99 protein-coding genes, 1 tRNA gene, 1 pseudogene and 1 riboswitch (2 of these 102 cut by a window edge) are annotated in these 112,909 nt (G+C 68.9%); of the genes and pseudogenes, 64 read left to right on the top strand and 37 right to left on the bottom strand.

The features are described 5' to 3' along the window. From AC0L6G_RS11190 to AC0L6G_RS11180, 3 genes are all read right to left on the bottom strand, one after another. Positions 1–696, bottom strand: partial view of an ABC transporter ATP-binding protein gene (locus AC0L6G_RS11190; RefSeq protein WP_293825555.1) — the 5' portion only. Its footprint begins 102 nt before the window's first position; the window shows 696 of its 798 coding nt (coding positions 1–696); it begins with the start codon at positions 694–696; its stop codon lies beyond the left edge, outside the window. 53 nt (positions 697–749) lie between these two features. Next, entirely contained in the window at positions 750–2,069 is a 1,320-nt protein-coding gene (locus tag AC0L6G_RS11185) for an acetyl-CoA hydrolase/transferase family protein (RefSeq protein ID WP_293825557.1), read from the bottom strand. A gap of 82 nt (positions 2,070–2,151) precedes the next feature. Next, positions 2,152–2,898 carry a phosphatase PAP2 family protein gene (locus AC0L6G_RS11180; RefSeq protein WP_293825559.1) on the bottom strand — a complete coding sequence of 249 codons (747 nt, stop codon included), beginning with the start codon at positions 2,896–2,898 and terminating at the stop codon, positions 2,152–2,154. 302 nt (positions 2,899–3,200) lie between these two features. Between AC0L6G_RS11180 and AC0L6G_RS11175 the strand changes: the two genes are divergently transcribed. Continuing rightward, entirely contained in the window at positions 3,201–5,090 is a 1,890-nt protein-coding gene (locus tag AC0L6G_RS11175; RefSeq protein WP_293825561.1) for a ribonucleoside-diphosphate reductase subunit alpha, read from the top strand. A gap of 172 nt (positions 5,091–5,262) precedes the next feature. Then, the gene (locus tag AC0L6G_RS11170) at positions 5,263–6,123 is read left to right on the top strand and encodes a lipid A-modifier LpxR family protein (protein ID WP_291536851.1); all 861 of its coding nucleotides are present in this window, start codon (positions 5,263–5,265) and stop codon (positions 6,121–6,123) included. A gap of 5 nt (positions 6,124–6,128) precedes the next feature. On the opposite strand, the gene AC0L6G_RS11165 is transcribed toward AC0L6G_RS11170, so the two are convergent. Beyond that, on the bottom strand, positions 6,129–7,880 hold the full coding sequence (locus AC0L6G_RS11165) for a gamma-glutamyltransferase family protein (RefSeq protein ID WP_293825563.1): 1,752 nt from the start codon (positions 7,878–7,880) through the stop codon (positions 6,129–6,131). 162 nt (positions 7,881–8,042) lie between these two features. Here AC0L6G_RS11165 and AC0L6G_RS11160 point away from each other — a divergent pair. Then, a tRNA-Arg gene (locus tag AC0L6G_RS11160) sits at positions 8,043–8,119 on the top strand. Here AC0L6G_RS11160 and AC0L6G_RS11155 read toward each other — a convergent pair. The 3 genes from AC0L6G_RS11155 to AC0L6G_RS11145 form a co-directional block, all read right to left on the bottom strand. Continuing rightward, on the bottom strand, positions 8,075–9,757 hold the full coding sequence (locus tag AC0L6G_RS11155; RefSeq protein ID WP_473253242.1) for a recombinase family protein: 1,683 nt from the start codon (positions 9,755–9,757) through the stop codon (positions 8,075–8,077). The genes AC0L6G_RS11160 and AC0L6G_RS11155 overlap by 45 nt on opposite strands. A 491-nt stretch (positions 9,758–10,248) precedes the next feature. After that, positions 10,249–10,503, bottom strand: a complete 255-nt coding sequence (locus AC0L6G_RS11150; RefSeq protein WP_293825565.1) for an RNA polymerase sigma factor — start codon at positions 10,501–10,503, stop codon at positions 10,249–10,251. After that, positions 10,500–10,904, bottom strand: a complete 405-nt coding sequence (locus tag AC0L6G_RS11145; protein WP_473252220.1) for a HEPN domain-containing protein — start codon at positions 10,902–10,904, stop codon at positions 10,500–10,502. Before AC0L6G_RS11145 ends, AC0L6G_RS11150 begins: the two co-directional genes overlap by 4 nt. Before the next feature lie 204 nt (positions 10,905–11,108). On the opposite strand from AC0L6G_RS11145, the gene AC0L6G_RS11140 reads away from it, so the two are divergent. The 3 genes from AC0L6G_RS11140 to AC0L6G_RS11130 all read left to right on the top strand — a co-directional run bounded on the left by AC0L6G_RS11140 (position 11,109) and on the right by AC0L6G_RS11130 (position 13,369). Then, positions 11,109–11,351 carry a helix-turn-helix domain-containing protein gene (locus tag AC0L6G_RS11140; protein ID WP_473252218.1) on the top strand — a complete coding sequence of 81 codons (243 nt, stop codon included), beginning with the start codon at positions 11,109–11,111 and terminating at the stop codon, positions 11,349–11,351. Positions 11,352–11,649: 298 nt separating this feature from the next. After that, on the top strand, positions 11,650–12,138 hold the full coding sequence (locus tag AC0L6G_RS11135) for a hypothetical protein (RefSeq protein WP_473252217.1): 489 nt from the start codon (positions 11,650–11,652) through the stop codon (positions 12,136–12,138). Between the two features lie 59 nt (positions 12,139–12,197). Next, positions 12,198–13,369 (top strand): IS3 family transposase gene (locus AC0L6G_RS11130; RefSeq protein WP_114150060.1). Its coding sequence is split into 2 segments (ribosomal slippage): positions 12,198–12,471 and positions 12,471–13,369, totalling 1,173 coding nucleotides; the frame shifts between segments, so codons are not numbered across the junction. Positions 13,370–13,397: 28 nt separating this feature from the next. Here the strand turns inward: AC0L6G_RS11130 and AC0L6G_RS11125 are convergent. Then, positions 13,398–13,732 (bottom strand): annotated as a pseudogene (locus AC0L6G_RS11125) (transposase); the annotation flags it as partial. Between the two features lie 335 nt (positions 13,733–14,067). Between AC0L6G_RS11125 and AC0L6G_RS11120 the strand changes: the two are divergent. From AC0L6G_RS11120 to AC0L6G_RS11110, 3 genes are read left to right on the top strand one after another with little or no spacing between them, the layout of a single operon-like run. Next, positions 14,068–14,679, top strand: coding sequence for a helix-turn-helix domain-containing protein (locus AC0L6G_RS11120; RefSeq protein WP_293825569.1), 612 nt, complete (start codon positions 14,068–14,070; stop codon positions 14,677–14,679). Then, the gene (locus tag AC0L6G_RS11115; RefSeq protein WP_293825571.1) at positions 14,680–15,900 is read left to right on the top strand and encodes a type II toxin-antitoxin system HipA family toxin; all 1,221 of its coding nucleotides are present in this window, start codon (positions 14,680–14,682) and stop codon (positions 15,898–15,900) included. Positions 15,901–15,918: 18 nt separating this feature from the next. Then, complete coding sequence (locus tag AC0L6G_RS11110; RefSeq protein ID WP_473252215.1) at positions 15,919–16,470, top strand: hypothetical protein; 552 nt, start codon at positions 15,919–15,921, stop codon at positions 16,468–16,470. A gap of 105 nt (positions 16,471–16,575) precedes the next feature. Here AC0L6G_RS11110 and istB read toward each other — a convergent pair whose 3' ends face one another. Next, positions 16,576–17,304, bottom strand: a complete 729-nt coding sequence (gene istB, locus AC0L6G_RS11105; RefSeq protein ID WP_003170613.1) for an IS21-like element helper ATPase IstB — start codon at positions 17,302–17,304, stop codon at positions 16,576–16,578. Beyond that, on the bottom strand, positions 17,291–18,802 hold the full coding sequence (istA, locus tag AC0L6G_RS11100; RefSeq protein ID WP_164952576.1) for an IS21 family transposase: 1,512 nt from the start codon (positions 18,800–18,802) through the stop codon (positions 17,291–17,293). The genes istB and istA overlap by 14 nt, the downstream gene beginning before the upstream one ends. Positions 18,803–18,853: 51 nt before the next feature. Here istA and AC0L6G_RS11095 point away from each other — a divergent pair, with 51 nt between their 5' ends. Both AC0L6G_RS11095 and AC0L6G_RS11090 read left to right on the top strand, forming a co-directional pair. Beyond that, the gene (locus AC0L6G_RS11095) at positions 18,854–19,414 is read left to right on the top strand and encodes a tetratricopeptide repeat protein (RefSeq protein WP_473252214.1); all 561 of its coding nucleotides are present in this window, start codon (positions 18,854–18,856) and stop codon (positions 19,412–19,414) included. A 165-nt stretch (positions 19,415–19,579) separates the two neighbouring features. Beyond that, positions 19,580–24,010 (top strand): NACHT domain-containing protein, encoded by a 4,431-nt coding sequence (locus AC0L6G_RS11090; RefSeq protein WP_473252213.1) that lies wholly within the window; start codon positions 19,580–19,582, stop codon positions 24,008–24,010. A gap of 207 nt (positions 24,011–24,217) precedes the next feature. Here AC0L6G_RS11090 and cobU read toward each other — a convergent pair whose 3' ends face one another. Then, on the bottom strand, positions 24,218–24,742 hold the full coding sequence (cobU, locus tag AC0L6G_RS11085; protein WP_293825575.1) for a bifunctional adenosylcobinamide kinase/adenosylcobinamide-phosphate guanylyltransferase: 525 nt from the start codon (positions 24,740–24,742) through the stop codon (positions 24,218–24,220). Positions 24,743–24,779: 37 nt separating this feature from the next. Then, a riboswitch (cobalamin riboswitch) is annotated at positions 24,780–24,986 on the top strand. Positions 24,987–25,136: 150 nt separating this feature from the next. Here cobU and AC0L6G_RS11080 point away from each other — a divergent pair. The 13 genes from AC0L6G_RS11080 to AC0L6G_RS11020 all read left to right on the top strand — a co-directional run bounded on the left by AC0L6G_RS11080 (position 25,137) and on the right by AC0L6G_RS11020 (position 38,194). Further along, positions 25,137–27,110 (top strand): TonB-dependent receptor plug domain-containing protein, encoded by a 1,974-nt coding sequence (locus AC0L6G_RS11080; protein WP_293825576.1) that lies wholly within the window; start codon positions 25,137–25,139, stop codon positions 27,108–27,110. A 7-nt stretch (positions 27,111–27,117) separates the two neighbouring features. After that, positions 27,118–28,095, top strand: a complete 978-nt coding sequence (cobD, locus tag AC0L6G_RS11075) for a threonine-phosphate decarboxylase CobD (RefSeq protein WP_293825577.1) — start codon at positions 27,118–27,120, stop codon at positions 28,093–28,095. After that, a complete protein-coding gene (gene cobO / locus AC0L6G_RS11070) occupies positions 28,092–28,703 on the top strand; it encodes a cob(I)yrinic acid a,c-diamide adenosyltransferase (protein WP_293825578.1) in 612 nt (203 codons plus the stop codon). The genes cobD and cobO overlap by 4 nt, the downstream gene beginning before the upstream one ends. Further along, positions 28,703–29,584, top strand: a complete 882-nt coding sequence (locus AC0L6G_RS11065) for an ABC transporter substrate-binding protein (protein ID WP_293825580.1) — start codon at positions 28,703–28,705, stop codon at positions 29,582–29,584. The genes cobO and AC0L6G_RS11065 overlap by 1 nt, the downstream gene beginning before the upstream one ends. Next, positions 29,581–30,567, top strand: a complete 987-nt coding sequence (locus AC0L6G_RS11060; RefSeq protein WP_293825581.1) for a FecCD family ABC transporter permease — start codon at positions 29,581–29,583, stop codon at positions 30,565–30,567. The genes AC0L6G_RS11065 and AC0L6G_RS11060 overlap by 4 nt, the downstream gene beginning before the upstream one ends. Continuing rightward, positions 30,564–31,334, top strand: coding sequence for an ABC transporter ATP-binding protein (locus AC0L6G_RS11055; RefSeq protein ID WP_473252212.1), 771 nt, complete (start codon positions 30,564–30,566; stop codon positions 31,332–31,334). Before AC0L6G_RS11060 ends, AC0L6G_RS11055 begins: the two co-directional genes overlap by 4 nt. Further along, positions 31,327–32,259 carry an adenosylcobinamide-phosphate synthase CbiB gene (gene cbiB, locus AC0L6G_RS11050; RefSeq protein WP_473252211.1) on the top strand — a complete coding sequence of 311 codons (933 nt, stop codon included), beginning with the start codon at positions 31,327–31,329 and terminating at the stop codon, positions 32,257–32,259. The genes AC0L6G_RS11055 and cbiB overlap by 8 nt, the downstream gene beginning before the upstream one ends. Continuing rightward, positions 32,247–33,731, top strand: coding sequence for a cobyric acid synthase (locus AC0L6G_RS11045; protein WP_473252210.1), 1,485 nt, complete (start codon positions 32,247–32,249; stop codon positions 33,729–33,731). Before cbiB ends, AC0L6G_RS11045 begins: the two co-directional genes overlap by 13 nt. After that, positions 33,728–34,735 (top strand): nicotinate-nucleotide--dimethylbenzimidazole phosphoribosyltransferase, encoded by a 1,008-nt coding sequence (cobT, locus tag AC0L6G_RS11040; RefSeq protein ID WP_473252209.1) that lies wholly within the window; start codon positions 33,728–33,730, stop codon positions 34,733–34,735. The genes AC0L6G_RS11045 and cobT overlap by 4 nt, the downstream gene beginning before the upstream one ends. A gap of 1 nt (position 34,736) precedes the next feature. Then, entirely contained in the window at positions 34,737–35,507 is a 771-nt protein-coding gene (gene cobS, locus AC0L6G_RS11035; protein ID WP_473252208.1) for an adenosylcobinamide-GDP ribazoletransferase, read from the top strand. After that, complete coding sequence (locus AC0L6G_RS11030; protein ID WP_473252207.1) at positions 35,504–36,019, top strand: tyrosine phosphatase family protein; 516 nt, start codon at positions 35,504–35,506, stop codon at positions 36,017–36,019. The genes cobS and AC0L6G_RS11030 overlap by 4 nt, the downstream gene beginning before the upstream one ends. Before the next feature lie 70 nt (positions 36,020–36,089). Continuing rightward, positions 36,090–36,518, top strand: coding sequence for a TadE/TadG family type IV pilus assembly protein (locus AC0L6G_RS11025; protein ID WP_473252206.1), 429 nt, complete (start codon positions 36,090–36,092; stop codon positions 36,516–36,518). Continuing rightward, the gene (locus AC0L6G_RS11020; protein ID WP_473252205.1) at positions 36,515–38,194 is read left to right on the top strand and encodes a TadG family pilus assembly protein; all 1,680 of its coding nucleotides are present in this window, start codon (positions 36,515–36,517) and stop codon (positions 38,192–38,194) included. The genes AC0L6G_RS11025 and AC0L6G_RS11020 overlap by 4 nt, the downstream gene beginning before the upstream one ends. A 7-nt stretch (positions 38,195–38,201) precedes the next feature. On the opposite strand, the gene AC0L6G_RS11015 is transcribed toward AC0L6G_RS11020, so the two are convergent. Then, complete coding sequence (locus AC0L6G_RS11015) at positions 38,202–39,557, bottom strand: M23 family metallopeptidase (RefSeq protein ID WP_291536904.1); 1,356 nt, start codon at positions 39,555–39,557, stop codon at positions 38,202–38,204. Positions 39,558–39,875: 318 nt separating this feature from the next. On the opposite strand from AC0L6G_RS11015, the gene AC0L6G_RS11010 reads away from it, so the two are divergent. From AC0L6G_RS11010 to AC0L6G_RS10995, 4 genes are all read left to right on the top strand, one after another. Continuing rightward, positions 39,876–40,445: an intermembrane phospholipid transport protein YdbH family protein gene (locus tag AC0L6G_RS11010; RefSeq protein ID WP_473252204.1), complete on the top strand. Its 570-nt coding sequence runs from the start codon at positions 39,876–39,878 to the stop codon at positions 40,443–40,445. Next, complete coding sequence (locus AC0L6G_RS11005) at positions 40,445–43,108, top strand: intermembrane phospholipid transport protein YdbH family protein (RefSeq protein ID WP_473252203.1); 2,664 nt, start codon at positions 40,445–40,447, stop codon at positions 43,106–43,108. The genes AC0L6G_RS11010 and AC0L6G_RS11005 overlap by 1 nt, the downstream gene beginning before the upstream one ends. A gap of 90 nt (positions 43,109–43,198) precedes the next feature. Then, positions 43,199–43,399 carry a YnbE family lipoprotein gene (locus tag AC0L6G_RS11000; RefSeq protein WP_473252202.1) on the top strand — a complete coding sequence of 67 codons (201 nt, stop codon included), beginning with the start codon at positions 43,199–43,201 and terminating at the stop codon, positions 43,397–43,399. Between the two features lie 33 nt (positions 43,400–43,432). After that, complete coding sequence (locus AC0L6G_RS10995; RefSeq protein WP_473252201.1) at positions 43,433–43,792, top strand: DUF1318 domain-containing protein; 360 nt, start codon at positions 43,433–43,435, stop codon at positions 43,790–43,792. A gap of 307 nt (positions 43,793–44,099) precedes the next feature. Here the strand turns inward: AC0L6G_RS10995 and AC0L6G_RS10990 are convergent, their stop codons facing one another. After that, on the bottom strand, positions 44,100–45,224 hold the full coding sequence (locus tag AC0L6G_RS10990) for a DNA cytosine methyltransferase (protein WP_291536930.1): 1,125 nt from the start codon (positions 45,222–45,224) through the stop codon (positions 44,100–44,102). A 91-nt stretch (positions 45,225–45,315) separates the two neighbouring features. Between AC0L6G_RS10990 and AC0L6G_RS10985 the strand changes: the two genes are divergently transcribed. Then, positions 45,316–45,774, top strand: a complete 459-nt coding sequence (locus AC0L6G_RS10985; RefSeq protein WP_473252200.1) for a COG3650 family protein — start codon at positions 45,316–45,318, stop codon at positions 45,772–45,774. A gap of 4 nt (positions 45,775–45,778) precedes the next feature. Here AC0L6G_RS10985 and AC0L6G_RS10980 read toward each other — a convergent pair whose 3' ends face one another. Next, positions 45,779–46,591 carry a LytTR family DNA-binding domain-containing protein gene (locus AC0L6G_RS10980; protein ID WP_293825605.1) on the bottom strand — a complete coding sequence of 271 codons (813 nt, stop codon included), beginning with the start codon at positions 46,589–46,591 and terminating at the stop codon, positions 45,779–45,781. A 116-nt stretch (positions 46,592–46,707) separates the two neighbouring features. Between AC0L6G_RS10980 and AC0L6G_RS10975 the strand changes: the two genes are divergently transcribed. Continuing rightward, positions 46,708–47,247, top strand: coding sequence for a DUF2306 domain-containing protein (locus tag AC0L6G_RS10975; protein ID WP_293825607.1), 540 nt, complete (start codon positions 46,708–46,710; stop codon positions 47,245–47,247). Here the strand turns inward: AC0L6G_RS10975 and AC0L6G_RS10970 are convergent, their stop codons facing one another. After that, positions 47,248–48,009, bottom strand: coding sequence for a TetR/AcrR family transcriptional regulator (locus tag AC0L6G_RS10970; protein ID WP_473252199.1), 762 nt, complete (start codon positions 48,007–48,009; stop codon positions 47,248–47,250). Positions 48,010–48,196: 187 nt separating this feature from the next. Between AC0L6G_RS10970 and AC0L6G_RS10965 the strand changes: the two genes are divergently transcribed. The 4 genes from AC0L6G_RS10965 to sucD all read left to right on the top strand — a co-directional run bounded on the left by AC0L6G_RS10965 (position 48,197) and on the right by sucD (position 54,370). Beyond that, positions 48,197–50,461, top strand: a complete 2,265-nt coding sequence (locus tag AC0L6G_RS10965) for a TonB-dependent receptor (RefSeq protein WP_473252197.1) — start codon at positions 48,197–48,199, stop codon at positions 50,459–50,461. Positions 50,462–50,584: 123 nt separating this feature from the next. Then, entirely contained in the window at positions 50,585–52,129 is a 1,545-nt protein-coding gene (locus tag AC0L6G_RS10960; protein ID WP_293825613.1) for a spinster family MFS transporter, read from the top strand. An 86-nt stretch (positions 52,130–52,215) separates the two neighbouring features. Continuing rightward, on the top strand, positions 52,216–53,406 hold the full coding sequence (gene sucC, locus AC0L6G_RS10955) for an ADP-forming succinate--CoA ligase subunit beta (protein WP_293825615.1): 1,191 nt from the start codon (positions 52,216–52,218) through the stop codon (positions 53,404–53,406). Positions 53,407–53,467: 61 nt separating this feature from the next. Continuing rightward, positions 53,468–54,370, top strand: coding sequence for a succinate--CoA ligase subunit alpha (sucD, locus tag AC0L6G_RS10950; protein WP_293825617.1), 903 nt, complete (start codon positions 53,468–53,470; stop codon positions 54,368–54,370). A gap of 49 nt (positions 54,371–54,419) precedes the next feature. Here sucD and AC0L6G_RS10945 read toward each other — a convergent pair whose 3' ends face one another. Then, entirely contained in the window at positions 54,420–54,803 is a 384-nt protein-coding gene (locus tag AC0L6G_RS10945) for a DUF6766 family protein (protein WP_293825619.1), read from the bottom strand. Between the two features lie 233 nt (positions 54,804–55,036). On the opposite strand from AC0L6G_RS10945, the gene AC0L6G_RS10940 reads away from it, so the two are divergent. The 4 genes from AC0L6G_RS10940 (at position 55,037) to AC0L6G_RS10925 (ending at position 60,812) form a co-directional block, all read left to right on the top strand. Then, on the top strand, positions 55,037–58,060 hold the full coding sequence (locus AC0L6G_RS10940; RefSeq protein WP_293825620.1) for a 2-oxoglutarate dehydrogenase E1 component: 3,024 nt from the start codon (positions 55,037–55,039) through the stop codon (positions 58,058–58,060). 43 nt (positions 58,061–58,103) lie between these two features. Next, positions 58,104–59,636 carry a 2-oxoglutarate dehydrogenase complex dihydrolipoyllysine-residue succinyltransferase gene (gene odhB, locus AC0L6G_RS10935; RefSeq protein WP_473252195.1) on the top strand — a complete coding sequence of 511 codons (1,533 nt, stop codon included), beginning with the start codon at positions 58,104–58,106 and terminating at the stop codon, positions 59,634–59,636. A 59-nt stretch (positions 59,637–59,695) separates the two neighbouring features. Next, on the top strand, positions 59,696–60,319 hold the full coding sequence (locus AC0L6G_RS10930) for a glutathione S-transferase family protein (RefSeq protein ID WP_473252194.1): 624 nt from the start codon (positions 59,696–59,698) through the stop codon (positions 60,317–60,319). A gap of 154 nt (positions 60,320–60,473) precedes the next feature. After that, entirely contained in the window at positions 60,474–60,812 is a 339-nt protein-coding gene (locus tag AC0L6G_RS10925; RefSeq protein ID WP_291539511.1) for a hypothetical protein, read from the top strand. A 4-nt stretch (positions 60,813–60,816) separates the two neighbouring features. Here the strand turns inward: AC0L6G_RS10925 and prfA are convergent, their stop codons facing one another. Beyond that, on the bottom strand, positions 60,817–61,884 hold the full coding sequence (gene prfA / locus AC0L6G_RS10920; protein WP_293828377.1) for a peptide chain release factor 1: 1,068 nt from the start codon (positions 61,882–61,884) through the stop codon (positions 60,817–60,819). Between the two features lie 222 nt (positions 61,885–62,106). On the opposite strand from prfA, the gene AC0L6G_RS10915 reads away from it, so the two are divergent. The 4 genes from AC0L6G_RS10915 to AC0L6G_RS10900 all read left to right on the top strand — a co-directional run bounded on the left by AC0L6G_RS10915 (position 62,107) and on the right by AC0L6G_RS10900 (position 64,621). Beyond that, complete coding sequence (locus tag AC0L6G_RS10915) at positions 62,107–62,751, top strand: response regulator (RefSeq protein ID WP_293828375.1); 645 nt, start codon at positions 62,107–62,109, stop codon at positions 62,749–62,751. Between the two features lie 61 nt (positions 62,752–62,812). Next, on the top strand, positions 62,813–63,253 hold the full coding sequence (locus AC0L6G_RS10910) for an RrF2 family transcriptional regulator (protein WP_291539520.1): 441 nt from the start codon (positions 62,813–62,815) through the stop codon (positions 63,251–63,253). Between the two features lie 31 nt (positions 63,254–63,284). After that, positions 63,285–64,061, top strand: a complete 777-nt coding sequence (locus tag AC0L6G_RS10905; RefSeq protein ID WP_293828373.1) for a sulfite exporter TauE/SafE family protein — start codon at positions 63,285–63,287, stop codon at positions 64,059–64,061. Positions 64,062–64,135: 74 nt separating this feature from the next. Continuing rightward, a complete protein-coding gene (locus tag AC0L6G_RS10900; RefSeq protein ID WP_293828371.1) occupies positions 64,136–64,621 on the top strand; it encodes a hypothetical protein in 486 nt (161 codons plus the stop codon). Between the two features lie 42 nt (positions 64,622–64,663). Here the strand turns inward: AC0L6G_RS10900 and AC0L6G_RS10895 are convergent, their stop codons facing one another. From AC0L6G_RS10895 to AC0L6G_RS10875, 5 genes are all read right to left on the bottom strand, one after another. Then, entirely contained in the window at positions 64,664–65,248 is a 585-nt protein-coding gene (locus AC0L6G_RS10895) for a YajG family lipoprotein (RefSeq protein ID WP_293828369.1), read from the bottom strand. A 100-nt stretch (positions 65,249–65,348) separates the two neighbouring features. Further along, positions 65,349–66,485, bottom strand: coding sequence for a flavodoxin-dependent (E)-4-hydroxy-3-methylbut-2-enyl-diphosphate synthase (gene ispG, locus AC0L6G_RS10890; protein ID WP_473252193.1), 1,137 nt, complete (start codon positions 66,483–66,485; stop codon positions 65,349–65,351). A gap of 48 nt (positions 66,486–66,533) precedes the next feature. Further along, positions 66,534–67,646 carry a helix-turn-helix domain-containing protein gene (locus tag AC0L6G_RS10885; protein ID WP_293828366.1) on the bottom strand — a complete coding sequence of 371 codons (1,113 nt, stop codon included), beginning with the start codon at positions 67,644–67,646 and terminating at the stop codon, positions 66,534–66,536. Between the two features lie 111 nt (positions 67,647–67,757). After that, a complete protein-coding gene (gene ptsP / locus AC0L6G_RS10880) occupies positions 67,758–70,016 on the bottom strand; it encodes a phosphoenolpyruvate--protein phosphotransferase (RefSeq protein ID WP_473252191.1) in 2,259 nt (752 codons plus the stop codon). A gap of 67 nt (positions 70,017–70,083) precedes the next feature. Continuing rightward, complete coding sequence (locus AC0L6G_RS10875) at positions 70,084–71,373, bottom strand: aspartate kinase (RefSeq protein ID WP_473252189.1); 1,290 nt, start codon at positions 71,371–71,373, stop codon at positions 70,084–70,086. A 56-nt stretch (positions 71,374–71,429) separates the two neighbouring features. Here AC0L6G_RS10875 and ubiG point away from each other — a divergent pair, with 56 nt between their 5' ends. Beyond that, a complete protein-coding gene (ubiG, locus tag AC0L6G_RS10870) occupies positions 71,430–72,245 on the top strand; it encodes a bifunctional 2-polyprenyl-6-hydroxyphenol methylase/3-demethylubiquinol 3-O-methyltransferase UbiG (RefSeq protein WP_473252186.1) in 816 nt (271 codons plus the stop codon). Positions 72,246–72,429: 184 nt separating this feature from the next. Here the strand turns inward: ubiG and AC0L6G_RS10865 are convergent, their stop codons facing one another. Then, positions 72,430–74,481, bottom strand: coding sequence for an OPT family oligopeptide transporter (locus AC0L6G_RS10865; RefSeq protein WP_473252185.1), 2,052 nt, complete (start codon positions 74,479–74,481; stop codon positions 72,430–72,432). Between the two features lie 137 nt (positions 74,482–74,618). Between AC0L6G_RS10865 and mutM the strand changes: the two genes are divergently transcribed. The 4 genes from mutM (at position 74,619) to AC0L6G_RS10845 (ending at position 77,804) form a co-directional block, all read left to right on the top strand. Then, positions 74,619–75,482, top strand: a complete 864-nt coding sequence (mutM, locus tag AC0L6G_RS10860) for a bifunctional DNA-formamidopyrimidine glycosylase/DNA-(apurinic or apyrimidinic site) lyase (protein WP_473252184.1) — start codon at positions 74,619–74,621, stop codon at positions 75,480–75,482. Between the two features lie 18 nt (positions 75,483–75,500). Next, positions 75,501–75,944 (top strand): hypothetical protein, encoded by a 444-nt coding sequence (locus tag AC0L6G_RS10855; RefSeq protein WP_473252183.1) that lies wholly within the window; start codon positions 75,501–75,503, stop codon positions 75,942–75,944. A 97-nt stretch (positions 75,945–76,041) separates the two neighbouring features. Beyond that, a complete protein-coding gene (locus AC0L6G_RS10850) occupies positions 76,042–76,830 on the top strand; it encodes an enoyl-CoA hydratase-related protein (RefSeq protein WP_293828796.1) in 789 nt (262 codons plus the stop codon). A 41-nt stretch (positions 76,831–76,871) separates the two neighbouring features. Next, on the top strand, positions 76,872–77,804 hold the full coding sequence (locus AC0L6G_RS10845; protein ID WP_473252182.1) for an alpha/beta fold hydrolase: 933 nt from the start codon (positions 76,872–76,874) through the stop codon (positions 77,802–77,804). A 3-nt stretch (positions 77,805–77,807) separates the two neighbouring features. Here the strand turns inward: AC0L6G_RS10845 and AC0L6G_RS10840 are convergent, their stop codons facing one another. The 3 genes from AC0L6G_RS10840 to AC0L6G_RS10830 all read right to left on the bottom strand — a co-directional run bounded on the left by AC0L6G_RS10840 (position 77,808) and on the right by AC0L6G_RS10830 (position 81,027). Next, positions 77,808–80,012, bottom strand: coding sequence for a protein-disulfide reductase DsbD family protein (locus AC0L6G_RS10840; protein WP_473252181.1), 2,205 nt, complete (start codon positions 80,010–80,012; stop codon positions 77,808–77,810). 75 nt (positions 80,013–80,087) lie between these two features. After that, on the bottom strand, positions 80,088–80,546 hold the full coding sequence (locus AC0L6G_RS10835) for an OmpA family protein (protein WP_293828501.1): 459 nt from the start codon (positions 80,544–80,546) through the stop codon (positions 80,088–80,090). Positions 80,547–80,676: 130 nt separating this feature from the next. Next, entirely contained in the window at positions 80,677–81,027 is a 351-nt protein-coding gene (locus AC0L6G_RS10830; protein WP_291539474.1) for a YMGG-like glycine zipper-containing protein, read from the bottom strand. A 129-nt stretch (positions 81,028–81,156) separates the two neighbouring features. Between AC0L6G_RS10830 and AC0L6G_RS10825 the strand changes: the two genes are divergently transcribed. Continuing rightward, positions 81,157–82,092, top strand: a complete 936-nt coding sequence (locus AC0L6G_RS10825; protein WP_291539472.1) for a diacylglycerol/lipid kinase family protein — start codon at positions 81,157–81,159, stop codon at positions 82,090–82,092. After that, positions 82,092–82,943 (top strand): metallophosphoesterase family protein, encoded by an 852-nt coding sequence (locus AC0L6G_RS10820; RefSeq protein ID WP_291539470.1) that lies wholly within the window; start codon positions 82,092–82,094, stop codon positions 82,941–82,943. The genes AC0L6G_RS10825 and AC0L6G_RS10820 overlap by 1 nt, the downstream gene beginning before the upstream one ends. A 170-nt stretch (positions 82,944–83,113) precedes the next feature. Here AC0L6G_RS10820 and AC0L6G_RS10815 read toward each other — a convergent pair whose 3' ends face one another. Continuing rightward, on the bottom strand, positions 83,114–84,559 hold the full coding sequence (locus tag AC0L6G_RS10815; protein WP_291539468.1) for an AMP nucleosidase: 1,446 nt from the start codon (positions 84,557–84,559) through the stop codon (positions 83,114–83,116). Positions 84,560–84,706: 147 nt separating this feature from the next. On the opposite strand from AC0L6G_RS10815, the gene AC0L6G_RS10810 reads away from it, so the two are divergent. The 4 genes from AC0L6G_RS10810 to recQ all read left to right on the top strand — a co-directional run bounded on the left by AC0L6G_RS10810 (position 84,707) and on the right by recQ (position 91,759). Continuing rightward, positions 84,707–85,957 carry a multidrug effflux MFS transporter gene (locus AC0L6G_RS10810; protein WP_293828504.1) on the top strand — a complete coding sequence of 417 codons (1,251 nt, stop codon included), beginning with the start codon at positions 84,707–84,709 and terminating at the stop codon, positions 85,955–85,957. 82 nt (positions 85,958–86,039) lie between these two features. After that, complete coding sequence (locus AC0L6G_RS10805) at positions 86,040–87,992, top strand: M1 family metallopeptidase (protein WP_293828506.1); 1,953 nt, start codon at positions 86,040–86,042, stop codon at positions 87,990–87,992. Positions 87,993–88,794: 802 nt separating this feature from the next. Continuing rightward, positions 88,795–89,772, top strand: a complete 978-nt coding sequence (locus tag AC0L6G_RS10800) for a complex I NDUFA9 subunit family protein (RefSeq protein WP_293828042.1) — start codon at positions 88,795–88,797, stop codon at positions 89,770–89,772. Positions 89,773–89,869: 97 nt separating this feature from the next. Further along, positions 89,870–91,759: a DNA helicase RecQ gene (recQ, locus tag AC0L6G_RS10795; RefSeq protein ID WP_293828041.1), complete on the top strand. Its 1,890-nt coding sequence runs from the start codon at positions 89,870–89,872 to the stop codon at positions 91,757–91,759. 6 nt (positions 91,760–91,765) lie between these two features. Here the strand turns inward: recQ and AC0L6G_RS10790 are convergent, their stop codons facing one another. After that, positions 91,766–92,206, bottom strand: coding sequence for a hypothetical protein (locus AC0L6G_RS10790; RefSeq protein WP_293828040.1), 441 nt, complete (start codon positions 92,204–92,206; stop codon positions 91,766–91,768). A gap of 138 nt (positions 92,207–92,344) precedes the next feature. Between AC0L6G_RS10790 and pgi the strand changes: the two genes are divergently transcribed. After that, on the top strand, positions 92,345–93,952 hold the full coding sequence (gene pgi / locus AC0L6G_RS10785; protein ID WP_293828039.1) for a glucose-6-phosphate isomerase: 1,608 nt from the start codon (positions 92,345–92,347) through the stop codon (positions 93,950–93,952). Positions 93,953–94,006: 54 nt separating this feature from the next. On the opposite strand, the gene AC0L6G_RS10780 is transcribed toward pgi, so the two are convergent. After that, positions 94,007–94,435 (bottom strand): hypothetical protein, encoded by a 429-nt coding sequence (locus tag AC0L6G_RS10780; protein ID WP_291539454.1) that lies wholly within the window; start codon positions 94,433–94,435, stop codon positions 94,007–94,009. Positions 94,436–94,791: 356 nt separating this feature from the next. On the opposite strand from AC0L6G_RS10780, the gene AC0L6G_RS10775 reads away from it, so the two are divergent. Beyond that, positions 94,792–95,079 (top strand): co-chaperone GroES, encoded by a 288-nt coding sequence (locus tag AC0L6G_RS10775; RefSeq protein WP_122466564.1) that lies wholly within the window; start codon positions 94,792–94,794, stop codon positions 95,077–95,079. A 53-nt stretch (positions 95,080–95,132) separates the two neighbouring features. Continuing rightward, positions 95,133–96,782: a chaperonin GroEL gene (gene groL / locus AC0L6G_RS10770; protein WP_293828038.1), complete on the top strand. Its 1,650-nt coding sequence runs from the start codon at positions 95,133–95,135 to the stop codon at positions 96,780–96,782. Between the two features lie 99 nt (positions 96,783–96,881). Here groL and AC0L6G_RS10765 read toward each other — a convergent pair whose 3' ends face one another. Beyond that, positions 96,882–97,610, bottom strand: a complete 729-nt coding sequence (locus AC0L6G_RS10765; protein ID WP_291540084.1) for a glycosyltransferase family 2 protein — start codon at positions 97,608–97,610, stop codon at positions 96,882–96,884. 76 nt (positions 97,611–97,686) lie between these two features. Here AC0L6G_RS10765 and AC0L6G_RS10760 point away from each other — a divergent pair, with 76 nt between their 5' ends. The 3 genes from AC0L6G_RS10760 to AC0L6G_RS10750 all read left to right on the top strand — a co-directional run bounded on the left by AC0L6G_RS10760 (position 97,687) and on the right by AC0L6G_RS10750 (position 100,815). Then, positions 97,687–99,372, top strand: a complete 1,686-nt coding sequence (locus AC0L6G_RS10760) for an ArnT family glycosyltransferase (RefSeq protein WP_293828037.1) — start codon at positions 97,687–97,689, stop codon at positions 99,370–99,372. Further along, entirely contained in the window at positions 99,372–100,286 is a 915-nt protein-coding gene (locus AC0L6G_RS10755; protein WP_293828036.1) for a hydroxymethylglutaryl-CoA lyase, read from the top strand. The genes AC0L6G_RS10760 and AC0L6G_RS10755 overlap by 1 nt, the downstream gene beginning before the upstream one ends. Before the next feature lie 103 nt (positions 100,287–100,389). Next, complete coding sequence (locus AC0L6G_RS10750; RefSeq protein WP_293828035.1) at positions 100,390–100,815, top strand: hypothetical protein; 426 nt, start codon at positions 100,390–100,392, stop codon at positions 100,813–100,815. A gap of 199 nt (positions 100,816–101,014) precedes the next feature. On the opposite strand, the gene AC0L6G_RS10745 is transcribed toward AC0L6G_RS10750, so the two are convergent. From AC0L6G_RS10745 to trhA, 3 genes are all read right to left on the bottom strand, one after another. Continuing rightward, the gene (locus tag AC0L6G_RS10745) at positions 101,015–101,371 is read right to left on the bottom strand and encodes a hypothetical protein (RefSeq protein ID WP_293828034.1); all 357 of its coding nucleotides are present in this window, start codon (positions 101,369–101,371) and stop codon (positions 101,015–101,017) included. After that, on the bottom strand, positions 101,368–101,997 hold the full coding sequence (phaR, locus tag AC0L6G_RS10740) for a polyhydroxyalkanoate synthesis repressor PhaR (RefSeq protein ID WP_293828032.1): 630 nt from the start codon (positions 101,995–101,997) through the stop codon (positions 101,368–101,370). The genes AC0L6G_RS10745 and phaR overlap by 4 nt, the downstream gene beginning before the upstream one ends. A 93-nt stretch (positions 101,998–102,090) precedes the next feature. Next, the gene (gene trhA, locus AC0L6G_RS10735; protein ID WP_293828031.1) at positions 102,091–102,804 is read right to left on the bottom strand and encodes a PAQR family membrane homeostasis protein TrhA; all 714 of its coding nucleotides are present in this window, start codon (positions 102,802–102,804) and stop codon (positions 102,091–102,093) included. A 158-nt stretch (positions 102,805–102,962) separates the two neighbouring features. Between trhA and AC0L6G_RS10730 the strand changes: the two genes are divergently transcribed. Next, on the top strand, positions 102,963–104,138 hold the full coding sequence (locus AC0L6G_RS10730; protein WP_293828029.1) for an acetyl-CoA C-acetyltransferase: 1,176 nt from the start codon (positions 102,963–102,965) through the stop codon (positions 104,136–104,138). Positions 104,139–104,307: 169 nt separating this feature from the next. Here the strand turns inward: AC0L6G_RS10730 and AC0L6G_RS10725 are convergent, their stop codons facing one another. Continuing rightward, entirely contained in the window at positions 104,308–105,912 is a 1,605-nt protein-coding gene (locus AC0L6G_RS10725; RefSeq protein WP_293828027.1) for a M20/M25/M40 family metallo-hydrolase, read from the bottom strand. 131 nt (positions 105,913–106,043) lie between these two features. Next, positions 106,044–107,015 (bottom strand): zinc metalloprotease HtpX, encoded by a 972-nt coding sequence (gene htpX / locus AC0L6G_RS10720; RefSeq protein WP_293828026.1) that lies wholly within the window; start codon positions 107,013–107,015, stop codon positions 106,044–106,046. Positions 107,016–107,109: 94 nt separating this feature from the next. Between htpX and AC0L6G_RS10715 the strand changes: the two genes are divergently transcribed. Together AC0L6G_RS10715 and AC0L6G_RS10710 are read left to right on the top strand one after the other, a co-directional pair. Next, a complete protein-coding gene (locus tag AC0L6G_RS10715; RefSeq protein WP_291537030.1) occupies positions 107,110–107,367 on the top strand; it encodes a DUF1674 domain-containing protein in 258 nt (85 codons plus the stop codon). Positions 107,368–107,450: 83 nt separating this feature from the next. Continuing rightward, on the top strand, positions 107,451–108,593 hold the full coding sequence (locus tag AC0L6G_RS10710; RefSeq protein WP_473252179.1) for a hypothetical protein: 1,143 nt from the start codon (positions 107,451–107,453) through the stop codon (positions 108,591–108,593). Positions 108,594–108,635: 42 nt separating this feature from the next. Here AC0L6G_RS10710 and pyrF read toward each other — a convergent pair whose 3' ends face one another. Then, the gene (gene pyrF / locus AC0L6G_RS10705) at positions 108,636–109,367 is read right to left on the bottom strand and encodes an orotidine-5'-phosphate decarboxylase (protein WP_473252178.1); all 732 of its coding nucleotides are present in this window, start codon (positions 109,365–109,367) and stop codon (positions 108,636–108,638) included. A gap of 84 nt (positions 109,368–109,451) precedes the next feature. On the opposite strand from pyrF, the gene AC0L6G_RS10700 reads away from it, so the two are divergent. Then, positions 109,452–110,147, top strand: coding sequence for a MarC family protein (locus tag AC0L6G_RS10700; protein ID WP_293826947.1), 696 nt, complete (start codon positions 109,452–109,454; stop codon positions 110,145–110,147). Between the two features lie 7 nt (positions 110,148–110,154). On the opposite strand, the gene AC0L6G_RS10695 is transcribed toward AC0L6G_RS10700, so the two are convergent. Next, on the bottom strand, positions 110,155–110,553 hold the full coding sequence (locus AC0L6G_RS10695) for a metallopeptidase family protein (protein WP_293826946.1): 399 nt from the start codon (positions 110,551–110,553) through the stop codon (positions 110,155–110,157). Positions 110,554–110,681: 128 nt separating this feature from the next. Here AC0L6G_RS10695 and AC0L6G_RS10690 point away from each other — a divergent pair, with 128 nt between their 5' ends. Next, positions 110,682–112,909 carry the 5' portion of a sensor histidine kinase gene (locus AC0L6G_RS10690; protein WP_293826945.1) on the top strand. Its footprint extends 94 nt past the window's final position, so only the first 2,228 of its 2,322 coding nucleotides appear in the window; it begins with the start codon at positions 110,682–110,684; the stop codon falls past the right edge of the window.

Below are 112,909 nucleotides of genomic sequence, written 5' to 3'. Positions count from 1 at the left end.
GCCGTCGGCCAGCACTCGGCCGTCCCGCAGCAGGACCAGATGCGATATCTCGGGCAGGATCTCCTCGATGTGATGGGTCACGAGCACCAGGGTGACGCCTGACCGCGCCACCTCGCGCAGGGTTTCGAGAAACAGCCGGCGCGTCGCGGGGTCCAGTCCGCCGCAGGGCTCGTCCAGCAGCAGGGCGCGAGGCCGGTGGACCAGGGCGCGGGCGATGAGCACGCGCCGCGCTTCGCCCGTCGACAGGCTGGCCATGTCGCGCCCGATCAGGTGCGCGACCCCCATCCGGTCCAGCGCCTCGCGGGCGGCGTCGCGCATCGGCTCCGTCACCCTGTGGTTCCATACGCCACGCGCCGCGAAGAAGCCCGAGACCACGGCGTCGAAGACCTCCAGCCCTGCTTCGCCGGCGAAGTCCGACTGGACGGCGGGCGAGACCACCCCCAGCAGACCGCGCAGTTCGAACACATCCCAGTGGGTGCGGCCGAAGATGCGCGTCTCGCCCCGTTCGCCCGCCGGGCTCGCGGTCGGATAGATCTGGCGGGTGATCAGCTTGACCAGGGTGGACTTGCCCGAGCCGTTGCGGCCCAGGATGGCGGTGTGGCGCCCCTCGGGAATGACCAGGCTGACCCCGTCCAGCAGAACGCGGCCGCCGCAGGCGACGCCGACGCGGTCGATGGACAAGAGAGGTTCGCTCATGTCGACATCTTAGCCATGGACCGACGCGGCGTGGAACCCGGGACGGCGAGACCTCAGATCAGGCCCTGCTCGCGCGCCTCGGCGGTCAGAGCGTCGCGGAACGGGGGCGCCGCCAGGGCGATCAGGGCGCGCGCCCGCTCGCTGGTCGACCTGCCCTTCAGATCGGTCCAGCCGTGTTCGGTGACGACGATATGGGTGTCGTTGCGCGGCGTCGTGACCGGCCCGTCCAGGCGCGTCACGATGCGCGACGCCGTTCCCTTGGCGGCCGTCGAATGGCAGGCGATGATCGACTTGCCGCCGTCCGAGCCATAGGCCCCGCGCACGAAATCCAGCTGTCCCCCGGCGGCCGTGAACTGGCGCCCGTTCAGGAACTCCGAACAACAGGCGCCGGACAGGTCGATCTGAAGCGTGGCGTTGACCGAGACCATCTTGGCGTTGCGTGCGATCACCGCCGGATCGTTCACATAGGAGACCGGATGGGCCTCCATGCCGCGGTTGCCGTCCAGGAAGTCGTAGGTGTTCTGGTCGCCCATCGAAAAGGCGAAGACGCCGACGCCGGGGTGCAGGGTCTTTCGGGAATGATCGGCCGCGCCCGCCTGCATCAGTTCGACCACGCCGGGCGTCAGCATTTCGGTATGGACGCCCAGGCCGCGATGGCCTTTCAAGGCGTCGCAGACGGCGTTGGGCAGGGCGCCGATGCCCATCTGCAGCGTCGCGCCGTCGTCGATCAGGCCGGCGATGATCTGGCCGATGGCCAGGTCCGCAGGCTGCGGCTGAGCCTTGGGCACGACCAGAAGCGGGGCCGAATGCTCGACGACGGCGGCGACCCGGGACACATGGACGGTGCAGTCGCCGAACACGCGCGGCATATGCGGATTGACCTCCACGATCACCGTGCGGGCCGTCTCGGACACCGGCTTGGCGTAGTCGGTGTTGGTGCCGAAGGAGAAGAAGCCGTCCTCGTCCATCGGCGACACGGTGCAGATCAGCGTGTCCACCCCGACCTCGTCGCACAGCAGGCGCGGCGATTGCTGGAAGCCGGTCGGAATGAACTGGACCGGATTGGGCCGTCCGGCCTCGCGGGCGCGCTGCTCCAGGCCGCGTTCGATGGCTGAATGGAACAGGCTCCACGGCCGGATGCGGCCCATCAGTTCGTCGCGCAGCACGGTCTGGCCGGCGATGGCGGTGCTGAGCAGATAGTAGAGGTTGACGTTCTCCACCTCGCCGCGCTCGGCCCGTTCGGCCAGGGCCTTGAGCAGGGCCGGGGGCTGGGACACGCCCAGGCCCATGGCCGCCTTGGCGCCCGAAGCGATGAGGGCGGCGGCCTGGTCGGGCGTTTTCAGCCGTTCGGCGTAGAGGGCGGCGGCGTCCATGGCGTATCTCCGTCTGGGCCTCTCTCCTGATGCTGCGGAGGCGTCCAGGGTTCACTATCCCCTGTCGCGCGCGACAGGGGGCCTAGACTTTGGTCGGATCGGCGTCCGCCGTTTCCAGGGACTGTTCGTCCTGCAACGGGGCGTGGCGGCGCTTCTGCAGTCGCTCGACCACATAGGCGACGAGCCACAGCGCCATGGCCCAGGCCGCGCCCACCGCCCATCCGGCCAGAACGTCCGAGGCCCAATGCGCCCCCAGATAGACCCGCGTGAGCCCGACCAGCACGGCCATCAGCATGCCGACCCCCAGCACGAAGGCCTTGAGCCGGCGTCGCGGAAAGGCGCGGGTCAGCATGACCGCGATCGACAGATAGAAGACGGTGGACAGCAGGGCGTGGCCCGATGGGAAGCTGGCGTTGATCGTCTCCACCGCCTGCATGGCGGCCGGCGGGCGTTCACGCTCGAAAACCGCCTTCAGCCCCTCGCTCAGCATCACGCCCCCCGCCAGCCCAAGGACCAGAAGCAGCGACGACAACCACTTCCTCTGGCTCAGCAGAAAGACGATCACGATGAGGGCGAACAGGCCCAGAACCGATATGCCGCCGAGCGAAGTGATGTCGGACGCCGCCTCCTTCAGCCACCACGGTCCCCAGGGCCGGCCGGGATCGTCCGCATAGGGCCGCATCAAGGCCAGGACGCGCCGGTCGAAGGCCTGGCCGTCCGCCTCGGTCATGTCGTCGGCGATCTCGATGAAGCTCAGCACCCCGCCCGCGACGACCAGCAGGGCGGTCAGGGCTGCGATCTCGGTGCGGGCGACAGTCAGGACACGCATGGAAAAGACGCGAAAATCGGAGAGGGTCATAGGCAGGCGAACGGTAAAGCTGGCGCTATGTTCCGATCACGCGGTCGTGATCGCCGGCGGTCCGGTCGTCGCTAGGGATGCGATGGCTTGCTGTGGGGCTTTTCCCCAGTCCCGGACCAATTGTCCGACCGATTCGCCCACAAAGCCCGCGTCAAGCCCGTTGACGGGTTATTAGGCATGTGCGCCCTATATGTGGGCACGGCGAGCGCGAAGCCCACTAGATGATGTGGTTCAGGCGCGACGGCTCAGGCGATTTTTTGTTCAGGACGCAGATGACCATGGCTGGCGGCGAGGCATTGAAGACGACGGAATTCCAAGGCGTTGCGGCGACGCCGACGCCTGAGCGCCCCCATCTGACCGTGGTCAGATCGGTCCAGGTGGACCGCTCGCGCGACGATCTGCTGACCGACTTCGGCAAGAAGACCCTGGAAGACCGCTATCTGCTGCCGGGCGAAAGCTATCAGGACATGTTCGCCCGCGTCTCGACCGCCTTCTCGGACGACGCCGAACACGCCCAGCGCCTATACGACTATATGAGCCGACTGTGGTTCATGCCCGCCACGCCCGTCCTGTCGAACGGCGGCGCCGATCGCGGCCTGCCGATCTCGTGTTTCCTGAACGCGGTGGGCGACAGCCTGGACGGCATCCAGAACGTCTGGAACGAGAACGTGGCCCTGGCCTCGAACGGCGGCGGCATCGGCACCTATTGGGGCGGCGTCCGCTCCATCGGCGAAAAGGTCAAGGGCGCGGGCAAGACCTCGGGCATCATCCCCTTCATCCGCGTGATGGACTCGCTGACGCTGGCGATTTCGCAAGGCTCGCTGCGTCGCGGCTCGGCCGCCGTCTATCTGGACATCCACCACCCGGAGATCGAGGAGTTCCTCGAAATCCGCAAACCGTCGGGCGACTTCAACCGAAAGTCCCTGAACCTGCACCACGGCGTCAACATCACCGATGAGTTCATGGAGGCGGTCAAGGTCGGCGGAACCTTCGATCTGAAGTCGCCCAAGGACGGCGCGGTCATGAAGACCGTCGACGCCCGCTCGCTGTGGACCAAGCTGCTCGACATCCGCATGCAGACTGGCGAGCCCTATATGATCTTCTCCGACACGGTGAACCGCCAGCTGGCGCCGCACCAGCGCGCCCTGGGCCTGAAGGTCAAACAGTCGAACCTGTGCGCCGAGATCATGCTGCACACCGGCCGCGACCACCTGGGCGTGGACCGGACCGCCGTCTGCTGCCTGTCGTCGGTCAACGCCGAGACCTTCCTGGAGTGGCGCGAGGAGCCCCGCTTCGTCGAGGACCTTATGCGCTTCCTGGACAACGTCCTGGAGGACTTCATCCGCCGCGCCCCGCCGGCCATGGCCGCCGCGGTCTATTCGGCCAAGCGCGAGCGTTCGGTCGGCCTCGGTTTGATGGGCTTCCATTCCTTCCTGCAGTCTCAGGGCGTGGCCTTCGAAAGCGCCATGGCCAAGTCGTGGAACATGCGGCTTTTCAAGCACCTGCGCCGCGAGGCCGACAAGGCCAGCCGCCTGCTGGCCGAGGAGAAGGGCCCCTGCCTGGACGCCGAGGAGCGCGGCGTCATGGAGCGGTTCAGCCACAAGCTGGCCATCGCCCCGACCGCCTCCATCTCGATCATCTGCGGCGGCACGTCGGCGGGCATCGAGCCGATCCCGGCCAACATCTACACCCACAAGACCCTGTCGGGCTCGTTCGCGGTCAAGAACCCCTATCTGGAGCGCCTGCTGGACGAGAAGGGCGTCAACACCGAGGCCGTCTGGAACTCGATCCTGGAGCATGAAGGCTCGGTCCAGCACATCGACGCCCTGAACGAAGACGAGAAGGGCGTGTTCAAGACCGCCTTCGAACTGGACCAGCGCTGGGTGGTCGAACTGGCCGCCGACCGCGCGCCGGAGATCTGCCAGGCCCAGTCGCTGAACCTGTTCATTCCCGGCGACGTCAACAAGTGGGACCTGCACATGCTGCACTGGTCCGCCTGGGAGCGCGGCGTGAAGTCGCTGTACTATCTGCGCTCCAAGTCGGTGCAGCGCGCCGCCTTCGCCGGCGCCGAGGACAAGGCCGAGGCCGAGATCGACCCCAATCAGCCCGACCTCTTCTCCATGCCCAAGACCGACTATGACGAGTGCCTGGCCTGCCAATAGGCTTGGCGTCGAGACCTCCGAAAGGGCCCCGCGATCGCGGGGCCCTTTTTCGTTCGGGAACCCATCGCACGGACCCGCCGTTGAAAAGCGACAAAACCGTGTCGAAAACTCCGTTGGACTCCCGCGTCTCTTGGTTGCAGGGTGTTCGCCAGCGGATCGGTGGGGAGACCGAATGCGTTCCAAGGCGATGATGATGGGGGCCTGCGGCGTCCTGGCTTCGGCCGGGATCGGCGCCGATGTCGCCCGCGCCCAGACCTGGGCCCCCAACGCCTTCGACACGCCGCCCGACAACGCCGCCGCCCGTCTGGCCGATCGGACCCATTTCCGGGTGGCGCCGGACGCCCGCTTCGGCGGCGACATCGAACTGCCCCCCGCCTTCCAGCCCCAGAATCGCTCGGGCCTGGAGGCCAGCACCCGCCGCGACGTGTGGATCGACCACGCCGCCTTCACCGACCGGGTCACGCTGGAGACGGCCGGCCGCCTGCGCCGCGCCGACGGCTCGCCCCTGCCGGTCACGCCGGCCGACCGGGCCGAACTGTCGCCCGACGCCTACGACCTGCGCTATGTCCGCGGCTTCCGGGGCGCCCACGGCCATACCGCCTCGGGCCTGGAGGTCAGCCTGACGCCCCATGCCGGCCTCGGCGTCGGCAGCGAGGGCCGCTCGGCCGAGGCGGGCGTCACGCTCAAGATCGGCGAGGGGCTGGAGCGTCTGGCCCCCAACGGCGCGGAACGGTTCGGCGAGCGGCCGCGATGGTATCTGTACGCCGCCGGCTCGGGCCGGGCCGTCGGCTACAACTTCGCCCGCACCCGCGACGGGGACTACGCCCGCTCCGGCTACACCCAGGATCGCGGCAGCTTCCTGGGCGACGCCTCCGTCGGCGTGGCCTATCGCAAGGGCGCCATGCAGACCTCCATCGGCGTCGTCTATCGCGAGATCGACGCCGGCAAGGGGCTGCGCGGCATGAACGGCGTGGACACCGACGTCAGCGAGGGTTTGTTGGCCTTCCAGCTGTCGATCCGCCCCGGCCGCTAGAAGCTTCAGCGGACCTCCGACACCGCCACGCCTTCGCGGCGAGGATCGGCCCCCGCATCCCAGCGGCCGTCGCGCCAGATCGCCCCGTGCAGGCCCGACGTCTCGGTCGCATTGGGCCGCAGCGGCATGCCGGCCGCGCCCAGGGCCTGCCGGATCTCCGGCGACATCATCTCGGTGTCCGCGCCCACCATGGCGCCCCGCACGACCAGATTGGGCAGGGCGACGGCCTCCTGCATCGACAGGTTCCACTCCAGCGTCCCCACCAGGGCCTTGGCCACATAGGCCAGGATGCTGGAGCCGCCGGGCGAGCCGACCGCTCCGACCAGTCTCCCCTCCCGGTCGAGGATCAGCACCGGCGTCATCGACGACCGGGGGCGCTTGCCAGCCGCCACCGCATTGGCCGCCGGATGGCCGTCTTCCTGCGGGGTGAAGGAGAAGTCGGTCAACTGGTTGTTCAGGAAGAAGCCGCCGGCCATCCGCCCATTGCCGAACAGGCTCTCGACCGTGGTGGTCATGCTGACGGCGTTCCCCCAGGCGTCGACGACGACGAAATGGGTCGTTCCGCCCGGCTCGGCGGTCTGGTCCGCGCCGCGCGGCGGCGAACCCGTCGGCGCCCCGGCGGGAACGGGCCCGTTCACCTGGGGCGCCAGGGCCGCGCGCCGGGCGATATAGTCGGGATCCAGCAGTCCCGCGACCGGCACGCCGACGAAGTCGTTGTCGCCGACATAGCGGTCGCGGTCCGCATACATCAGCCGCTGCAGCCGCCCGAACGCCACCCAGGCCTCGGGGCTCCGGGCGCCCTTGTCCAGGTCCGGCGTCTTCTCGGCCATGCCCAGGAACTGCAGCAGGGCCAGGCCGCTGGACGGCGGCGGCGGCACGCAGACCACATAGACCTGATAGGGTCGGCACAGGGCGTCCCGGCGCAAGGGGCGATAGGCGGCGATGTCGGCCTCGCTCAGGCCGCCCGGCCGCGGTCCCTCGCGCACGGCCGCCGCGATCTCGCGCCCGATGGACCCGCCATAGATCGCCCCCGGCCCCTCCGCCGCCAACCGCGCGACCGTCTCGGCGTAGGCGGGGTTCTTCAGCGTGTCTCCGGCCTGGTATCGCCGCCCGTCCGGCCGGGTGAAATAGGCGCTCGCCCATCGGGTCCTGGCCTGGGGGCTGTTCCCGTTGATCATGGCGGACAGACGGGGGCTGACCGTGAAGCCGTCGCGCGCCAGCCGTTCGGCGTCGCCGAACAGGTCGCGCCAGGCCAGCCTGCCGTGATCCTTCTGCGCCATGGCCAGCATGGCCACCGCCCCCGGCGCGCCGGTCGAGCGCCCGGACAGCACCGCGTCGATGAAAGGCAGGGGCTCGCCGTCCTCGTAGAACAGTTCGGGCGTCGCAGAAGCCGGTGCGGTCTCGCGCCCGTCATAGGCCGTGACCGCCCCCGTTTCGGCGTCATAGGCCATCATGAAGGCGCCGCCCCCCAGGCCCGACGATTGCGGCTCCACCAGACCCAGCACGGCCTGGATGGCCACCGCCGCATCCACCGCCGATCCCCCGCGCCGCAGCACCGCCATCCCCGCCTCGACCGCCACCGGATTGGCCGCCGCCACGAACGGGCCCCGCGCCGCCGTCCGCGTCGCCGCATCGGCGGACGCGCCTGTCTCGATCGTCGCGACCGGCCGCGCCCCGCCCGTCGGCGCCCCCGTCTGGCATCCGGCCAGGACGACGGGAACGAGCAGGGCGGCCAGCCGGCGGCGAAGAGGGCGCATGAGGATATCCGAAACGGGAAGAATGGGTCGAACGGAGGCGTCGCCTCAACGCCTAAGCTGTCCGCGGCTCCGCGCCAACCTCCCGATCCTCAGAAACTGCATTCCCCCGCTTGCGTCCGACCCATCCACCCGCTAAAGACCCGCCCTCGCCGCAAGGCAGCCGCACCCGTAGCTCAGCTGGATAGAGCATCAGACTACGAATCTGAGGGTCGGGCGTTCGAATCGCTCCGGGTGCGCCACTTCCGTTCAAAACTGAGAACTCCGCCTGAGGCGGCGTAACTTCCACCATCGCTGGACGCTAAGGCCCGCAGAAGCTCGGTTCGTGAGCCGATGATGCGCGCTTCGGTCTTGCTGATGACCTCCACTCGTTGCGTCAGGGCGCGCAGGTGATCCCGCCTGTAGCCGCTGGTCCGATCTCTCAGCTTGCGCCGGGCGGCGGTAGCGAACCGCGCCAAGGCGTCGGGCGTGATCGTCGGCGCCAACCGCTCTACTGACGCGCTGATCCGCTCAGCGTCCGCCCTGGCCTGATCGCGAGTGCCGGAAAGTTCGGCGACCCGATCTTTCAGCGAAGCGTCGTCCGGCGCCAGCAGGCCGTTCTCGATGGCTTCATAGAGCCGATTGAGCTTGGCCTCGGCCTCGGTGGCGCGTTTGCGCATCTCCGCGATGTGGCCTCGCCTCTGGTCAGCCCATTCCTCCCGACGATCCAGAAGCTGCTCCATGAGCGATGCGAGGCGGTCCGGATCGAGGAGTCGCGTTTCGAGATGGTCGATGATCGCGTCATCCAGCTTGTGCATGGGGACGGCTAGGCCAGTGCAGCCGGTCTCACCCATGCGGGCCTTGGTGGAACAGGCGTAGTAGCGATACTGGCCGCCAGCGCTCCCCTTCCCGGTTCTGAGCGTCATCGCGCCGCCGCAGACGCCACAGAAGCAGATGCCCGTCAGCAGGTTCGGCCCCGTCGAAACACGCGGCGGGGTCCACTTGGGGTTTCGCGACTTCAAGCGCGCCCGAACAGCCTCATAGTCCGCCTTCGAGACGATGGGCGGCACAGCCATAACCGCGTGCTCAGACTCCGGCTTCGGCGTCTTGGTCTTGTGGTCGCGCGTGTTGAACCGATGCTCGCCCATGTAGGTCGAGCGAGTCAGGACCTGGTGGACCGTCACGATCCCCCAGCGTCCGCCGTCTCGGGTTCGGATGTTCTGGTCGTTCAGCCGCGTTGCGATGGTTTTCAGCCCCATCGGCCCCTGCGCGCCGTCGCCGGTCAGCGCCCAGCGATAGATGTTGCGGACCGTCTCGGCCTGTAGCGGGTCGATCTCCAGCGTCTTCTTGATCTTGGCCCCGCGCTGCTCGGCGGCGACGATGCGGTAGCCGATCGGCGGCCTGGCGCCGTTCCAGAAGCCCTGACGGGCGTTCTCCTTCATGGCCCTCAGCGTGTGCTTGGCGTTCTCGCGGGACTGATACTCGTCGAAGAGCGTCATGATCTGTCGCATCATCACGCTCATGGGGTCGTCGCCCAATTCTTGGGTGATGGAGACCAGACGCACCCCGTTCTTTGCCAGCTTCCGGACGTAGAACTCGAACTGGAACTGGTCGCGGAAGAACCGCGAGAAGCTGTGCACCATGATCACATCGAATGCGGGCGGCTTGGTCAGCGCCGCTTCGATCATGGACTGGAAGGAGGGGCGCCGGTCGTCGGTGGCGGTGTTGCCCGGCTCGACATACTCCGCCGTGGCCTCCCAGCCTTTCGTCCCGCAGTAGGCTTCAAGCTGGCGGCGCTGGTCCGGGATAGAGAGGTCGTTGACGGCCTGCCTTCCGGTCGAGACGCGAAGATAGAGGGCGGCTCGGGTCTGAACGCCTGGGCTGGTGATCTTACCGCTCATATCCGGCTCCTCTCAGAGGCGCGGACCCAGAACCTCGTCGAGCACCTCGCCAAGCCACGCCTCCACCGCCAAAAGCTCGGCCGGGGTGATCGGGAGATCATCAGGCCAGGTGTCGGTGACGCGGACAGCCGATTGTACGCCAACCCGCCGGACTTGCGGAGTCCGACGCCGATGCGCCTCCGGCTCTGATGACGGTTGGACGTACATAGCCGCCAGGCTGATCGCTCTGAAACTGCGCGCATACTCGTAACCTCTCCCTCGCAAATCTCCGGCCGCCGCTTTCTTGCAAAGCGGATCGATCCATCGATCCACGCCAAGCCCTCAGCGGCGGCGGCTGACCGGGTCAACGCCTGCGGTGCCAGCCGCAGCCCGCAGGGCGCGAAGCGGGGTTGAAGCGGGCGGACGGCGCTGCTCCCCACTCCGAAATTGAGGGTCGATAAGGCCAAGCTTGTCAGACAATGCCGGCGCAAAGCCTATCCTGCCCTAGACCCTCACGAGCCTTCAGAAGCCTCTCCACCGTTCGCATCATCGACGGCTCGGCTTAGGCGTACGAGCGCCGCCGCCAGACGCGTTTCGACCACTCTTGTCTCGATGCCCAAGTGCTCGGCAATCAGCTCCAAAGGCATTTCGGCGAACCGATGGAGGACGAAGAAATCGCGGTATCGCCGGGGCAGTCGCTGCATCGCCCGAATAAGAATCTGTCGTTCCCGGGCTTCCTCAGTGGAATGCGATGGCGGACCGCTCATCGATCTGTCCCGTGGTCGATCTCTATCGCAGCCTCCACGGCGCTCAGAAGGTCGCAAATGGCCTGATCGGCAGCATCAGGTGGGAGCGGGAGGTCCGGCTTTACGCCAGAGCGCAGGGCACCGGAGCCATAAAGCGGACTGAGCACCGCTGCGAGTTCGGTAATGCCGTCAGGGACGCCCTGGAACCCCAGCATCCGGACGCAGCGGAGCGCTTTGCTGACATCGTGACGGAGCCAGACGCGGGTCCAGTCATCAGAGAAGCCGCGATGCAGGAGATAGGCTTTGAGGCCCAGTTCGATGGCGATGGCGGAATGATAAGCCGACTGGGCACCTACGCGGTCCTCATCGGTCCAAGCCATCGCGTGGAAGCCTCGGGCGTTACGGACGAAGGCGATGGCCAATCGGCGCTGGGGAGGGCGTCGCCGCCACTTCCGGTTTCCAGACGGTATCCGCTGACGCTTAGGCATGCGTGACCTCCCGCGCAGCCGCCCGGTCGCTCAGAACATGCTGAGCGGTGGAGTTTCGGAGTATTTCAGTTAGAGTTCAGCGGAATTCGCCGACTTAGTCAACGGAATTCCGCAACTAGTCGGAGGTTTTCTCTAAGAATGATAAATCCTGCTCAAATTCGCATGGCTCGCGCTGGCCTCGGCATAAGCGTTCGAGTGTTGGCAGAACGATCCAGTGTGGCTGAATCCACCATCCATCGCTTTGAAGCTGGGCGAGGTGGGATGCAGACAGGCACACTCGACCGCCTCCAGGCAGTTCTCGAAGCTGACGGTGCCGTCTTCGTGTCAGCCGATGCCATGGGTGGGCCGGGAGTTCGTTTGAGACTCGCAGAGGTGAACTAGGCCGACCACTCCAGCAACCGGCCTTCAGCACGAGAGCTAGAATCGTGTATTCCATCGAGCCAACAGGCCGTCTCCCTCAAGGGTCAACCTGTCAGGTCTGGCGGACGGCAGGACTGCCGGAGGAACCTAGGACGCAGCCTGTCGCGAAGATGGGCGGATGCGCAAGGCGAGGTGAAACGAGCTAATAGGCCGGACGGCGTGGTGCGACCGGTGGAGCAAGTAGTTTGGTCCGCAGCGTGCGATGCCTTGAAAGGGTTTGTCTGTAGGCAGATTACCCTGCTCATGCTGAAATCGCCGCATGACGAAGGTGCCCTCTCCGAAAGACGTGGATCTCGTCAGAGCGGTCAAAGCCTCCATCGACAATGGATACCGGCTGCTTGAGGAAACCGACGATCTGGAGTTCCGAAGCCCGCCAGCGACTCGCTATTTCATGGCGATGATCGCACAGGAGGAATTCGCAAAGGCCTTCCTTCTCTATTTGGTCAAAGAGCGCATCGCGCCGTTTAACGCTGGAGTTCGGCGAGCCCTGAACGACCACAGCTGCAAGCAGCTCACCGGCATGATCATGGACTACATGATCATGCACTGGGATGAGATCGAGGAACTCCAAGCCGCCATCCGATCAGACTATGAGCATGGCGACAGACTGCCGAACGAAGTCGGAAGCGCTCTCGAAATCCTCTGCTACGAGAAGATCGAAAACTGGACAGGTCGGAACTGGGTGTGGGGTGAAGCCCCAGCTTACGACCAAAACGCGCTCCGCGTGGCGGAAGTGATCCTCCCTTGATCCTCCCTCGGTTTGGTGGACACCCATGCTAGCTTTTCGGAGCTGGAGAGGAGTGTCTGATGAGTGTTCAACGCCGGAACTTTCCGGATTCTTTCAAGCGCGAGGCCGTTGACCGCGTCGCCAACGGCGGCCTGAGCGTCGGGGCGGTGGCCCGCGAGCTTGGGCTGCACGAGACGGTGCTTCGTCGATGGATGACGCAGTTCGGGGTGCAGGCGACGGGGGCGTCGCGGCGCCCCACAACGCAGGCGTCGTCCCCGTCGCCGTCGGATCTGGCGGCGGAGGTGGCCCGGTTGCGGCGAGAGAACGGTCAGCTGCGGATGGAGCGGGACATCCTAAAAAAAGCCGCGCTCATCTTCGGAGCGGCCTCCCGATGAAGTTCGGGTTCGTCGATGAGCATCGTCAGGTCTGGCCGGTTCGCGTGATGTGCGCGGTCCTGGGCTTGTCGGCCAGCGGTTACTACGCCTGGCGCGGTCGCCCCGAGAGCCAGCGGTCTGTCGCCAATCGCGAGCTGACCGAGGATATCCGGCTGATCCATGCGGAGAGCAGCGGCTGTTACGGCTCGCCGCGCGTTCACGCCACCCTGCGGCGGCATGGGCGTCGGGTCGGTCGATCCCGCGTGGAGCGGCTGATGCGCCGCGCCGGCCTGCGGGGCTTGGCGGCCTTGCCGCGTCGCGCCCGGACGACGAACAGCCGCCACGGTTATCCCATCGCGCCCAACAGGCTGGCCCGGAACTTCGAGGCGGCGGCGCCCAACCAGGTCTGGCTCGCCGACCTCACCTACATCCCGACCGGCGAAGGCTGGCTCTATCTCGCCGCCATCCTCGACCTGCACACCCGCAAGATCGTGGGCTGGTCCATGCGCCAGACCCTGCACACCGAGATCGCCCTCGACGCCCTCAACATGGCCGTCGAACGTCAGCGCCCCGCGCCCGGCCTGATCCATCATTCGGACCGGGGCATCCAATACGCAGCCGAAGCCTATCGATCAGCCCTGGCCCGATCCGGCATCACCCCGTCGATGAGCCGAAAGGGCGACTGCTGGGACAATGCCCCGATGGAGAGCTTCTTCCACACCCTCAAGACCGAACGCGTTCATCACCGCGTCTACGCCACCCGAGACCAGGCGCGGCGAGACCTGTTCGGATACATCGAGGGCTTCTACAATCCCCATCGCCTGCACTCAGCACTGGGCTATATCAGCCCCGCTGAGGCCGAGCGCAAAGCGGCTTAACCCCGTCCACTTTTACGGGGGAAGATCAGGCCCGCCGTTCGCTCATCTCGTAGGCCGACTGCAGGTGCGCCGCCGCCTCTCGATGCGCAGCGGGCGTCACCACTTTTTTCCCAGCAGATCCTTCAGCGCGACGTTGTCCAGCATCGAGTCCGCCAGCATCCGCTTCAGCTTGGCGTTCTCGTCTTCCAGCGCCTTCAGCCGCCGGGCCTCCGACACGTCCATGCCGCCATACCTGGCCTTCCACTTGTAGAAGGTCGGCGAGCTCAGCCCGTGCTTCCTGCACAGGTCCGCCACCGGAACACCGGCCTCCTGCTCGCGCAGGATCCCGATGATCTGCTCTTCTGTGAACCGTGATCGCTTCATTCTGTCCGTCCTTTCAAGGGGCGGACTCTAGCTATTCCTGGAGGAGTTTCAGGGGGTCACGTCACTGCGCCTACGCCTGATGACATGAAAGCCGACCTAGACGAGCTGAGACCTTCCGTATTCAGGTTGCCAAGCGCGGAAGGGATCAAGCGAAGGTTCGCGAGGCTCTGGAGGAAGCGCCCAAGGCTCAGGTGTTTGGCTAGGTTCGCTTGTGCCTATCAGCTCATGTGATATATAAAAACATATCAAACGTCATTTTGATATGTTTTTATATATCAAAACTTGACACTTCATCCTCCGTGTGATATGTAATACGGCATCAAAGGATTTGTTTGATGCGGGATAATATATCGAAGTTGTATAGCCTTGAACAAATAGCCAGCGCGCTCAAAGAGGCTCGCCACACCAAAGGATGGAGTCAGCGTGAGCTGAGTGCTCGTTCGCGCATTGCCCAACCGCAGATTTCGCGGTTTGAAAATGGCGATGTCGACATGCAGCTGTCGAGCCTGATCGAGTTGGCCAGGACGCTCGATCTCGATCTCCAGCTTGTCCCCCGCTCAGCCGTTCAAGCGGTCGCTGCGGTCGTGAAGGAGCGCGAGGGGGAGGCCGAAGAGGCGGCGCTACGCAAAACGCTCAAACGCCTTATCCAGGTGGTCAGCACCTTTGAGCAGACGCACCCTCATCTGACGAGCATTTTGCACCTCAAGGATGCGGCGCTCGAAGTCGAGGAAATGGCTTATATCCTCGTCCCGAAAGCGGCCAATCAGGTGATCGGCGGCGTTGCTCAACGTCTCGAAGATTTAGCAACGACCAAAAAAAGGTCGCCTGCCCGGTTCTCCCGCGACATCAAGGCCGCAACCCACGAGCTGCGCACCCTGCGCAACATCGCCGTGCACGGCCAAGGCCTCAAGCAGATGCCAGCCTATAGCCTCGATGAGGAGGACTAGATGGCCGCTGACGTTCTTGAAGTTCTCCTTGGTGGCAGACCGATTGGCGCACTCACCGCACTCAACGGGGACCGTTCGGTGTTCTCGTTCGCGGATGAGTATGCCGATGACGCCGCGCGGCCGACGCTCAGCCTCTCGTTCAAAGATGCGCATGGCGGCCTGATCCGCGACTTCAACCACCAGCAAACCCGGCTGCTGCCGTTCTTCTCGAACCTGCTGCCGGAAGGATCGCTACGCGACTATTTGGCGAAGCGCGCCAATGTAAAGGTCGTGCGGGAATATCCACTGCTCGAAGTGCTTGGGCCGGATCTACCCGGCGCGGTCACTGTCCGCCCGGCTGGGGCGGGGACGGTTGACGATGAGGAGCTGCCGGAAGCTGTCGAGGCGAAGCCGGGGAAAGGCCCGCTTCGCTTTTCGCTGGCGGGCGTGCAGCTCAAGTTCTCAGCAGTCGAAAAGGCGCGGGGCGGGTTGACCATCCCGACGAGTGGTGCGGGCGGTGACTGGATCATCAAGCTGCCTTCGACGCGCTTTGCCGGCGTATCCGAGAACGAGTTCTCGATGATGAAATTGGCAAGCGGGATGGGCATGGATGTGCCGGAAGTCCGCCTCATGCCGCTGGATGAAATCGAAGGCTTGCCCGACGGGATCGGCAAGATCGAGGAGGGTGCCTTCGCTATCCGTCGTTTCGACCGCACGGGTGATGGCGGTCTGGTTCATATCGAGGACTTCGCCCAGGTCTTCGGCATCTATCCCGAAGACAAGTATGGAAAGGGCAGCTACCGCTCGATCGCACGGGTGCTCTGGATCGAAACGGGCGAGGCGGGCATCCGCGAGTTCATCACGCGGCTCATATTCAACACCCTCATCGGCAATGCCGATATGCACCTCAAAAACTGGTCGCTCATCTACCCGGATGGCCGGACGCCGCAACTCGCTCCAGCCTACGATTTCCTGTCGACGACGGTCTACATTCCCGACGACAGCATGGCGCTACGGTTTGGCCGCTCCAAGCTCATGACCGATCTGAGCATCGACGAAATCACCTACATGGCCGCCAAGGCGGGGCTCCCGGAAACCTTGGCGCGGACGGCGGCGCTCGAAGCCGTCGAACGCTTCCGGGATGTTTGGCCGCGAGAGCGGGCAAACCTTCCCGTCTCGAAGGATGTAGCGGCAGAGATTGAACGGCTGCTGGCGGCGGTGCCGATCGCCAGCGGTCGATAAGCGGGCGCTGGGGGCGACATGCTGAAATGGCTGTTCGGAGCCAAAGAGGGTTCAGCTGAGACGGCCACGCGCGCCTCAGCCGGTCGCCGCATTCGGCGACAAACTCTGGACGACAGCCTCGGCAGCATTGTCCATATCCCTGAGCTGAAGTTCATCGGTCACTGTGTCCGGTCACCGAATGGGTGCTACGCGCTCCTCTGGCGGGACGGCAACGACGAAGGGACAAGGGGCGGGGCCAGAGAATCGGGCTTGGGCCGCTACTATCTCATTGATGGCGATGTCGTCGTGGCTGAGGGTCAGGTCGAGCGGCCTAACAGTGGCCATGTTGCGGACAACGGCACTTTCACCCTCAACGACTGGCAGTTCACCTCCGCGCTCTGTGGGAGGTTCCTCGCCTTCCGCGCGGACGGTAGCCCGATCATCGCCCGTGATTTCGCGGCGAACATCTATGAGAGCGGCTTGTCACCAGACGGGCGTTTGGCCACCTGCCAAGCGTGCAATGCGCCAAACTCTGTCAATCGGCGTCTAAAAGGGACCCCCTATCGGCGTGCAATAGGGACCCCCTTTTGAGGTTCGGGATGGACGTCACGAGCGCACCGCTTGCGAGGGTTGGGGCGTAGGGAGGGCGTAGCCCGACCGGAGGCTCAACCCTCGCCTGGCGTTCTTCGTGGAGGGTTAGCTGCGGTGTTTGAAGCGCCAGCTGTCGTTGCCGGTCTCGACGATGTCGCAGTGGTGGGTGATGCGGTCGAGCAGGGCCGTGGTCATCTTGGGATCGCCGAACACGGTCGGCCATTCGCCGAAGGCGAGGTTGGTCGTGACGATCACCGAGGTCCGCTCGTAGAGCTTGCTGATCAGGTGGAACAGCAGCTGGCCGCCCGAGCGGGCGAACGGCAGGTAGCCAAGCTCGTCGAGGACCACGACGTCGAGGCGGCAGAGGTGAGCAGCCAGCGCACCGGCCTTGCCCAGGCGGGTCTCCTCCTCGAGGCGGTTCACCAGGTCGACGGTGTTGAAGTACCGGCCACGCGCCCCGGCCCGCACGACGTTGGCGATGATGGCGGTGGCCAGGTGGGTCTTGCCCGTGCCGGTCCCGCCGACCAGCACGATGTTGCGCCGGTTCGCCAGGAAGGCGCCGCTGTGAAGCGAGCGCACCAGCCCCTCGTTGATCGGCGTGTCGTCGAACACGAAGGCGTCGAGGTCCTTCACGGCGGGCAGCCTGGCCGCCGCCATCCGGTAACGGATGGAAGCCGCATGCCGGTGGGTCGTCTCGGCGCGCAGCAGGTCGGCGAGGATCTCCATGGTCGTGCGCTTGCGCTGCAGGCCCGTGGTGACCGCCTCGTCGAAGGCTCCGGCCATGCCCTTGAGGCCCAGGCCGGTCAGGGCCGCCATCATCTCATGCCGCTGCATGCATGCCTCGCAAGCTGTCGTAGCGGTCGCAGTCCGCCAGAGGCGGATGCCGCAGCGCCAGGTCATCGGGCGTGACGATGCTCAGCGGCCGGGGCGGTTCGCGCCGGCGCGCCAGGATGTTGAGGATGACGTCGTCGCTGACGGTCCCGGCGGCGAGCGCCTCGCGCGCCGCGGCCTCGACCGGCTCCAGGCCGTCTTCCAGCACCGCCGCCAGAACCCGCACGAACCGGCGATCGGCTTCGTCGCCCGCACCCAGCTTGCGCCTCAGGCGGGCCAGCCCCGGCGGCAACTCCCAGTCCTGGAACGGCGCGCCATTGCGCAGGGCTCCGGGCTTGGTCGCCAGCACCGGGAGGTAGTGCCAGGGATCGTAGAGGGTCCGGTCACGACCGAAGAACCGGCGATGGTCGGCGACGACCTCACCCTCGCAGCGCACGACGATCCGGTCGGCATAGGCGCGGACCTGCACCGTACGGCGCCCGGCCTTCGCCATCACCGAGTAGCGGTTACGGTCGAAGCTGATCAGGCAGGTCCCCGTCACCGCGTGCTCGCTCTCGTGGAAGCCGTCGAACGGGCCCAGCATCGGCTGCAGCGCCGGCCGCTCGGCGGCCAGGGCCTGAGCAACCGTCAGCTCTTTCTGCTCGGGGTGCTGACGCAGCTCGCCCCAGCGCCGGCACTCCGCCTCCAGCCAGCCGTTCAGCTCCTCCAGGCTGGTGAAGCGCAGGCGCGGCTGGAAGAACCGTCCCCGGGCCGTCTGGACCTGGTGTTCGACCTGGCCCTTCTCCCAGCCCGCCGCCGGGGAGCAGGCCGTCGGCTCCACCATGTAGTGGCTCGCCATGACCAGGAAGCGCCGGTTGAACACCCGGTCCTTGCCCGTGAACACCGTCGTCACCGCCGTCTTCATGTTGTCGTAGATCCCGCGCGTCGGCACGCCGCCGAAGAAGGCGAACGCCCGCGCATGCGCGTCGAACAGCATCTCCTGGGTCTCGCGCGGATAGGCCCGAACATAGATCGCCCGCGAGGCGCACAGCCGCATGTGCGCCACCTTCACCCGCATCGGCTTGCCCGCGATCTCCACGTCCTCGTGGCTCCAGTCGAACTGGTAGGCCTCGCCCGGCCGGAACATCAGCGGGATGAACGATGGCGCGTCCGCCACGCCCCGGCGTCGCTTCAGCCGCCACCCCGCCGCGTAGCGCCGGACCGCGTCGTACGACCCGTCGAACCCCTCGCGCACCAGCAGGTCATGAACCCGCGTCATCCGCAGCTTCTCGCGCCGCGGCCGCGCCTCGTCCTCTTCCAGCAGCTCATCGAGCCTGGCCTGGAACGGCGCCAGCCTCGGCAACGGCTGCACCGCCCGCCGATAGGCGAACTCCGCATCCGGCTCCCGGATCGCCTTGCGCACCACCTTGCGCGACAATCGAAGGTCACGCGCGATCGCCTTGATCGCCTTCCCGGACGCAAACTCGCGCCGAATCCTCAACACCGTCTCCAACACCAACATCCCGAACTCGCCGCCTGACATCCGCCAAGCCGCCACCGTTAGACCTCAGGAATGAGGGGTCCTTATTCGACGCCGATCACACCGCTAACGGGGTCCCTTTTCCACGCCGATCCACAGCCAAACTCTGAGGATAGTTCGCGGCTGGTCATCTTCGACCTCGAAGCCGGGGTTGAGACAGGGAGCTGCGTGCCGGAATCGGGTTGGGCGGCCAGCTACGAGTTTCCGACGGATCGGCCCGTTGTGCGGCTGGTCTATCTCAAGGGTGAAGGCTTCGATTACGGCCTCGACGGCACGTTCCTGGAGCGAGAAAAATGGGTCGAGGCGTCCCTTGCCAAGGGTGACGTGTATCTCGTCCATCGCGTGCTGCGCGCTGCCGGCGACGTGCCGCCGCCGGATTTGGCGAACCGATGCGTGCTGAGCCTCGACAGTTTCCTTGTCAACGCAGGTGATCCCGACCCGCGCACGCGGGCCTTGGCATTAAAACTCAAAGGTTCCTGCCTTGAGGTCTTGGGCGACTATCCCGGTGCGCTGCGGAGCTACGATTTAGCTCTGGCGCTCGATCCGAAAATCGGTGTGAAGCGTCGCGCCGACCGGATGCGAAAGGAGCTCTAATCTCCCCAACGTCCGCTTTGCGCAAGGGTCCAGTTGCACCGCTTTTAACTCCCAGCGGACTTTCGGAAGGTCTGCTGTCGGGCATCAGTTCTAAGAGCATCCGATCCGTACATTTCACCTTGTATGGATATGGAACAAATGTTGAACGGGCGGTAAGCTTCTCGCATGAGCGTTGTACTTGCAGCTATCGTCACTGGAGCCCTGACATGGGCAGGCGAGCGGATCGTCGACAAGAGCCTCTCAGGGCTCAAAACCAAGCTTCGCGACTCGGCTGCAAAGGACGAACTGACCCAGATCGCGATCGCGGGCATCGAAGCCGGCATCGCAGTCACGCCCAGTATCGGTGAAGACCTTCGGTCTGAGACCTTCATTCACGGCGTTGTGGGGCCGATTGTCATCGATCGTCTCGGCGACCCGTCGATCGCTACGCCTTCTGCTCAGCTAGCGCAGCAATACATAGAGCGATTTGTTGCGCCCTGGGCGAAGGACGGCAGTCGCGACAATGCACTGACCCGCATCTTCCAGACGGATCGTGCGTCGGTCGAACGGTCGATGGAAGCCGTTGTCGACGCCATCAGAACCGGTCTGTTCGCTTCGGATCACTGGAAGGATGAAGGCAGAGATCGCACCATCGCCGAAACCTATCGAAAGGTTTCGGAACTTCACGACGTTCAGAGCCGGCGTGCCCATCCGAGCTCGGTCGACGTTGAAACCGCCAAGTCGGATTCGAAGGCTGCATCACAGGACCTTTTGGAGTGGCAGCGGACAATCGGTGGTCTCTTTATGGAACGCGCAGAGCTTGACCTGCTGGCCAATCGCATCCGAACTGAGCCGCGCGGTCGGACCTTGCTCGTCGGCGAGGCGGGCGCTGGGAAATCCGCCCTCCTCTCGGAACTGACCGAACGACTGCAAGCACAGGGCATGACGGTGTTCGCCGTCAAGGCGGACATGCTGCCCTCCGGCATCGCATCGATCGCCGATCTGTCAAATGCCCTGGGCCTGAAAGGCAACCTCGACGATGAGCTGAACCTGCTCGCTGCGTCCGCACCTGTGGTCTTTATCGTCGACCAGATGGACGCCGTGAGCGACGTGATGGACCGGACGTCACAGCGAATGAAGCTTCTGCTGCGCGTCGCCAACGGCTTCACGCGCGACAGGCGGTTCTTGGATGGCCCCCCCGTCCACGTCATTGTCTCGTCCAGGCCCTTCGAAGCGGCCCATGATGGCCGGTTTCAAAGCCTGGGCGCCGAGACGATCAAGCTTGGCCTTCCATCGAGTGAGAGCGTCAACGGTCTTCTCAAGGAGCTGGGGATCGACGCCGCCTTGGTAACGGAGGGTTTGAAGGAAACGCTGCGACGTCCGTTCGCTCTTCGCTTGTTTGTCGAACTCGTCGGGCGAGGGGTCGATGTGACGAAGGTCACGGCTTCGGAGTTGCTCAACGCGTGGCTGATCTCGGCGGATTTGGGGGATGAGCAGCGTAGGCCGACGGTCATGAAGCTTCTCGAACAACTCGCCGCCGACATGACGGAAACGGAGACCCTTTGGCGGCCCTCGGACACCTTTGATCTCACCTCATTCGCGGACGTGAAGATCGCTCAGGCCGCAGGCATCGTCATCCGGCAAGACGCCAAGCTTGGCTTCAGCCATCAGTCTTGGCTCGATGACTTCCAGGCAAAGGCCTTTTCGACGGGCGCGTCGGTCGCGACTTTCGCGTGGGAGAGACAGGACGGGCTTTTTGCCCGAGCCACCATCTTGAGAGCCCTGGAGCGCCTGCGACGACACGACGTCCATGCCTATGAGGCTGGCCTTGATCTTATGCTCGGCGAACCTCAGACGAGGAGACACCTCAAACACCTCGTTATTGATCTGATTTCGAGCCAAGACTCTCCGACCTTCCGCGAGCTGGCGTGGATTCAAAGAACCTTTCAGACCGACATGCCGCTCGCTCGTCGTGCCGTCGGGAAAGTGGCTGAACGGTGGGGGGGGTGGCGAGCGGCGATGCAAGGCTTGCTTCCCGCAATTCTCGCCAATCCAGAGCTCCGCTGGGCCTCCATCCGCTTCGTTCAAGCCGAGGCCAAAGTGGACGCCGATGGAGCGATCGAATTACTCAGCAGCCATTGGGCAACGTCAGAGCGCGATCTGGAACTGTTCGAAGCGTTCTGGCGCGCTAAACTCTGGAGCCCTTGGATCGCAAGGCGGTTCGGCGAAATCCTTGAACGTCATGACATCCAGGACTTTGCCGTCACGCACTACGTCAACGATCTGACAGAAGCCGGCCGGTTCGATGAAGCGGTGCAACTCGTCACGCTTTACCTGACGGCAAAACCCGTGGAGCGGCGGCAGAGACGACGGCTTCATGATCTCGACAAACTAGTCCAGGCGGCCCCCCAGAAACTGGCGGTGGCTTTGACGCCCTGGTTCATTTCCCTCGTGACCCCGGCGGAGGAAGCACCAGAAGACCGAACGGCGTTCTACAGCGCACACGCGTTGCCGTTCGATTGGGACAGGAACGAAGAGGGGGACAACGTCTTCACTGCACTAAGGCATGCGCTCGCGCTGTCGGCCAAAGCCGATCCTGGAGATACGCTGTCGCTGGTCCATAGCCTCGCCGCCTTACCCGTTGCCGAGACTCAAGCGCTTGCTGCGGAGACGCTGACCGAGAACCCGGAGGCCTTTGCGCAAGCTGGCTTGCAGTTTCTTCTCGATGACGCACGCCGGCTAGCGGTCGGAGAGGGCTACTTCGAAGATGAGACTGGTTGCGGCCGCCATGTTCACGGCTGGGCCTCCAAGCAGTTGATCAGCGCCATCTCCCCATACCTGGGTCCTGAGGAGCTCTCTCAACTTAAGGAGCTCATCGCGACTTGGGACCAGTATGCAGGAATCTCTGACGACTGGAGTGTGGCGGACAGAATGCATCGCCGCCGATGGACGGAAGATGCGCGGTTGGCGCTGCTTGAGCGCCTCCCCGAGAATCTCTTCACGGCCCGTGAGATGCGCCGAATTCGCGAATGGCGCGCTGGCCAGCCCGTCCTCAGACCTGGCCGTAGCATGGCCAGTTTCGTTGGTGCGCCGATGTCGACAGAACAGATGTCAAAGGCGACCGACAACGATCTGATGCGCCTTCTCGATGAATGCCATGACGGCACGGAGTGGGGAGATCGGAGAAATGGTCGCCGTAGGCACATTTCCAAGAGTGGCGGTGCAATCCAGGTCGGCCGAACCTTCGCCGCCTTGAGCAAGCAACAGCCGGAACGCGTCATAAGGCTCATAAGGACACGCCTTTCGGCCGAAAGACACCAACAGGCGGCTGGCAGTGCCGTTGGTGAAATGGCTGAGAACGTCGACGTGCCCGCCTCCGAGATCATCGATCTGATCCGCTTCCTGGATGCAAATGGGTTCGTCAGCGAGGACTGGCGCCGTGATGCCGCCTGGGCCTTTCAAAAGCTGGCGCGTCGTATGGGCGGGCTCGAAGGGAACGATCTCCAACTCATTGAAGGCTGGATCATCGACGACATCGACGTCGCTGCATCCAGAACGGCTCGCCGCCTTGAACTGGATGCCTTGAACAAGGAGCGCAACCACAAGCCTGATAAGGTCAGGGCGGCCTCGGCGGTCATTTTTGGAAATGGATTAGGCCGTGGCTTCGGTGTTTTGCCGCAGGGGAACTATGCACACCTGAGCGCGATCGCTGCCGGACTTCTTTGCCAAGACCCGGTCAACTGCGAGGCCTGGTTGGAGGTTCTAGAACGACACTCAGAACGAGCCGAGGACCCGCATATCTGGGAGACCGTGCTTGCCTACCATGGCAGCTACCTCTTCTGGGCTGACCGGGAACGTGTCGGTGCGCTGTTCAAGGCGCTCTGGGCAAAATTCCCGGACGCATTCTCCGTAACTGTGGGTGGTCAGCTTTGGAGCTATCGCGAGATGATTCCGGCCGAGGTCCAGACCGGCATGCTCGACCACTGGGCCGATACGGAAAACCAGATCGGGACGCAGGCGGCCGGCGAGTTCGGCATCGCTTCTCTACTGGTCGACGGCTCGGATTCGGTTCTGGCCAGCCTCGCTGAGGGGATCATGAATGCCGGACCGAGCGCCGGTCGCCTGGGAGGCCTGTTCGCCGCCGCATCGGCTTGGCGGCAGAACGCTGGCAGGCTGCGCGACAGCTCCCATGCCATTCTGATGCGGTTTGCTGGCACCGCGTTTGGCGATGAAGCGGAGGCCATCTCGACCGCCTTGGACGGAAGTCGAGTTCTACTGCCTGACCCAGAGACCGAGGCCATGCTAGGCGAAGCGTTGCAGAATGAAGCCTTGCTTGCCGCTGCGCTGAGCAATCGGTTCGCCGATGCGCTCCAAGTCCTTCTTCTGCATCCCGGTTTCGAGGAAATCGTGCTGACCATCTCGGAAAAGTGCGTTGACCGGTTGGTCGCCGAAGACACCGCGAGAAGAGGGCTCGACAGCGACTTCGTATCCATCGCCATCGCTCTTCAGCGCTCCCAAGGGGAACAAAGGGTCCGCGCCATGGACCTATACGAGCGCCTCCTCGACGCAGGCGCCCATGGTGCCGATCAAGCCGCTGCCGCATCCATTCGTCACTAGCAATCGATGAGCGGTGATCCCTATTCGCTTGCTAGCTTAACTTCCCGCTTCGATGTCGCTTTTGCAGAACGGTTTAGATGTCCGCGTTTGGCGCGTTTAAGACTTCAGATAGCTAGGGCGACGCAAGCAAAAATAGTTCTCAGTTTCGTCCACGGCGGCGCGCCACTTTCCCTGAAGATTTAAGTTTTCTGTTCGCCGGGCGCGTCGTCAGCGCGGGGCGGGTTTCAGCGCGAGCGGCAGGCCAGCGACGATGAGGACGGCTTCGTCGGCCTGGGCGGCGAGGCGTTGGTGGAGGCGGCCGGCGTGGTCGCGGAAGGCGCGGGCCAGGGCGTTGTCGGGCACGACGCCCCAGCCGACCTCGTTGGACACCAGGAAAAGCGGGGCGGGGCAGGCGGCGACGGCGGCGCACAGCTGGTCGGTCTCCTGGTCGATGTCCTTTCCGCCGGCCATCAGATTGCTGAGCCACAGGGTCAGACAGTCGACCACCGCCACCTGGTCGGGCGCCAGGGCGTCGATCGCCGCGATCAGGTCGTGCGGCGCCTCGCGCGTGGACCAGGCGGAGCTGCGCTCGGCCTGGTGACGGCTGATCCGCGCGCGCATCTCGTCGTCGAAGGCCTCGGCCGTGGCGATCATGATCCGCCGTCCGCCCGTTTCGGCCGCCAGGGCCTCGGCCCGCGTCAGGGCGTAGGTCGTCTTGCCGGATCGCGCCCCGCCCAGAACCAGCGTCGCCATTCCAATCACTCCGTTGCCTGAAGCGTCGCGATGGCTTATGGCCCGCAGCGCGACAGGTTCCCCAGCGATGGGGATGAAAAGGGAACTCAGGTGTGAAACCTGGGCTGCCCACGCAACTGTAAGCGGCGAGCCCGCGCACCAATAGCCACTGGGTCCGAAAGGCGAAAGCCGGAGGATCTGGGAAGGCGGTGCGCACCGGCGTAGACCCGCGAGCCAGGAGACCTGCCCGTCGCGGTCGTCCTTCGCGCGGACGTGGTGTGCCGGGCGGAACGGGGAATATCCCGAATGACGACGTCTGTTGGGCCGCGTTCGCGCGCGGTCGCGACGGGGCGCGTCCATGTCCCGTCGCGGCGTCGTGCGGCCGGCTCGTTGTCGAGCAAGGGATAGGACCCGCATGAGACCCGAACTATATCTGAGCGCCGCCGCGGCCGCGCTGCTGCTGAGCGCCAACGGCGCGCTTGCCGAAACGCCCGAGCCGGCCTCGAAGGACCAGACCGACCCGGCCCTGTTGGGCGACGTGGTCGTCACCGCCAACCGTTCTGCGCAAGCCGCCGATCGCGTCGGCCAGTCGGTCACGGTGCTGACCACCGCCGACATCCAGGACAGCCAGGCGGTCGCGGTCGCCGACCTGCTGGTCCGCACGCCGGGCGTCACCCTGTCGCGCAACGGCGGCGTGGGCGCTGCGACCTCGCTGCGCATTCGCGGCGCCGAGACCGACCAGACGGTGGTCGTCATCGACGGCGTCAAGCTGAACGACCCGTCCTCGACCGGCGGCGGCTACAACGCCGGCAACCTTCTGGTCGGCGACATCGCCCGGATCGAGGTGCTGCGCGGGGCCCAGTCAACCCTGTGGGGCAGCCAGGCCATCGGCGGCGTGGTCGACATCCAGACGGCCCGGCCCAGGCGTCCGCTGGAAGCCTCGCTGGACGCCGAGGCCGGAGAGCGCGGCACGCGATATCTGCGCGGCGGCGTCGGCGGGGCGGGCGAACGCGCGGTCTGGCGCCTGGCGGCGTCGCATTTCACCACCGACGGCTTCTCGACCTTCGCGCGCGGGACCGAGGACGACGGCTATGAGAACACCGGCCTCAGCGGCAGCCTGAACCTGAAGCTGGCCCAGGACGTGTCGCTGGACCTGCGTTCGGTCTATTCGGACGGCCGGGTGGATATCGACGGCTTTCCGGCGCCTAGCTATGCGTTCGGCGACACGCGCGAATACGCCGAGACCAAGGATCTGGTCGCCTATGCGGGCCTGAACTTCGGCCTGCTGGACAACCGCCTGTCGAACCGGATCGGCTACGCCTACACCCGGACCGACCGCCAGAACTCCAACCCGGACCAGGCGGTCACGACCCTGACCTTCGACGCCCAGGGGAAGAACGAGCGCTATGAATACCAGGGCGTGTTCGACATCCGCCAGGGCTGGGTCGCCACCTTCGGCGCCGAGCACGAGGACAGCGAATTCCGTTCGGCCTCGCCCTCGGCCTTCGCACCCGATCCCACGCCGGCGCGGGCCTCGGTCGGCATCGACGGCGCCTATCTGCAGGTCCAGGGCGAGGTGATCGACGGCCTGACCCTGACCGGCGGCGTGCGTCGCGACGAGCACGATACGTTCGGCGGCAAGACCCTGGGCCAGGCCGCCGTCGCCTGGTCGCTGAACCAGGGCGCGACCGTCCTGCGCGCCAGCTTCGGCCAGGGCTTCAAGGCCCCCAGCCTGTATCAGCTCTACAGCGAATACGGGAACACCGGCCTGGCGGCGGAAGAGGCTGACGCCTGGGACGCCGGCGTCGAACAGCATCTGTTCGATGGCCGTCTGATCGTTTCGGCGACCTATTTCGACCGGGATACGACCAACCAGATCGACTATGTGTCCTGCGCCGCCTCGGCGACGCCGGCGGCTCAGCCGCTGTGCTTCGTCGACAGCGTGCGTCGGTTCGGCTATTACGACAACACCGCCAAGACCCAGGCCAAGGGCGTCGAACTGGCGGCGGCGGCGTCGCTGGGGCCGGTCGAGGTTCAGGCCAACTACACCTATACGGACGCGACCAACGAGACGCCGGGCGCCAACTTCGGCCGGCGGCTGGCGCGCCGCCCGGAGGAGGCCGCCAATCTGTCGGCGACCTATGTCTGGCCGTTCCGCCTGTCGACCACGGTGGCGGTGCAGTATGCGGGCGAAAGCTTCGACAATGCGTCGAACAGCACCCGGCTGGAGCCTTACACCCTGGTCGATCTGCGCGCCTCCTATCCGATCAACGCGACGCTGGAGGTCTATGGCCGCGTCGAGAACGTCGGCGACGAACACTATGAGACGACGCGCAACTACGGGGTCGCCGGTCGCGGCGCCTTCGTGGGCGTGCGGGCGCGCTTCTAGGGCTGAAATGACCGGCGCCGTTCCGCATGGCGGGCGACTGGGGCAGGCGCAGGCGGATCATCCGCTTGCGCCCCGGCCCTGGCTCGACCTGTCGACGGGGATCAATCCCCACGGATGGCGCCGAGGGCGCGCGCCCTTTTCGGCCTTGGGGCGCCTGCCCGACCCGGCCGACGTCGCCGCGCTGGAGGCCGTGGCCGCCCGGGCCTTCGGCGTCCCGCCCGCGCGGGTGGCGGCGACGGCGGGGGCGGAGGCGGCGCTGCGCCTCCTGCCTTCGGTGATCGGGGCGCGGCGGGCGGCGGTCGCCTCGCCTGCCTATGGCAGCCATGCCGACGCCTGGACCCTGGCCGGCGCGACGGTCCAGGCGGTGGCGCGCGCCGACCTGTTCCGCAGCGACGCCGAGGTTCTGGTGGTGGTCAATCCCAACAATCCGGACGGGGCGGCGACGCCGGGCGCCGAACTGGTCGCGGCGGCCGAGGGGCGCTGGCTGATCGTCGACGAGTCCTTCGTGGAGACGCGGCCGGAGATCAGCGCGGCCGCCCTGGCCGGCGATCGCACGGTCGTCCTGCGCTCGTTCGGAAAATTTTACGGCCTGGCGGGCGTGCGGCTGGGCTTCGTCGTCTGCGCGCCCGCGCTGGCGGTCGATATCCGGCGCCGCATCGGCGACTGGCCGGTCGGGGCCGACGCCATCGCCCTGGGGCGCGCCGCCTATGCGGACGGGGGATGGGCGGCGCGAATGCGGATGCGGCTGGCGCGCGAGGCGGCGCGGCTGGATCGGCTTCTTGCCGCGCACGGGTTCGAGATCGCGGGCGGCGCGGACCTGTTCCGGCTGACCCGGTGCGCGGACGCGATGGCGCGCGCGCGGCGGCTGGCGGGGCAGGGGGTTCTGGTGCGAACCTTCGATCACGACCCGACCCTGATCCGCTTCGGCCTGCCGGGGGCCAAGGACTGGCGGCGACTTGAAACCGCCCTGGAGATGTCGCGATGACCGACGAGACCAAGACCGACGCCGAACACGCCGAGGCGATGAAGGCGCTTCAGGCCGAACGGCGCGAGCTGATGCGCTCCAAGACCGAGGAGCGGGGCCTGCTGATCGTCAACACCGGCGACGGCAAGGGCAAGTCCACGGCCGGCTTCGGCATGGTCGCGCGCGCCCTGGGCTGGGGCCAGCGGGTCGGGGTGGTGCAATATATCAAGGGCAAGTGGATCACCGGAGAGCGGCAGTTCTTCCGCAACTTCCCCGACCAAGTCCGTTACGAGGTCATGGGCGAGGGCTTCACCTGGGACACCCAGGACCGGGCGCGCGACATCGCGGCGGCCGAGGCGGCCTGGGCGATTTCGCTGGAGATGATCGCCGATCCGACGCTGGACCTGGTGCTGCTGGACGAGCTGAACATCGCCCTGCGTTACGACTATCTGGACGTCCATGCGGTGGTGGCGGGGCTGACGGCGCGGCCGCAGGGCAAGCACGTCTGCGTCACCGGCCGCAACGCCAGGCCGGAGCTGCTGGCCGCCGCCGATCTGGTCACGGAGATGACCCTGGTCAAACATCCCTTCGACCAGGGGGTGAAGGCCCAGCGGGGGATCGACTTCTGATGACCATCGACCGGCGAGGGCTGTTGGTTGCAGGGCTGGCGATGACCGCCGGATGCACGCCTGCGCCGGTCGCGCGGCCGCCGTCCACAGCGAATACGGAGGGGCGGCCACGTCGCGTGGTGTCGCTGAACCCTTGTCTGGATGTCATCCTGGTGCAGGTCGCCGACCGCGACCAGATCGCCGCCCTCAGCCACTATGCGCGCGAGGACTACGGCTCGACCATCGCGCCCCTGGCCCGGACCCTGCCCTTCACTTACGAGACGGCCGAGGAGGTGATCGCCCTTCGCCCCGATCTGGTGCTGACCGGGCGGCATTCGTCGCTGGCCACCCGCAACGCCCTGGATCGGCTGAAGATTCCCGCCGCCCTGTTCGGCGTGCCCGACACCGTCGCCGAAAGCCTGGCCCAGGTGCGCGAGATGGCCGCCGCCGTCGGGCATCCCGAGCGCGGAGAGACCCTGGTCGGCCGCATCGAGGCGGCCCTGGCCGCCGCCGCCCCGCCGCCCGGAACCCCGCCCCTGTCGGCCCTGGTCTTCATGCCCGGCGGCTTCGCCTCCGGCCCCGGCACCCTGATGGACGAGATGATGCGCCGCGCGGGCCTGATCAACGCCGCCGGCCGCTATGGCCTGCGCCGCACCATGAACGTGCCGCTGGAACAGGTCATCGCCGATCCGCCCGATGTCCTCCTGTCCGGCGAACCCTATCCCGGCGCGCCCAGCTGGGCCGAACGGGTGATGGAGCATCCGGCCTTGTCGCATCTGGCGGGCGGAATGAACCGGGCGACCTTCCCCGAGCGGCTGCTGTTCTGCGGCGGCCCGGTCCTGATCCAGACGGCGGCGGCCCTGGCCCGGGCGCGCGACGACGCATTGGCGAGCCGAAGATGAAACCTGTCAGCCGACCCCTTCTCTATGCGGGTCTTGTCGTCCTGCTGCTGATCCTGTCGGGGGTCAGCCTGATCGCCGGCAAGGTCTGGGTCCCCTGGACCGCCTGGATATCCCCGGACATCGACCCGCGCTGGGCCATCGTCTTCGAATTGCGCCTGCCGCGCACCATTCTGGGCGTCGCGGTCGGCGCGGCCCTGGGCCTGTCGGGCGCGGTGCTGCAGGGCTATACGCGCAACCCCCTGGCCGATCCCGGCGTGCTGGGCGTGTCGGCGATGGCGGCCCTGGGGGCGGTGCTGACCCTCTATTACGGGGTGACGGCCGTGGCGCCGTGGGCCCTGCCGGTCGCGGCGATCAGCGGCGCCCTGATCGGGGTGGGGGTGTTGATGGCCCTGTCCGGTTCGGCCTCCAGCCTGGTCACTTTCATCCTGGCCGGGGCGATCCTGAACATCCTGTCCAGCGCGGGCGTGTCCTTGGCCCTGTCGCTGGCGCCCAATCCCTGGGCGGTGAACGAGATCGTGGACTGGCTGATGGGATCGCTGGCCGACCGCAGCTTCGAGGAGGTCAGGACGGCCCTGCCCTTCATCGTCGTCGGCTGCGGCCTGTTGCTGACCCTGGGCCGGGCGCTGGACGCCCTGACCCTGGGCGAGACGGGCGCGCGGTCGCTGGGCGTCTCCATGCCGCTGACCCGCTGGACCCTGGCCCTGGGCGTCGGGCTGGCGGCGGGGGCCAGCGTGGCGGTGACGGGCGTCATCGGCTTCGTCGGCCTGGTCACGCCGCACCTGCTGCGGCCGCTGGTCGGGGCGCGGCCGGGCGCGCTTCTTGTGCCCAGCACCCTGGGCGGGGCGGTCATCGTCCTGGCCGGCGACGTCCTGGTGCGCCTGACCCCGGCGGCGGGCGAGGTCAAGCTGGGCGTCGCCATGGCGGCCGTGGGCGCGCCCTTCTTCCTGGTCCTGTTGCTGCGTCTGAGGAGGACCGTCGCATGAGCGTCCTGGCCTGCCGGAACCTGTCGGTCGTCATCGGTCAGACCCGCATCCTGTCCGACGTCGCCCTGGACATCGCCGTGGGCCGGGTCACGGCCGTCGTCGGTCCCAATGGCGCGGGCAAGTCCACCCTGTTGTCCTGCCTGGCCGGGCTGCGCGCGCCGTCGACCGGCGCGGTCGCCCTGGACGGCGAGGCCCTGGCGGCGATGAGGCCGCGCGCCCGCGCCCGCCGCATCGCCTTCCTGCCCCAGACGCCCGAGATCGCCTGGTCGGTCGAGGCGCGCACCCTGGTCGAACTGGGCCGCACCCCCTTCGTCGGCGCGCGCGGCCAGACGGCGGCCGACCGCGCCGCCGTCGATCGGGCCATGACCGCCGCCAACGTCTCGGCCTTCGAACGCCGGATCGTCGACACCCTGTCGGGGGGCGAGCGCGCCCGCGTCCTGATCGCCCGCGCCCTGGCCGGCGAGCCCGAATGGCTGTTGGCGGACGAACCGCTGACCGGCCTGGACCCGGCGCACCAGATCGACGCCGCCGCCCTGTTCCGCCGCCTGGCCGACGACGGGGCGGGCGTGGTCCTGACATTGCACGATCTCAGCCTGGCCCTGCGGCTGGCCGACCGGATCGTCGTCCTGGCCGAGGGCGGGGTGCTGGCCGACGATCCGCCCGAGACGGCCCTGACGCCCCAGGTGTTGCGCCGGGCCTATGGGGTGGAGGCGACCGTGGCCCAAGGCGCCGGCGGGCCGCTGATAGACGTCGTCCGCCGTGCTTAGGCGCCGCGCCCGGCTGGCCCTGGCGGCCCTGGCCGGCGAGGCGGCCGTGGGCTATCCGCAAGCCCTGCACCGCGTCCTGCCGCATCCGGTGGTCGGCCTGGGCGCCCTGATCGACGCGGGCGAGCGGCGGTTGAACCGGCCGGACCGTTCGCCGTCTGAACGCCGGATCGCGGGCGTGGCGACGGTTGCGGCCGCGGCCGGGGTCGCCGCCCTGGCCGGCCTTTTCGCCGCGCGCCTGCCCGGCCCGGCGCCGGTGCTGGCCGCCACCCTGGGCCTGGCCCAGCGCAGCCTCCACGACCATGTCGCCGCCGTCGCCTTGGCGCTGGAGGCGGACGATCTGGACGCCGCCCGCCTGGCCGTGGGCCGGATCGTCGGACGCGACACCGACGCCCTGGACGCCTCGGGCGTGGCCGCCGCCGCCATCGAGAGCCTGGCCGAAAGCTTCAACGACGGGGTGGTCGCCCCCGCCTTCTGGCTGGTCGTCGCGGGCCTGCCGGGCCTTTACGCTTACAAGGCCGTCAACACCGCCGACAGCCTGATCGGCCACAAGGAGCCGCGCTGGCGCGATTTCGGCTGGGCCGCCGCCCGGACCGACGATGTGATGAACCTGGCGCCCGCGCGTCTGGCCGGGGCGCTGATCGCGGCGGCGGGCGGACGGAGCGCGGGCTGGCGCGTCATGGCCCGCGACGCCCGTCGCCACGCCTCGCCCAACGCCGGCTGGCCCGAGGCGGCGATGGCGGGCGCGCTGGGGGTTCGTCTCGGCGGCCCGGTCGCCTATGACGGGGTCATGACCGAACGTCCGACCTTCGGCGAGGGCCCGGCGCCGACGCCCGGCGATCTGAGGCGCGCGCTGGACATCCATGTCCGCGCCTGCGGCCTGCTGTGGGCGGCGGTCGCCGTCGGGGGGCGCGCATGGCGGCCCTGATGATCCAGGGCTGCGGCTCGGACGTGGGCAAGTCGGTGCTGGCGGCGGGCCTGTGCCGCCTGTTCGCTGATCGCGGCTATGTCGTGCGTCCGTTCAAGCCCCAGAACATGAGCAACAACGCCGCCGTGACCGAACCCGACGCGACAGGGCGGCGGGGCGAGATCGGTCGCGCCCAGGCGCTTCAGGCCGTCGCCTGCCGTACCCCCCCGACGGTCCACATGAACCCGGTGCTGCTGAAGCCCCAGAGCGATGTCGGCGCCCAGCTGGTCGTTCGGGGCCAGGTCGAGGCCAGCTATCCGGCCATGGCCTATCAGGCGAGGAAGGCCGCCCTGCTGGAAGTGGTGCTGGACAGTTTCCGTCGGCTCGAGGCCGAGGCCGATCTGGTGATCGTCGAAGGGGCGGGCAGTCCCGCCGAGATCAATCTGCGCGACGGCGACATCGCCAACATGGGCTTCGCCCTGGCCGCCGGCGTGCCTGTGGTCCTGGTCGGGGACATCGACCGGGGCCATGTCATCGCCGCCCTGGTCGGCGCCCAGGCGGTGCTGGATGCGGCGGACGCCGCGGCGATCAAGGGCTTCGTCGTCAACAAGTTCCGCGGCGACCCCGCCCTGTTCGACGACGGACGGCGCTGGATCGAAACCCGCACCGGCTGGCCCGACCTGGGCCTGGTCCCCTGGCTGGCGGCCGCGCGCCGTCTGCCGGCCGAGGATGCGGTGGTGCTGGACCGGGCGGTCACGGGCGGCGCGCGTCGGCTGAAGATCGCCGTCCCCATCCTGCGCCACATCGCCAACTTCGACGATTTCGACCCGCTTCGGGCCGAACCGTCGGTCGATCTGACCTATGTTCCGCCCGGAAGCCCGCTGCCCGGCGACGCCGACCTGATCATCCTGCCGGGCTCCAAGGCGACCCTGTCTGACCTGGCCTTCGTGCGCGAGCAGGGCTGGGACATCGACATCGCGGCCCATGTGCGGCGCGGCGGCCGGGTGCTGGGCGTCTGCGGCGGGTTCCAGATGCTGGGCCGCAGCGTCGCCGATCCCGACGGGATCGAGGGTCCGCCCGGATCGACGCCGGGCCTGGGTCTTCTGGCCATCGACACCGTCCTGACCGGGGACAAGGTGCTGGCGCCGTGTCGCGGCTTCACCCGCGGCGGCGCGCCTTACGAAGGCTTCGAGATGCATATGGGACGCACGACCGGGCCGGGGCTGGCGCGGCCCTGGCTGCGGCGGTCGGACGGGACGGGCGAGGGGGCGATCTCGGCCGACGGCCGGGTGTTCGGCGCCTATGTCCATCGGCTGTTCGACAGCGGTCCGGCCCGCGCCGATCTTCTGGCCGGCCTGGGCGCGGCCTCTACGGCGCTGGATCACCGGCTGCAGGTCGACCAGGCCCTGGACGAGATCGCCGCCGTTCTGGAAACCCATCTGGACGTGGCGGCCCTGGCGCGGCTGGCGGGCCTTGGAGAGTTGCGATCATGAGCGAGCCTTTCCCGACCGAAGCGGCCGTGCGCGCCGGGCTGGACGCCCAGGCCCGCCCGCCGGGTTCGTTGGGCCGGATCGAGGATCTGGCCGTCGAGCTGGCCCTGATCCAGCGCACCGCCACGCCCCGCGCCGATCGGATCGCCCTGCTGATCTTCGCCGGCGATCATGGCCTGACCCAGGACGGCGTCTCCGCCTATCCGGCCGAAGTCACCCCGGCGATGGTCGCCACCTTCCTGGCCGGGCGCGCCGCCGCCAACGCCTTCGCCCGCGCCGTGGGCGTCGAGACGACCGTGATCGACGCCGGGGTCGCCGCCGACCTGTCCCATCCCGCCCTGGTCGACGCCAAGACGGGCCGGGGCACGAAAAACGCCGCCCGCGAGCCGGCCATGACCCCGGATCAGGCGCGCCTGGCCCTGGCGCGGGGCGCCGAACAGGCGACGGCCGCCCTGGATCGCGGCGCCGATGTCCTGGCGCTGGGCGAGATGGGCATCGGCTCCACCGCCTCGGCCGCCCTGCTGATGCACCGGCTGGCGCCCGCGCCTCTGGACGACTGCGTCGGGGTCGGCACGGGCCACGATGCGGCGGGGTTGGCGCACAAGCGGGCGGTGCTGGCGCGGGCCGCCGGACGCTCCGACGCGACTGCGCCGCTGGAGGTGCTGCGCCAGTTCGGCGGCTATGAGATCGCCATGATGGCCGGCGCCATACATGGCGCGGCGGATCGCAATGCGCCGGTGATCGTGGACGGTTTCATCTGCACCGCCGCCGCCCTGGTCGCCGTGCGCCTGAGGCCCGCGACGCGCCGCGTCTGCCTGTTCGCCCACCGCTCGGCCGAGGCGGGCCACGGCCGGATGCTCCAGGCGCTGGACGCCCGGCCGCTGCTGGACCTGAACCTGCGGCTGGGCGAGGGGACCGGCGCCCTTCTGGCCGCGCCCTTGGTCCGCGCCGCCGCCCTGTTGTCCGATGTCGCCAGCCTGGACGACGTCATGGCCGGCCGTCTCTGACGTGGCGCGCCAGATCGCCCTGTTCCTGACGGCCCTCCAGTTCCTGACGCGCATCCCCGTGCCGGCGATCCCGGGGTTCCAGCCCGACTGGATCGCCCGTTCGGCCCGGTATTTCCCCGTCGTCGGGGCCCTGGTCGGCGCAGTGTCGGCGGCGGTTCTGGCCGGGGCGTCCCTGCTCTGGCCAGGCCCGGTTCCCGCCGTCCTGGCCGTCGCCGCCGCCATCGCCCTGACCGGGGCCTTTCACGAGGACGGGCTGGCGGACAGCGCCGACGGCCTGGGCGGCGGCCAGACCCCGGCGCGACGGCTGGAGATCATGAAGGACAGCCGCATCGGCACCTTCGGCGCCCTGGCCCTGATCCTGTCGGTGGCGCTGAGGATCGGCGCGCTCCAGGCGATGGCGCACGCCCTCCCGCTCGCGGTTGCAGCCCTGATCGCCGCCAATGGGGGCGGGCGCGGCGCGGCGGTCCTGATCATGCGGCTGGCGCCCTACGCCGGCGACCGCGACCGGACCAAGGTCAAGCCGACAGCCGACGGCGTGACGGGCCGCGAGACCTTCGCCGCCCTGGCCTTCGCCGCCCTGGCGGTCGCGCCCCTGGCCATGGCCGCTCTGGGCGCCGCGATGGCCGCCGTGATCGCCGGCGCCGCCTGCGCCGCCTTCGTCGCCCTTCTGGCGCGCAGGCTGATCGGCGGCTGGGTCGGCGATGTGCTGGGCGCGGCCGAACAGGCGTTCGAGATCGGCTTTCTCTTGGCCTTGGCGGCGGTCCTGGCGTGAGGATCGTCGTCGCCCCCCTGCACGAGGTCGAGGCGGCGATCCGCCGGTGGAGGCCCTCGCACCTGGTCAGCCTGGGGTCGCCGGGGGCCGAGGCCTTTCCGACCCCGCCCGGGGCGTCGCATTTGGTCCTGACCTTTCACGACATCGCCGAACCGCGCGAAGGGCTTCAGGCCGTCACGCCCGGCCAGGTCGCGGACCTTCTGGACTTCGCCGGCGCCTGGCCGGGTCAGGCGCCCTTGCTGATCCACTGCTGGGCGGGGGTCAGCCGTTCCCCCGCCGCCGCCTACGCCGTCGGCTGCGCGGTCGAGGGGCCGGCCGCCGCTTCGGTCCTGGCCGCCCGCCTGCGCGCCGCCGCCCCTTTCGCCACCCCCAATGCGCGGCTGGTCGCCCTGGCCGACGACCGGCTGGGCGGCGGCGGCGCCCTGACCCGCGCCATTGGAGACATCGGCCGGGGGGCCGAGACCGCGACCGGCGCGACCTTCGTGCTCGAACTTTCCGCCGACCGCCGCTGAGGCGCCTTCGGCGGATACGATCTCTTAACCGCGCAGGCATACAACCAATACGAGTATTGACGAGGTTGCCATGGCGCGGCGCGGTCCCATCTCATGCGATAGGCTCAGGACGCGAGAGGGGGCGGCGGCGGTCGAGTTCGCCCTAGTCGGGCCGATCCTGATCCTGCTTCTGATCGGCATCGTCGTCTATGGCGGCTGGTTCCTGACGGCCCAGACGGTCCAGGCCGTGGCGTCGGAAGGCGCCCGCGCCGCCGTCGGGGGACTTGACGCCGCCGAGCGCGAGACCCTGGCGCGCGGCGAGGTCGCGACCGCCGTGCGCGGCGTGGCCCTGGACCCCCGGCGGACAAGCGTCCAGGTCGCCGAGGAGGCCGGCCGCCTGCGCATCGTCGTCGCCTATGACGCCAGCGACAGTCCCCTGATGCTGATGGGCGGAATGCTGCCCCGCCCGCCGGCGGTCATCCGCCGCGCGGCCGTGGTCCAGGTCGGCGATCCGTCGTGATCCGCGGCGCCGCCCGGCTTCGCCTGGTCCGCTTTCGTCGGAATCGGGACGGCGCGGTCGCGGTGATGGCCGCCGTGGCGGGCGGGCTTCTGTGCCTGTTCACCGCCGCCGTGGTCGACCTGGGCGTCCTGGCGCTGCATACGCGCCGGGTCCAGGGCGCAGCCGATCTGGCGGCCCTGTCGGCGGCGCGGGTCCTGGAGCGGGGCGAGGCGCCGGCCCGCAGCGCCGCCGATGGAACGGTCCAGGCCAATGTCTCGCCCGAGGCGGTGGTCGCCGTCTCCACCGTGCTGGGCGTCTACAGGCCCGACCCCGGGACCCCGCGCAACCAGCGCTTCCAGCCCGGCGGGTCCGCAAACGCCGCGCGGGTCGAGGTGGCCAGTCCCGCGCCCCTGTTCTTCGCCCCCCTCCTTCTGGGGCGGGATCGGGTCGTCGTCGTGCGCCGCGCCGTCGCCGCGCGCGTCGGCGGCGCGCCGCCCAAGGCCATGATCTCCATCGGCTCGCGTCTGGCGCGGCTGGACGGCGGCCTGGTCAATCAGCTGCTGGGCGCCCTGACCGGCTCCAAGGTGTCGCTCAGCCTGATGGACTATCGGCGGCTGATCGACCTGGACGTCAATCTGCTGGGCTTCACCGACGCCCTGGCCGTCGATCTGGGGGTCGAGGTCGGCGACTACGACCGGCTGCTGGCGACCCAGGTCGATGCGGGCCGGGCCTTGAAGGTTCTGGAGGCGCTGGCCGGCGGGAAGGACGGCGGGGCGCTGGGGCGGCTGGCCTCGGCCTCGGCGGGGGTCGAGGTGAAGCTGGGCGATCTGATCGGCGCGGATGTTCAGGCGCCCGACGGCCTGCGCCAGGGGCTGGACGCCTCGGTCTCGGCCCTGGACCTGGTCATGGCCCTGCTGGAGGTCGGCGCCGGGCCGCGCCAGATCGCCCTGGACCTTGGCGTGCCGGCGGGCCTGGCGGACCTGAAGACCACCCTGGCCATCGGCGAACGCCCGAACCGTTCGCCCTGGCTGACGGTCACGGCGGACGGCCGGCCCGTGATCCGCACGGCCCAGGCGCGCCTCTATGTCCGTGCACGGACGGCCCAGTCCCTGTCGGGCCTGGCGCGCGTCGAACTGCCCATCCTGATCGACCTCGCCGCGTCGGAGGCTCGGCTGAAATCCCTGTCCTGCGATCCGGCGCGGTCGGTCGAGGTCGATGTGCGGCCGGGCCTGGCGCGCGCCTCCATCGGCGTGGTGGACGAGGCGCGGCTGCACGACTTCAAGACCGCGCTGGTCCCGCGTCAGGCGACCCTTCTGTCGGTGCTGGGCCTGGTCTCGGTCGCCGCCAAGGCCGACATCGAGGTCGCCGACGCCGGTTTTCGGCCCCTGCGGTTCGATGCGGCCGACATCCAGGCGCAGCGGATCAAGACCATGACGTCGCGCGGCCTGGTCGGCGGCTTGGTCGCCAGCCTGCTCCAGCGGCTGGAGGTGACGGTGAACGTGATCGGCCTCGGCCTGGGTCTGGGCGACCTGACCAAGGCCCTGGGCTTGCTGCTGACGCCGCTGGGGCCCGTGCTGGACGGGGTGCTGAACCCCGTCCTCGACCTGCTCGGGCTGAAGCTGGGCGAGGCGGACGTCGCCGTCCATGGTCTGTCCTGCCCGGACCAGCAGCGCTCCACGCCGCGCCTGGTCGGCTGAGGCGGATTCAGCCGCGCGCGGGACGCAGGCCCTCGGCCGAGGCCTGCTGCAGGGCCGGCCGCTTCTGCCCGCCCGAGGCGATGATGCGGTCGATGCGGCTCTTTTCGGCGCGGAAGGCGGCCAGGTCGGCGCCGCTCAGCTCGGTGCCTTCCTGGGTGCGCACGCCCGCCGGATTGATCCGCTGGCCGTTGCGCCACAGCTCATAGTGCAGGTGCGGACCCGTCGAGGCGCCGGTCGAACCGACATAGGCGACGATCTGGCCCTGGCTGACGCGTTGGCCGGCGCGGATGCCCGAACCGTAGCGCGACAGGTGGCCGTAGCCGCTTTCCAGCCCGTTGTTGTGGCGGATGCGCAGCCAGTTGCCGTAACCGCCCCAGCGGCGCGCCTCGACCACCACCCCGTCGGCGGGGGCCACGACGGGCGTGCCGGCGCCGGCGGCGAAGTCGATGCCCTGGTGCATCTTCTTGAAGCCCGAGATCGGATGGGTGCGGAAACCGAAGTTGGAAGAGACGCGGCGGAAGCTTTGCAGCGGCGTGCGCATCATGGCCGAGCGCAGGTTCTTGCCGTTGGCGTCGAAGAACTGGGCCTCCTTGGCGCCCGCCGGCTTGAACCGATAGAAGGTCACGCCGCGCAGTTCGGCGTACATCAGGTCGCCGACATTGACCGTGCGGCCCGCCTCGGTCACGTCGCGGTCGAAGACCATGGTGAATTCGTCGGAGGCGCGGATGTCGCGCTGCATGTCGAACTTGGTGGCGAACAGGCGGCTGGCCGCGCGGACGATGGAGGCGGTGGCGCCCAGGTCGCGGGCGCTGGCCGACAGGCTGCGTTCCACGTCGCCCTTCAGCACCACGGTCTCCTGGGTGACTTTCTCCTCCAGCGAACGCAGGCGCAGGGCGCCGTCGAAACTGCGCGACACGGTCAGTTGCGACGCCGGGCCGGTGCGCATGGTCAGGCCGATCAGGCGGGCGTCGCCCCGGCCGTCGCGCGGCTTGGCGATGGCCGTCTCGAACTTCAGGCCTGCGCGCAGGTCGGCCAGGTCGAAGGCGTTGGCGACGGTGGCGGCGACGGCGCTGGCCTCTTCGGGGGCGACCCCGGTGCGGGCGACGGCCTGTTCGAAGGTTTCGCCGCGGCGGATCTGGACGGGAACGGCTTCCGGCGCGGTCAGGCCGGCGGGGGCGTTGGCGGCGGCGAAGGCCCGGGCCTCCATCGCGGCCATCTGGGCCGAGGTCAGGGCGGGAACTTCTTCGGCCTGCGCGGGTTGATAGGCTCTGCCGGCGATCATCGCCACCGAGATCGCAGCCACAGCGGTAAGTGCATGCGGCGCCAACCGCATGGGCTGGCGGCGTGGGTCGAACTGAGCCATCGGTCCCCGTCGTATTGCGACGCCAGGCGGCGCCAAAGCCTTACTCGTTCTCGAAGTCCGCGCCCATCGCCCGTGGCGCGAAAGGCGGTCGTATAGCCTGCTCGTCTCACTTTGGGAAGCAGACTGTTACAAAGGGTTAACGCGGCGCTTACCCTGTCGCGATTCTTCACGACCGGATAAAGCGTCGCCGCGCCCCTTTCCGGCCCAGCTTGAAGGTCATGCAAGGTTCGGCGTTCGGCCTGCGCTTTGATCTTGTGCTGGGGATCAGGATGGCGATGGTGGGCGCCACGCCGTTTTCGAAACTGCCGATCGACCCGTTTGACCGACGCCACGCCACAGACCGCCGCATCCGCGCCCCAGCCGGCCCGTCCGCGCCGGCGCGTTCGCCTCGTCGCGACCGTGATCCTGGTCGCGATCCTGCTGATCGGCGCGGCGGCGGCCCTGCTTTACCTGAACCGCCGGGCGGTGGCGCGCGAGGTGCTGGTGGGCTGGCTGGACCAGCGCGGGGTTCCCGCCGATGTCGAGATCGAACGGATCGAGCTGGACGGTTTCGTCGGCCGCATCCGCATCGGCGATCCGCGCAATCCCGACGTGACGGTCGAGCGGGCCGAGGTCGATTACGCCGTCGCCCTGCCGTGGTCGAAGACCGGCCTGGGCGTCGCGCCCAGCCGCATCCGCCTGGTCCGCCCGGTGGTGCGCGCCAGCTGGAAGGGGGCAGGCTGTCGCTGGGATCGCTGGATCCGCTGGTCGAGGAATTCACCGGCGGCCCGCCTCGCCCGGACCAGCGCGGCCCCCTGGTCGTCGTCGAGGGCGGCCGCGGCCGGCTGTCCACCGAATACGGGACCGTCGATCTACTGGCCGACGCGCGGATCGACGACGGCAAGCTGATGCGCCTGGCCGCGCGCCTGCCCGCCGGCGCCCTCAAGAGCGGCGATGTGGAGGCTTCGGGTCTGTCCGCCGTCCTGGACCTGACCACGACCGGCGACCGCGTGGCCCTGCGCCTCGCCGCCGCCGCCGATCGGTTCCGCACCCGCGCGGCCCAGGGCCGGGGCGCGATCCTGAACCTGACCGGCGACCTGCCCTATCCCGACCTGAAGACCCGACGCGGCGACGGTCGCGCCGTGCTGGACGCGCGTTTGACCGGCGACCTGCTGGGGTCCCCGTCCGTTCGGGCGCGCGACGCCGAACTGACCGCCCGGTTCGACGGCGCCGTCTCGGGGTGGATCGAGACCTTCAGGCTGGACGGGGCGGCCGACGCCCGCCTGGCCGCCCGCGCGGTTCAGGGCTCCGGTCTGGACGCCGCCGCAGCCGTCGTCACGGCGGCCAGGGCCCAGGTCAGGGTCTCGCGCGACGACGCCCTGCGCTGGAGCGTTCAGACGCCGCTGTCGCTGACGGCCGCCTCGGCCCGCTTGGGCCAGACCCAGGTGCGGAACCTGGTCCTGTCGTCCGGCGGCCTGACCCTGGGCGGCCGGGATGCGGCCTTGGAGGCGACCGGCCCGCTGTCGGCGGCCTTCGACCGTATCGGTTTCGGAGACCTGGCGCTGAAGCGCGGCCGGGCCGACTTGAATCTGGACATCGTCAGCGACGGCGCCGTCCGTATCGGCGCCGAAGGCTCGCTGCGCGCCGCCGACGGCGCCTGGCCCCTGTTCGGCCCGGCCGGGCGCGACGATATCGTCGAACTGGGTCGGATGAAGCGCGCGCTGTCCGCCTTCGCCGTGAACGCGCCCGCGGTGCGCTTCTCGACCGGCTCGGCCGGGACGATGATCGACCTGACCCGCCCGGCGACGCTCACGCCCGCCAATGGCGGGGTGCTGACGATCGCGCAGGGGGGAGGCGGCGCCTATCGGGCCGAGCCGGGCCGGCTGGGCGGCGGCGCCCTGACGCTGACGGCGACGCGCGGCGAGGGCCTGCCGGAACTGGCGGTCGCCGTGCCGGACTGGCGCCTGACCGAAGGTGGGTTCGAGGCGACGCTGGACGGCCGCGCCCGGCTGGATTTCGACCTGGCGCGGGGCCTGGACGCCAGGACGCGCGGCGTCCTGGCCCTGGCCGCCGGCCGCCTGACCTATACGACCCGGGACTGCGTGGACCTGACCGTCGAACGGCTGGAGATGGACGAGAACGATGTCCATCGGGTCGCGGGCCGCCTGTGCCCCGAGGCCGGACCCTTGCTGACGTCCAAGGACGGGGTCTGGCGCGTGGCGGCCGGCTTCGACCGGCTGACGGCCCAGGCGCCCTTCCTGGGGATGCGGTTCGCCGACGCCTCGGGCCGCGTGGCGGTCGACGGGGCCAGGTCGGGCGTCGGCCTCAGGGCCAGCGTGGCGGACGCCCGGATATTCGACACCGCCAAGCCCGAACGGTTCGAGCCGCTGTCGGCCAGCGGCCAGGTCGCCCTGGCCGACGAACGCTGGAGCGGCGCGTTCGATTTGAAGGGAACGGGGCCGGCCGCCGCCTACGCCCTGGGGCGGCTGACCCTGGCGCATGACGGGCGCGCCGGCGCGGGCGGCGTCGCCGTTTCCGCCCCGAACCTGACCTTCGCCGAACATGGCCTTCAGCCCGCCATGCTCAGTCCCCTGGTCGCCGACTTCATCCAGTCCCCTGTCGAGGGTTCGGTCGGGTTCGAGGGGCGTTTCGACTGGACCAAGGACGCCGAGCCGACCTCCAGCGGCCGTCTCAGCACGCCCGGCTTGGATTTCGTCAGCCCCGCCGGCGCGGTGAAGGGGCTGAAGGGCGACATCGCCTTCACCAGCCTGACGCCCCTGGTCACGGCCCCGAACCAGCGGCTGACCGCCGACAGCCTGTCGGCCGGGGCCGAGGTCACGGCCCTGGACCTGACCTTCTCCATCGATCAGGCAGGCGTCGTCATCGACGGCGCGCAGATTGTCGCCGGGGGCGGGACGGTCTCGGTCGAGCCCCTGACCGTGCCGCTGGACGCGACCCAGCCCTACAGCGGCGTGATCGTGCTGGACCGGGTGCAGTTGGGCGACCTGATCGCCGATACCGGCTTCGACGACAAGGTGCTGCTGGACGCGGTGGTCTCGGGCCGGCTGCCCTTCATCATGGACCCCGAGAACGGCCTTAAGATCACCGCCGGCAGGCTGGAGGCCGTCCAGCCGGGCCGCCTGTCGATCAAGCGCGAGGTCCTGACCGACGTCGCGGCCAGCGGCGGCGGCGCGGAAGTGTCGGAAAACATGGTCGAGGACCTGGCCTATCAAGCGATGGAGAACCTGTCCTTCGACCAACTCAGCGCCGAGGTGAACAGCCTGGACGGCGGCCGCGTCGCGGTCCTGTTCCACATTCGCGGCCGTCACGATCCGCCCCGGCGCCAGGAGCTGCGCCTGACCCTGTCCGAGCTGATCAGCCGCAGCTTCCTGAACCGCAAGCTGCCCCTGCCGTCAGACACCCGGATCGACCTGACGCTGGACACGACCCTGAACGCCAACCAGCTGATCTCGGACCTGATGGCGGTCAATCGCGCCCGCCAGGGCCAGCAGGCGAGGGACGAGTCCGCACCGCAGGCTGCCCCCGCACCCGTTCCGGCGGGACGGCCATGATCCTGCGCCGGGATCGTCGCCATTCAGCGCGCGTTCACCCCTCGGCGTGCTATTCAGCCTCATCACCTTGGCCGAACCGGAGCCTATGTCATGATCAACAAGCGCCAGTTGGCGGGCTTTGGCCCCATCGCCTTGGCTGGACCCGCCGTCGTCGCCGTCTCGGCCTGCGCCCCCACCATCCGTCTGGAGGTCGCGCCGATCCAGATCTACGCCAAGCTGGACGCCGACGTGCGCGTCCGCCTGGACCAGGAGCTGCAGCAACTGCTGCAGCAGAACCCCAACCTCTTCTGATCGCCCGCTTTTTTCTTGAAAGGACAGGCTGACATGACCTTCCGCAAACTCTTCGTCGTCGGCGCCGCGATGGCCGCCCTCGGTTTCGCCGGCGCCGCCCTCGCCCAGACCAGCGCCCAGAAGGCCCAGATCGACCAGGCCAAGGCCGCCGGCGTGGTCGGCGAACAGGCCGACGGCTATCTGGGTTTCCGCACCCCGACCTCGGACGCCGGCCTGCGCGCCGCCGTCGACGCCACCAACGCCGGCCGCCGCGCCGCCTACGCCCGCAGCGCCGCCGACGCCGGCACCTCGGCCGATGTCGCCGGCGCCCGGATGTTCGAGGCCCAGCTGCTGCCCCGCATCAGCTCGGGCCAGTGGTATCGCAACGCCCAGGGCCAGTGGGTCCAGCGCTGACCTGACACCTTCGCCCTTGGGCGTGTCCCCAGGGGCGTGTCCCGAGGGGCGTGACGGCCGCCGCGACGAGACGATGGCGGAACGGGCGTCCCCGCCATCATATTCCGCGAGAAAAAGAGACGCCTTTTCAGGCGTCTGTCTGGCGGCGTCGTCATCTTGCCTATCGGTGCGCCAGACCGGCGTATGATGTCGGTCCGGTCTTTGACATCGCCATCCCGACTTGGACTCTTGGACTCGTTGGACTGTTTTTTTCGGAGTCCAACTTCGCCCGAACGAACCGCCCGGATCCGGGCGCGGCCTCGCCGGTTCAGGCCGCCGCCCGGCCTCCCGCCAGGGCGGGCGCCAGCAGCCCCTCGGTCAGGGCGCGCACCGCCGGCACGGCCACCGCATCGCCCATCAGCTTCAGCGCCGCGCTTTCGCTGGGCGGCAGGCGATAGGCGTCGGAAACCCCCATCAGCCGCGCCGCCTCGCGTCCGGTCAGCCGCCGCACCCTGACCCGGCCCTGGTCGCACACCACCACATATTGCCGCGACGATCCGCCGGCCGGGGTCCGCAGACAGCCGGCCAGACCGTCGAAACGGATTTCCAGCCGCTGGACCTTGCGGCCGTTCTCGACCCGCACCCGGCGATAGGCGGCGCCGACGGCGCGCCGGCCCGACGCCAGGGCCGCCGCGATCCGCGCAAGGTGCAGCGGCGCCGCCAGCGTCAGGAGCGCCTCGGGATCGTCCAGCCAGGCGACCGCCGCGTCCGGCTCCAGCAGGGCGGCCAGGTCCAGGTTGCGTCGGGGCGGCTGGGGCAGGCGCCACCAGGCCCAGGCCGCCTTGACCGTCTCGGGCAGGCGGGCGTGGGCGGCGACCAGACGCGGCGAATGGAAGGGGCCGCCGGGTCCGCCGGCGCGCGGCGCTTCGCCCTTGATCGCGACCACGAACAGACGCGGCCGGGACTGGGGCAGCCAGCAGGCCGCGTCCATCTCCAGCGCCCCGACCGTATAGCCCGCCTGGGCCATGGCCGCGCAGACGGCCGCGAAATCCCGGCCCGTTTCGGTTTTCGGGCCAGACGTCAACAGGCCGATGACGTTCTCCAGCACCACCACGCGCGGCCCGCGCCCCTCGGCCGTCAGTCCTTCGACCAGACGCCAGAACCCCCAGAAGGCGCCGGACCGCCCGGCCTCCAGCCCGCCGCGCGCGCCGGCCAGGCTGACGTCCTGACAGGGCGAGGACGCCCAGGCCAGGTCCGGCCGTCCGGGCAGGTCGGCCGTCGTCAGGCCCCATACGTCCCCTTGGCGGAACGGCGTCCCCGGATGGTTGGCCGCAAAGGCCCGCGCCTTGGCCGGGTCCATGTCGTTGGCGAAGATGGTCTCGATCCCGGTCATGCCCAGGCCGGCCAGGCCCCCCCCGGCGAAGAACTCGTATGCGGTCGGGCGAATCGACATGGCGCCAGCATAACCCAGCGGCGCCCCTTGACCGAGGCCGTCCGGCTCCTCACCTGCGGCCCAGCTCAAGCCGTCCGCCGAGGAGACCGCCATGCGTCCCGTCCCGCTCGCCCTCGTCGCGTCCGCCGCCCTCGCCGGCCTGGGCATTGCGGGCTGCTATGACCGGAACGACGCCAAGCCCAAGGCGGCGCCCCAGCCTCAGGCCGCCGCCGTCCTGGGCGGGGTGGACCTGGGCAAGCCGGTGCGGGCGCTGGGGACCGAACCCTTCTGGGGCGTGGAGATCACCCCCGACGCCCTGGTCTACACCCGCGTCGATCAACCGACGCAGCGCGCGCCCAATCGCGGTGCGACGGTCCAGGGCACGGTCGCGACCTTCGCCAGTTCGACCAATCTGAACCAGGCGCTGAACGTCGTGCTGATCGCCACCGAATGTTCCGACGGGATGAGCGACCGCACCTATCCGCTGACGGCGCGGGTCGAGATCGGCGCGGACACCCTGACCGGATGCGCGGCCCCGGCCGCCCTGCTGACGGCCCGGCCCGCGCCCTGATCCGTCACCACCAGTCGGCGTCGCGCAGCATCCGGGCGTAGCGGCGGCTGACCGGCGCGGACAGTCCGCCCTCCAGCGTCAGGGTGGCCCGGCCGTCGCCGCGTTCGACCCCCCGCACGGCGTCCTTCGCCACCCACCAGCTGCGATGCGTCTGGGCGCCTTCCAGACCCTCCAGCTCCTCCACCGCATCGGACAGCCGCATCAGGATCAGGTCCGATCCCCGGTCGGTGTGGATGCGCAGATAATGGTCCTCGGCCTGGACCGCCCGGATCGTGGCGCCCTTCAGGCGCATCGGCAGCCGGTCCAGGAACCGCGCCGGGCGCGCCGGCGCGCTGGGCGCCGGGGCGTGGGTCTGCACCGGCCGGGCGCGCCCCAGGATGACGTTCAGCGTCGTCGCCGCCGCCGTCACGATCAGCACCGGCGCCACCAGCCGCGGCAGGGCCGCCAGCGGATACAGGCGACCGGCGAAGAACAGGCCCGTCGCCGCCCAGACCATCACGCTCAGCGGCCCGGTGATGACCGCCGTCAGGGCGGCGATGTTGAGCCACGGCCGCTCGTCCACGTCCAGGAACCGGCTGACCAGACCGCCGCACAGATGCCCCCACAGGCCGCCCGCCACCATCACCATCACCCAATAGGCCAGACGCGGCCAGAACGGCGCGCCCGAGGTTCCGAACGCGCCCGTCGCGGCCAGGAAGACCCCGCCCGCCACGGCGACGACCAGCCCCCTGACGAAGGTGCGGCGACGGTCTGCGGCGGCGGAGGTCATGACGGCGGGCGGCTTTCGGCTGGCGGTCGGTTCGGGTCTTGAGACCATGATTTCCCGTTCGGCGAAAGCGGTGGGCGTTGGCGCAGTCCGCATGGCCGTTGGCGCAATCCCGGCTGCGGGCCGTCCCCGGTTCCGCCACGACGTGCGGAAAGGAGAACGCCGTCATGACCCGCTCGAGCCGCCCGATCCGCTTCAACCGGCTCGGCCCCGTCGTGGCCCTGCTGCTGCTCGGGATTCCGATCGCCGGCTATCTGGCGCGCGACGACGGCCGGCTGTTCGGCCTGGGCGCGCGGGGGCTGCACGCCCCGCGCTGGGGCCTGATGCTGGCCGCGCCCGGCGCCATCCAGATCCATGTCGCGGCGGCCCTTGCGGCCCTGGCCATCGGCGTCGTCCTGCTGGCGGGGGTGAAGGGGAACCGGCTGCACCGGACCCTGGGCTGGGTCTGGGTGCTGGCCATGGCGACCACGGCGATCAGCTCCTTCTTCATTCACCGGCTGAACCCCGGCGGCCTGTCCCTGATCCATCTGCTCAGCGGCTGGACCGTGGTCGGCCTGCCGATGGCGGTCTACGCCGCCCGGCGTCATCGGGCGGCGGATCACCGGCGCGCCATGACGGGCATGTTCGTCGGCGGTCTGATCGTGGCGGGGCTGCTGACCTTCCTGCCCGGCCGGCTGATGTGGGCGATCTTCTTCGGCCCGGCCTGATCAGGGCTTCGGCGCCGACATCCCGGCCACGGCGCGGAAGCCGGCGGCGGCGAACCGCACCATATAGTCGCCCGCCGTCTCCAGGTCGCCGGACCGCGCCCGTCCGTTCGACAGCCGGTCCAGCCGTCCGGTCTCGCCCAGCGTCAGGGTCAGGGCGCCCGACAGATTGTGATAGCCCCAATACAGATCGACCTCGCTGGCGTCCGGCAGAACCCGCGCGATCAGCTCGATCAGGCGGTGGATGGCCGGGTCGAAATAGCGCGCCATCGTCTCCCCGCCGAAGCTGGGGTTGGCGTTGGTCTGGGCCACCAGGGCGGCATAGTGTTTCCAGCCCGGCCCGCCCTTCAGCGACCATTCGAACGGCGGCCGCAGAAAGGCTTCCAGAAGCCCCTCCAGCGTCATGTCTTCGCCGGCGCCTTCCGCATAGCGGTCGATGGCGGCGACCCGGTCGGCGTTCCACACCTCGGCCCGGCGCAGGAAGACCGCGTCGAACAGGTCGCGCTTGGCCCCGAAATAGTAGTGGACCAGGGCGGTGTCCACGCCCGCCTCGCGCGCCACCTCGCGGATGGTCACGCCATAGAAGCCGTGTTTGGAGAACAGGTCCTCGGCCGCGTCCAGGATCAGGTCGCGGGTCTCGCCCGCCGCCTCTGCCTTGGCCTTGGGCGGGCGCCCCCGCCGGGCCGGCGTCGCGCCCGCCGGCTTGCGCCGTGCGGCGGCGACGGGGCGGGGGGACGAAACGGCGGCGTCGTCGGTCTTGCTCATCGGACGAGGCTAGGCGCGCCTCGGCGCCGGTGCAACGGCGCCACGTTCGTCGGCCAATGACGCCTTCGAATGACCCGACGTAAGCGCAGTGTTTGACAGCGGCGCGAAACCGGGTCAGTTTCCATGAAAATCATTGAACGCTGAATAAAAGCGTCAACGGGCTGGAAACGACAAAGGGGTTTCGATCATGAACCGTCATGTGAAGTGCGCGCTGCTGGCCGGCGCGGCGTGGGGCGTGCTTGCGGGGGCTTCGGTCGCCCAGGAGTCCGGCCAGACCGAAGCGGCCACGGTCGAGGACATCGTCGTCACCGCGCGCCGCACCGAGGAGTCGGCCCAGCGCACGCCGCTGGCCCTGACCGCCTTCTCAGGCGAAACGCTGGAGCGCACGGGCGCGCAGCAAGTCACCGATCTGCAGGGAGCCGTGCCGAACCTGAACCTGGTCCAGGGACGCGGCTCATCCAACTCGACCAATATCTATATCCGCGGCGTGGGCCAGCCGGATGCGCTGCAGACCTTCGATCCGGCCGTCGGCGTCTATGTCGACGACGTCTACTACAGCCGCATCCGGGGCACCCAGTTCGACCTGCTGGACCTGGAGCGGGTCGAGATCCTGCGCGGGCCGCAGGGGACGCTGTACGGCAAGAATACCATCGGCGGCGCGCTGAAGCTGGTGTCGCGTCGTCCAGGCCAGGATTTCCGCGCCCGCGCCTCGGCCGCCTATGGCGACTATGACCAGATCGACGTCCAGGGCGCGGTGTCCGGGCCGATCGCCGACAACCTGGCCCTGGGCCTGTCGGCCCTGCATTCGGAGCGCGGCGGCTATGTCACCGATCCGGCGACCGGGGCGGAATATAACGACAAGAATTCGACCGCCGTCCGCGCCAGCCTGGCCTGGGATCCGGTCTCGAACATCCAGGTCGACCTGAACGCCGACTATTCGAAGGACGACGCCGGCCTGACGGTGGGCCAGCCGACCAATAATCTGACCTATCTCGGCTATGGCCTGGCCTATCCCGTGCCAACGCCGCTGCCGGAGTATAATTTCGAGACCCGCACCACTCCCGGCCTGCCGAACGAGACGCGGCTGGAAACCTGGGGGACCTCGGCGCGCGTGACCTGGGACCTGTCCGACGCCCTGACCTTGAAGTCGATCACCGGCTACCGCGAGCTGCGCACCGACGACTATATCGACTTCGACGCGACCGAGCTGGAACTGGCCGACGCCCTGGTGGCGGTCGATCAGGACCAGGTCAGCCAGGAACTGCAGCTGACCTACGACAGCGGTCCGCTGACGGCGGTCGGCGGTCTCTATTACCTGAAGGAAGAAGTCGCTTCGCATCAGGAAAGCTATGATGACGCCCTGCTGGGTCCGTTGTACGGCGACGCCACCTTCCTGCGCCTGATCGACGATGCGCTGGAGACGACCTCCAAGGCGGCTTACGCCAACGTCAGCTATGCGTTGACCGACGCCCTGCGCCTGTCGGCCGGCGTGCGCTACACCGAGGAAGAGAAGGAGTACGCCCGGTCGACCTCGGTGGTCAGCAGCTTTCTGCTGGGCGGTCTGCCCGTCCTGAACACCACCTACGCCTTCGCCCCGCCGACCGGGACCTATGACGACACCTCGATCATGTTGTCGGTCGACTATCAGTTGAACCGGGACGCCATGGTCTATGCCCGTTACGCGCAGGGCTTTAAGTCGGGCGGGTTCAACGGCCGGGCCAATTCGGCGACCGAGGCGACCGAATACCAGCCCGAAACCGCCGACACTTTCGAGGTCGGGGCCAAGACCCAATACTGGGACAACCGCTTCCGCCTGAACCTGGCCGCCTTCATCACCAAGTACGACGACTTCCAGGCGCGGGTCTCGGGCATCGAGACGCCTCCCGGCGGCGGCGTGCCCACGCCGGTCCTGTCGGTCATCAACGCCGGCTCGCTGGACATCGCCGGGTTCGAGATCGAGAGCGTGCTGGTCCCCGTTCCGGGTCTGACCCTGGACGCCCAGGTCGGCTTCCTGGACGCTGACTACAAGGAATTCGCCGATGCGCGCTTCACCGCCTTCGGCGGCAGCCGAGCCTTTCAGGATCCGGCCTTCTCCCCGCGCTGGACGGTGCGTTACGGCGGCCAGTACGAATACGGCCTGACGGGCGGTTCGACCCTGACCTTCGGAGCGGCGGCGAAGTACCGATCGCGTATGGCGTTGGCGGTGGACAACACCCTCATCAACACCGCTACCGAACTGCCAGGCATGTATCAGGACGAATACTGGCTATACGACGCCCGTGTCGTCTGGTCGGACCCGGCGGATCGCTACACGGTCGGCGTCTATGGCCAGAACCTGTCGGACGAGGTCTACAAGACCGACGCCCAGGAGTTCTCGTCCATCGGCAACATCCGCACCGCCTATTACGGCGCGCCGCGGACCTGGATGATCAAGTTCACGGCCAAATACTGACCCCGTGAACGGGTGTTCGACATGCGAGGGGCGGCGGTCCGACGGGCCGCCGCCCTTTGCTTTCGGGGCCGGCCTAGGGCTAGGCTCGCTCCAACGAAAAGACGAAGCCGAGGGAAAACGCCGATGACGACGGAGACGCTGACGGTCGAGAAGAGGGCGGATCGGGACACGCGGCCCCAGCGGCCCGGCTACCGCTTCTATGTGCTGGCGGTGCTGATCCTGATCTACATGCTGAACTTCCTGGATCGGCAGATCATCGGCATCCTGGCCGCCCCGCTGAAGGCCGAGTTCGGCATGTCCGACAGCCAGTTCGGCCTTTTGGGCGGCATCGCCTTCGCCTCGGTCTATTCGACCCTGGCCATTCCCCTGGCCTGGCTGGCCGACCGGTTCAGCCGGGTGTGGATCATGACCGGGGCCCTGGCGGTCTGGTCGGGCTTCACCGCCCTGTGCGGCATGGCCGGCTCGTTCGGCCAGCTGTTCCTGTGCCGGATGGGCGTGGGCGTGGGCGAGGCGGGCGGCGTGGCCCCGGCCTATTCGCTGATCGCCGACTATTTCCCGCCGCACCAGCGGGCGCGGGCGCTTGCGGCCTTCGCCTTCGGCATTCCGTTGGGCACGGCGGCGGGGACGCTGGTGGGCGGGCTGCTGGCGGCGACCTACGGCTGGCGCACGGCCTTCGTCGTCGTCGGGCTTCTGGGCGTGCTGGTCGCGCCCCTGCTGCGCCTGACCGTGCGCGATCCCCAGCGCGGCGGGACCGATCCGGTCAAGTCCGCGGCGACCGCCGCCGTTGCCTCGAACCCCGTTCCCGCCCCCGTCGCGGCCTCCGACCGGGCCGGCAGGATCGCGGCCCAGATCATGCTGGGCCTGGGCGCAGGCCTGCTGATCCTGGCGGCCGTCTCCGGGTTGACCGGCGTCTCGCCGGGCGATCCGCTGGTGTTCGGCTTCGGCGGTCTGCTGGCCCTGGTCATCGGCGTCAGCCTGATGATCGCGCGGCGCACGGCCTCGGTCGTGGTCAGGAAGCCCAGCTTCTGGCTGCTGGCCCTGGGCGCCGCCTCGTCTTCGGTCTGCGGCTACGGGGTCGCCGGCTGGCTGCCGCTGTTCTTCATGCGCAGCTTCGACCTGACCCTGCGCCAGACCAGCTGGTACTATTCCGGCATCGCCCTGATCGGCGGCGTGCTGGGCATCTGGATGGGCGGAATGATCGCCGACAAACTGTCCAGAAAGGGCAAGGGCGCCTATCCGCTGACGCCGGCCGTCGCCTTCCTGATCTCGGCGCCCTGTTTCATCCTGGCGATGAATTCGCCCTGGCTGATCGGCCTGGTCCTGCCGGGCGGGGGCAGCCACACCCAGCAACTGGTTCTGGCCTTCCTGATCTTCCTGGTTCCCACGGGCCTGAACCTGGCCTGGCTGGGGCCGATCACGGCGGCGGTCCAGCATCTGGTTCCGGCCGCGATGCGTTCGACCGCCTCGGCCCTGTTCCTGCTGATCAACAACCTCTTGGGACTGGCCGTCGGCTTCTACTATTTCGGCTGGATGAGCGACCTGCTGGCGCCGACCTTCGGCGAGGAGAGCCTGCGCTGGGCCATCTACACCGGCATGGGCTTCTATCTGCTGGCGGCGATCCTGCTGATCGGGGCCTCGCGCACGCTGAAACGCGACTGGGTCGACTAATTCGCGGTTCACATGCTGTTGCACCCGCGAAGGGGCGGGGCCTATAAGCCCCGCAACTCTCCCCAGCGAAGATTGCGGCGGTTTCCATGAACATTCACGAATATCAGGCCAAGCAGGTTCTCAAAGGCTTCGGCGCGCCCGTCGCCGAAGGCGTCGCGGTGACGTCGGTCGATCAGGTCGAGGCGGCCGCCAAATCCCTGCCCGGCCCGCTCTATGTCGTGAAATCGCAAATCCACGCCGGCGGACGCGGCAAGGGCAAGTTCAAGGAACTGCCGGCCGACGCCAAGGGCGGCGTGCGCCTGGCCTTCTCGGTCGAAGAGGCCGTCGCCCACGCCAAGGAAATGTTGGGCGCCACCTTGGTCACGGCCCAGACGGGCGAGGCCGGCAAACAGGTCAACCGCCTCTATATCGAGGACGGCGCCGACATCGACCGCGAACTGTACTGCTCGCTGCTGGTCGATCGCGAAGTCGGCCGCGTCGCCTTCGTCATCTCGACCGAGGGCGGCATGGACATCGAGGCCGTCGCCCACGACACCCCCGAAAAGATCATCACCGTCGCCATCGACCCGGAAACGGGCGTGACCGACGCCGACGTGGCCAAGATCGTTTCGACCTACGGCCTGACCGGCCCGGCCGCCGAGGACGCCAAGTCGCTGTTCCCGGCCCTCTATGCCGCCTTCGTCGACAAGGACATGGCGCTGCTGGAGGTGAACCCGCTGATCGTGATGAAGGACGGCCATCTGCGCGTCCTGGACGCCAAGGTCAGCTTCGACGGCAACGCCCTGTTCCGCCACGAAGACATGAAGGCCTTGCGCGACGAAACGGAAGAAGACGCCAAGGAGATCGAGGCCTCCAAATGGGACCTGGCCTATGTCGCCCTGGACGGCAACATCGGCTGCATGGTCAACGGCGCGGGCCTGGCCATGGCGACGATGGACATCATCAAGCTGTACGGCAAGGAGCCGGCCAACTTCTGCGACGTCGGCGGCGGCGCCGGCAAGGACAAGGTCGCTGCGGCCTTCAAGATCATCACCGCCGACCCCAAGGTCGAGGGCATCCTGGTCAACATCTTCGGCGGCATCATGAAGTGCGACGTCATCGCCGAGGGCGTGGTCGCGGCCGTCAAGGAAGTGGGTCTGAAGGTGCCGCTGGTCGTGCGCCTGGAAGGCACCAACGCCGAACTGGGCAAGAAAATCCTCAACGAGTCGGGCCTGGCCATCACGGCGGCGGACGACCTCGACGACGCCGCCCAGAAGATCGTCGCGGCGGTCGGCTGAGGCGCCTCGCCCTCACCGCCACCGCCCTGCTGACCGACACATTCCAGAGATCGATAGACCCATGTCCATCCTCGTCAACAAAGACACCAAGATCATCGTCCAGGGCCTGACCGGCAAGACCGGCGGCTTCCACACCGAACAGGCCCTGGCCTATCACCACACCAAGATGGTCGCCGGCGTGCACCCGACCAAGGGCGGGACCAACTGGACCGGCTCGCACGGCGAAACCCTGCCGATCTACGCCTCGGTCGCCGAAGCCAGGGACGCCACCGGCGCCGACGCCTCGGTCATCTACGTCCCGCCGTCGGGGGCGGCCGCGGCCATCATCGAGGCCATCGACGCCGAGATCCCCTTCATCACCTGCATCACCGAGGGCATCCCGGTGCTGGACATGGTCAAGGTCAAGCGCCGTCTGGAAGGCTCCAAGTCGCGCCTGCTGGGCCCGAACTGCCCGGGCATCCTGACGCCGGACGAATGCAAGATCGGCATCATGCCGGGCAACATCTTCAAGAAGGGCTCGGTCGGCATCGTGTCGCGTTCGGGCACCCTGACCTACGAAGCCGTGTTCCAGACCACCAACGAAGGCCTGGGCCAGACGACGGCCGTCGGCATCGGCGGCGACCCAGTCAAGGGCACCGAGTTCATCGACGTGCTGGAACTGTTCCTGGCCGACCCGGAAACCACCTCGATCATCATGATCGGCGAGATCGGCGGCGGCGCCGAGGAAGACGCCGCCCAGTTCCTGATCGACGAGGCCAAGAAGGGCCGCAAGAAGCCGATGGCCGGCTTCATCGCCGGTCGCACCGCGCCCAAGGGCCGCACCATGGGCCACGCCGGCGCCGTCGTCTCGGGCGGCAAGGGCGACGCGGAATCCAAGATCGCGGCGATGGAAGCCGCCGGCATCCGCATGTCGGAATCGCCGGCCCGCCTGGGCAAGACCCTGGTCGAAGTGCTGAAGGGCTAAGGCAGGATCGTCTAGACGGAACCGCCACGCGGTCCGTCGCAAGCGTCGATCATGTGCGGATGGAGGCATGGCCGGTTCGCCGGTCATGCCTTTCGTCGATCTGGCGGATCAGTTCCTCGCCCCGTTCACGCCCCACCAGCTGAAGCAGCGCGTCCAGCTTGGCCTCGGCGCGGTCGTCGCCTTCCTTGGACGAGGGAGAGCCGACATAGAGCAGATAGGCCAGGCCGGCGACCTGCCAGAGCAGTTGAAGAAATTCCGACTGCCAGTTCTCGAACGTGTCCCGGCCCATCTCGATGACATAGCCCATCGTCTCGGGCGCCTGGGCGTGCTGGCGGGCCTCGTCCACATAGGCGAACCAGCCGAAGACCCAGTGAAGAACGAGCGAGAACAGGAAGAAACCCAGGGTGACCCAGGCGTAGCCGTACTTGCGCATCACACGTTCCCTTTTCACCCTAGAGACCACAGAAGCTAACGGCAGGATTTCCTGTGGCGTTCCGTCGCAGCGCCGACGCCGCCGAGGGGGCGGACGCAATTTTTGGTCGCGTTCGACCATTTTCTCTTCGAATTGCCCTGTTTCGGTCATGACCCATAAGGAAAGCGCGCCTATATGACGGGCGCACCCCTCACGGAGATGTGTCCAAGGGCGGCCAAAGGATTGCGAGAACGATGGCGGACGATGCGGGTCGGCTGAATCAGGTCTTTGCCGAGACCTCCTTCCTCTACGGGTCCAACGCGGCCTATATCGAGGAGCTTCACGAGAAATGGGCCAACGATCCCGGCTCGGTCTCGGCGGAGTGGAAGGCCTTCTTCGACCAGCTTCGCGACAACGCCGCCAGCGTGAAGGCCTCGGCCGAGGCCGGCGCCTGGGGCCGTGATGTCGCCGCCGAGCCCAGCGAGGCGACCGCCGTCTTCGACGGCCGTTGGCCGGCTCCGAAGCCCGATCCCAAGAAGCCGGGCGCGTCTGCGGCCCCCGCCAAGGCCGCCGCGCCCGCCGAGGTTTCGGCCCCCGCCTCTGGGGACGAGATTCGCGCCGCCGCCCACGATTCCATCCGCGCCCTGATGCTGATCCGCAGCTATCGGGTGCGCGGCCACCTGCAGGCCAAGCTGGACCCGCTGGGCATCGAACAGCCGGTCGAGAACCCCGAGTTGACGCCGGAATTCTACGGCTTCACCGGCGCCGACCTGGACCGTCCGATCTTCCTGGACGGCGTGCTGGGCCTGCAGACCGGCACGATCCGCGAAGTCCTGGACATCCTGAAGCGCACCTATTGCGGCACGGTCGGCATCCAGTTCATGCATATCGCCGAGCCGGAGGAGAAATCCTGGCTGCAGCAGCGGTTCGAGGGCGCCGACAAGTTCGAGCAGAACGCCTTCTCCAAGGAAGGCAAGCTGGCTATCCTGTCCAAGCTGGTCGAGGCCGAGGGTTTCGAACGCTTCCTGCACAAACGCTTCCCCGGCACCAAGCGGTTCGGCCTGGACGGCGGCGAGGCCATGGTCCCGGCGCTGGAGCAGGTCATCAAGCGCGGCGGTTCGCTGGGCGTGGACGAGGTCGTGCTGGGCATGGCCCACCGCGGCCGCCTGAACGTGCTCGCCGCCGTGATGGGCAAGCCCTACAAGGTCATCTTCCACGAGTTCCAGGGCGGCTCGGCCGTGCCGAGCGACATCGAGGGCTCGGGCGACGTCAAATACCACATGGGCGCCTCGTCGAACCGCGAGTTCGACGGCAACCACGTCCACCTGTCGCTGACCGCCAACCCGTCCCACCTGGAAATCGTCAACCCGGTCGTTCTGGGCAAGGCGCGCGCCAAACAGGCGTTCGACATCCGCGAGGCCAACGAGGGCGTGCCCGAGGGCCAGTGGGCGCTGGACCGCTCCAAGGTCGTGCCGCTGCTGATCCACGGCGACGCCGCCTTCGCCGGTCAGGGCGTGGTCGCGGAATGCTTCGCCCTGATGGGGCTGAAGGGCTACCGCACCGGCGGCACCCTGCACTTCGTCATCAACAATCAGATCGGCTTCACCACCAGCCCGCGCAACTCGCGCTCGTCGCCCTATCCGTCGGATGTGGCGCTGATGGTCCAGGCGCCGATCTTCCACGTCAACGGCGACGACCCCGAAGCGGTCGTCTTCGCCGCCAAGGTCGCCACCGAATACCGGCAGAAGTTCCACAAGGACGTTGTGGTGGACATGTTCTGCTACCGCCGCTTCGGTCACAACGAAGGCGACGACCCCACCTTCACCCAGCCGCTGATGTATTCGAAGATCCGCGCCCAGCCCTCGACGCGCGAGCTGTATGCGCGGCGTCTGGTGGCCGAAGGCGTGATCACCCAAGCCGAGGTCGACGCCGAGGTCGAGCGGTTCGAGAAATTCCTCGACGAGCAGTTCGAGGCCGGCAAGACCTGGTCCGCCGAAAAGGCCGACTGGCTGGACGGTCAATGGCAGGGCTTCCAGGCGCCCAAGGACGAGCTGCGCGGCGACACCGCCGTTCCGCTGGCAAAGCTGACCGACCTGGGCCACCGCCTGACCACCATTCCCAACAGCGTCGACATGCACAAGACGTTGAAGCGGGTGATCGAGGCCCGCCGCGAGGCGGTCGTCTCGGGCCAGGGCCTGGACTGGGCCACGGCCGAGAGCCTGGCCTTCGCCTCCCTGCTCGACGAGGGCTTCCCGATCCGTCTGTCGGGCCAGGATTCGGTGCGCGGCACCTTCTCGCAGCGCCACTCGGGCATCATCGACCAGACCACCGAAGAGCGCTACGTCCCGCTGAACAACCTGCGCGAAGGCCAGGCCAATTTCGAGGTCATCGACTCGGCCCTGTCGGAAGAGGCGGTGCTGGGCTTCGAATACGGCTATTCGCTGGCCGACCCCAATACGCTGGTCATGTGGGAGGCCCAGTTCGGCGACTTCGTGAATGGCGCCCAGGTGGTGATCGACCAGTTCATCTCTTCGGGCGAACGCAAGTGGCTGCGGATGAGCGGCCTGACCATGCTGCTGCCGCACGGCTACGAGGGGCAGGGGCCGGAACACTCCTCGGCCCGCCTGGAGCGGTTCCTGCAACAGTGCGCCGAAGACAATATGCAGGTCGCCAACTGCACCACCCCGGCCAACTATTTCCACATCCTGCGCCGCCAGATGCACCGGCCGTTCCGCAAGCCGCTGATCCTGATGACGCCGAAGTCGCTGCTGCGTCACAAGAAGGCGGTCTCGTCCATGGCGGACCTGGCGGAGGGCTCGGCCTTCCACCGCGTCCTGCACGACGACGCCCAGACGCGGCCCGAGATCGCCGGCGTCACGATCAAGGCCGACAAGGACATCCGCCGCGTCATCCTGTGCTCGGGCAAGGTCTATTACGACCTGCTCGACGCGCGCGAGAAGAAGGCCAAGGACGGTCAGGCCGTGGACGACGTCTACATCCTGCGCCTGGAGCAGTTCTATCCGTGGCCGATCCAGTCGCTGCGCAAGGAGCTGGCCCGCTTCCCCAACGCCGAACTGGTGTGGTGCCAGGAAGAGCCGAAGAACATGGGCGGCTGGACCTTCGTCGATCCGTGGCTGGAGCTGACGCTGGACAAGCTGGACGTCAAGGCCAAGCGCGCCCGCTACGTCGGACGGCCCGGCTCCGCCTCCACCGCGGCCGGTCTGATGAGCCGCCACCTGAAGGAACTGGAAGCCTTCACCACCGAAGCCTTCGCCTGATACACCTGTAGAAGACCCGATCTAGAGACGAGCTGGACCTGACATGGCCGACATCCTGACCCCCGCCCTCGGTGAATCCGTCACCGAAGCCACCATCGCCAAATGGACCAAGAAGGTCGGCGACGCGGTCAAGAAGGACGAACTGCTGGTCGAGCTGGAAACCGACAAGGTCTCGCTTGAGGTCGTGGCCCCGGCCGACGGCGTCCTGGGCGCCATCAACGCCGCCGAGGGCGACACGGTCGTTCCGGGCACGGTCCTGGGTTCCGTGACCGAGGGCGGCGGCGCCGCCGCCGCTCCGGCCGCCGACCCCGCCAAGGCCGCCAAGGGCGAGGCCAAGCCGGCCCCGGCCGCCTCGGCCAAGCCCGCGGAAGCCGCCGCCATCGACATCACCGTGCCGGTCATGGGCGAAAGCGTCGCCGAGGGGTCGATGGGCAAGTGGCTCAAGAAAAACGGCGATGCGGTCAAGAAGGACGAGCTGCTGGTCGAGATCGAGACCGACAAGGTCGCCGTCGAAGTCTCGTCGCCCGCCGACGGCGTCCTGACCATCGCCGCCGACGAAGGCGCGACCGTCACGCCGGGTCAGAAGATCGGTTCGGTTTCGGGCTCGGGCGCCGCCTCCGCCGCCCCGGCCGCCCCGGCGGCGTCTCAGGCCGCCGCCGCGCCCGCCAACACCGGCTCGGCCCAGGTCGGCCGGAACGACGCCCTGTCGCCCGCCGTCCAGCGGGTGGTCGCCGAAAACAACCTGGACCCCAAGGCCATCAACGCGACAGGGCCCAAGGGCAACATCACCAAGGGCGACGCCCTCGCCGCCATCGGCCAGGCTCCTGCCGCCGCCCCGGCCGCCCCGGCCGCCCCGGCCGCGCCTCGCGCCGACCAGCCTAGGGAGGAGCGGGTCAAGATGACGCGCCTGCGTCAGACCATCGCCCGTCGCCTGAAGGAATCCCAGAACACGGCCGCCCAGCTGACCACCTTCAACGAGGTGGACATGACCAACGTCATGGCCCTGCGCGCCCAGTACAAGGAGGTGTTCGAAAAGCGCCACGGCGTGAAGCTGGGCTTCATGTCCTTCTTCACCAAGGCGGTGGTCGCGGCCCTGCACGAAATCCCGGCCGTCAACGCCGAGATCGACGGCACGGACATCATCTACAAGAACCACTACGACATCGGCGTGGCCGTCGGCACCGACAAGGGTCTGGTGGTTCCGGTCCTGCGCGACGCCGACACCCTGTCGCTCGCCGGCATCGAAAAGGGCATCGGCGCCCTGGGCAAGGCCGCCCGAGACGGCGCCCTGACCATGGATCAGATGCAAGGCGGCACCTTCACCATCACCAACGGCGGCACCTATGGCTCGCTGATGTCGACGCCGATCCTCAACGCCCCGCAGTCGGGTATCCTGGGGATGCACAACATCGTCCAGCGCCCGATGGCCATCAACGGCGAGGTCAAGATCCGGCCGATGATGTATCTGGCCCTCAGCTACGACCACCGGATCGTGGACGGCAAGGAGGCCGTGACCTTCCTGGTCCGGGTCAAGGAACTGCTGGAAGACCCGCAGCGGGCGCTTCTGGACCTGTAAGTCACGAAGGGGCGGCCGGTTCGGTCGCCCCTTTTCGTTTCGACCGAAAGGCCTCGCCGATGCTGACCCTCTACACCTCGCCCGGCTCGTGCAGTCGCGCCAGCCATATCGCGCTGGAAGAGGCGGCGCTGGATTATCGGCCGCGCTTCGTCGATTTCGCCAAGGCCGACCAGACCAGGCCCGATTTCCTGGCCGTCAATCCCAAGGGGCGGGTGCCCGCGCTCGTCTCCGACCGCGGCGTCCTGACCGAGGGCCCGGCCATCCTGGCCTATGTCGCGGCCCTGGCGCCGGAGGCCGCCTTGGCGCCCGCCGATCCGTTCGACTTCGCCCGGATGCAGGCCTTCAACCTCTATCTGGCTTCGACCATCCACGTCGCCCACGCCCACGGTCGCCGCGCCGCCCGCTGGAGCGACGATCCCGCCGCTCAGGCCAGCATGGCCGCCAAGGTGGCCCAGAACATGGGCGCCGGTTTCGAACTGATCGAGGCGGGCCTGACGGGCGACTGGGTCATGGGCGACGCCTATTCGGTCGCCGACCCCTATCTGTTCGTCTTCTCGGGCTGGCTGGACGGCGACGGGGTCGACATCGCCCGCTTCCCCCGGGTCGCCGCCCACTTCCAGCGAATGTGGCAGCGTCCTGCCGTCCAGCGCGTCCTGGCCTGGGAAGCCGAGCGGGCGCGCTGAAATACCAACGGTTGTGTCTTTGCGGCGTCGGTCCGCCAGCATCGTCGCGGCCGTTTGATTTAACGCATTTCAGGCCGCCCGATTTCATGGCCTTATTCTCGCCATGGAGTGGGCGGCGCGCGCGATCGGGGTGTTTTACGTCTTGGGCGGACTGATGCTTCTGTATCAGGCGTGGCTCAACTGGCGGCTCCAGCAGGCCTTGTCGGGGCTGGTGTCGACATCGTTCGACGACCATCTGGCGGACGGGGTGATCGCCCTGGGCGGGCTGCTGGTCCTGGCCTCGGGGCTGGCCCTGGCCGCGCTCAGCGCCTGGGCCGTCGTCGCCTTCCTGGCGGGCTGGACGATCCAGGCGGCCTATCTGCTCTGGGCCAATCGCGCCTATCCGAACGACCCGGCTGCAGCCGGTCGGCGACGCGCGGTCCATGCTTTCGCGGCCTATACCGCCGCCACCGCCCTGGTCCTGACGATGCCGCTGATGGGCGTGCTGGGCTGACGGTTCAGCCGAACTCGGCTTCCAGGTCGGCCAGTCGCGCCGCCTGGTCCTCGGCGATCAGGGCGTCCAGCAGCGGGTCGATATCGCCTTCCAGGATTTGCGGCAGGCTGTGCAGGGTCAGGCCGATCCGGTGGTCCGTCACCCGCCCTTGCGGGAAGTTGTAGGTCCTGATCCGTTCCGAACGGTCGCCCGACCCGACCTGGGACTTGCGCGAATCCGCCCGGGCCAGATCCTTGGCCTGCCGCTGCATGTCATAGAGGCGCACCCGCAGGTTCTTCATCGCCTTTTCGCGGTTCACGTGTTGGGACTTCTCGGAGCTGGTGGCCACGATCCCGGTCGGCAGGTGGGTGATCCGCACGGCCGAATCGGTCTTGTTCACGTGCTGGCCGCCCGAGCCGGAGGCGCGGAAGGTGTCGATGCGGATGTCCTTGTCCTGGATCTCGATCTCGACGTCCTCGACCTCGGGCAGGACGGCGACAGTGGCGGCCGAGGTGTGGATGCGCCCGCCCGCCTCGGTGGTCGGCACCCGCTGGACCCGGTGCACGCCGCTTTCGAACTTCAGCCGGCCGAACACCCCCTCGCCGGTGACGGTGGCGATGATCTCCTTATAGCCTCCGGCGTCGCCCTCGGTCGCCGAATCCAGCTCGATCCGCCAGCCGCGCGCGGCGGCGTAGCGCGAATACATCCGAAACAGGTCGCCGGCGAACAGGGCGGCCTCGTCGCCGCCCGTGCCGGCCCGCACCTCCAGCACGGCCGAGGCGTTCTCGTCGGCGTCGCGCGGCGCCAGCAGAAGGGCGACCTCGCGCTCCAGTTCGGGCAGCCGCTCGGTCAGGGCGGCCAGTTCGTCCTCGGCCATCGCCGCAATTTCGGGATCGGCCGTCATGGCCTTCAGATCGTCCATCTCGGCGCGGGCGCGCGCCAGACCCTGGACGGCGTCGGCCACCGGCTTCAGCTCGGCGTGTTCCTTGGACAGGCGGACGATCTCGGCCCCGTCGGCGGCCGAACCCATTCGCGCCTCCACCTCGTGGAAACGGTCGAGCACCTGGTCGAGACGGGCCTGGGGCAGTCGCAAGTTCTAGTCCCTCTGGTGGAGGGGCTGGTCTCTACTCCCTGCGGGCGGCGCCTGTCGATGCCGCACGCGCCGGAAGGCGCGGCGGCGCAGGCGTTTCACCTGCCAATGGGCGATCAAGGCCGGCGCCGCCTTTGTGATCCCCGATAACGATGGCGTCAGTCATGGTTACGAACGGCGGCCCGACCGTTTAGCTGGCTGTCTGACCAGCGTGAGGAGCATGCCTTGTTCGATCGACCCGCCGTTTCGGAAACCGCACCTCAGGGCCGGGCCGCGTCCGCGGACCTGGTCTCGGACAGCGTCGAACGTCTGTGCCGCCTCTATGACAGCCGCCTTGCCGAGACCGGCGGCGCCCTGTCGCCGGAAGACGCCAGGGAGTTGAACGCCATGGCCGCCATCTACGATCTGGACACCGATCGGCCCGCCGCAGAGGTGTGGAAGGACTTGCGCGCGGTCGTCACGCGCCAGCAGCCGGCGGTCGACCCGCACGCCGCGCCGCACGCCGACGCGCGCCCCCTGACCCTGCTGGTGGTCGAGGACGATGCGGACGCCGCCGCCTCCCTGACCGAACTGTTGTCCGAGGCCGGTCACAGCGTCGTCGGCCCCTTCCACAACGCGGCCGCCGCCGAGGCCGCCGCGGCGTTGCATTCCATCGACGCCGCCCTGCTGGACATCAATCTGTCGGGCGAAATGACCGGGGTGGAGCTGGCCCGGATGCTGACGGCGCGCTGGGACGTGCCGGTCGTCTTCGTCTCCGGCGACGTGGCCGCCGCCGCCCGGCACGCCGACATGGCCGAGGCCCTGGTGCTGAAGCCCTACAACGGCGCCCAGATCCTGGAGGCCGTGGCCCGGATCGGCCAGGCGGCCTGACGGATGGATCGGCCGGGCGATGGCGTCTTGCGCCCGGGGCGGCGGCGCGCGATCACAGGCCATGCTGTCCAATCGGTCCCGCTACGCCCTGCGCGCCATGGTCCATCTGGCCGGGCTGCCCGGCGGCGGCCCCGCGACCATCGCCGAGATCGCCGAGGCTGCCGCGGCCCCGCGCAAGTTCCTGGAGGCCATTCTGCTGGACTTGCGGCGTCAGCGGCTTCTGATGTCCAGGCGCGGTCGATCGGGCGGCTATGCGCTGGCGATCCCGGCCGACGCCATCAGCTTCGCCGATGTGATCCGCGCCCTGGAAGGGCCCCTGGCCTTGACGCCTTGCGCCTCGCGCACCGCCTACGGCCCGTGCGAGACCTGCCCGGACGTCGAAACCTGCCCGCTTCAGCCGGTCCTGCGCGACGGACGCGACGCCCTGGCCTCGGTGTTCGAGGCGCGAACGCTTCTGCAAGCCGCCGCCAAAACTTCTCCTATTGACCCGCTAGGGAAATAAACCGCACCGTCCGCGCGTCTCAGGGGCCGCAATGCAAGATTTCCTTCTCTTCCTCGCCGTCGGATTCCTGGCGCAGATCGTCGATGGCGCGCTGGGCATGGCCTATGGGGTGATCTCCTCCACCGTCCTGCTGTCGTTCGGCGTGCCGCCCGCGACCGCCTCGGCCAGCGTTCACGCCGCCGAGGTCTTCACCACCGCCGCCTCCGCCGGTTCGCATACCGTCAACAAGAACGTGAACTGGAAGCTGTTCACGCCGCTGGCCCTGGGCGGCGTGATCGGCGGCGGGCTGGGGGCCTTCGTGCTGACCAGCATCGACGGCGACGTGCTGAGACCGTGGATCACCGCGTATCTGGCCGTCATGGGCCTGGTCATCGTCTGGCGCGCCACCCGCCAGACGCGCGAGCGGATATTCCCGCCCAGGTTCGCCGGGCCGCTGGGCCTGATCGGGGGCTTCTTCGACGCCATCGGCGGCGGCGGCTGGGGGCCGAGCGTCACCACCACCCTGGTCGGCACGGGCCAGGACCCGCGCGCCTCGATCGGCACCACCAACACGGCCGAGTTCTTCGTCACCTCGGCGATTTCCGCCACCTTCCTGGCCGCGCTGCTGACCGGCCACTGGGAACAGGCCGAGGGCATCTCCACCCATGCCATGGCGGTGCTGGGCCTGATCGTCGGCGGCCTGATCGCCGCCCCCCTGGCCGGAATCGTCGCCCGCATCGCGCCCCGCCGCGCCCTGACCTACGGGGTTGGAGTCGTGGTCCTGATCTCCGCCGGCTACCAGGCCCTGCGCCTGTTCAAGGTGATCTGACGCTCACGCTCGGTTGCAAGCGGCGCATTTCAGGATATGTTCGCCTTGCGCAATTTTCGCGCATGGGGCTTATCATGAAGATTCAATATGTTGGCGCGGCTTTCGCTGCGCTCTGCGTCAGCGGTTGCGTGTCGTCCGGCAGCGGAGACACCATCCTCGCCATACCGCGTGAACAGGCTGCGGCGATGTCGGTGGGACAAATCGTCCTCACCGGCCGCCCTGAAAACGTGTCGGCGGATTTCGAACAGGTCTTCGCCACTCAGGTCCGTCAGGAAACCGATCGTTGCGCCACGGGCGCGACGCCTCTGCGGCTGGAGGTTCGAGTGACGGAGTTCAAGAAGGCCAACCCGGCCATGACGTTCCTGGTCGGCGATTCCAACGTGATCAAGGGCCAAGCCGTTCTGATCGACCCCGCGACGGGACGAAAGGTGGCCGACTTCGATATCACGCGCTCGGTCGGCGGCGGCGGGCTGATCGCGGCCGCCGGCATGAGCCAGGCCGAAGAACAGATGACCGAGGCCTTCGGCAAAGAAATCTGCAAGCGGGCGTTCGGCGTCTGATCGTCGGCGGGGGCGCGCCGGGCGCGCCCCCGCCTTTCCATCTCAGCGGGCCAGGGCCGCGACGAAGGCCGGATCGGCCATCAGTTCCTTGAGGGCGAGGCTCAAGGCCTGCGACAGGGTCGTGGCGGCGTTTCCGCCGTTGGCCAGTTGCACGGTCCGCTCGGCCTGCCCGGCGATCGCCCGGCGATAGACTTCCGCGCCAGACGCATTGGTCACGGTGACGGTCAGGCCGACGTCGGCCTTGGACTTGCCCGCCAGCATCCCGACGGAAAAGTCGTTGTAGAAGGTCGTAACCTCGGCATTCACTCGCGCGCCTGTGTCGCCTACCTGATAGCCGCGCTGACGCAATTCGGCGGCGATGGCGTCGCGCACGATATCCGTCACTTCGACCTGAGACCGGATCGCGGCCATCTCCATGCCGTAGCCGTTGATCTGGACGCCGATGCGCGCGCGGTTTTCAGTGCGGGCATCGCTGGACGCCACGGTGACGTGGATGTTTTGAGCGCCAGGCGTGGCGGCGGCCGTGCTGACGGCATAGGGCACCGGAACGATGTCTTCCGACGTGGCGCAGGCGCCAACGCCCATCAGACTGGCCAAGGCCAAGCCGGCGAAGATGTTCGCTTTCATTGATTTTCCCCCAAGGAAACTAAGAGAATCGGCCAACGCCGATCGCCCGTTTCTAGCGCGGGGAATGTGAAGGGTGCTACCCGGCGCTGCGGATCGCGGCCTATTCCGCCGCCTGAAGCTCCGCCGCTCGCGCGGCGTCCAGTTCGGCGGCCTTTTCCTCGACCAGGGCGACGATGTGGTCGATCATGCCGTCGTTGGCCTGTTTGTGGGCGATCTTGCCGTTCAGATAGATCATGCCCGCGCCCTTGCCGCCGCCGGTGAAGCCGATGTCGGTATAGAGGGCCTCGCCGGGTCCGTTCACGACGCAGCCGATCACCGACAGGCTCATCGGGGTCGAGATATGGGCCAGATTTTCCTCCAGCACCGCCACCGTCTCGATGACGTTGAAGCCCTGGCGGGCGCAGGACGGGCAGGCGATGATGTTGACGCCACGGTGGCGCAGGCCCAGCGATTTCAGGATGTCGAACCCGACCTTGATCTCCTCGACCGGATCGGCGGCCAGGCTGACGCGGATGGTGTCGCCGATCCCGGCCCACAGCATCGACCCCAGGCCGATGGCCGACTTGATGGTGCCGGTGCGCAAGGGGCCCGCCTCCGTCACGCCCAGGTGCAGGGGGCAGTCGATGGCCTCGGCCAGCTGTTGATAGGCCGCGACGGTCAGGAAAGGGTCTGACGCCTTCACCGAGATTTTGAACTCGTGAAAGTCGTTGTCCTGGAGGATGCGGGCGTGGTTCAGCGCGCTCTCGACCATGGCGTCGGGGCAGGGCTCGCCGTATTTCTCCAGCAGCTCCTTTTCCAAAGAGCCGGCGTTGACGCCGATCCGCATCGAGCAGCCGTTGTCGCGCGCGGCCTGGATCACCTCGCGCACCCGGTCGGGGCTGCCGATATTGCCCGGATTGATGCGCAGGCAGGCGGCGCCGGCCTCGGCGGCCTCGACGCCGCGCTTGTAGTGGAAATGGATGTCGGCGACCAAGGGGACCCTGGCCTCGCGCGCGATGGTGCGAAACGCCGCCGTCGATTCCACGTCGGGGCAGGAGACGCGCACGATGTCGGCCCCGGCCTCCTCCAACTGGCGGATCTGGTTCAGCGTCGCCGCCGCGTCGGACGTCGGCGTATTGGTCATCGACTGGACGCTGATCGGGGCGTCGCCGCCGACCAGGACCGAGCCGACGCGGATCTGGCGGCTCTTGCGGCGCTCGATATGGCGCCAGGGTCGGACGTGGGTGTGGTCGCTCATGACTGGATCATATAGGCCGATGATGACGGCGGGACCACGGCCGACCGATCAGTTCGGCGCGCGCGGCGTCGCGGCTGGCGCGGACCCCGGCTGAGGCGTCGCGGTCGCGGCCTGGGCGCGGACCGCCTGGGCCTGGATCTGGGCCTGGACCTGGGCCTGGACCTGGGCGCGCGCCTGGGCGGCGGCCAGCTGTTTGGCGGCCTGGTCGGCGCGGCTGTTCAACTGGGCCAGCGGCGTCAGCACCCCGGCCAGCGGCCCACCGTATTCCCCGTTCAGATAGACGTCGAAGGCGGCCGGATCGGACACGTCGACGGTGGCGGCGACGCCGATCGGCGCCCGCCAGGCCTCGCCCGGCGCCATCTGGCGCGCGAACAGCGCCTGTCCATCGCCCAGGCGCACGACCAGGGCGCCGGCGGTGCGGGCCTGGATCACGACCATCGAGGCGTTGGCCGGCGCGCCATAGACGGCGCCGCGCGGGTTGAAGGCCTTCTGAACCGGCTCGGGATGGGCGGCGGCGGCCACGGCGGCGGGGTCCGCCGGATCGACGCCGGTCAGTTCCGCCTCCAGCCCGCGGGTGATGTAGGGGGCGGGCGTGGTCTGGTCGGGCGGCGCGGCCATGGGGGCGCTGAGCGTGAACCGGGGGTCGGGCGCGTCCCCCCCGGCCCAGGTCTGGGGCGTCATGGCGATGTCGGAGGGATGGGCGGCCTGGCGCAGGCTGACCCGCTGGAACACGTTCCAGCCGATCACGGCCACGATCAGGACGGCGATCCCGGCGACGATGCGGGGCGAGTGGCGGCGCACGTCCTGGAAGGCCACGCCGATCGGCGCCTTCAGGGGAACCGATGTGTCGGGGCTTTCCTGCTTGAACCGCTCGACCGCCAGCTGCTCGTCCAGCGCCAGGGCCGAGGCGTAGGCCCGCACATAGCCCAGGGCGAAGACGCGCGAGGGCAGGGACGACCAGTCCCCCTGTTCCAGGGCGGTCAGGAAACGGCGATGCACCTTGGTCTCGGCGGCCAGCTCGGCCATCGACTTGCCCGACCGCTCGCGCGCCTGGCGCAGGCCCTCGCCGAATGTGGCGGCCTCGGCGAAGGCGGCGGCCGGGTCCGCCCCCTCCGCAGGGGTCTTCAACGCATCGGGGCCGATCCCCGCATTCGACGCCATCAGGCCTGACCCTTGTCCGGGAAGGGACCGTTTCGAAACGGCCGTGCAACAGCCGCCGGGATAGACGATTGCGCCATCGCCAGCAACGCCGCCGACGCCGCGCCTTCGCGCTCAGACCGAGACGTTCAGCTTGCGCGCCAGGGATTCGATCTCGTTCCTGACCGAGCCGGTGGACAGGTTCAGCAGATTGGTCATGCCGCGCCGCGCCGCCGTCAGGTCCGCCGACAGGATCATCCGCTTGACCGGACCGACGCCGCCCGCCGGAGCCGACAGCCGGGTGAAGCCCAGGGTGATCAGCGCAAAGGCCTCCAGCGGCCGCCCGGCCAGTTCGCCGCAGATCGACACCGGCGTGCCGGTGTCGGCGCAGGCCTTCTGAATGGTCTGCAGCGCGCGCAGCGTCGGCGGCGACAGGGGGTCGTAACGGTCCGATACCAGCGGATTGGTCCGGTCGGCGGCGTACATGTACTGGAACAGGTCGTTGGTGCCGATGGAGACGAAGTCCGTCAGCGGCAGCAGGGCGTCCAGGTGCCACAGCAGCGACGGGCATTCGACCATGGCCCCGACCCGCAACAGGGCCGGCAGGGCCCGGCCGCGCCGCCGGGCCCAGGCGCATTCGACGTCGACCAGTTCGCGCGCGGCCCGGAACTCGTCCACCGTGGCGATCATCGGGAACATGACGCGCAGCTCTCGTCCCGCCCCCGCCGCCAGCAGCGCGCGCAGCTGCATCCGCAACAGCGACGGCCGATCCAGGCCCAGGCGGATGGCGCGCCGGCCCAGCGCCGGATTTTCCTCCCGCTCGGCCTCCAGATAGGGCAGCACCTTGTCGCCGCCGATATCCAGGGTGCGGAAGGTGACGGGTCGGTCGCCGGCCGCGTCCAGCACCAGTTTGTAAAGCGCCGTCTGGGCGTCCAGCCGGGGCAGTTCGTCCGATACCATGAACTGGAATTCGGTGCGGAACAGGCCGATCCCCTCGGCCCCCGTCTCCTTCAGGTTCTCCAGGTCCACCGCCAGGCCGGCGTTGGTCAACAGGCTGATGCGCTGGCCGTCCAGGGTCACGGCCGGGGTGTCGCGCAACTGGGCGAACTCGGCCCGGCGCTGGTCGCGCACGGCCATGCGCGACTGCACCGCTTCCAGCATGTCGGGGCGGGGCCGCAGATAGGCCTCGCCCGTCTCCCCGTCGGCGATGACGATGTCGCCCTCGGACAGGCGGTCGCGCAGCCCCATCAGCCGCCCGACGCAGGGAATCTGCAGCGCCCGCGCCACGATGGCGGCGTGGCTCGCGGCCGAACCTTCCTCCAGCAACAGCCCCTTCAGCTTGTCGCGCGGATATTCCAGCAGATCGGCCGGCCCCAGGTTGCGGGCCACCAGTATGGCGTCGTCGGGCAGTTCACGCTCGCCCGGCTTGTCGCCCGCCAGCACCCTCAGCAGCCGGTTGGCCAGGTCCTCGAAATCGTGCAGCCGCTCGCGGATATAGGGATCGCGCGCCTGGGCGAAGCGGGCGCGGTGTTCGTTGCGCACCCGGTCGACGGCCGCCTCGGCGGTCAGGCCATTGCGCACCGCCTCTTCCAGCGACCGGTTCCAGCCCCGGTCGTCGGCGAACATCCGATAGGTCTCCAGCACCTCGAACGAGGGGCCGGCCAGGCCCTGGCCCTTGTCCAGCATGACGTCCAGCCCGGTCTTCAGCGTGGCCAGGGCCAGCTTGAGCCGCGCCTCCTCCATGGCCGGATCGTCGGACAGCAGCCGTTCGGGGGCCAGCGGCGCCTCGTGCAGCACGACCCGGCCGAAGGCCAGGCCGTCGGCGAATTTCTGACCCTTCAGCCGCTCGGGCCGGTGGGGCGCCAGTTCGACGTCGCGCAGCTCGTCCTGGGCCAGCAGTTCGCCGGACGCCACCGTCTCGGACAGGACCATGGCGATGGTCTGGATGTCCTCGACCTCTTCCTCGTCGTAGCGCCGCTCGGTGCGGTTCTGCACGACCAGGACGCCGATGGCCCGCCCGCCGCGCAGCAGCGGCGCCCCAAGGAAGGCGTGATAGGGGTCTTCCCCCGTCTCGGGCCGATAGGAGAAGGCCGGATGCGACGGCGCGTCCGACAGGCTGATCGGCTGGGCCATGCGCGCCACCTCGCCCACCAGACCCTCGCCGGGGCGCAGACGGGTATTGTGGACGGCGTCGGGGTTCAGACCCTCGGTGGCGAACAGCTCCAGCTCGCCCGAGGCGCGGCGCAGATAGATGGAGCAGACCTCGGCGACCATCGACCGGGCGATGATGCGGACGACCATGTTCAGCCGGTCCTGCGCCGGCGTGGCGCCCGCGCCGGCCCCGCCCAGAGCCTCGCGGATCTGGCGCAGGAGGATCCTGGGTCCCCTGGTCATCGCGCCGCCTGCCGGCATCATCCCTCCCGCGCCCTTTCCTGTGATGTAGGCGCCCTGTTCAGATCACCTATAGCGCGTCCAGCCCATAGGCCGAATGCAGGGCGCGAACGGCCAGTTCGGCGTAGGCGGCGTCGATCAGGACGCTGATCTTGATCTCGGAGGTCGAGATGGCCTGGAACTTGACCCCCTTGTCCGCCAGGGCCTTGAACATGGTCTGGGCGACGCCGGCGTGGCTTCTCATGCCCACGCCCACGACCGACACCTTGGCCACGTCCTCGTCGACGCGGATCTCCTCGAAGGCCAGGTCGGCCTGGGCGGCCTTCATGATGTCGGCGGCGCGCAAGGCGTCGCGGCGGCCTGTGGTGAAGGTCAGGTTGACCGTACCCGCGGTGCGGGCCTGGCTCTGGACGATCATGTCCACGTTCACATTGGCCTCGGCCAAGCGGGTGAAGACGTCGGCGGGGGCGTCGACCCGGTCCGACAGGCCCAGCAGGGTGATCCGGGCCTCGTCGCGGCTCATGGTCACGCCGGACACGATGCGTTTTTCCACGATCTCCTCCTCGTCGCAGATCAGGGTGCCGGCCTCGTGGGGCAGGGCGCCGTTTTCGTCAGGTTCGATAAAGCTGGACAGCACGCGCACCGGCACCTGTTTGGCCATGGCCAGTTCGACCGACCGCGTTTGCAGCACCTTGGCCCCCAGGGACGCCATCTCCAGCATCTCCTCGAAGGAGATGCGGTTCAGCCGGCGCGCCCGGCTCTCGATGCGGGGATCGGTCGTATAGACGCCGTCCACGTCGGTATAGATGTCGCACGGGCATTCCAGCGCCGCCGCCACCGCCACCGCCGAGGTGTCGGACCCGCCGCGGCCCAGGGTGGTTATCTTGCCCTCCGGGGTCACGCCCTGGAAGCCGGGAATGACGGCGATCTGGCCGGCGTCCAGGGCGGCGCCTAGTTTCGCGGCGGGAATGTCGACGATGCGGGCGCGGCCATGGGCGTCGTCGGTGACGATCGGCACCTGCCAACCCATCCACGACCGAGCGTCCAGCCCCATGTTGCGCAGGGTCATGGCCAGGAGGCCCGACGTCACCTGCTCGCCCGAGGCGACCACCACGTCGTATTCGTCGTCCGACAGGGGCAGGCCGGCGGCGGCCGGACCGGCGCCGTCGGTCCAGGCGACCAGTTCATTGGTCTTGCCGGCCATGGCCGAGACGACCACGGCGACCTTCTTGCCGGTCGCGGTCTCTGCGGCGACGATGCGCGCCGCGCGGCGGATGCGTTCGAGGTCGCCCATCGAGGTGCCGCCGAACTTCATCACCAGCCTTGTCGTCGCAGATCGTGAAGAATCAGGCCGCGTCATCGTGGCGTTCCGCCCCCTGCTTGCGTGAAAGGCCGCAAAGGTTCATCCCTCGCGTCATGACCGCTTCTAACGGCGCCGCCTCGCCTCGCCTACCCCGTTCCGGGCAGGGTTTTTCGCAAAATTCGTCCGAAGCCGCTTTCGGCCCGTCGATCGATCCGGCGGACGTGGCCCGCTTCTCGGCCCAGGCGGCCGAATGGTGGGACGCCCGCGGGCCGTTCGCGCCGCTGCATCGGTTCAATCCGGCGCGTCTGAAGCTGATCCGCGACCAGCTGTGCGCCCGTCTGGGCCGCGATGCGGGCGCGATCCGCCCGTTCGAAAGGCTGACCCTGCTGGACGTCGGCTGCGGCGGCGGGCTGATCGCCGAGCCGATGCGGCGGATGGGCTTCGACGTCACGGCCATCGACGCTTCGTCCGAGAACATCGGCACCGCCCGCGCCCATGCGGACATGGTCGGTCTGGACATCGCCTATCGCGCCGCCACGGTCGAGCAGATCGAGGCCGAGGGCGCGGGGCCGTTCGACGTGGTCCTGACCATGGAGGTGATCGAGCACGTCGCCGACCCGGAAGCCTTCGTGCGCGCCTGTTCGCGTCTGGTTCGGCCGGGCGGGGTCATGATGGTCGCCACCCTGAACAGAACCTTGAAGTCCCTGGCCCTGGGCAAGGTCGCGGCCGAATACATCCTGCGCTGGGTGCCCGCCGGCACCCACGACTGGCGCCAGTTCCTCAAGCCCGACGAGATCCGCGACATGCTGGCCGCCGAGCCTGTGACGGTCGAAGGCCCCTACGGCCTGAACTACGACCCGCTGAACGACCGCTGGAGCCCGTCGGACGACGCGGGCATCAACTATATGATGGTCGCCGTCAGAAGCTGACCACGGCTTCTCCCTCCCCGTTCGGGGAGGGTGGTCGCGCAGCGACCGGGTGGGGGCGGCCAGGCAAGGTCGCAACTGCCTGACCCACGACAGACTTGCGACGTATTGCCCTGCCGCCCCCACCCGGCTTCGCCTTCGGCTCAGCCCCCTCCCCGGAACGGGGAGGGAGAAGCGATTGCGCCCCCTAGACCTTCGCCGCGCGGCTCTTCGTCCAGGCGTAGAGGCCATAGACCGCCGCCGCGAAGCCGACGATCCCCGCCAGCATGGCCGGCCAGGCCGAACCCTCGGGCAGCATGGCGAAGGGCGCGTCGTCGCGGGTGGCCACGATGACGCCGGCGGTGAAGACGCCGAACAGGCTCTCGCCCACGATCAGGCCCGAGGCCAGCAGCACCCCCATCCGCCGCGCCACATCGGCGTAGCGGGTGCTGGAGACGGCCTTGTCGTAGATCCAGCCGCAGACCGCGCCGATGACCAGCATGGTGGTGACGGCGGCCGGCAGATAGAAGCCGATCCCGACGGCCAGGGGCGGCAGCTTGATCTTGCCGTTCGTGGCCTTGGAGACCACGGCGTCCAGCACGATGATCACCGCGCCGATCGCCGCGCCCAGGCCGATCAGGTCCCAGCGCAGGTCGCCGCCGATGACGCCGCGCGCCAGGGCCGAGATCAGGGTGGCTTGCGGCGCCGCCAGGGTCTTGGCGCCTTCGACGATGGCCGGGGGGCCGCCCTCGAAGCCGAACGCCTGGTTCAGCAGGTTCAGGATGAAGGGGATCACCAGGGCGCCGGCGCCGACGCCGACGATCAGCGCCACCTGCTGCCGCCACGGCGTCGCCTCGACCAGCTGGCCGGTCTTCAGGTCCTGAAGGTTGTCGTTGGCGATGACGGCGACGGCGAAGACGACCGCCGTCACGATCAGGGCGAAGGCGATGATCGACGGATCGGCCGGCACGCCCGCGACGGCCATGACGCCCAGCATCAGCAGCGAGGCGATGACGATGGCCAGGATGCCGACGCCCGACACCGGGCTGTTGGACGAGCCGATCAGGCCGGCCATGTAGCCGCAGATGGCCGCCACGGCGAAGCCGATCAGCACCACATAGACCAGGCCGCCGATCACCAGCAGCGGGGTCGAGGCGGCCAGGGCCGGGGCGCTCTGGGCGAACCAGGCCAGAAGGCCCGCGATGCCGACCAGGCAGGCGACCGAGACAGCGCCGACCAGCTTGATGGGCAGGTCCTGTTCGGTGCGGTCCAGCACCTCGCCATGCGAACGACGGGCGTTGGCGGCCAGCGCCGAGGTCAGGCCGCCGATCAGCGGACCGGCCAGTTTGATCAGGGTCCAGATGGCGGCGACGCCGATGACGCCCGCGCCCATGAACCGCACTTCGCGCGCCCAGACGGTGCTCGCCAGCTCCTCGGCCGGCGCGCCGGCGGGCAGGGTCGAGGCGATCGACGGAATGCCGTGCGCCGTCAGCCAGGCGACGGTGTCGGGGCTGGTCAGGATCGGCACGGCGACCGCCCAGGCCAGGACCAGGCCGAACAGCTGCGCCAGGCCCACGGTCAGGCCGATCAGATGCCCGGCGCCCAGAAGCGCGAACTGCATGCCGAAGCCCATTCCCGTCGCTCCGCCGCCCAGGGCCGCGGGCAGTTTGAAGAACCGGGCCGCTTCGCCGGCGAACACCCGCCCCGCGACCAGCAGGGCGTAACCGGCCGAGACGACGGCCCCGGCGACCACGACCCACAGGCCGGACTTGTTCTCGCGCACCGCGCTTTCGGTCTGTTCGGCCCCGCGCGAGCCGACCTTCAGCACCTCGGCGGCGGCGACGCCTTCGGGATAGGGCAGGCCGCCGTTGACGACCAAAGCCCGGCGCAGCGGGATCGAGAAGGTCACGCCCAGGACGCCGCCCAGGATGCAGATGGCCACCGACTGCCAGAACGGAAACTCCAGCCACCAGCCGATCATCACCAGGCCGGGCAGGACGAAGATGATCGAGCTCATGGCCCCGCCGACCGAGGCCACGGTCTGGACGGTCATGTTCTCCCAGATGGTCGAGGTGCGGAAGGCCCGCAGCACCGCCATCGAGATCACCGCCGCCGGAATGGCCGAGGCGAAGGTCAGGCCGACCAGCAGGCCCAGATAGGTGTTGGCGGCGGTGAAGATCACCGCCAGCAGGCAGCCCAGCACCAGGGCGCGGAGCGTCAGTTCGAGCCGGCCCTTCGGGGCGGCGGAGGCGTCTGTCATAGAAAGGGGTCCCACGTTCGCGCGGACCGTAAGCGCATTATGTCGCAGGCGGCAACACGTCTCGGTTCGCGCGGCGGGCGACGCGACGCGGATCGGGCCGCCTTGGCCTGGCCCTCGGGGCGGGCTACGACCCGTCCATGCCCGAACTTCCCGAGGTCGAAACCGTCCGACGCGGCCTGACGCCGGTGCTTCAGGGCGCGCGGCTGTCGCGCGTCGGGATCAACCGGCCCGACCTGCGTTTCCCCTTCCCCGAGCGGTTCGTCGAGCGGCTGGAGGGGGCGACGGTCCAGCGGATCGACCGTCGGGCCAAATATCTGCTCATGCCCCTGTCGACCGGAGAGACCTGGATCGCCCATTTAGGGATGACCGGCCGCTTCACCCTGGATGGAGCGCAGCTCGGCGAGTTCGAGGAACCGGCCCCCATCGCCGGCAAGCACGAACATTTCACCGCCTGCGCCGTGCGCGACGGCGCGGCGACCCGCATCGGCTACGCCGACGCCCGACGCTTCGGCTTCATGCGCCTGATCCCGACCGACCAGGTCGAGACCCATCCCTGGTTCGCCGGCCTGGGTCCCGAACCCTTGAGCGCCGGCTTTTCCGGCGCCCATCTGATCCAGGCCTTCGCCGGCAAGACGCAGAACATCAAGGTGTCCTTGCTTGACCAGCGGATCGTCGCCGGCCTGGGCAACATCTATGTGTGCGAGGCGCTGTACCGCGCGCGCATCTCGCCCCTGGTGGCGGCCGGGTCGGTGTCGAAGGCGCGGCTGGAACGGCTGGCGACCCAGGTCCGCGACGTGCTGAACGACGCCATCGCGGCGGGCGGCTCGACCTTGCGCGACTTCGCCAACGCCGAGGGCGGCCAGGGTTATTTCCAGCACCGGTTCGACGTTTATGGCCGCGACGGCCAGCCCTGCCGGGGGCAGGGCTGCGCCGGCGTCGTCGCCCGCATCGTCCAGGGCGGCCGCTCCACCTTCTACTGTCCGTCCTGCCAGAAACGTTAGGCCCGAGAGGTTCGACCCATGCGCAAGATTCACCTCTGGATCAGTCTGGTCGTCGGCCTCCTGGTCTGGGGCGCCTATTTCGCCCACTTCGTCCAGGGGGTGCGGACGGGCGACCTGTCGGACCTGGTCTGGTGGTTCGCGGCCGCCCTGGTCGTCGCCGCCCTGGCCGAGGCCGCCGCGACCGGCCTGATCGCCCGCCTGTTCCGCCGTCGCGCCCGCGTGCTGGACGAGGGGCCGACCCTGCTGGCCGCCTTGAAGGCCGGCCATGTCGCCCTGATGCTGCTGGTCGGGCTGATCCTGCTGACCGCCCTGATCCTGGCCCTGTCGTCCGTCTTCGGCTGGAGTCCGGACCTGGCGGCGCCGCGCGGCCAGGTGATCGCGGCCAATCTGCTGCTGGCCCTGGTGGTCGTCGCCGAACTGGTCCGCGCGGCCCTGACCCTGGCGCTGATGCCGCGCCGCTGACGTTTTTCCTTTCGTCATTCCGGGGCTCCGCCGCCCTTCGCCCGGAATGACGAAAGGAAAGCGATCCGATATGACCGACCAAACGAGGAGATCGACCATGTCCGACGCCTATTCCAACCTGCTGATCGAACGCAGCGAAGACGGCTATGCCGTCGTCACCCTGAACAGGCCCGAGGCGCTGAACGCCCTGAACGCGGCCCTGTTCAAGGATCTGGCCGACTTCCTCGACAGCGTCGAACACGACGACGGCGTGCGCTGTCTGATCCTGACCGGCTCGGGCGACAAGGCCTTCGCCGCCGGCGCCGACATCAAGGAGATGGCGGACCAGACCTACGCCCAGATGTACACGGCCAACTATTTCGCCCTGGGCCACGACCGCATAACCCGCTTCAGGAAGCCGATCATCGCCGCCGTCAACGGCTTCGCCCTGGGCGGCGGCTGCGAACTGGCCATGCTGTGCGACTTCGTCGTCGCCTCGGAGAAGGCCCGGTTCGGCCAGCCCGAGATCAATCTGGGCGTCGCCCCCGGCATCGGCGGCTCGCAACGCCTGACCCGTCTGGTCGGCAAGTCCAAGGCCATGGACATGGTCCTGACCGCCCGCATGATGGACGCGGCCGAAGCCGAACGCGCCGGTCTGGCCTCGCGCGTCTTCCCGCACGAGACCCTGATGGAGGAGACGCGCAAGATCGCCGCCCGGATCGCCGCGCAAAGCCCCCTGGCGGTCATGGCCAACAAGGAGATGGTCAACGCCGCCCTGGAGACCACCCTGACGCAAGGCGTCCAGTTCGAACGCCGCCTGTTCCACTCCCTGTTCGCCTTCGAGGATCAGAAGGAAGGCATGTCCGCCTTCGTCGAAAAGCGCAAGCCCGACTTCAAGGGCCGCTGAACCGTCAACCGATCGCCGCGATCGGGCGTTAGGCGGGGATCATGTTTCGTCTCCTCGTTCTCCTGCTGGTCGCCCCATGTCTGGCGGTCGCGCTTATGACCGCACCCGCGCCCGCCCAGGCCCAGGCCCAGGCCCAGGCGCAGGCGCAGGCGCAGGTTCAGACCCGGCCCTTCGCCTCGGACCGGATCATCGTCGAGACGCGCGGGTCCGGGCCGGACGTCGTCTTCATTCCGGGCCTGGGGTCGACCGGCGCGGCCTGGCGCGCCACGGCGGATCGGCTGGACGACCGCTACCGCGTGCATCTGGTCACGCTGCGCGGCTTCGGGGGCACCCCCATCGACGGCAACGCCGACGGCGGCCTGGCGGGGCCGGCGGCGGCCGAGATCGAACGCTACATCCGCGAGCAGCGGATCGAGCGCCCCGCCCTGATCGGCCATTCGCTGGGCGGCCAGATCGCCCTGCGCGTCGCCGCCGACATGGGCGGGCGGGTGGGCCGGGTGATGGTGGTCGATTCCTCGCCCTTCTTCCCGTCCCTGGTCGATTCGCGCGCCACCTCGGCCCAGGTCGAGCCGCTGGCCCGGCTGGGCTATCAGGCCCTTCTGCTGTTCGGCGACCAGGCCTTGAAGAGCCAGGCGGCGACCCTGGGCGTCGACATGGGCCTGGCCGGCGACATGGTGTTCCAGGGCCTGGGGCTTCAGGGCGGCGACCGGCGGGTCCTGGCCCAAGGACTCTACGAGGCCCTGACCGTCGATCTGCGCCCGCGCCTGGCCCAGATCACGGCGCCGGTCACAGTGGTCTATGGCTGGACCCGCGATCGCGAAAATCCGCGCAACCGGCTGGAGGGCCTCTATCGCTACGGCTTCCAGGGGCTGCGTCAGCCGCCCCGGTTCGAACGGATCGAGGGGGCGGGCCACCAGGTCATGATCGAACAGCCGGCGGCCTTCCTGGCGGCGGTGCGCCGCTTCCTGGCCTGAGGCTCAGGATTTGGGCTTCAGGGCGTCGATCACCACGCCTTCGGTCAGCAGTTGCGGCAGGATCTCCGGCTCGGTCCGGCCGGGCCGATAGACCAGATAAAGGGGCACCCCCGACCGGCCGTGCGCCTGAAGCTCGCGGGTGATGGCGTCGTCGCGGCGCGTCCAGTCCCCGACCAGATAGAGGGCGTTCGCCCGCTTGATCGCCTGGGCCACGCGCGGCGACGACAGGGCGGCCCGTTCGTTGATCTTGCACGTCACGCACCAGTCGGCGGTCAGATTGACCAGCACCGGCCGTCCCTCGGCCCTCGCCTGGGCCGTCGCCGCCGCCGACCAGGGCTGGGCGGCCAGGGGGCCGCCTTCGCCTGCGGGCGCGGGGTCGGCGGTTCGCGCCGCCCCGGCCGCGACCCCGGCCAGCCCCAGCGCCAGGACCCCGGACAGGGCGGCGCAGATCGTCGCCATCGCCGGCCGCCGCCCATGCTGGCGCGCGTCCTGGGCCAGGCCCGTCAGCCAGGCGGCGAAGGCCAGCAGCAGCGCCGCCGTCAGCAACAGGCCCAGGGCGTCGATCCCGCCCTGTTTCGTGAACACCCAGACCAGCCACAGGGCCGCGCCATACATCGGAAAGGCCAGGACGCCCTTCAGCCGCGTCATCCAGGCGCCGGGCCGGGGCAGGCGCGCCAGCAGGGCGGGCGACAGGCTGATCGCCAGATAGGGCAGGGCCAGCCCCAGCCCCAGCATCAGAAACACCGCCAGCGCCAGGGGCCAGGCCAGCACCAGGGCCGCGCCCAGGGCCGCCGCCATGAAGGGCGCGGTGCAGGGGGCCGCGACGACGACGGCCAACACGCCGGTGAAGAAGGCGCCGGCCGCCCCGGGCAGGCGCGACAGGGGCCCGGACCCGGCGCTCTGCAACCCGGCCCCGACATGGAAGACCCCGGACAGGTTCAGCCCGACCAGCAGCATGGTCAGGGCCAGGGCCGCCACCACGCCCGGCGACTGCAGCTGGAACCCCCAGCCCACGGCCTGGCCCGCCGCCCTCAGCGCCAGCAGCGCCCCGGCCAGGACCAGGAAACTGGCCAGCACCCCGGCGGCGAAGGCCAGGCCGTCGCGGCGCGCCCGGCGGGGATCGTGCGCCGCCGCCGACAGGGACGCCGCCTTCATCGCCAGCACGGGGAAGACGCAGGGCATCAGGTTCAGCACCAGGCCGCCCAGCAGCGCCAGCCCCATCGCCTGGACGAAGCGCCATGCGCCGCCGCCGCTTGGCGGGGCGTCCTCGTCCTGCAAGGGGGCCAGGCCGCCCCGGCCCTGGGCGCCGGGCAGGGGCGGGCCGGGACGAGCCTCGATCTCCCAGGCCCCCTTGTCGGTCGCCAGAAGGCCCGTCAGGGCCGTGTCCGCGCCGCGCTTTCCAGGCGTCAGGCTCAGGGTCAGGCCGTCGGGGCCGACCTGGCCGGTCTGGGGCGCCGCATGGTCGATGCGGTCGCCGTCATAGGGAAAGAAATAGGCCTGGCCGACATCGCCGCCCGCCAGCGGTCCGCCCGTCGCCGTCAGGACCAGACGTCCGTCCCGCCCCGTCAGCCGCGCCTCGATCCCGGCCGGGCGCGGCGCGGTCTCGACCAGCCGCTCGATCTCGGCGCCCCACGGGCGGGCCAGGGGGGCGGCGTCTTCGCGCACGGGCAGGGCCAGCGACAGGGTCAGGGGCTGGGGCACGCACATCTGGTCGCTGCACACCAGAAACAGCGCGTCCGCCGTCAGGGTCAGGACCTCGCCCGGCCGGGCTGAAGCCGGCACATGGATCGGCACGGGCAACAGCACCTCGCCCGAATAGCCGTAGTTCATCAGGCTCATCAGCCGCTGGCGGCGGGGCAGGGGCCACAGGATCGGATCGGCCGCGACCCCGGCGGGCAGGGTCCAGGTCAGGCTGGTGGCCCCGCCGCTGTCGCCGGGATTGCGCCAATAGGTGTGCCAGCCGGGCGCGATCTTCTGTCGCACCGCCACAACCGTCGTCGATCCGGGCGCGGCCCATTGCGACAGGGGCACCAGTTCGGCCTCGATCCGTTCCGTGCGCTGCGGCCCGAAGGCGACCCGGCCCGTCGCCGGCCCCGCGACCGGCCCCGCGACCGGTCCAGCGACTGGCCCCGTGACCGGCTGGGCGGCGACCGCCCCCGCCGACAGCAGAAGCCACAGAAGGCCGAACAGAAGGGGGAGCGAACGCAAGGGCGGCGGTATCCGAAATGGCGGGCGGGGCGGACCGACCTCTAACCCCTCCGTCCCCCGCGCGCCATCGTCGGCTTAGCGCGGCAGGGCCTCGATGATCACCTCGGCGCGACGGCGCAGCAGCTCGTCCGCGCCCGACGGCGTCACGGCGCCCGCATCGCCCACGGCGTTCAGTTCAAAGGCCGGGGCGGGCATCCCGGCGCGGGCCAGGGCGTCCGCCACCGCCCGCGCGCGCCGCTGCGACAGGCTCAGATTGACGTCCGGCGCGCCCGTGGCGTCGGCCAGGCCGATCACGCGCACGCGCTGGATGCGGCAGTCCCTGGCCTTTTCGGCGGCGGTGTTCAGCAGCAGGGTCGCCGCATCGGTCAGCCGCGCCTGGTTCTCCACGAAATAGACGTCGAACCGGCCCGAGGCGCAGATCGATTCCCCCACCACCAGGTCCGTCCGCTTCGCCGTCGGCGCACAGGCCGCCATCCCCGCGACCGTCAGCGCCGCCAAGCCGATCCGGCCCGCAGCCCCTTTCGCAAACTTCATCTCAGCCCTCCCGCCGGCGAACCGGCCCAATATGCCCCAATATGCAAAGAGGCGGCCTGTCCGTGGACAAGCCGCCTCTTCGACGTGGTGCCGGTCCGCGCGTCCCGCGATCCGACGCGTTTCGAAGCGGTCAGTAACGACGCTGGCCGTTGTCCCAGTAACATTCGTCCTGGCGGTTGTCGTAGCAGTAGTAGTAGCGGCCCTGGCTGTCGCGATAGCGCTGCTGGTTGTTGCGGTCCTGGCTCGAACCGCGGATCGCGCCGGCCGCGCCGCCCAGGGCGCCGCCGATCAGGGCGCCGGTGGCTGCGTTGCCGCCGCCGACGTTGTTGCCGATGATGGCGCCGGCGACCGCGCCGAGGCCGGCGCCCACCGCGCCCTGGCGGACGGTCTGGTTCGGGCCGCTGTTGTAGCCGTACGGGTCGCTGGCGCAGGCCGAAGCCAGCAGCCCGGCGCCTGCAATCGCGATGATCGCCTTGTTCATGGTGAAATCCTCTTGCCTGGGTGTCGCCCCTTGAGCCCAAACGTGATGTCCCGGCATAGGTTCCCCCCGTCAAGCGAAATATGGCTACGCTTGTTCGGAACGGGCGGGGCTGCAAGGCGTTCGGCCGACATGACCGATGTTTCGACCCCGCCCGCCCATGCCGCGGACACCCGCGCCCTGACGCCGCACGCGCCGCTGAAGCAGGCGGTGATGCTGGTCAATCCGCTGTCGGGCGGCGTGGGGCCGCGCGCGGTCGCCGAGGCCGAGGCGATCCTGGCCGACTACGATCTGGAGGCCAAGGTCGTCACCCTGGAGGCGGGGGCGTTCGACGAGGCGATCGCCGAGGCCTTCGCCGCGAGGCCCGACGTCATCTTCGTGCTGGCCGGGGACGGGACCGCGCGCTCGGTGGCGTCAAAGGCCAAGCCGAACGGCCCGATGATCGCCCCCCTGCCGGGCGGCACGATGAACATGTTGCCCAAGGCGCTTTACGGCACGGCCGACTGGAAGCTGGCGCTGAGGCGGGCGCTGGAGGAGGGCGAGGCCCAGTCCGTCTCGGGCGGCGAGGTCCAGGGCGAGTATTTCTACTGCGCGGCCATCCTGGGGTCGCCCGCCCTGTGGGCGCCGGCGCGCGAGGCCATGCGAACCGGGAAGATCAGACTGGCCTGGCAATACGGTCGGCGCGCGCTGAAACGCGCCTTTTCCGGCCGGTTGCGCTTCACCCTGGACGGCGGCGACAAGCGGCGCTCGGAGGCGCTGGTGCTGATCAGCCCGATGATCTCCAAGGCGATGGAGGAGCCCGTCGGCCTGGAGGCGGCGGCGATGGACCCGTCGGACGCGACCCAGGCCTTCCGCCTGGCCGCCAACGCCCTGTTCAGCGACTGGCGCCACGACCCCGCCGTCTCGACCCGCCCGGCCCGGCGGATCGAGGTGCGGGCGCGCTCCAGAATCCCCGCCGTGATCGACGGCGAGCCGCTGCTGCTGAAGCCCGAGGCCGTGATCCGCTTCGTGCCCAAGGCCTTCAAGGCCCTGGCGCCCAAGCCGCCGTCGGCCGAGGACAGCCTGTAATGGGGCGCATTCTCCAGTTTTCCGACGTCCATTTCGGATGCGAGCACAAACACGCCTGCGCCGCCGCCCTGGACTACGCTCACGCCACGCCCAACGATCTGGTGCTGATCACCGGCGACATCACGCAGAAGGGCTTCCCGGACGAGTTCAAGGCCGCCGGGGCCTGGATGCGAGCCATGCCCGAGCCGCGCTTCGTCATCGTCGGCAATCACGACGTGCCCTACTGGGACGCGGTGGCGCGGATCTTCCATCCCTGGCGCGCCTTCGAGACGGAGACGGGCTTTCCCGCCCACGACGGCCAGTTCCGCAGCGATGCGGTCATGGTGCGCGGCGTCGTCACCGCGCGCGGCTGGCAGGCGCGGCCCAACTGGTCCAAGGGCGTCATCGACCTGGACCAGACGCGTCGCGCGGCCGAGGCGCTGCGCCAGGCGCCCATCGGCGCGCTGCGAATCCTGGCCTGTCACCATCCGCTGATCGAAATGGTGGGCACGCCGATGACCGGCGACGTCAAGCGCGGCGACGAGGCGGCCCTGATCTTCGCCGAGGCCGGGGTCGATCTGATCATGACGGGCCATGTCCATGTCCCCTTCGCCATGCCGATCCCGCTGGCGGACCACTGTTCCTATGCGGTCGGATGCGGAACCCTGTCGCACCGCGAGCGGGGCTCGCCCCCCGGCTTCAACCAGATCGACTGGGACGCCAAGACCATCACGGTGACGGCCCTGGCCTGGGATGGCATGCGCTACAGCTCGCAGCAGGTCTGGCGGCTGCCGCGTCGTCAGGACACCCGCAAGGCCGCCACCGCCCCCAGTCCGGTCGAGCCCGGCGAACTGGAGAAGGCGGCGGTCTGAAAAACCGGATGCCCGTCTCCTCCCTGCTTCGCGGGGAGGTGGCGCGGCGCGGCTTCGCGCCGTGACGGAGGGGTTGTCCGCAGCATCACCGCCGCCTGTGGGACTTCAAGAGCCCCTCCACCCCGCTTCGCGCGGTCTCCCTCCCCACAGGTGGGAGGAGACGGCCGAGATCACCGGAACGGCGGCTCGTCGAAGGCGCGCAGCTTGCGCGAGTGCAGGCGCGGGCCTTCGCGCCGCATCAGATCCACCGCCTGGATGCCGATCTGCAGGTGTTCCGAGATCGAGCCTTCGTAGAAGCGGTTGGCCTGGCCCGGCAGCTTGATCTCGCCGTGCAGAGGCTTGTCGGACACGCACAGCAGGGTGCCGTAGGGCACGCGGAACCGATACCCCTGCGCGGCGATGGTGGCGCTTTCCATGTCGATGGCGACGGCGCGGCTCTGGTTGAAGCGCAGGGCCGATTTGGAATAGCGCAGCTCCCAGTTCCGGTCGTCGGTGGTGACGACGGTGCCGGTCCGCAGGCGCAGCTTGACCTCGTCGCCCGGCATGCCGCTGACCGACTTGGTGGCGTCGTAGAGGGCGCGCTGCACTTCGGCGATGGACGGGATCGGGATGTCCGGCGGCAGCACCGCGTCCAGCACATGGTCGTCGCGCAGATAGGCGTGGGCCAGGACGTAGTCGCCGATGGTCTGGCTGGCGCGCAGGCCGCCGCAGTGGCCGATCATCAGCCAGACGTGCGGCCGGGTGACGGCCAGGTGGTCGGTGATGGTCTTGGCGTTGGACGGGCCGACGCCGATGTTGACCAGGGTCACGCCCTTATGGTCCGGCGCGGTCAGGTGATAGGCCGGCATCTGGTGCTTCTTCCAGGCCGTGTCGCTGATCGCCGTCTCGGGGTTCGGCGTGTCGCGGGTGATGATGACGCCGCCGGCGCAGGACAGGGTCTCGTAAGGGCTGTCGGGCGACTGCAGCTGTTCGATGGCCCAGCGCACGAACTCGTCGACATAGCGATTGTAGTTGGTGAACAGGACGTAGGACTGGACGTCGTCGACCGGCGTGCCCGTATAGTGTTTCAGCCGCGCCAGCGAGAAGTCGGTCCGCAGGCCGTCGAAGTGCGACAGGGGGAAGTCGCCGCCCATCTCGAACAGGCCGTCGGCGATCTCGTCGCCGATATGGGCCAGGTCCGTGGTGGGAAACCAGCGCGCCAGGGCGGCCGTCATCGACCGGTCCAGCGCGACCTCAAGCCCGTCCGTCACATAGGGGAAGGGGATTTCCTGGCGCGACAGCCCGACCTCGAACGCGGCGTTATACTCCTGCTCCAGCAGACCCAGCTGTTCGGTCAGATAGGGGCGGAAAAGGTCCGGCCGGGTGACGGTGGTGGAATAGCTGCCCTGTTTCGACAGCCGGGCGTAGGCGCGCGGCTCCAGGTCCTGGGGGCGATCCCCGTCCCAGCGGATGCGAAGTTCGGGATAGGCGAACACCCCGTCGGCGCGCTTTAGCGGATCCGGCCGCTCGCCGGTGGCGACGAAGTCCCGCACGGCGTCGCGCAGGTTGGTAACGGATCGGGTGTAGAGGGTTTCGAGGCGGTCCAGCGCCGCCTGTGCTGTCATCTGTTCTGTCATGACTTCCTCTAGCGAAGCTTCTTGGCTTTGGCGAGGCGTCCGGGGTTCAATCTGGATTTCAGCGTGCGACCTCGACTTCCCTGCATCGCAGCAATTTATGACAGGGCTGCGGTTGCGAAATCCGGCAGGAGCGGGCATCTGGCCGCGATGTCGTCTTCCGTCGCGTCAGCCCCCGCCAAGAAGGATCTCGGCTTCGTCGAGTTCGTCTGCCTCATCGCCCTGATGATGGCGCTGAACGCCCTGGCGATCGATTCCATGCTGCCGGCCCTGCCGCACATCGGCGACGAGCTGGGAGTGGCCAACGCCAACAGCCGCCAGTGGGTGGTCACGGCCTATCTGCTGGGCTTCGGCGGCGCGCAGCTGATCTATGGGCCGTTGGCCGACCGGTTCGGCAGGAAGCCCGTCCTGCTGTTCGGCGTGGGCGTCTATGTGGTGTTCAGCCTGCTGGCCACGCTGGCGCCGACCTTCGACACCCTCATCCTGGCCCGCATCGGCCAGGGCCTAGGCAGCGCCTGCACCCGCGTGCTGGCCGTGTCCATCGTGCGCGATCGGTTCGAGGGGCGGACGATGGCCCGGGTCATGTCCTTCAGCTTCCTGGTCTTCCTCGGCGTGCCGATCCTAGCGCCGTCCATCGGCCAGGCGATCATGCTGGTCGGTCCGTGGCGCTGGATCTTCGCCGGCCTGGGCCTGATCGGCGTGGGCCTGATCGTCTGGGCGGCCCTGCGCCTGCCCGAGACGCTGAGGCCGGAGGATCGACTGCCGATCCAGTTCCGTCGCCTGGCCTCGGCCTATCGCATCGCCGTCACCGACCGGACGGCCGTCGGCTACACCCTGGCCATGACGGCCATCACCGGGGCCCTGTTCGGCTTCATCAACTCGTCCCAGCAGATTTTCGCCGACGTCTTCCACGCCGAGGCGGCCTTCCCCGCCATCTTCGCCCTGATCGCGGGCGGCATCGCCGTGGCGTCGCTGGTCAATGCGCGCCTGGTCGTCAGCCTGGGGTCGCGCAAGATTTCGCACACGGCCCTGATCGGCTTCACGGCCGTTTCCGCCGTCCACGCCGTGGTGGCGATCAGCGGCCACGAATCGATCTGGACCTTCGCCGTGCTCCAGACCCTGACCATGTTCTGCTTCGGCCTGATCGCCGGCAACTTCGGCGCCATGGCCATGGAGACGATGGGCCATATCGCCGGCACCGCCGCCTCGATCCAGGGCTTCGTCTCCACCATCGCCGGTTCGCTGCTGGGCTTTGCGGTAGGCCAGCAGTTCGACGGCACGACGGTTCCGATGGCGGCGGGCTTCACCCTGTTCGGCCTGATCGCCCTGGGGTGCGTCCTGTTCGCCGAGCGCGGGCGGCTGTTCCGGTCGCATCACCTGCCGCCGATCAAGGCCGCCTGACGCGGGTTTCGCGAGGCTTGATCTTTCCGGCGTTTCCGCGCGTTGTCCGGCCAATCGCAACGGTCAGCTCAGGAATGCCTCGATGACGCGCAAAGCGCTCGGTCTCGTCTCCGCCCTCGCCATCGCCGCCGCCTTCGGGGTCGGCGCCTGCTCCACCACGGCCGGCGGCGCGTCCCTGGCCCCGCCCGCGGTCGCCCCCGCGCCGGGGCCGGAGGCGGTCGACACCCACACCTACGCCCGGCCCGAGATCGCCCGCGTGGTCGATGTGGCCCTGGACCTGACCGCCGACTTCGACGCCCGGACCCTGTCGGGGACGGCGACGCTGGACATCCTGGCCGCCCCCGGCGCCAACGAGGTGATCCTAGACATCAAGAACCTGGACATCCAGGACGTGCGCGACGCCGCCGGCCAGCCGCTGCGCTTCGTCGTCGGCGGCGACGACGCCATCAAGGGCCAGCCCCTGACGGTCTATTTCCCCGCCTTCGCGGAGAACGAGCGGCGCAAGATCGTGGTCCGCTACGCCACCCGGCCCGACGCCTCGGCCCTGCAGTGGCTGAGCCCCAGCCAGACGGCCGGCGGCCGGAAGCCCTATCTGTTCAGCCAGGGCCAGGCCATCCTGACCCGCACCTGGGTGCCGACCCAGGACAGCCCCGGCGTCCGCCAGACCTATTCGGCCCGCATCGTCGCCCCCGACGACCTGACGGTGGTCATGAGCGCCGACCACCTGACCCCGGACGGCGAACCGGCCGGTCCCGGCAGGAAGGCCTGGCGGTTTCGGATGAACAATCCGATCCCGCCCTATCTGATCGCCCTCGGCGTCGGCGACATCGCCTTCGCGCCCTTCGACCGCCGCACCGGCGTCTGGACCGAACCCGGCCGCCTGGCCGCCGCCCAGTGGGAGCTGGAGCCGACAGCCCGGATGGTCGATGCGGCCGAGAAGCTTTACGGCCCCTATCGCTGGGGCCGCTACGACCTTCTGGTCCTGCCGCCCTCCTTCCCGTTCGGCGGGATGGAGAACCCCAAACTGACCTTCGCCACCCCGACCATCGTCGCCGGCGACCGGTCGCTGGTGTCGCTGGTGGCGCACGAGCTGGCGCACTCCTGGTCGGGCAATCTCGTGACCAACGCCACCTGGAACGACTTCTGGCTGAACGAGGGGTTCACCACCTATTTCGAGAACCGCATCATGGAATCGATCTACGGCCACGACCGGGCGGTCCAGGAACAGGTGCTGAGCTGGGACGGGCTTCAGGACGAGCTGAAGACCCTGCCGGCGCCCGACACCCGCCTGCATCTGGACCTGACGGGCCGCGATCCCGACGACGGCATGAACACCATCGCCTACGACAAGGGTTCGGCCTTCCTGCGCACCATCGAACGGATCGTCGGCCGGCCCAGGTTCGACGCCTGGCTGCGCGGCTATTTCGACCGCAACGCCTATCGCCCGATGACCACGGCCATGTTCCTGGACGACATCCGCGCCCATCTGGTGAAGGGCGACGCCGGTCTGGAATCCGAACTGCAACTAGACGCCTGGGTCTATCAGCCGGGCCTGCCGTCGAACGCGGTCGCGCCCGTGTCGGACGCCTTCACGCCCGTTGACGCCGCCGCCGTGGCCTTCTTCAAGGACCAGGGACCGGCCTCGGCCATCCCGTGGGGCGACTGGAACACCCAGCAGCGCCAGCGCTTCCTGGGCTGGCGGCCCGAGGGGCTGCGCGCGGGCGCCGACTGGCTGACCGCCGCCCAGCTGGCCGATCTGGAGCGGACCCTGAACCTGGCCGACGAGGGCAACAGCGAACTGACCTTCGCCTGGCTGCAGATCGCCCTGGCCCATCGCTATCGGCCGGCCGTCGCCACGGCCGAAAAGTTCCTGACCAGCCAGGGCCGGCGCAAATTCGTCCTGCCCCTGTTCCAGACCCTGTGGAACGAAGGCGACTGGGGCCGCCCCATCGCCCGCCGCATCTACGCCGAGGCCCGGCCGCTGTATCACCCCGTGACCAGCGGCTCGGTCGATCAACTGGTCGGCCGCCCGTAAGGTCGGGGAGGCGTCTCCTCCCAAATCGTGGGGAGGGGAAACCGCGCAGCGGTGGAGGGGCTCTTGACGTCCCACAGGCGCAGTTGATGCGGCCGAGAGCCCTCCGTCACGGCCAAGCCGTCCACCCGCCTCGTCATCCTCGGCCTTGTGCCGAGGATCCATACGCTCGGTCTCAAAGGTCGGGGCACGGCGGCGGACACCGGGATTATGGATCCTCGGCACAAGGCCGAGGATGACGGGTTTCAATGCCAGCCATCACAATGCGGCTGGTCCATCACCAGCCAATTCAACGACCTATCGAATTATCTCCCCCATCATCCATCCCCCCTCCGAAACGCGCGTATTCTCACCCCGTCTCGTCGCATCGGAGGGCTCGTAAGGCCTGCGACCTTGCGGCGGCGGGAGCGGATGGAACGGGAGCGGGTCTGCAACGGCCCGCGCCGACATCGACTCATGGAGCGGTGTCGGAGGGTCGAGGGGGATACTCGGCCGCACTCGGGACAGCCCTTCGCAGGGGCTGCCGACCCGTCGCAGGCTTATGGGGTTAGGCGATAAGACCGCCACCGCTCGGCGCCCCGAGCTTGCAGGCCAACCAACCGCGCGGAGCGTCGAACTTCGTCGAAACGGTACTTACAAACTCATACTCCGGGCGAAGGCCCGGCGCTCCGCCCAGCCCTCCAACTTCGCAGCCGTCCGGCGCGAAGCCGATCAACCGCGTCCGTCCAGTGAATATGCGGCCTCCGTTGCGGCGCGGCGCCCCATCGGCTATCCCGCCGACACCGCTTTTCACTGGAGCTTTCCCATGGCTGACCTCGCCCCCGGCGTCGTGACACTCTTCGGAGGATCGGGCTTCATCGGGTCCCAGGCGGTGCGCGCCCTGGCGCGGCGCGGCTGGCGCATCCGCATCGCCGTGCGCAACCCCGTCCTGGCCATCGAGATCCAGCCGCTGGGCGATCCGGGCCAGATCCAGTTCATGCGCTGCGACGTCACCGACGCCGCCGATGTGGCCGCCGCCGTGCGCGGCGCGGACGCCGTGGTCAATCTGGTGGGCGTCCTGCACGACGCGGGCGGCAAGCGCGGCTTCGACGCCATCCACATCGGGGCCGCCAGGACCGTCGCCGAGGCGGCCAGGGCGGCCGGCGTGAAGCGTCTGGTGCAGATGTCCGCCATCGGCGCGGACCCCGCCAGCCCCTCGGCCTACGGACGCACCAAGGCCCAGGCCGAGGCGGCGGTCCGCGCCGTCTATCCCGATGCGGTGATCCTGCGCCCCTCCCTGGTGTTCGGCGCCGGCGACAGCTTCCTGAACCGGTTCGCCTCCATGGCGACGATCTCGCCCTTCCTGCCGCTGATCGGCGGGGGCCAGACGCGGTTCCAGCCCGTCTATGTCGGCGATGTCGCCGAGGCCGTCGCGCGCGCCGTGATCCGCGCCGACGCGGCCGGCCGCACCTTCGAACTGGGCGGGCCGAGCGTTTGCACCTTCCGCGAAGTGCTGGAGCTGGTGCGGCGCGAGACCGGGCGGGACCGCCTGCTGGTCTCCGTGCCCTTCGCCGTGGCCAAGCCGTTGGGTTCGCTGTTGGAGCTGAGCCGGTTCGTCGGCCTGACCCCGCCCCTGACGCGCGATCAGGTGCTGATGCTGGAGCGCGACAATGTCGTGGCGCCGGACGCCCTGGGCCTTGCGGCCCTGGGCGTGGAGCATCCGACCGGCATGGCCGCCATCGCCCCCTCCTATCTGTGGCGCTACCGCGTCGGCGGCCAATTCGCCGAAGCCCCGGCGCACTGAGCGGGTTGCGGATTAATCCCCATCCGATGCGACCGCAGGCCGCATTTCGCGGTCTGCGGGACTTCGCTTGCGGGAACAAAGAGCGCACAGATTCAGGATGCCGGCCACGCAGCCCCAATTCTCCCCGACCGATACGCCTGACCTGAACGACGCGCGGGCCCTGCTGTCGCGCGTCTGGGGTCACGCCGACTTCCGCGGGCTGCAGGGCAAGGTGGTGCGGACGATCCTATCCGGCGGCGACGTGCTGGCCGTCCTGCCGACCGGCGGCGGCAAGAGCGTCTGTTATCAGATCCCCGCCATCCTGCGGCCGGGCCTGGGTCTGGTGATCTCGCCCCTGATCGCCCTGATGACCGATCAGGTCGAGGCGCTGAAACAGCAGGGCGTGGCCGCCGCGCGGCTCGATTCCGGCGTGTCCCTGGACGAGCGTTCGGCCATCTGGGCGGCGGCGCGGGCGGGCGAACTGGACCTGCTCTATGTCTCGCCGGAAGGTCTGGCGGCGGGGGCCATGCTGGACCGGCTGTCCGAACTGTCCGCCCAGAACGGCTTGTCGCTGATCGCCATCGACGAGGCCCACTGCGTGTCTCAGTGGGGCCACGACTTCCGCCCTGACTATCGCAATCTGGGCCTGCTGGCCGAGCGGTTTCCCGACACGCCCCGCATCGCCGTGACCGCGACGGCGGACGCCCGAACCCGCGACGACATCCTGCGCTCGCTGCGGCTGGAAGAGGCGACCGTCTTCGTCGACAGTTTCGCGCGTCCGAACCTGCAACTGTCGGCCGAGCGCAAGGAGAGCGCCTCTCGCGCCAAGACCGACGCGCGGGTCATCGAACTGGTGCGCGAGCGGCGGGGCAAGTCGGGCGTCGTCTATTGCGGCAGCCGCGACGGCTGCGACCGCGTGGCCCAGGCGCTGCGCGACGCCGGGACCAACGCCATCGCCTATCACGCCGGCATGGATGCGAAGGAGCGCGACCGGCGCCTCGAACGCTTCCTGGCCGAGGAAGGGGCCGTCATGGTGGCCACCATCGCCTTCGGCATGGGGGTGGACAAGGCCGACGTCCGCTTCGTCATCCACGCCGATCCGCCGGGGTCGCTGGAAGCCTATTGGCAGGAGATCGGCCGGGGCGGGCGCGACGGCGAACCGGCCGAGGGCATCACCCTGTACGGCCCGTCCGACATCGCCTGGTCATTGCGCCGGCTCGACAGCCGCCCGATGGCCGAAGAGGTCAAGTCGGTCCAGGTGCGAAAGACCCGCCAGCTGTTCGCCATGCTGGACGGGGCCGTCTGCCGCGCCCAGGCCGTGCGCCGATACTTCGGCGAGACGGATGCGGCCCCTTGCGGCGTCTGCGACATCTGCGGCGACCCGCCCCAACTCTATGAGGCCACCGTCCCCGCCCAGAAGGCGCTGGCGGCGGTGCAGCGGCTGGGCGGGCGGTTCGGGCGCAATCGCGTGGTCGACCACCTGACGGCCCGCACCAGGGACGTGCAGCCGTGGGAGCAACAGCTCTCCACCTGGGGCATAGGGCGCGACATCTCGCTGACCTCGTGGCGCGAGATCGTCGATCACCTGCTGTTCGAGGGCCTTCTGGTCGAAGACCCCAACGACGGCAAGCCGCTGGTGGGTCTCGGCGACCCCGAGGCCGTGCGCGCAGTCTATAAATCCGAACGCCGGATCGAGGTGCGCCGCGCGCCGCTGCGGGCCGACGCCCCCCCGCGCCGTCGCGACCGTTCGGGCGAGGGGCGAAACGCCGCGCTGGAGACGATGGACGCCGATGTCCGCGCCCGGTTCGAGGCCTTGCGCGCCTGGCGCCGCGACCGCGCGGCGGAACAGCACGTCCCGCCCTATGTCATCTTCCAGGACAAGACCCTGCTGGAGATCGCCCACGCCGAGCCGGGCGACATGGCCAGCCTGGGCGCCATTTCCGGCGTCGGCCAGTCCAAGCTGGATCGCTATGGCAAGGGGGTGCTGGACACGCTGGCCGCCCTTTAGTCCGCGTCAGACTTCGGGCTTGGGCGGGGCGGTGATGACTTCGACATTGTCGTTCAGCAGATACGACAGTTCCGACAGGGCTGTGGCGCGTTCGGCCGGGCTGGCGGCGGCCTGAACGGCGGCGACCTTCTTGGGCATGTCCTCGGAAATGCCGCGCAGGATGCATTTCAGATCGCCGTCCGTGCCGCGTTCCTTCAGGATCAGGTGGCCCTGCATGTCGAGCGCGGCCAACTGCTCGGCCTGGGCCTTGAAGCCGACGAAGGCCTGGCTGGTGAAGAAGGCGGCGTCGTCGGCGGCCTTGGCGGCCGCCCAGCCGTCCACCACGGCCTTCAGGCTGTGGGAGCGCGAGACGATGTCGGCGAACAGCGGCTCGCCCGCCACCGAGATCGGCGCGCCGGGCGCGGCCGCCGGCTGTTCGGCGGCCAGGGCGACGGCCGGATTGGACATCGCGAGCGCGATCGTGAGAGCAAGGCCGCAGGACATTGAGGTGACTTCCTGTTTCATCGTCGGCTGGGACGTTGAACCTGAATACGCCCCAGCCGTAAACGAGTGTTTACCCTGACTTTCCGCCTGATGGAGCCGACGATGACGACCGACGCCGCCTGGACCGCCTTCGACCAAGCCGCCGCCGAGGCCGCCCGCACGCGGATCGTGGATCAGTTCGTGGCTGATCCCGACCGGCTGTCGCGGATGTCGGTCGAGGCGGCGGGGCTTTATCTGGACCTGTCGAAACAGAGCTGGACCCGCGCGGCCTTCGACGCCTGTCTGGACCTGGCCCGCGCCAGCGACGTGGAGGGGCGTCGCGCCGCCCTGTTCGCGGGCGAGGCCGTCAACCTGACCGAAGGGCGGGCGGTGCTGCACCCGGCCCTGCGCGCCGCGCCCGGCGCTGCCTTCAAGGCCCTGGGCGAGCCGGTCTCGGCCGAGGTGGACGCCGTGCGGGCGGACATGAAGGCCTATGCCGACGCCGTGCGGTCCGGCGTCGAGGCGGGGGCGACGGGCAAAAAATTCGACGCGATCGTCCATGTCGGCATCGGCGGGTCGGACTTGGGGCCGCGCGTCGTCTGGGACGCGCTTCGCCCGCTAGACCCCGAGATCGACCTGCGCTTCGTGGCCAACATCGATCCGCGCGACATGGCCGAGGCCCTGACCGGCCTTGATCCCGAAACGACCCTGGTCGTGGTCGTGTCCAAGACCTTCACCACCCAGGAAACCCTGGCCAACGCCGAGGCGGCCAAGGCCTGGCTGGCCGCTTCCTTGCCTTTCGAAGGCATGACGAAACACTTCATCGGGGTGACGGCGTCGCCGGACCGGGCGGCGGCCTTCGGCTGCGGCCGCACCTTCGCCTTCAGGGACTGGGTCGGGGGACGCTATTCCCTGTGGTCGGCGGTCAGCCTGTCGTGCGCCATCGCCCTGGGCTGGGACGTGTTCGAACAGATGCTGGCCGGCGCCGCCGAGATGGACGACCATTTCGTCTCGGCGCCGCTGGAGAGGAACGCGCCGATCCTGCTGGCCCTGGCCCAGGTCTTCAACGTCGATGGTCTGGACCGGCCGGCGCGGACGGTCGCGCCCTATGCCCATGCGCTGCGTCGCCTGCCGTCCTTCCTGCAACAGCTTGAGATGGAGTCGAACGGCAAGCGGGTGCATCGTGATGGTGCGCCGGTGACGCGTCAGACCTGCCCCGTCGTCTTCGGCGAGCCCGGCACCAACGGTCAGCACGCCTTCTTCCAGCAGATTCACCAGGGGCCGGAAGTCGTGCCGGCCGAATTCGTGATCGTCGCCAGGACGCATGAAGATGCGCCCGAGTCGCCCCTCTGGTCCAACGCCCTGGCGCAAGGCCAGGCCCTGATGACAGGCAAGACGACCGAGGCGGCCAAGGCGGAAGGCCTGGCCCAGGGCTTGTCGGATGACGAGGCGGCCCGCCTGGCGCCCCACCGCACCTTCACCGGCGACCGTCCCTCGACCGCCATCGTCATGGACCGGCTGACTCCCCGGACCCTGGGCGCCCTTTTGGCCCTCTACGAGCACAAGACCTTCGTCGAGGGCGTGATCTGGGACATCAACAGCTTCGACCAGTGGGGCGTCGAACTGGGCAAGGTGCTGGCGAAGGCGATCCTGAAGGATGTCGACGCTGGCGGTCCTTCGGCCGATCTGGACCCCTCCACGGCGGCCCTGATGACACGGCTGATGGGATAGGGAAAAGGGCCCGGCCTTTCGGCCGAGCCCTTCCGGTTTCAAGCGACGGCGCGCTTACCAGCGGCGGTCGTAGCGATAGTCGCGACGGTCGTCCCGGCGATAATCGCGACGGTCGTAGCGGGAATCGTAGCGGCGACCGTCGTAGCGGTAGTCATAGCCCGAACGGCTGCGGTCGATGCCGTGCTCGCGCTCCCAGTGGCCCTGGTTGCGGTAGCAGCGACCGCCACGATAATATTCGCAGCCGGAACCGCGATTGCTGGCCACGGCGCCCAGGGCCGCGCCGGCCAGGGCGCCGCCCGCGATATAGCTGCCGTCGCCGTTGCCGTAGATGGCGCCGGCCAGGCCGCCCACCGCCGCGCCGATCAGGGCGTTTCGCCCGGTGTCGTCGCGGTCGCGGGACTGGGCCGAGGCGGGGGCCGCCATCAGGCTCATGGCCATGACCGGCGCGGCGACGACGGCGGTGATCTTCAGCAGCTTGGACATATCCGTCTCCTTATGTTTCGGGGTCGGCGCCTTTGGAAAGCGCATCGACGTTGAGACGGTTCTAGCCGTCCGCATCTGAACGCACCGCCAGACCGTCGTTCATCGTGGGTTCACCCTGCCGACCCCGCGTCACAGCCGCGACCCGGGCGCAGGCCTGGCCGCGCGACCGGCGGACGGGCAGCCGATGTGGATTTGTCGCATTTGTTTCGCGTGTTCCGCCTTGACGGTTTCGGCGTCCGCTCCTACTTGCGCGGTGTTGGCACTCTCGCCGGTCGGCTGCCAAAACGGCGATCGCGAGAGGACCCGTTCACCGTTTCAGAACGCCCCGATCCGGGGGTTTTACAGGGAGAAGTCCGATGGCGTTCCGTCCGCTCGGCGACCGCGTGCTGGTCAAGCGCGTTGAAGAAGAATCCAAGACCAAGGGTGGGATCATCATCCCCGACACCGCCAAGGAAAAGCCGCAGGAAGGCGAAGTCGTCTCCGTCGGCCCGGGCGCCCGTGACGACAAGGGCGTGGTCAACGCCTTGGAACTGAAGGCCGGCGACCGCATCCTGTTCGGCAAGTGGTCGGGCACGGAAGTGAAGATCGACGGCGAAGACCTGATCATCATGAAGGAATCCGACGTCCTGGGCGTGCTGTCCTAAGCACCCGCGTCGACGACCTTCTTCAACGTAATCAATAGATAGGAGCAGCCCACATGGCCGCTAAAATCGTACACTTCAACACCGACGCGCGCGACAAGATGCTGCGCGGCGTCAACGTGCTCGCCAACGCCGTTAAGGTGACGCTGGGTCCCAAGGGCCGCAACGTCGTGATCCAGAAGTCCTTCGGCGCCCCGCGCTCGACCAAGGACGGCGTTTCGGTCGCCAAGGAAATCGAGCTGGAAGATGCCTTCGAGAACATGGGCGCCCAGATGATCCGCGAAGTCGCTTCGAAGACGAACGACAAGGCGGGCGACGGCACCACCACCGCCACCGTCCTGGCCCAGGCCATCGTGCAAGAGGGCCTGAAGGCCGTCGCCGCCGGCATGAACCCGATGGATCTGAAGCGCGGCATCGACAAGGCCGTCGGCCTGGTGCTGGAGGAGATCAAGACCAACTCCAAGCCGGTCTCCAACAACTCGGAAATCGCCCAGGTCGGCACTATCTCGGCCAACGGCGACTCTGAAATCGGCGAGCTGATCGCCCAGGCGATGGCCAAGGTCGGCAACGAAGGCGTCATCACCGTCGAGGAAGCCAAGACCGCCGACACCACCGTCGATGTCGTCGAGGGCATGCAGTTCGACCGCGGCTACCTGTCGCCCTATTTCATCACCAACGCCGACAAGATGGAGGCCGTTCTCGAAGAGCCGCTGATCCTGCTGTTCGAGAAGAAGCTGACCAGCCTGCAAGCCATGCTTCCGATCCTGGAAGCCGTGGTGCAGTCGGGCCGTCCGCTGCTGATCATCGCCGAGGACATCGAAGGCGAAGCCCTGGCGACCCTGGTCGTCAACAAGCTGCGCGGCGGCCTGCGCGTCGCCGCCGTCAAGGCTCCGGGCTTCGGCGACCGCCGCAAGGCCATGCTGGAAGACATCGCCATCCTGACGGGCGGCCAGGTCATCTCCGAAGACCTGGGCATCAAGCTGGAGAGCGTCACGCTCGACATGCTCGGCAAGGCCAAGAAGGTCTCGATCACCAAGGACGACACCACCATCGTCGAAGGCGTCGGCGGCAAGGAAGAGATCGAAGCTCGCGTGGCCCAGATCAAGCGCCAGATCGAAGACACCACCTCCGACTACGACAAGGAGAAGCTGCAGGAACGTCTGGCCAAGCTGGCCGGCGGCGTCGCCGTCCTGCGCGTCGGCGGCTCGACCGAAGTCGAAGTGAAGGAAAAGAAGGACCGCGTCGACGACGCCCTGAACGCCACGCGCGCCGCGGCTGACGAAGGCATCGTTCCCGGCGGCGGCATCGCCCTGTTGAAGGCCTCCAAGATCCTGGCCGACGTCAAGGGCGACAACGCCGACCAGAACGCCGGCGTCGCCATCGTCCGTCGCGCCCTGCAGGCTCCGATCCGTCAGATCGCCGAAAACTCCGGCGTCGAAGGTTCGATCGTGGTCGGCAAAGTTCTGGAAAACAACGAAGCCTCGTTCGGCTTCAACGCCCAGACCGAAGAGTATGGCGACCTGGTGCAGATGGGCGTGATCGACCCGGCCAAGGTCGTCCGCACGGCCCTGCAAGACGCCGCTTCGGTGGCCGGCATCCTGATCACCACGGAAGCCGCCGTCGCCGACGCCCCCAAGAAGGCCTCGGCCGGCGCCGGCGCTCCCGACATGGGCGGCATGGGCGGCATGGGCGGCATGGACTTCTAAGTCCAAGTCCTCCGACGCCGAAACGCAGAAGGGCGGGGTCGCAAGACCTCGCCCTTTTCTTTGCACCCCATCCCGGCGAAGCGGGGATGAGACGGTGTTTCAGAACTCCGAGATCGCGCCCGGCGGCCGAGAGCGGGTCTTCAGCCACATGACGCCCAGGAGGTCCGAGACCGACGCGCGCAGGCGGCCCCAGTTGGTGTATTTCGAGCGGCCGGTCTCGCGGTGGCGATGGTCCACGTTCAGATACTGGTTGCGATAGCCCTCGCGGATCATCAGGGCCGGCAGGTAGCGGTGGATGTGATCGAAATAGGGCAGGCGCAGGAAGACGTCGCGGCGAAAGGCCTTAAGCCCGCAGCCGGTGTCGTCCGCGTCGTCGCCCAGCAGGCGGCGGCGGATGCGGTTGGCCCAGATCGAGGCCTGGCGCTTGGCCTGACTGTCCTGGCGCTTGGCGCGGCGGCCGCCGACCAGGCCCACGTCGGCGGGGGCGGCGAGCAGGGCGTCGACCAGGCGGGGCGCGTCGGCGGGCGGGTTCTGGCCGTCGCCGTCCATGGTGACGACGATCGGGGCGCGGGCGGCCAGGACGCCGGTGCGCACCGCCCGGCTCTGTCCCGCATTGGCCCCGTGCGACAGGACGCGCAGGGTCGGCAGGTCCGTCATCGCGGCCTTCAACTCGGCCAGGGTCGTATCCTTCGACGCATCGTCCACGAAGATCATCTCATAGGACCGTCCCGCGAAGGCGGCGGCGATCTCGCGCGCCAGGGGCACGGCGGCGCCCGCCTCGTCATGGACGGGAACGACGACGGAGATTTCGGGCGTTTCGACGGTCATCGCCGCTCCATAGACGAGATCGAACGCTTAGGGGAGACGGCTGACGGCGGCCCGGTCGCCGTGTAAAGAGTCTTGAATGAAGACTTTTGATCTGGATAGCCGCATCGCCGGCTGGCGCGGCCCGGTTCTCGCGGCCCTGCTGACGCTGATCGCCGGCCTGCCCGGGCTGTTGCTGCTGCCGCCGCTGGACCGCGACGAGAGCCGCTTCGCACAGGCGACGTCCCAGATGCTGGAGAGCGGCGACTATGTCGACATCCGCTATCAGGACGAGCCGCGCTGGAAGAAGCCTGTCGGCATCTATTGGATGCAGGCGGCGGCCGTGGCCCTGACCTCGGATGTCGAGGATCGCGAGATCGCGCCCTATCGCATCCCCTCCCTGCTGGGGGCCATGCTGGCGGCATGGGCCGTGGCCTGGGCCGGGGCGGCCCTGCTGGGAAGCCGCGTCGGCTTCTTCGGCGGGGCGATCATGGGGGCGACCTTCCTCCTGTCCACCGAGGCGGGCATCGCCAAGACCGACGCCATGCTGTGCGGGGCGACGACCCTGGCCATGGCGGCGCTGGCGCGCATCTATATGGCGACGCGGGCGGGCGAGAGGCCCGAACGCCTGCACAAATTTCTGTTCTGGGCGGGCCTGGGCCTGTCGATCCTGATCAAGGGGCCGATCGGTTTCCTGATCGTGGCCCTGACCGTCGTCGCCCTGTCGATCTGGGATCGGAACGTCAGATGGCTGTATCGCCTCGGCTGGGGCTGGGGCCTGCCGCTGGTCGCCCTGATGGTCGGCCCGTGGGCCATAGCCATCACCATCGCGACCGACGGAGGCTTCTGGCGCGAGGCCATCGGCGGCGACCTGGCGCCCAAGATCGCCGGCGCCCACGAAAGCCATTCGGGGTTCCCGGGCATGTATGTGCTGCTGGCGCCGCTGCTGTTCTTTCCCTCGACCCTGCTGTTGCCCGCCGCCGTCTCGACCGGCTGGAGCCGGCGGGCCGAGCCGGCGATACGTTTCCTGGTCTGCTGGCTGGTTCCCGGCTGGCTGATGTTCGAACTGGCCCCCACCAAGCTGTGGCACTACACCCTGCCGACGTTCGGGGCGCTGGCCCTGCTGGCCGCCGCCGCCCTGGCCCGGCCGATCGGCAAGGCGTCGCGCATCTCCGGGGCCGTGCTGGCGGTGTTCGCCGCGGTGCTGGTGATCGGCGTGACCATCTATGGATTGACGGCCTATGGCACCTCGACGGCCCAGACCTGGGCGGCGCTGACGGTGGTCATGGCGCTGGCGACCGGGGCGGGGGGCGCCTTCCTGCTGCTGAACCGCGCCCCGGTCGCGGCGCTGGTCGCCTCGCTGGCTTTCGGGATCACGGCCCATGCGGCCCTGGCGGGGACCATCCGGCAGCTGCGTCCCCTGGCCGTCGCGCCTCAGTTGGAAAGGACGCTGGAGGCCGCCGACCTGCACCCGCGCCAGGGCCGCACGCCGGGCCCGGTGGCCATCACCGGCTATCATGAGCCCAGCTTCGTCTTCCTGACCGGGCGCGAAACCGAATTGACGGACGCCCAGGGCGCCGCCGAGGCCCTGGCCGACGGGCGGCCCGCCATCGTAGAGGCGCGCGACGCCGACGCCTTCCGCGCCGCCGCCGCCCGCCTGGGGGTGTCCGGCCGGGCGGTCGGGGTGGTCGACGGCTACAACTATTCCGCCGGCGACGAGGTCAGCCTGACGGTCTATGCGCCGCCGCCCAGAAACGGGACCGCAAACGTGGACGGGGCGTCCTGATGGGCCGGTTCATCCAGGTCGTCGAGGTCGGACCGCGCGATGGTCTGCAGAACGAAAAGACCGTGCTGGACCCCGCCGTCCGCGCCGACCTGGTGCGGCGGCTGGAGGCGGCGGGCGCCAAACGCATCGAGGCCGTCTCTTTCGTCCACCCCCGATACGTGCCGCAGATGGCCGGGGCCGAAGACGTCATGGCCGCCCTGCCGCATCGGCCGGGGCGCAGCCGCATCGGCCTGGTCCTGAACGGAAAGGGTTATGACCGGGCGCTGGCGGCCGGCGTGGACGAGGTCAATGTCTCGGTTTCCGTCACGAACGGCTTCGGGCTGAAGAACCAGGGGCTGGCGGTCAAGGATCAGCTGGTCATGCTGGGCGGCATCGTCGCGCGGCGGGACAATGCGAAGGCGATCGAGGGCGCGCCCTCGCTGTCGGCCATGATCTCCTGCGTCTGGGGCTGTCCGTTCGACGGCGAGGTCTCGGCGGATCAGGTCGCCGACATGGTCGGCGCGATCGCGCAGATGGGCGTCCACGAGATCGGCCTGGCGGACACCATCGGCGCCGGCGATCCCTGGGCGGTGACGACGAAGGTCGAGGCGGCGCGAGCCGCAGCGCCGAATGCGACCCTGCGCCTGCATTTCCACGACACCCGCAACACCGGCCTGGCCAACGCCTATGCGGCGATCGAGGCGGGGATCGACGTGCTGGACGCCTCGGTCGGCGGCATCGGCGGCTGTCCCTTCGCGCCGGGCGCCACCGGAAACATCGCCACCGAGGACCTGGTCTATATGCTGGAGCGGGGCGGATATTCGACCGGCTACGACCTGGACGCTATGATCGGGACGGCGCGCTGGATCGGCCAGGCCATCGGCCGGCCGGCGCCGTCGGCGCTCAGCCGCGCGGGCGGCTTCCCCAGGCGCTGAAGCTCCGCTCGCAGACGCGCCCCTGTGGCGGCGTGTCGCAAACGGCGCTATTCATGATGAAGGAACGACGCGGCCCCGGGGCGGCCGGCGCAAAGGACCGACCATGTTGATCGCCATTCCGCTGCTGCTGATCCCGGCGGTCCTCTACAATATCGTGGTGCTGTTCGGCGGATCGGGCGACGGCGGCGTGACCCAGGCGGACGTTTTGCTGCGCGATCCCCTGTTCGCCGTCACCATGACCTCGGGCGCGCAGTGGACCATCGGTTCGGGGGACCTGATCCTGTTCCTGGGCCTGATCCTGCTGTTCTTCGAACTGCTGAAATCGACCTCCAGCCAGCGGGTGGCCATCGTCAATCACGCCCTGTCGATGATCCTGTTCATCGGCGTGCTGATCGAGTTCCTTCTGCTGCCCGGCTTCGCGACGTCGACCTTCTTCCTGATCGTGACCATGATCCTGCTGGACGTGCTGGCGGGCTTCATCGTCACCATCGTCGCCTCGCGCAAGGACTTGGATTTCGGCGGGGCGTGAGCGCCTGAAACCGGCCGAGGGGTCGATGGAACCCTAAAGGTGCGGCCTCAAGCAGCGCGGCGGGCCTACGAAAAAGCCGTGAAGATCAGGGCGACGACGGCGACGTCGAACATCTTGGCGGCGAGGCTCAGGGCGGCGGGCATGGGCGGGTCCGTATCGAGGCGTCAGGCCCCCGGTCCAGCAAACCCCGTGCCGCCCCTCAGATGTCGGTCTTGGCCGTCTTGCCCGCGGCCGGGCGGCGTTCGGCCGCGCCGGAATATTCGGCTCCCAGATAGGCGGAGCGGGCCGCGTCCAGCACGGGCGGGCCGCCGCGCAGGCCGCGCTTGTGGCCGCCCTGACCCATCTGCTGGGCGACGAAGGCGGCCGCTCCCGGTTCGGCGGCCGGTTGCACGGCAGCTCTTGCCGGGCGGGTCTGCGCCTTGGCTTCCGTCTCGGACGCGTCCAGGGCGACCAGCTCGCGCGACGGCGGGCGGGCGCGGCGCTCGCGCTCGCGGCGTTCGCCCTCGCGCCGGTCGATGCGCTCGGGTCCGCCGATGGGTGCGATAGGGTCGGTCATTCGGGTTTGGCCCCCGCAAGCCTGTCGATCTGGCGGCGCATCTCGTCCATCTGACGACGCATTTCGTCCAGGGCGTCGGGCGCATGTCCGGCAGGTTCGGGCGGCTTCGCCGGTCCGACATTGCTTTCGGCAGGTTCGGCCCGCGCATAGCCGAAGCCGGGGAACATCTGCATGGCGCGTTCGAACATGGCGATGTTGGCGCGCGCGGCGTCCTCCATCAGCGTCGCGCCGGCGGCCGTTCCGAAGGCGCGGCTCATCTGGCTGGCGAACTGTTCCTGCTGGCGGCCGAAATTGGCCAGGGACATCTCCAGATAGGAGGGCAGGACCTCCTGCATCTGGCCGCCGTAGAAGCCGATCAGCTGGCGCAGGAACTGAACCGGCAGCAGGGCCTCGCCCCGGCTTTCCTCCTCGAAGATGATCTGGGTCAGGATCTGGCGGGTCAGGTCGTCGTTGGTCTTGGCGTCATAGACGACGAAATCGACCCCCTCGCGCACCATGGCCGCCAAGTCTTCCAGCGTCACATAGGCGCTGGTCCGCGTATTGTAGAGGCGCCGGTTCGCATACTTCTTGATGACGACCGCATCGGCCTCGCTCTTGTTTCCGCCCTTGTTTTTTTCGTCAGCCACGCTTGTTCTCGCGATGTTGCAACGCATCACTATCCCCCCTTGCGCGGCGAAGCGCCAGAGGGGGCGACGATCCGCCGTGGGCGCCGCCGCCGTTCAGTGAGTCAGGGCGGGCGCCAGGACCACGCCCACCAGCACGGCGGCCCAGTGGACGGTCGCGCCGGTGACGACGAACCCATGCCAGATCGCGCGGCGGAATCGGAGCTTGGGGCTGATGAAGACGAAGACCCCGGCGGTGTAGATCAGCCCGCCGATCACCAGCAGGGCCAGGGCGACGGGATGCACCGTCTCGACCATCGGCTTCAGCGCCGCGACAGCCAGCCAGCCGAATACGACATAGACCCCGCTCCAGAACCGATCGGAGATGCGCGGCGCGAACAGCTTCACCCCGGCGCCCGCGAAGGCCAGGGTCCAGATCAGGGTGGTGAAGCCCACGGCCCACAGCCCCTCGAACCGCTGGGTCGTGAAGGGCGTATAGCTGCCGGCGATCATCAGGAAGATGGCCGCTTCGTCGAGCCGCCGCAGCACCGGCCGCGCCGCGCAGGGATTGGTCCAGTTGTAGATGGTCGAAGCCGTCAGCATCCCCACCAGGCACAGGGCGTAGATGGCGGTGGCCAGGACGCCGCCGATGCCGGTGTAGACGCCCGCCAGTCCCGCCAGGATGATGCCGCCGACCGCCGCCAGCATCAGTCCCACGACATGGACCCACAGGTCCGCCAGCTTCTCGGCCCGGGTCGGATAATGGTCGATCATGTCCAGTTCGTCCGGGGTGCAGACGTGGGTGATCAGACGTTTCAACGTGCGCAGCATGGCCAATCCAATTCCAGACCGCCCTTATCGTTCCGCCACAATGCGCCGACAGGGTGACGAATGGCTGAATCCGACCGGGCGCATGTCGTCGCAGGTGACGGAGGCCTCGCGATGCGGCAGAACGGCCACGCATCTTTATTCCGCATAGAGTGAAATCCATGACCGAGGTCGTCATCGTCTCCGCCGCCCGCACGCCCGTCGGCGCCTTTATGGGCGGACTGGCCTCCTTGCCGGCGTCGAAGCTGGGCGAGATCGCCATCAAGGCGGCGCTGGAGCGGGCCGGCGTCTCGGGCGAGGCGGTGGACGAGGTGATCCTGGGTCATGTTCTTCAGGCCGCCGCGGGTCAGGGACCGGCGCGCCAGGCGGCCATCGGCGCGGGCGTCAGAAAGGAGGCTGCCGCCTGGAGCCTGAACCAGATCTGCGGCTCGGGCCTGCGCGCCGTGGCCATCGCCGCCCAGCAGATCGCCTTGGGCGACGCCAGGATCGTCGTCGCGGGCGGACAGGAAAGCATGAGCCAGGCGCCGCACGCCCAACAGCTGCGCAACGGCCACAAGATGGGCGACGTGGCCTTCGTGGACACCATGATCAAGGACGGTCTGTGGGACGCCTTCAACGGCTATCACATGGGCCAGACCGCCGAGAACATCGCCGAAAAATGGGCGATCAGCCGCGAGGCCCAGGACCAGTTCGCCCTGGCCAGCCAGCACAAGGCCGAAGCCGCCCAGACCGCCGGCAAATTCGCCGAGGAGATCGTCCCCGTCGTCATTCCCGGCAAGAAGGCGGACGTCACGGTCGATCAGGACGAATACATTCGCCACGGCGCGACCTTGGAGGCCATGCAGAAGCTGCGTCCGGCCTTCGCCAAGGACGGGTCGGTCACGGCGGCCAACGCCTCGGGCCTGAACGACGGCGCCGCCGCCCTGGTTCTGATGAGCGCGGACGAGGCCAGGGCGCGCGGGCTGGAGCCGCTGGCGCGCATCGCCTCCTACGCCACCGCCGGCGTCGATCCGTCGATCATGGGCACGGGGCCGATCCCGGCCTCGACAAAGGCGCTGGAGAAGGCGGGCTGGAGCGTCTCCGACCTCGACCTGGTCGAATCCAACGAAGCCTTCGCCGCCCAGAGCCTGTGCGTGGTCAAGGAACTGGGCCTGGACCCGGCCAAGGTCAACGTCAACGGCGGCGCCATCGCCATCGGCCACCCCATCGGCGCCTCGGGCGCCCGCATCCTGACCACCCTGCTGTTCGAGATGAAGCGCTCGGGCGCCAGGAAGGGCCTCGCGACCCTGTGCATCGGCGGCGGCATGGGCGTGGCCCTGTGCGTCGAGCGGGGCTGATGTTCTGAGCCCTTCTCCCGATAGGAGAAGGTGGCCCGACGGAGCCGGGGCGGATGAGGGTCGGTTTTCGGGCAAGTCGCACCGTCCGACCCTCACCCTTTCGCGAGGCCGATCGCCTGACGGGTCTCGGACGCTCGAACCTTCTCCCAATGGGAGAGGCAGGCGCTAATCAGTCGGCTGGATATTCGAACGGGTCGCTGGGCGTGGGCTCGGTCGGAAGCGGCATGCGGGGCAGGGGCTCGTCGCGGTTGGCGGCGTTCAGCAGGAAACTGGCCAGGATGACGGCGGCCTGGCGCAGGTCGTCGGCCTTCAGGTGGTCGTAGCTGTCGATGCTGGTGTGGTGCAGGCGGCTGGAATAGTCGAGCGGGTCCTGGATGAACTGATATCCCGGCACGCCGACGGTCTGCATATAGACATGGTCGGTGCCGCCCGAATTGCGCAGCGAGACGGTGGTCGCCCCCATGCTGGCGAACGGCGCCAGCCATTCCTGGAAGATCGGGGCGGCGGCGACATTGCCCTCGGCGTTGATGCCTCGGATCTTGCCCGAGCCATTGTCCAGGTTGAAATAGGCGACCAGGTCGCGATAGCCGGCGCGCGGCTCGATGGGCCAGCGGCTGCGCCAGGTGCGGTTGTTCGGAAGGTTCGCCAGCGCCGGGTCGTTCGACGGCGCGCGCGTCGCCAGGTGCCGGTCCACATAGGCCAGCGAGCCCAGAATGCCCTGCTCCTCGCCGTTCCACAGGGCGAAACGGATGGTGCGCTTGGGTTGCACGTTCAGGGTCTTGAGGATGCGCGCCGCCTCCAAGACCACGGCGCTGCCGGCCGCATTGTCCACCGCCCCGTCGGCTGCGACCCAGCTGTCCAGGTGAGCGCCGGCCATCACATATTCGGTCCCGCGCGCCGTGCCGGGAATGTCGGCCAGGATATTGTAGGCGTTGACGTCCTCGTCGTGGAACCGAACCTCGCTGTTCAGCTCCAGCGTCGGCGGCGCGTCGGTCAGGGCCAGGCGCGCCAGACGGCGATAGTCCTCGGCCGCCAGCTCCATACCCGCCAGCTTGGGGGTGGCGCCGACCTGATAGGTGTAGCCCGTGCCGTGCAGCAGGCCGCCGTCGCGCTGGGAAATCCGCACCCAGGCCAGGGCGCCCTGTTCGACCAGGAAGGCGTCCAGCTTGGCGGCGAAGTCGGCCGTCTCCAGCGACTTGCGGATGGCGGCGGGCGAATATTGCGGCTGGTTATAGGTGTTGCGTTCGGCCAGTTCGGCGCTGGTCCAGCGGCGGAAGGCCGGCTCGGTCGGCTCCGACCCCGCGCCCGGCTGGGAGATCATGACGATCTTGCCCGCCAGCTTGCCGCGCCATTTGTCGAAATCCTCGACCTTGGACAGGGGCGCCACGATGACGCCCGCGCTGATCGGTCCATCGGTGCCGGGCGTCCAGGCCACGGGAATAGCGCGCAGGTCCAGGGGACGCGGCGCGGTCATCCGAGCGCTGGAGCGGACGATGGACCAGCCCCGTCCGAACTCGAAACCCTCGGCCCGCACATTGGACAGGCCATAGTCGCGGAACCGCTGCTGCGCCCAGCGTTCGGCCTCGCGCATCTGGGGCGAATTGGTCATGCGTCCGCCGATCCGATCGGTCAGATAGGCGGCGGTCTGCATCACCTGGCTGTGGTTCAGCCCCTGGTCGATGATGCCGTTGACGGCGACGCGGTCCACCGACTGGGCGGCGACGGGCGTGGCGAGAAGCGCGGAGGCGCAGACGAAGGCGAGCAGACGCGACATGATATCCCCTGAAGCTGAACAGGAGCGCATCTGATGCGATCCGTGACCCGAGTGCAAACCCCGAGCAACGCTTTTCCGGCGCGGCGATCGGCCTCACCCGTCTTTGCGCGACAGCTAACCCCCAGGGGCCGCTATCCCCAGGGGCCGCGCGGCTCGGCCGGGGTGGCGGGGACGCCCGTGGTCGCGGCGAAACCGGCGGCGGGACGCGGCTGGGTCAGGCCTGGCGTTTGCGGCCGGGGCTGCATTCCCATCCGGGCGCCCAGCTCCATCAGCGCCCGCACCCGATTGCCCGTCGCGGGATGGGTCGAGAACAGATTGTCCGCACCGCGTCCCGCCAGCGGATTGATGATGAACAGTTGCCCCGAGGCCGGATTGCGCTCGGCCGTCGGATTGTGGATCCGCTTGGCGTAGGCCTCGATCTTCTGCAGGGCGCTGGCCAGGGCCTGGGGATCGCCGGCGATCTCGGCGCCGACGCGGTCGGCCTCGTATTCGCGGCCCCGGCTGATTGCCATCTGCACCAGACCCGCCGCCATCGGCGCCAACAGCATCAGGGCAAGGGTGCCGATGATCCCGCCCGGCCGTTCACGATCCTGGCCGCCGCCGAAGAACATCGCGAAGTTGACCAGGGCGGCGATGGCCCCCGCGATGGTCGCCGTCACCGTCATGATCAGGGTGTCGCGGTTCTTCACATGGGCCAACTCGTGCGCCATCACCCCGCGAACCTCCTCGCGCGTCAGCATGTCCAGGAGGCCGGTGGTGGCGCAGACGGCGGCGTTCTGGGGGTTGCGGCCGGTGGCGAAGGCGTTGGGCTGGTCGTTGGGGATGATGGCGACCCGGGGTTGGGGCAGGCCGGCGTCGCGCGCCATCTGGCGCACGTCGGCGACATAGTTCCGAACTACGGCGTTGGGATGCTGTTCGTCGACCGGCTGGGCGCGGTACATCTTCAGCACGATCTTGTCGGCGTTCCAGTAGCTGAACAGATTCATCGCGCCCGCGAACAGCAGGGCGATCACCATGCCGGTCGCGCCGCCGATCAGATAACCGACGCCCATGAACAGGGCGGTCATCGCGGCCAGCAGGACGAAGGTCTTCAGATGGTTCATCGCGGTTCCTGCCCGATCCGGCCGCAGCGTCTGGCGTCACGGGTCTGATCGTCTATTTGAGGAAAGGCGCACGAAGCCTCAAGGGAGCCGCCCTGTGACCGAACATCCCACCCCTGCGCCGGACGGCGACCGCCGCACGGCGGCCGAAAGCCCTCCCTTCAATGCGGATGTCCCCCACGCCACGCCCGAACGTCCGCTGAGCGAGATCGCCCGGCGCGCCCTGCAGGAGGCGGCCGATCGGCGCGCCCAGGCCAAGGCCGCGAATGCCGACCCCGAGCACGGCGGCCCGACAGGCCCGGAACCGACCCGGTTCGGCGATTGGGAGAAGAAGGGCATCGCCGTCGATTTCTGACGCGGCGTCTCGGACATTAACCGTCGCTTAAGAAACAGGCGCCGCTCTTGCCAGTGTCGGGACAACTCAGAGGAGTCTGTCCCGTGACGATACAGTCGATGATCACCGCCGCGTCGGCGGCCCTGCTGCTCTCGGCGGCGCCCGCTCTGGCCGGAGGCCCCGGCGGTCACGGCGGCGGCTATGGAGGCGGCCATGGCGGTAGTTGCGGCGGCTGCGGCGGCGGCGGCCATTACGGCGGCGGGAACTACAACGCCAACCACAACGTCAATGTGAACGTGAACGGCGGATCGCACGCCTATGCGAACGCCGGCGCCTATGCCGGCGCGACCGGCTATTCCGCCATCAACGCCCGTTCCTATTCCAGTTCGTCCAGCTTCCAGCGCGGCTATGTCGGCGGCGGCGCGACCTATGTGGGATCGGGCGGCTATTCGGACGGCTATTACGGCGGGGGATACGGCGGCGGCTTCATCGCTTCCCCGCCTGTCCTGATCGGCCGTCCGCCGGTCAGCGCTCCGGTCGGCTACCCCGTCTACGGCTTCGGTCGGGACTATATCGGCTGGCGTCCGTACCAGCAGGGCCGTCCCGCCGATTGCGACTGCCGCCCGCCCGTCCGCTACGAGCAGCGCTATGAGCAGCGTTACGTCCAACCGGCCCCTGCCTATCTCCAGGCCCCGCCGGTCCATGTCGCGCCCCAGCGCATCTATGTCGCCCCGTCGCCGGTGAACATCGCCCCGCCCCAGATCGAGATGGGGCCGCCCACCTATATCGAACAGCCGCCCATCTATGTGCAGGCGCCGCCGGTCAACATCGGGCCGCAACGTGTCCAGGTGGCTCCGCCGCAGGTAAACCTGGCCCCGGCCCAGGTCGATGTCGGCCCGCCCGTCTATGTCGATCAGGCCCCGGTCTATGTGCAGGCGGCGCCAATCAACATCGGTCCGCAGCGCGTGCAGGTCGCCCCGGCCCAGGTCAATGTCGCCCCCGCCCAGGTCGAGGTCGGCGGACCGGTCTATGTCGATCAGTCGCCGGTCTATGTGCAGTCGGCCCCGGTCAACGTCGCGCCGGCCCAGGTCTATGTGGCGCCGCCGGAAGTGAACACGGCCCCGCCGCCCCCTCCGCCCCCACCGCCGCCCTCGGGCTATTACGGCGACCTGCCGCCGCCGGAAGCGCCCGCGCCCCAGGCGCCGCCCCGCCACGGCTACGCCCAGGAGCCTGGCGAACGCGGCTGAGCGTCCCGCGCAGCCCCGGCTGAATCGTCGCCCTGGTCCGTGTCAGATCAGGGCGATGTCTTGGGCGATGCCCAGGGCCGCCGCACGCGGATCGGCCGCCGCCGTGATCGGCCGGCCGATCACCAGATGGGTCGCGCCGGCCTGAAGGGCGGCCGCCGGCGTCGCGGCCCGCGCCTGGTCGTCCAGGGCCGCGCCGACCGGCCGCACGCCGGGCGTCACGACCAGGAAGTCCGCGCGCCCCGCCGCGCCGGCCAGGGCGCGGGCGCGCGCCGCCTCGTGCGGGCTGGAGACGACGCCGTCGAGCCCCGCGTCCAGCGCCTGACGCACGCGCAACTCCACCAGTTCGGCCGGCGGCAGGCTGTGGTCGTCGGCGGCCAGATCCTCGGCCGTCAGGCTGGTCAGGACGGTGACTCCCAGCACCTTCAGGCTCGACCCCTCGGCTCCGCGCCGCGCCGCCGCCATCACCTGGGGGCGGGCGTGGACGGTCAGCAAGTCGCAACCGGACCCGGCCAGGCTGGCCGTCGCCTTCTCCACCGTCGCGCCGATGTCGTGCAGCTTCCAGTCCAGGAAGACCTTGCGCCCCTGCGCCTTGAGGTCGTGCGCCAGGCCCATGCCGCCGGCCGCGAACAGCTGGAGTCCGATCTTGTAGAAACCGACCGCGTCCTGGACCCGTTCGACCAGGGCGGCGGCCTCGGCGGGCGTCGGCACGTCCAGGGCGCAGATGATCCGTTCGTCGGGCGCGCGATTGGGCGTCGCAACAGGGGGCTGGGTCATCGACGGACTTGCGCTTAGCGGCTATGCCGAACGCCAGGGGCGCGTCGGCGAGCGGCGTGGATGGATTGAAGGCGAGGGCAGGCGATGAACGCAGTCGATTTGGGTGTCAACCTGTTCGTGACCCTGTTCGCCCTGCTGGACCCGATCGGCAATCTGCCCATCTTCGCCGCCGCCACGGCCGGGGCGACACTGCGCCAGCGGATTTCCGTCTCGGCCCTGATCTGCGCCTTCGCCACCCTCTTCCTGGCCTTCTTCCTGTTCACGGGCCTGGGGCTGCTGCAGTTCTTCGGCATTTCGCTGGCCGCCTTCCGCATCGCGGGGGGCATCCTGCTGCTGTTCCTGGGGCTGGACATGGCGCGGGGCGACTTCCTGGCCATGTTCGCCGACAAGGACGCGCTGACCGACGCCAAGGACGTGCGCGGCTATGCGCGTCGCCGGTTCCAGCGGCTGGTCGTGCCCTTCGCCATTCCCCTGATGATCGGGCCGGGCGCCATTTCGGCGGTCATCATCCAGGCGGGCGAGGCGGCCAAGCTGGGCTATGCCGGAACGGTCGGTTCTCTGGTCGCCATAGCCGCCGCCTGCGCCGTGTCCTTCGTCTGTTTCGCCCTGACCGGCTCGCTCAGCCGCTTGCTGGGCGAGGTGGGCATGGCCATCGTGGTCAGGGTGCTGGGCCTGATCCTGTGCGCCCTGGCCATCCAGTTCATCCTGCTGGGGCTGGGCGAGGCCGTTCCGGGCATGATTTCGGGCGCGGTGACGACGCCCTATCCGGCGGATCGCTGACCGACGCTCAGTCCGCTTCGTCCTCGATGGCGTCGATGTCGTCGTCGGTCAGTCCCAGGTGGTGGCCGATCTCGTGGATCAGGACGTGGGCGATCAGTTCGCCGATCCCCACGTCGCCCCGCTCGCACCATTCGTCCAAAATCGGGCGGCGATAGAGAAAGACCCGCGAGGGCTCGGCCGCCGGGCCCAGGCTGTCGCGCCGGCCGATGTCCACCCCGTGATACAGGCCGGTCAGTTCGAACGGGTCTTCGATCTCCATTTCGGCCAGGGTGGCTTCGTCGGCGAAGTCGTCGATGCGGATCACCACCTCGCCCGCCGCCTGGCGGAAGGGGGCGGGCAGGGCGTCGAAGGCCTCGCGCGCCAGCCGGGCGAAGTCGTCGAGCGAGGGGGCGAGCAGGTCTGTCATCGCTGCGATATCGCCGTCCTCGCCCGGCTTCGCAACGAGGCGCGATGACGCGAGCACGAGACTGCCGCATTTTCGCGCGGTTGGCGTTATGGTTGGCGAATCGGGGCTGAAACTCTCCAGGGACACGAATGGCCGAGGCCGACATCGCCTATGTCGCCACCGCGGGCGCAGCCGGACTGGCCATGGCCGTCAGCGCCTGGGCCCTGCTGCTGCGCGGGCGGCTGAAAGCGGCCGCCGACGCGGCCGAGCGTGAACGGGCCGAGGCCCTGGACAGCCTGGGCCGCCACGACGCCATGCTGCGCGCCTTCGACGACGTCAGCCTGGCCCTGACGCCCGACGGCCGGGCGGCCGGCGCCCCCATCGGCTCGGCCGAATTGGTGGCGCGGCTGGCCGAGGAAGGCGACGACGTGGGCGCCGCCGTCCTGGCCCATCTGAGACAAAGCCACGGCGCCCTTGTCGACGCCTTGGTCGATCAGGGTCAGGCGTTCGAGGGGCTGACGGCGCTGGACTCGGTCGAACCCTGGCGGATCGAGGGGCGGGTCGCGGGCGGCGTGGCCTGGCTGCGCCTGTCGCCGGCCTCGCGCATCACCCTGACCGGGGCCGATGCGACCGAAAGCGGCCTGGCCATGCTCGGCGACGCCTCGCCGACCCCGACCTGGGTGGTGGACGGCGCGGGCAAGCTGGCCTGGGCCAACCGCGCATGGCTGACCGCCATCAACGCCGAGAGCCTGGACGCCGCCATCGAGAGCGGGCTGTCGTTCGATCGCGGCGCCGACGCCCTGGTGGCCGAGGCTGCGCGGCTGGGCGTGCGCCAGGAGGGTTTCCGCTGGACCACCGGCGGCGGCGCCCGACGCGCCTGGCGGATCATCGCCGAACCGGCCGGCGGCGGCGCCGTCACCGCCTTCGCCATCGACGTGACCGAGGCGGAAGAGACTCGCGACACCCTGCGCCGCCACGTCGAGGCGCATGACGAAACGCTGAACCATCTGGCCGACGCCGTGGCCATCTTCGGCCCGCAAAAGCGGCTGGCCTTCCACAACACCGCCTTCCAGACCCTGTTCGACATCGACCCGGCCTGGCTGGACGAACGCCCGACCCACGCCGAATTGCTGGACCGCCTGCGTCAGCGCCGCAGCCTGCCCGAGGTGGTGGACTACGCCGGTTGGAAGGCGCACGAGCTGGACTTCTACGGCGCGTCCGAGGCCTCGCCCGACGACAGCTGGTCCCTGCCCGACGGGCGGACCCTGCGGGTTGTCCGCCAGCCCCACCCGCTGGGCGGCATACTGCTGATCTTCTCGGACATCACCGACGAGCTCAAGCTGCGCAGTCGCTTCAACGCCCAGATCCAGGTCCAGCGCGCGACCCTGGACAAGCTGAACGACGCGGTCGCCGTGTTCGGCTCGGACGGACGGCTGAGGCTGCACAACGAGGCGTTCGAGACCTTCTGGAGCCTGTCGGCCGAGCGGATCGCCACGGCCTCTGATTTCGACGCCCTGGCCGAACTGTGCAAGGCCGTGCTGCCCGATCCCGCTCTTTGGCTGGGGCTGAAGGCGCGCGTCGCCGACCCCGATCCCGAAAGCCGCGTGGCCATTTCGGGCGAGGGGCGCACGGTCGACGGCCGCGTCGCCGCCTGGCAGACCCGCCCCTTGCCGGACGGCGCGACCCTGGTGGCGTTTTCCGACGTGACCGCCCGGCGCGGCCTGGAACAGGCCCTGGTCCAGCGCGAACAGGCCCTGGCCGAAAGCCAGGCCCTGAAGCGCGAGTTCGTCGGCAGCGTCTCCTATGAGTTGCGAACGCCGCTGACGACCATCGTCGGCTATTCCGAACTGCTGGAGACGATGGGCGAGTTGCCCGAGCGCAGCCGCCAGCACGCGGGCGCCATCCGCGTCGCCGCCAGCCAGCTGGCCCGTTCCATTGACGACGTTCTGGACATGGCCCAGATCGACGCCGGCGAAATGGAGCTGTCGCTGGGCGACCTGCGCGTCCGCGATTTACTGGTCGAGGCCGGTGAAAAAGTCCGTGCACGGATTGAAGGGCGTGGCGCGACCCTCGGCATCGTCTGTCCGAACGATCTGAAGCCGATCCGCGCGGACCAGCACCGCATCGGTCAGGCCTTGGATCACCTGCTGGAAAACGCCGCCCGGGCGGTTTCCGACGGCGGGGCGGTGGTGCTGAAGGCCGAAACCGGGCCGAGCGAAATCCGCCTGACCGTGTCCGACACCGGGCGCGGCATCCCCTATCATCTGCAGGCCCACGTCTTCGACCGCTTCGTGCGGCGCGAGCGGGGCGGCCCGGGCGTGGGCCTGGCCCTGGTCAAGGCGCTGGTCGAACTGCACGGCGGCTGGGCCGAGGTCGA

It is taken from the genome of Brevundimonas sp. D3-1P (assembly GCF_055809335.1).
The sequence above is the reverse complement of the archived record's forward strand: the minus strand, read 5'-3'. Positions and strand labels throughout refer to the sequence as shown.

Bases quoted from the DNA above. Each gene is read 5' to 3' on its own strand.
- sucC (WP_293825615.1), top strand. From the start codon at position 52,216: ATGAACATTCACGAATATCAGGCCAAGCAGGTTCTCAAAGGCTTCGGC.
- AC0L6G_RS10975 (WP_293825607.1), top strand. From the start codon at position 46,708: ATGACCCGCTCGAGCCGCCCGATCCGCTTCAACCGGCTCGGCCCCGTC.
- AC0L6G_RS11015 (WP_291536904.1), bottom strand. From the start codon at position 39,557: ATGGCTCAGTTCGACCCACGCCGCCAGCCCATGCGGTTGGCGCCGCAT.
- AC0L6G_RS10990 (WP_291536930.1), bottom strand. From the start codon at position 45,224: ATGTCGATTCGCCCGACCGCATACGAGTTCTTCGCCGGGGGGGGCCTG.
- AC0L6G_RS11170 (WP_291536851.1), top strand. From the start codon at position 5,263: ATGCGTTCCAAGGCGATGATGATGGGGGCCTGCGGCGTCCTGGCTTCG.
- AC0L6G_RS10815 (WP_291539468.1), bottom strand. From the start codon at position 84,559: ATGACAGAACAGATGACAGCACAGGCGGCGCTGGACCGCCTCGAAACC.
- AC0L6G_RS10940 (WP_293825620.1), top strand. From the start codon at position 55,037: ATGGCGGACGATGCGGGTCGGCTGAATCAGGTCTTTGCCGAGACCTCC.
- AC0L6G_RS10750 (WP_293828035.1), top strand. From the start codon at position 100,390: ATGTTGATCGCCATTCCGCTGCTGCTGATCCCGGCGGTCCTCTACAAT.
- AC0L6G_RS10700 (WP_293826947.1), top strand. From the start codon at position 109,452: ATGAACGCAGTCGATTTGGGTGTCAACCTGTTCGTGACCCTGTTCGCC.
- AC0L6G_RS10725 (WP_293828027.1), bottom strand. From the start codon at position 105,912: ATGTCGCGTCTGCTCGCCTTCGTCTGCGCCTCCGCGCTTCTCGCCACG.
- AC0L6G_RS11120 (WP_293825569.1), top strand. From the start codon at position 14,068: ATGCGGGATAATATATCGAAGTTGTATAGCCTTGAACAAATAGCCAGC.
- AC0L6G_RS11095 (WP_473252214.1), top strand. From the start codon at position 18,854: ATGAGGGGTCCTTATTCGACGCCGATCACACCGCTAACGGGGTCCCTT.
- odhB (WP_473252195.1), top strand. From the start codon at position 58,104: ATGGCCGACATCCTGACCCCCGCCCTCGGTGAATCCGTCACCGAAGCC.
- AC0L6G_RS11180 (WP_293825559.1), bottom strand. From the start codon at position 2,898: ATGCGTGTCCTGACTGTCGCCCGCACCGAGATCGCAGCCCTGACCGCC.
- AC0L6G_RS10985 (WP_473252200.1), top strand. From the start codon at position 45,316: ATGCGTCCCGTCCCGCTCGCCCTCGTCGCGTCCGCCGCCCTCGCCGGC.
- cobD (WP_293825577.1), top strand. From the start codon at position 27,118: ATGACCGGCGCCGTTCCGCATGGCGGGCGACTGGGGCAGGCGCAGGCG.
- pyrF (WP_473252178.1), bottom strand. From the start codon at position 109,367: ATGACCCAGCCCCCTGTTGCGACGCCCAATCGCGCGCCCGACGAACGG.
- AC0L6G_RS10875 (WP_473252189.1), bottom strand. From the start codon at position 71,373: ATGACGCGGCCTGATTCTTCACGATCTGCGACGACAAGGCTGGTGATG.
- AC0L6G_RS11165 (WP_293825563.1), bottom strand. From the start codon at position 7,880: ATGCGCCCTCTTCGCCGCCGGCTGGCCGCCCTGCTCGTTCCCGTCGTC.
- AC0L6G_RS11000 (WP_473252202.1), top strand. From the start codon at position 43,199: ATGATCAACAAGCGCCAGTTGGCGGGCTTTGGCCCCATCGCCTTGGCT.
- AC0L6G_RS11115 (WP_293825571.1), top strand. From the start codon at position 14,680: ATGGCCGCTGACGTTCTTGAAGTTCTCCTTGGTGGCAGACCGATTGGC.
- AC0L6G_RS10885 (WP_293828366.1), bottom strand. From the start codon at position 67,646: ATGGCGTCGAATGCGGGGATCGGCCCCGATGCGTTGAAGACCCCTGCG.
- AC0L6G_RS10730 (WP_293828029.1), top strand. From the start codon at position 102,963: ATGACCGAGGTCGTCATCGTCTCCGCCGCCCGCACGCCCGTCGGCGCC.
- AC0L6G_RS10830 (WP_291539474.1), bottom strand. From the start codon at position 81,027: ATGAACAAGGCGATCATCGCGATTGCAGGCGCCGGGCTGCTGGCTTCG.
- ptsP (WP_473252191.1), bottom strand. From the start codon at position 70,016: ATGACCAGGGGACCCAGGATCCTCCTGCGCCAGATCCGCGAGGCTCTG.
- AC0L6G_RS10780 (WP_291539454.1), bottom strand. From the start codon at position 94,435: ATGTCCAAGCTGCTGAAGATCACCGCCGTCGTCGCCGCGCCGGTCATG.
- groL (WP_293828038.1), top strand. From the start codon at position 95,133: ATGGCCGCTAAAATCGTACACTTCAACACCGACGCGCGCGACAAGATG.
- istB (WP_003170613.1), bottom strand. From the start codon at position 17,304: ATGCAGCGGCATGAGATGATGGCGGCCCTGACCGGCCTGGGCCTCAAG.
- AC0L6G_RS10945 (WP_293825619.1), bottom strand. From the start codon at position 54,803: ATGCGCAAGTACGGCTACGCCTGGGTCACCCTGGGTTTCTTCCTGTTC.
- recQ (WP_293828041.1), top strand. From the start codon at position 89,870: ATGCCGGCCACGCAGCCCCAATTCTCCCCGACCGATACGCCTGACCTG.
- AC0L6G_RS10930 (WP_473252194.1), top strand. From the start codon at position 59,696: ATGCTGACCCTCTACACCTCGCCCGGCTCGTGCAGTCGCGCCAGCCAT.
- cobU (WP_293825575.1), bottom strand. From the start codon at position 24,742: ATGGCGACGCTGGTTCTGGGCGGGGCGCGATCCGGCAAGACGACCTAC.
- AC0L6G_RS10970 (WP_473252199.1), bottom strand. From the start codon at position 48,009: ATGAGCAAGACCGACGACGCCGCCGTTTCGTCCCCCCGCCCCGTCGCC.
- AC0L6G_RS11080 (WP_293825576.1), top strand. From the start codon at position 25,137: ATGAGACCCGAACTATATCTGAGCGCCGCCGCGGCCGCGCTGCTGCTG.
- AC0L6G_RS10760 (WP_293828037.1), top strand. From the start codon at position 97,687: ATGAAGACTTTTGATCTGGATAGCCGCATCGCCGGCTGGCGCGGCCCG.
- AC0L6G_RS11055 (WP_473252212.1), top strand. From the start codon at position 30,564: ATGAGCGTCCTGGCCTGCCGGAACCTGTCGGTCGTCATCGGTCAGACC.
- AC0L6G_RS10755 (WP_293828036.1), top strand. From the start codon at position 99,372: ATGGGCCGGTTCATCCAGGTCGTCGAGGTCGGACCGCGCGATGGTCTG.
- AC0L6G_RS10845 (WP_473252182.1), top strand. From the start codon at position 76,872: ATGTTTCGTCTCCTCGTTCTCCTGCTGGTCGCCCCATGTCTGGCGGTC.
- AC0L6G_RS11065 (WP_293825580.1), top strand. From the start codon at position 28,703: ATGACCATCGACCGGCGAGGGCTGTTGGTTGCAGGGCTGGCGATGACC.
- ispG (WP_473252193.1), bottom strand. From the start codon at position 66,485: ATGAGCGACCACACCCACGTCCGACCCTGGCGCCATATCGAGCGCCGC.
- AC0L6G_RS10800 (WP_293828042.1), top strand. From the start codon at position 88,795: ATGGCTGACCTCGCCCCCGGCGTCGTGACACTCTTCGGAGGATCGGGC.
- istA (WP_164952576.1), bottom strand. From the start codon at position 18,802: ATGTTGGTGTTGGAGACGGTGTTGAGGATTCGGCGCGAGTTTGCGTCC.
- AC0L6G_RS11090 (WP_473252213.1), top strand. From the start codon at position 19,580: ATGAGCGTTGTACTTGCAGCTATCGTCACTGGAGCCCTGACATGGGCA.
- AC0L6G_RS10900 (WP_293828371.1), top strand. From the start codon at position 64,136: ATGAAGATTCAATATGTTGGCGCGGCTTTCGCTGCGCTCTGCGTCAGC.
- AC0L6G_RS10835 (WP_293828501.1), bottom strand. From the start codon at position 80,546: ATGAAGTTTGCGAAAGGGGCTGCGGGCCGGATCGGCTTGGCGGCGCTG.
- AC0L6G_RS11175 (WP_293825561.1), top strand. From the start codon at position 3,201: ATGACCATGGCTGGCGGCGAGGCATTGAAGACGACGGAATTCCAAGGC.
- AC0L6G_RS11140 (WP_473252218.1), top strand. From the start codon at position 11,109: ATGATAAATCCTGCTCAAATTCGCATGGCTCGCGCTGGCCTCGGCATA.
- AC0L6G_RS10805 (WP_293828506.1), top strand. From the start codon at position 86,040: ATGACGCGCAAAGCGCTCGGTCTCGTCTCCGCCCTCGCCATCGCCGCC.
- cobT (WP_473252209.1), top strand. From the start codon at position 33,728: ATGAGCGAGCCTTTCCCGACCGAAGCGGCCGTGCGCGCCGGGCTGGAC.
- AC0L6G_RS10810 (WP_293828504.1), top strand. From the start codon at position 84,707: ATGTCGTCTTCCGTCGCGTCAGCCCCCGCCAAGAAGGATCTCGGCTTC.
- trhA (WP_293828031.1), bottom strand. From the start codon at position 102,804: ATGCTGCGCACGTTGAAACGTCTGATCACCCACGTCTGCACCCCGGAC.
- AC0L6G_RS10895 (WP_293828369.1), bottom strand. From the start codon at position 65,248: ATGAAAGCGAACATCTTCGCCGGCTTGGCCTTGGCCAGTCTGATGGGC.
- AC0L6G_RS10980 (WP_293825605.1), bottom strand. From the start codon at position 46,591: ATGGTCTCAAGACCCGAACCGACCGCCAGCCGAAAGCCGCCCGCCGTC.
- AC0L6G_RS10995 (WP_473252201.1), top strand. From the start codon at position 43,433: ATGACCTTCCGCAAACTCTTCGTCGTCGGCGCCGCGATGGCCGCCCTC.
- AC0L6G_RS10820 (WP_291539470.1), top strand. From the start codon at position 82,092: ATGGGGCGCATTCTCCAGTTTTCCGACGTCCATTTCGGATGCGAGCAC.
- AC0L6G_RS11110 (WP_473252215.1), top strand. From the start codon at position 15,919: ATGCTGAAATGGCTGTTCGGAGCCAAAGAGGGTTCAGCTGAGACGGCC.
- sucD (WP_293825617.1), top strand. From the start codon at position 53,468: ATGTCCATCCTCGTCAACAAAGACACCAAGATCATCGTCCAGGGCCTG.
- AC0L6G_RS10825 (WP_291539472.1), top strand. From the start codon at position 81,157: ATGACCGATGTTTCGACCCCGCCCGCCCATGCCGCGGACACCCGCGCC.
- AC0L6G_RS11185 (WP_293825557.1), bottom strand. From the start codon at position 2,069: ATGGACGCCGCCGCCCTCTACGCCGAACGGCTGAAAACGCCCGACCAG.
- ubiG (WP_473252186.1), top strand. From the start codon at position 71,430: ATGACCGCTTCTAACGGCGCCGCCTCGCCTCGCCTACCCCGTTCCGGG.
- AC0L6G_RS10745 (WP_293828034.1), bottom strand. From the start codon at position 101,371: ATGACCGACCCTATCGCACCCATCGGCGGACCCGAGCGCATCGACCGG.
- AC0L6G_RS10790 (WP_293828040.1), bottom strand. From the start codon at position 92,206: ATGTCCAATCCGGCCGTCGCCCTGGCCGCCGAACAGCCGGCGGCCGCG.
- cobO (WP_293825578.1), top strand. From the start codon at position 28,092: ATGACCGACGAGACCAAGACCGACGCCGAACACGCCGAGGCGATGAAG.
- AC0L6G_RS11135 (WP_473252217.1), top strand. From the start codon at position 11,650: ATGACGAAGGTGCCCTCTCCGAAAGACGTGGATCTCGTCAGAGCGGTC.
- AC0L6G_RS10765 (WP_291540084.1), bottom strand. From the start codon at position 97,610: ATGACCGTCGAAACGCCCGAAATCTCCGTCGTCGTTCCCGTCCATGAC.
- AC0L6G_RS11045 (WP_473252210.1), top strand. From the start codon at position 32,247: ATGGCGGCCCTGATGATCCAGGGCTGCGGCTCGGACGTGGGCAAGTCG.
- AC0L6G_RS10910 (WP_291539520.1), top strand. From the start codon at position 62,813: ATGCTGTCCAATCGGTCCCGCTACGCCCTGCGCGCCATGGTCCATCTG.
- AC0L6G_RS10865 (WP_473252185.1), bottom strand. From the start codon at position 74,481: ATGACAGACGCCTCCGCCGCCCCGAAGGGCCGGCTCGAACTGACGCTC.
- AC0L6G_RS11060 (WP_293825581.1), top strand. From the start codon at position 29,581: ATGAAACCTGTCAGCCGACCCCTTCTCTATGCGGGTCTTGTCGTCCTG.
- AC0L6G_RS10855 (WP_473252183.1), top strand. From the start codon at position 75,501: ATGCGCAAGATTCACCTCTGGATCAGTCTGGTCGTCGGCCTCCTGGTC.
- htpX (WP_293828026.1), bottom strand. From the start codon at position 107,015: ATGAACCATCTGAAGACCTTCGTCCTGCTGGCCGCGATGACCGCCCTG.
- AC0L6G_RS11005 (WP_473252203.1), top strand. From the start codon at position 40,445: ATGCGCCTGGCCGCGCGCCTGCCCGCCGGCGCCCTCAAGAGCGGCGAT.
- AC0L6G_RS10695 (WP_293826946.1), bottom strand. From the start codon at position 110,553: ATGACAGACCTGCTCGCCCCCTCGCTCGACGACTTCGCCCGGCTGGCG.
- pgi (WP_293828039.1), top strand. From the start codon at position 92,345: ATGACGACCGACGCCGCCTGGACCGCCTTCGACCAAGCCGCCGCCGAG.
- AC0L6G_RS10850 (WP_293828796.1), top strand. From the start codon at position 76,042: ATGTCCGACGCCTATTCCAACCTGCTGATCGAACGCAGCGAAGACGGC.
- AC0L6G_RS10775 (WP_122466564.1), top strand. From the start codon at position 94,792: ATGGCGTTCCGTCCGCTCGGCGACCGCGTGCTGGTCAAGCGCGTTGAA.
- AC0L6G_RS10925 (WP_291539511.1), top strand. From the start codon at position 60,474: ATGCTTCTGTATCAGGCGTGGCTCAACTGGCGGCTCCAGCAGGCCTTG.
- AC0L6G_RS11155 (WP_473253242.1), bottom strand. From the start codon at position 9,757: ATGAGCGGTAAGATCACCAGCCCAGGCGTTCAGACCCGAGCCGCCCTC.
- AC0L6G_RS10905 (WP_293828373.1), top strand. From the start codon at position 63,285: ATGCAAGATTTCCTTCTCTTCCTCGCCGTCGGATTCCTGGCGCAGATC.
- AC0L6G_RS11025 (WP_473252206.1), top strand. From the start codon at position 36,090: ATGGCGCGGCGCGGTCCCATCTCATGCGATAGGCTCAGGACGCGAGAG.
- AC0L6G_RS10965 (WP_473252197.1), top strand. From the start codon at position 48,197: ATGAACCGTCATGTGAAGTGCGCGCTGCTGGCCGGCGCGGCGTGGGGC.
- AC0L6G_RS11150 (WP_293825565.1), bottom strand. From the start codon at position 10,503: ATGAGCGGTCCGCCATCGCATTCCACTGAGGAAGCCCGGGAACGACAG.
- mutM (WP_473252184.1), top strand. From the start codon at position 74,619: ATGCCCGAACTTCCCGAGGTCGAAACCGTCCGACGCGGCCTGACGCCG.
- AC0L6G_RS10960 (WP_293825613.1), top strand. From the start codon at position 50,585: ATGACGACGGAGACGCTGACGGTCGAGAAGAGGGCGGATCGGGACACG.